The 110,549-nt window shown below is 68.1% G+C and carries 111 protein-coding genes and 2 tRNA genes (1 of these 113 cut by a window edge); 48 read left to right on the top strand and 65 right to left on the bottom strand.

Annotated elements, in window-relative coordinates:
- Positions 1–769, bottom strand: a 769-nt coding sequence (locus tag ACFOM8_RS12245) for an aminotransferase class III-fold pyridoxal phosphate-dependent enzyme (protein ID WP_377761693.1), incomplete at its 3' end; no start/stop codon positions are given.
- A 134-nt stretch (positions 770–903) separates the two neighbouring features.
- Between ACFOM8_RS12245 and ACFOM8_RS12240 the strand changes: the two genes are divergently transcribed.
- Positions 904–1,326 carry an META domain-containing protein gene (locus ACFOM8_RS12240; RefSeq protein ID WP_377761691.1) on the top strand — a complete coding sequence of 141 codons (423 nt, stop codon included), beginning with the start codon at positions 904–906 and terminating at the stop codon, positions 1,324–1,326.
- Positions 1,327–1,330: 4 nt separating this feature from the next.
- Positions 1,331–2,056: a rhomboid family intramembrane serine protease gene (locus ACFOM8_RS12235; protein ID WP_377761689.1), complete on the top strand. Its 726-nt coding sequence runs from the start codon at positions 1,331–1,333 to the stop codon at positions 2,054–2,056.
- Here ACFOM8_RS12235 and mnmD read toward each other — a convergent pair.
- Positions 2,053–2,724 carry a tRNA (5-methylaminomethyl-2-thiouridine)(34)-methyltransferase MnmD gene (gene mnmD / locus ACFOM8_RS12230; RefSeq protein ID WP_377761688.1) on the bottom strand — a complete coding sequence of 224 codons (672 nt, stop codon included), beginning with the start codon at positions 2,722–2,724 and terminating at the stop codon, positions 2,053–2,055. The two genes, ACFOM8_RS12235 and mnmD, sit on opposite strands and share 4 nt — an antisense overlap.
- 29 nt (positions 2,725–2,753) lie before the next feature.
- On the opposite strand from mnmD, the gene ACFOM8_RS12225 reads away from it, so the two are divergent.
- Positions 2,754–3,779, top strand: a complete 1,026-nt coding sequence (locus tag ACFOM8_RS12225) for an NAD(P)/FAD-dependent oxidoreductase (protein WP_377761686.1) — start codon at positions 2,754–2,756, stop codon at positions 3,777–3,779.
- A gap of 67 nt (positions 3,780–3,846) precedes the next feature.
- On the opposite strand, the gene ACFOM8_RS12220 is transcribed toward ACFOM8_RS12225, so the two are convergent.
- Positions 3,847–4,368: an NnrU family protein gene (locus ACFOM8_RS12220; protein WP_377761684.1), complete on the bottom strand. Its 522-nt coding sequence runs from the start codon at positions 4,366–4,368 to the stop codon at positions 3,847–3,849.
- Positions 4,369–4,434: 66 nt separating this feature from the next.
- Between ACFOM8_RS12220 and ACFOM8_RS12215 the strand changes: the two genes are divergently transcribed.
- Positions 4,435–4,998, top strand: a complete 564-nt coding sequence (locus ACFOM8_RS12215; protein ID WP_377761682.1) for a DUF4202 domain-containing protein — start codon at positions 4,435–4,437, stop codon at positions 4,996–4,998.
- Between the two features lie 7 nt (positions 4,999–5,005).
- Positions 5,006–5,689, top strand: a complete 684-nt coding sequence (locus ACFOM8_RS12210; RefSeq protein ID WP_377761680.1) for a sirohydrochlorin chelatase — start codon at positions 5,006–5,008, stop codon at positions 5,687–5,689.
- Here ACFOM8_RS12210 and ACFOM8_RS12205 read toward each other — a convergent pair.
- Entirely contained in the window at positions 5,684–6,397 is a 714-nt protein-coding gene (locus ACFOM8_RS12205; RefSeq protein ID WP_377761679.1) for a GNAT family N-acetyltransferase, read from the bottom strand. The genes ACFOM8_RS12210 and ACFOM8_RS12205 overlap by 6 nt on opposite strands.
- Positions 6,397–7,137, bottom strand: a complete 741-nt coding sequence (locus tag ACFOM8_RS12200; RefSeq protein WP_377761678.1) for a competence/damage-inducible protein A — start codon at positions 7,135–7,137, stop codon at positions 6,397–6,399. Before ACFOM8_RS12200 ends, ACFOM8_RS12205 begins: the two co-directional genes overlap by 1 nt.
- A 106-nt stretch (positions 7,138–7,243) precedes the next feature.
- Between ACFOM8_RS12200 and map the strand changes: the two genes are divergently transcribed.
- Positions 7,244–8,041: a type I methionyl aminopeptidase gene (map, locus tag ACFOM8_RS12195; protein WP_377761676.1), complete on the top strand. Its 798-nt coding sequence runs from the start codon at positions 7,244–7,246 to the stop codon at positions 8,039–8,041.
- A gap of 93 nt (positions 8,042–8,134) precedes the next feature.
- Here the strand turns inward: map and ACFOM8_RS12190 are convergent, their stop codons facing one another.
- From ACFOM8_RS12190 to kynU, 4 genes are all read right to left on the bottom strand, one after another.
- Positions 8,135–11,182 carry an efflux RND transporter permease subunit gene (locus tag ACFOM8_RS12190; protein WP_377761674.1) on the bottom strand — a complete coding sequence of 1,016 codons (3,048 nt, stop codon included), beginning with the start codon at positions 11,180–11,182 and terminating at the stop codon, positions 8,135–8,137.
- Positions 11,179–12,276 carry an efflux RND transporter periplasmic adaptor subunit gene (locus tag ACFOM8_RS12185; protein ID WP_377761672.1) on the bottom strand — a complete coding sequence of 366 codons (1,098 nt, stop codon included), beginning with the start codon at positions 12,274–12,276 and terminating at the stop codon, positions 11,179–11,181. Before ACFOM8_RS12185 ends, ACFOM8_RS12190 begins: the two co-directional genes overlap by 4 nt.
- Positions 12,273–13,319, bottom strand: coding sequence for an efflux RND transporter periplasmic adaptor subunit (locus ACFOM8_RS12180; protein ID WP_377761671.1), 1,047 nt, complete (start codon positions 13,317–13,319; stop codon positions 12,273–12,275). Before ACFOM8_RS12180 ends, ACFOM8_RS12185 begins: the two co-directional genes overlap by 4 nt.
- Before the next feature lie 78 nt (positions 13,320–13,397).
- Positions 13,398–14,585: a kynureninase gene (kynU, locus tag ACFOM8_RS12175; protein WP_377761669.1), complete on the bottom strand. Its 1,188-nt coding sequence runs from the start codon at positions 14,583–14,585 to the stop codon at positions 13,398–13,400.
- 64 nt (positions 14,586–14,649) lie between these two features.
- On the opposite strand from kynU, the gene ACFOM8_RS12170 reads away from it, so the two are divergent.
- Together ACFOM8_RS12170 and ACFOM8_RS12165 are read left to right on the top strand one after the other, a co-directional pair.
- Complete coding sequence (locus tag ACFOM8_RS12170) at positions 14,650–15,438, top strand: alpha/beta hydrolase (protein WP_377761667.1); 789 nt, start codon at positions 14,650–14,652, stop codon at positions 15,436–15,438.
- 175 nt (positions 15,439–15,613) lie between these two features.
- Positions 15,614–15,961: a hypothetical protein gene (locus ACFOM8_RS12165; RefSeq protein ID WP_377761665.1), complete on the top strand. Its 348-nt coding sequence runs from the start codon at positions 15,614–15,616 to the stop codon at positions 15,959–15,961.
- On the opposite strand, the gene ACFOM8_RS12160 is transcribed toward ACFOM8_RS12165, so the two are convergent.
- The gene (locus ACFOM8_RS12160) at positions 15,951–16,421 is read right to left on the bottom strand and encodes a YbaK/EbsC family protein (RefSeq protein ID WP_377761663.1); all 471 of its coding nucleotides are present in this window, start codon (positions 16,419–16,421) and stop codon (positions 15,951–15,953) included. The genes ACFOM8_RS12165 and ACFOM8_RS12160 overlap by 11 nt on opposite strands.
- Before the next feature lie 134 nt (positions 16,422–16,555).
- Here ACFOM8_RS12160 and ACFOM8_RS12155 point away from each other — a divergent pair, with 134 nt between their 5' ends.
- Complete coding sequence (locus tag ACFOM8_RS12155) at positions 16,556–16,897, top strand: hypothetical protein (RefSeq protein ID WP_377761661.1); 342 nt, start codon at positions 16,556–16,558, stop codon at positions 16,895–16,897.
- A gap of 85 nt (positions 16,898–16,982) precedes the next feature.
- Positions 16,983–18,239, top strand: coding sequence for a lytic murein transglycosylase (locus ACFOM8_RS12150; protein WP_377761659.1), 1,257 nt, complete (start codon positions 16,983–16,985; stop codon positions 18,237–18,239).
- Between the two features lie 182 nt (positions 18,240–18,421).
- On the opposite strand, the gene ACFOM8_RS12145 is transcribed toward ACFOM8_RS12150, so the two are convergent.
- The 8 genes from ACFOM8_RS12145 to ACFOM8_RS12110 all read right to left on the bottom strand — a co-directional run bounded on the left by ACFOM8_RS12145 (position 18,422) and on the right by ACFOM8_RS12110 (position 26,301).
- Positions 18,422–18,910, bottom strand: a complete 489-nt coding sequence (locus tag ACFOM8_RS12145; protein ID WP_377761658.1) for a metallophosphoesterase family protein — start codon at positions 18,908–18,910, stop codon at positions 18,422–18,424.
- 260 nt (positions 18,911–19,170) lie between these two features.
- A complete protein-coding gene (locus ACFOM8_RS12140) occupies positions 19,171–19,662 on the bottom strand; it encodes an RNA pyrophosphohydrolase (RefSeq protein ID WP_377761656.1) in 492 nt (163 codons plus the stop codon).
- Positions 19,655–21,085 carry a S41 family peptidase gene (locus tag ACFOM8_RS12135; protein WP_377761654.1) on the bottom strand — a complete coding sequence of 477 codons (1,431 nt, stop codon included), beginning with the start codon at positions 21,083–21,085 and terminating at the stop codon, positions 19,655–19,657. Before ACFOM8_RS12135 ends, ACFOM8_RS12140 begins: the two co-directional genes overlap by 8 nt.
- 17 nt (positions 21,086–21,102) lie before the next feature.
- Positions 21,103–22,275, bottom strand: a complete 1,173-nt coding sequence (locus ACFOM8_RS12130) for a murein hydrolase activator EnvC family protein (protein ID WP_377761653.1) — start codon at positions 22,273–22,275, stop codon at positions 21,103–21,105.
- Positions 22,272–23,789 carry a 2,3-bisphosphoglycerate-independent phosphoglycerate mutase gene (gpmI, locus tag ACFOM8_RS12125; protein WP_377761651.1) on the bottom strand — a complete coding sequence of 506 codons (1,518 nt, stop codon included), beginning with the start codon at positions 23,787–23,789 and terminating at the stop codon, positions 22,272–22,274. Before gpmI ends, ACFOM8_RS12130 begins: the two co-directional genes overlap by 4 nt.
- 178 nt (positions 23,790–23,967) lie before the next feature.
- Entirely contained in the window at positions 23,968–24,435 is a 468-nt protein-coding gene (gene rlmH, locus ACFOM8_RS12120; RefSeq protein WP_377761649.1) for a 23S rRNA (pseudouridine(1915)-N(3))-methyltransferase RlmH, read from the bottom strand.
- 10 nt (positions 24,436–24,445) lie between these two features.
- The gene (rsfS, locus tag ACFOM8_RS12115) at positions 24,446–24,868 is read right to left on the bottom strand and encodes a ribosome silencing factor (RefSeq protein WP_377761707.1); all 423 of its coding nucleotides are present in this window, start codon (positions 24,866–24,868) and stop codon (positions 24,446–24,448) included.
- Between the two features lie 77 nt (positions 24,869–24,945).
- On the bottom strand, positions 24,946–26,301 hold the full coding sequence (locus tag ACFOM8_RS12110) for a mechanosensitive ion channel family protein (RefSeq protein ID WP_377761647.1): 1,356 nt from the start codon (positions 26,299–26,301) through the stop codon (positions 24,946–24,948).
- A gap of 221 nt (positions 26,302–26,522) precedes the next feature.
- On the opposite strand from ACFOM8_RS12110, the gene leuC reads away from it, so the two are divergent.
- Positions 26,523–27,959, top strand: coding sequence for a 3-isopropylmalate dehydratase large subunit (leuC, locus tag ACFOM8_RS12105; protein WP_377761645.1), 1,437 nt, complete (start codon positions 26,523–26,525; stop codon positions 27,957–27,959).
- Positions 27,960–27,971: 12 nt separating this feature from the next.
- Complete coding sequence (gene leuD, locus ACFOM8_RS12100; protein WP_377761643.1) at positions 27,972–28,577, top strand: 3-isopropylmalate dehydratase small subunit; 606 nt, start codon at positions 27,972–27,974, stop codon at positions 28,575–28,577.
- Between the two features lie 96 nt (positions 28,578–28,673).
- Here the strand turns inward: leuD and ACFOM8_RS12095 are convergent, their stop codons facing one another.
- The 5 genes from ACFOM8_RS12095 to ACFOM8_RS12075 form a co-directional block, all read right to left on the bottom strand.
- Positions 28,674–29,804, bottom strand: coding sequence for a site-specific DNA-methyltransferase (locus ACFOM8_RS12095; RefSeq protein ID WP_377761641.1), 1,131 nt, complete (start codon positions 29,802–29,804; stop codon positions 28,674–28,676).
- A gap of 88 nt (positions 29,805–29,892) precedes the next feature.
- Positions 29,893–30,525 carry a ribonuclease HII gene (locus tag ACFOM8_RS12090; protein WP_377761639.1) on the bottom strand — a complete coding sequence of 211 codons (633 nt, stop codon included), beginning with the start codon at positions 30,523–30,525 and terminating at the stop codon, positions 29,893–29,895.
- Positions 30,522–31,001: an ureidoglycolate lyase gene (locus ACFOM8_RS12085; RefSeq protein WP_377761637.1), complete on the bottom strand. Its 480-nt coding sequence runs from the start codon at positions 30,999–31,001 to the stop codon at positions 30,522–30,524. The genes ACFOM8_RS12090 and ACFOM8_RS12085 overlap by 4 nt, the downstream gene beginning before the upstream one ends.
- Positions 31,002–31,021: 20 nt before the next feature.
- Complete coding sequence (locus ACFOM8_RS12080; protein WP_377761635.1) at positions 31,022–32,728, bottom strand: glycosyl transferase family 90; 1,707 nt, start codon at positions 32,726–32,728, stop codon at positions 31,022–31,024.
- Entirely contained in the window at positions 32,725–33,927 is a 1,203-nt protein-coding gene (locus tag ACFOM8_RS12075; RefSeq protein WP_377761633.1) for an MFS transporter, read from the bottom strand. The genes ACFOM8_RS12080 and ACFOM8_RS12075 overlap by 4 nt, the downstream gene beginning before the upstream one ends.
- Positions 33,928–34,115: 188 nt before the next feature.
- Here ACFOM8_RS12075 and ACFOM8_RS12070 point away from each other — a divergent pair, with 188 nt between their 5' ends.
- Positions 34,116–34,871, top strand: coding sequence for a GntR family transcriptional regulator (locus ACFOM8_RS12070; RefSeq protein ID WP_377761631.1), 756 nt, complete (start codon positions 34,116–34,118; stop codon positions 34,869–34,871).
- Here the strand turns inward: ACFOM8_RS12070 and ACFOM8_RS12065 are convergent.
- Positions 34,868–36,121, bottom strand: coding sequence for a TRAP transporter large permease subunit (locus tag ACFOM8_RS12065; protein ID WP_377761629.1), 1,254 nt, complete (start codon positions 36,119–36,121; stop codon positions 34,868–34,870). The two genes, ACFOM8_RS12070 and ACFOM8_RS12065, sit on opposite strands and share 4 nt — an antisense overlap.
- A 166-nt stretch (positions 36,122–36,287) precedes the next feature.
- On the opposite strand from ACFOM8_RS12065, the gene ACFOM8_RS12060 reads away from it, so the two are divergent.
- Both ACFOM8_RS12060 and ACFOM8_RS12055 read left to right on the top strand, forming a co-directional pair.
- Positions 36,288–37,571: a L,D-transpeptidase family protein gene (locus ACFOM8_RS12060; RefSeq protein ID WP_377761627.1), complete on the top strand. Its 1,284-nt coding sequence runs from the start codon at positions 36,288–36,290 to the stop codon at positions 37,569–37,571.
- On the top strand, positions 37,568–38,359 hold the full coding sequence (locus ACFOM8_RS12055) for an extensin-like domain-containing protein (protein WP_377761625.1): 792 nt from the start codon (positions 37,568–37,570) through the stop codon (positions 38,357–38,359). Before ACFOM8_RS12060 ends, ACFOM8_RS12055 begins: the two co-directional genes overlap by 4 nt.
- Positions 38,360–38,371: 12 nt before the next feature.
- Here the strand turns inward: ACFOM8_RS12055 and ACFOM8_RS12050 are convergent, their stop codons facing one another.
- Positions 38,372–39,103, bottom strand: a complete 732-nt coding sequence (locus tag ACFOM8_RS12050; RefSeq protein WP_377761624.1) for a Crp/Fnr family transcriptional regulator — start codon at positions 39,101–39,103, stop codon at positions 38,372–38,374.
- Positions 39,104–39,215: 112 nt separating this feature from the next.
- Positions 39,216–40,550, bottom strand: coding sequence for a FliI/YscN family ATPase (locus tag ACFOM8_RS12045; protein WP_377761622.1), 1,335 nt, complete (start codon positions 40,548–40,550; stop codon positions 39,216–39,218).
- Between the two features lie 85 nt (positions 40,551–40,635).
- On the opposite strand from ACFOM8_RS12045, the gene ACFOM8_RS12040 reads away from it, so the two are divergent.
- The 10 genes from ACFOM8_RS12040 to ACFOM8_RS11995 are packed head-to-tail and all read left to right on the top strand — an operon-like array spanning position 40,636 to position 46,270.
- Complete coding sequence (locus tag ACFOM8_RS12040) at positions 40,636–41,019, top strand: FlgB family protein (RefSeq protein ID WP_377761620.1); 384 nt, start codon at positions 40,636–40,638, stop codon at positions 41,017–41,019.
- On the top strand, positions 41,019–41,411 hold the full coding sequence (flgC, locus tag ACFOM8_RS12035; protein ID WP_377761618.1) for a flagellar basal body rod protein FlgC: 393 nt from the start codon (positions 41,019–41,021) through the stop codon (positions 41,409–41,411). Before ACFOM8_RS12040 ends, flgC begins: the two co-directional genes overlap by 1 nt.
- 12 nt (positions 41,412–41,423) lie before the next feature.
- Positions 41,424–41,708: a flagellar hook-basal body complex protein FliE gene (locus tag ACFOM8_RS12030; protein WP_377761616.1), complete on the top strand. Its 285-nt coding sequence runs from the start codon at positions 41,424–41,426 to the stop codon at positions 41,706–41,708.
- Between the two features lie 3 nt (positions 41,709–41,711).
- Positions 41,712–41,978, top strand: coding sequence for a flagellar biosynthetic protein FliQ (locus ACFOM8_RS12025; RefSeq protein ID WP_207468471.1), 267 nt, complete (start codon positions 41,712–41,714; stop codon positions 41,976–41,978).
- A 2-nt stretch (positions 41,979–41,980) separates the two neighbouring features.
- Positions 41,981–42,697, top strand: coding sequence for a flagellar hook-basal body complex protein (locus ACFOM8_RS12020; protein ID WP_377761614.1), 717 nt, complete (start codon positions 41,981–41,983; stop codon positions 42,695–42,697).
- An 11-nt stretch (positions 42,698–42,708) separates the two neighbouring features.
- Entirely contained in the window at positions 42,709–43,494 is a 786-nt protein-coding gene (flgG, locus tag ACFOM8_RS12015; protein WP_377761612.1) for a flagellar basal-body rod protein FlgG, read from the top strand.
- Positions 43,494–43,907: a flagellar basal body P-ring formation chaperone FlgA gene (gene flgA / locus ACFOM8_RS12010; protein ID WP_377761610.1), complete on the top strand. Its 414-nt coding sequence runs from the start codon at positions 43,494–43,496 to the stop codon at positions 43,905–43,907. Before flgG ends, flgA begins: the two co-directional genes overlap by 1 nt.
- Positions 43,908–43,922: 15 nt before the next feature.
- Complete coding sequence (flgH, locus tag ACFOM8_RS12005) at positions 43,923–44,645, top strand: flagellar basal body L-ring protein FlgH (protein WP_377761609.1); 723 nt, start codon at positions 43,923–43,925, stop codon at positions 44,643–44,645.
- An 8-nt stretch (positions 44,646–44,653) separates the two neighbouring features.
- Positions 44,654–45,229, top strand: coding sequence for a hypothetical protein (locus ACFOM8_RS12000; protein ID WP_377761607.1), 576 nt, complete (start codon positions 44,654–44,656; stop codon positions 45,227–45,229).
- Between the two features lie 60 nt (positions 45,230–45,289).
- Entirely contained in the window at positions 45,290–46,270 is a 981-nt protein-coding gene (locus ACFOM8_RS11995; protein ID WP_377761605.1) for a glycosyltransferase, read from the top strand.
- On the opposite strand, the gene rfbA is transcribed toward ACFOM8_RS11995, so the two are convergent.
- The 10 genes from rfbA to ACFOM8_RS11945 form a co-directional block, all read right to left on the bottom strand.
- Positions 46,240–47,118 carry a glucose-1-phosphate thymidylyltransferase RfbA gene (gene rfbA, locus ACFOM8_RS11990; RefSeq protein WP_377761603.1) on the bottom strand — a complete coding sequence of 293 codons (879 nt, stop codon included), beginning with the start codon at positions 47,116–47,118 and terminating at the stop codon, positions 46,240–46,242. The two genes, ACFOM8_RS11995 and rfbA, sit on opposite strands and share 31 nt — an antisense overlap.
- On the bottom strand, positions 47,115–47,972 hold the full coding sequence (gene rfbD / locus ACFOM8_RS11985; RefSeq protein WP_377761601.1) for a dTDP-4-dehydrorhamnose reductase: 858 nt from the start codon (positions 47,970–47,972) through the stop codon (positions 47,115–47,117). Before rfbD ends, rfbA begins: the two co-directional genes overlap by 4 nt.
- Positions 47,969–49,009: a dTDP-glucose 4,6-dehydratase gene (gene rfbB / locus ACFOM8_RS11980; protein WP_377761599.1), complete on the bottom strand. Its 1,041-nt coding sequence runs from the start codon at positions 49,007–49,009 to the stop codon at positions 47,969–47,971. The genes rfbD and rfbB overlap by 4 nt, the downstream gene beginning before the upstream one ends.
- Positions 49,006–49,566, bottom strand: coding sequence for a dTDP-4-dehydrorhamnose 3,5-epimerase (rfbC, locus tag ACFOM8_RS11975; RefSeq protein ID WP_377761597.1), 561 nt, complete (start codon positions 49,564–49,566; stop codon positions 49,006–49,008). The genes rfbB and rfbC overlap by 4 nt, the downstream gene beginning before the upstream one ends.
- A gap of 86 nt (positions 49,567–49,652) precedes the next feature.
- On the bottom strand, positions 49,653–50,753 hold the full coding sequence (locus tag ACFOM8_RS11970) for a flagellar basal body P-ring protein FlgI (RefSeq protein WP_377761595.1): 1,101 nt from the start codon (positions 50,751–50,753) through the stop codon (positions 49,653–49,655).
- Positions 50,753–51,757 (bottom strand): hypothetical protein, encoded by a 1,005-nt coding sequence (locus tag ACFOM8_RS11965; RefSeq protein ID WP_377761593.1) that lies wholly within the window; start codon positions 51,755–51,757, stop codon positions 50,753–50,755. Before ACFOM8_RS11965 ends, ACFOM8_RS11970 begins: the two co-directional genes overlap by 1 nt.
- Positions 51,758–51,760: 3 nt before the next feature.
- The gene (gene flgK, locus ACFOM8_RS11960) at positions 51,761–53,215 is read right to left on the bottom strand and encodes a flagellar hook-associated protein FlgK (RefSeq protein ID WP_377761591.1); all 1,455 of its coding nucleotides are present in this window, start codon (positions 53,213–53,215) and stop codon (positions 51,761–51,763) included.
- A gap of 12 nt (positions 53,216–53,227) precedes the next feature.
- The gene (locus ACFOM8_RS11955; protein WP_377761589.1) at positions 53,228–54,544 is read right to left on the bottom strand and encodes a flagellar hook protein FlgE; all 1,317 of its coding nucleotides are present in this window, start codon (positions 54,542–54,544) and stop codon (positions 53,228–53,230) included.
- A 70-nt stretch (positions 54,545–54,614) separates the two neighbouring features.
- Positions 54,615–55,352, bottom strand: a complete 738-nt coding sequence (locus tag ACFOM8_RS11950; protein WP_377761588.1) for a flagellar motor protein MotB — start codon at positions 55,350–55,352, stop codon at positions 54,615–54,617.
- Positions 55,353–55,439: 87 nt separating this feature from the next.
- Positions 55,440–56,888, bottom strand: a complete 1,449-nt coding sequence (locus tag ACFOM8_RS11945; RefSeq protein WP_377761586.1) for an aldehyde dehydrogenase family protein — start codon at positions 56,886–56,888, stop codon at positions 55,440–55,442.
- Between the two features lie 152 nt (positions 56,889–57,040).
- Between ACFOM8_RS11945 and ACFOM8_RS11940 the strand changes: the two genes are divergently transcribed.
- A complete protein-coding gene (locus tag ACFOM8_RS11940; RefSeq protein WP_377761584.1) occupies positions 57,041–57,697 on the top strand; it encodes a peroxiredoxin in 657 nt (218 codons plus the stop codon).
- Here ACFOM8_RS11940 and ACFOM8_RS11935 read toward each other — a convergent pair whose 3' ends face one another.
- From ACFOM8_RS11935 to ACFOM8_RS11895, 9 genes are all read right to left on the bottom strand, one after another.
- On the bottom strand, positions 57,698–58,498 hold the full coding sequence (locus ACFOM8_RS11935) for a glycosyltransferase family 25 protein (protein ID WP_377761582.1): 801 nt from the start codon (positions 58,496–58,498) through the stop codon (positions 57,698–57,700).
- A 40-nt stretch (positions 58,499–58,538) separates the two neighbouring features.
- Positions 58,539–59,294 (bottom strand): hypothetical protein, encoded by a 756-nt coding sequence (locus ACFOM8_RS11930; protein WP_377761580.1) that lies wholly within the window; start codon positions 59,292–59,294, stop codon positions 58,539–58,541.
- A gap of 1 nt (position 59,295) precedes the next feature.
- Positions 59,296–60,192, bottom strand: coding sequence for a hypothetical protein (locus tag ACFOM8_RS11925; RefSeq protein ID WP_377761578.1), 897 nt, complete (start codon positions 60,190–60,192; stop codon positions 59,296–59,298).
- A gap of 116 nt (positions 60,193–60,308) precedes the next feature.
- A complete protein-coding gene (gene pnp / locus ACFOM8_RS11920; protein ID WP_377761576.1) occupies positions 60,309–62,453 on the bottom strand; it encodes a polyribonucleotide nucleotidyltransferase in 2,145 nt (714 codons plus the stop codon).
- A 297-nt stretch (positions 62,454–62,750) separates the two neighbouring features.
- The gene (locus ACFOM8_RS11915; protein WP_377761574.1) at positions 62,751–63,410 is read right to left on the bottom strand and encodes a hypothetical protein; all 660 of its coding nucleotides are present in this window, start codon (positions 63,408–63,410) and stop codon (positions 62,751–62,753) included.
- Positions 63,411–63,554: 144 nt separating this feature from the next.
- Positions 63,555–63,824 (bottom strand): 30S ribosomal protein S15, encoded by a 270-nt coding sequence (gene rpsO / locus ACFOM8_RS11910; RefSeq protein ID WP_207101770.1) that lies wholly within the window; start codon positions 63,822–63,824, stop codon positions 63,555–63,557.
- 133 nt (positions 63,825–63,957) lie between these two features.
- Positions 63,958–65,076 (bottom strand): calcium-binding protein, encoded by a 1,119-nt coding sequence (locus ACFOM8_RS11905; RefSeq protein ID WP_377761573.1) that lies wholly within the window; start codon positions 65,074–65,076, stop codon positions 63,958–63,960.
- Between the two features lie 169 nt (positions 65,077–65,245).
- Complete coding sequence (ykgO, locus tag ACFOM8_RS11900) at positions 65,246–65,371, bottom strand: type B 50S ribosomal protein L36 (RefSeq protein WP_042245282.1); 126 nt, start codon at positions 65,369–65,371, stop codon at positions 65,246–65,248.
- A gap of 79 nt (positions 65,372–65,450) precedes the next feature.
- Positions 65,451–65,525 (bottom strand) — tRNA-Val (locus tag ACFOM8_RS11895).
- A 120-nt stretch (positions 65,526–65,645) separates the two neighbouring features.
- Between ACFOM8_RS11895 and ACFOM8_RS11890 the strand changes: the two genes are divergently transcribed.
- The gene (locus tag ACFOM8_RS11890; RefSeq protein ID WP_377761571.1) at positions 65,646–66,545 is read left to right on the top strand and encodes an N-formylglutamate amidohydrolase; all 900 of its coding nucleotides are present in this window, start codon (positions 65,646–65,648) and stop codon (positions 66,543–66,545) included.
- Positions 66,542–66,796: an NfeD family protein gene (locus tag ACFOM8_RS11885; protein ID WP_377761569.1), complete on the top strand. Its 255-nt coding sequence runs from the start codon at positions 66,542–66,544 to the stop codon at positions 66,794–66,796. The genes ACFOM8_RS11890 and ACFOM8_RS11885 overlap by 4 nt, the downstream gene beginning before the upstream one ends.
- Before the next feature lie 425 nt (positions 66,797–67,221).
- Here the strand turns inward: ACFOM8_RS11885 and ACFOM8_RS11880 are convergent, their stop codons facing one another.
- Both ACFOM8_RS11880 and pyrF read right to left on the bottom strand, forming a co-directional pair.
- Positions 67,222–67,944: a DUF998 domain-containing protein gene (locus tag ACFOM8_RS11880; RefSeq protein ID WP_377761567.1), complete on the bottom strand. Its 723-nt coding sequence runs from the start codon at positions 67,942–67,944 to the stop codon at positions 67,222–67,224.
- Between the two features lie 49 nt (positions 67,945–67,993).
- Positions 67,994–68,677 (bottom strand): orotidine-5'-phosphate decarboxylase, encoded by a 684-nt coding sequence (pyrF, locus tag ACFOM8_RS11875; protein ID WP_377761565.1) that lies wholly within the window; start codon positions 68,675–68,677, stop codon positions 67,994–67,996.
- Between the two features lie 158 nt (positions 68,678–68,835).
- Here pyrF and clpB point away from each other — a divergent pair, with 158 nt between their 5' ends.
- A complete protein-coding gene (gene clpB / locus ACFOM8_RS11870; RefSeq protein ID WP_377761563.1) occupies positions 68,836–71,475 on the top strand; it encodes an ATP-dependent chaperone ClpB in 2,640 nt (879 codons plus the stop codon).
- Between the two features lie 273 nt (positions 71,476–71,748).
- Here clpB and dxs read toward each other — a convergent pair whose 3' ends face one another.
- The 5 genes from dxs to ACFOM8_RS11845 are packed head-to-tail and all read right to left on the bottom strand — an operon-like array spanning position 71,749 to position 77,371.
- Positions 71,749–73,665 (bottom strand): 1-deoxy-D-xylulose-5-phosphate synthase, encoded by a 1,917-nt coding sequence (gene dxs, locus ACFOM8_RS11865; RefSeq protein ID WP_377761561.1) that lies wholly within the window; start codon positions 73,663–73,665, stop codon positions 71,749–71,751.
- Between the two features lie 46 nt (positions 73,666–73,711).
- The gene (locus ACFOM8_RS11860; protein ID WP_377761559.1) at positions 73,712–74,572 is read right to left on the bottom strand and encodes a polyprenyl synthetase family protein; all 861 of its coding nucleotides are present in this window, start codon (positions 74,570–74,572) and stop codon (positions 73,712–73,714) included.
- The gene (locus tag ACFOM8_RS11855; RefSeq protein WP_154764573.1) at positions 74,572–74,808 is read right to left on the bottom strand and encodes an exodeoxyribonuclease VII small subunit; all 237 of its coding nucleotides are present in this window, start codon (positions 74,806–74,808) and stop codon (positions 74,572–74,574) included. The genes ACFOM8_RS11860 and ACFOM8_RS11855 overlap by 1 nt, the downstream gene beginning before the upstream one ends.
- Positions 74,805–75,725 carry a histone deacetylase family protein gene (locus tag ACFOM8_RS11850; RefSeq protein WP_377761557.1) on the bottom strand — a complete coding sequence of 307 codons (921 nt, stop codon included), beginning with the start codon at positions 75,723–75,725 and terminating at the stop codon, positions 74,805–74,807. Before ACFOM8_RS11850 ends, ACFOM8_RS11855 begins: the two co-directional genes overlap by 4 nt.
- Positions 75,725–77,371 carry an MFS transporter gene (locus tag ACFOM8_RS11845; RefSeq protein ID WP_377761555.1) on the bottom strand — a complete coding sequence of 549 codons (1,647 nt, stop codon included), beginning with the start codon at positions 77,369–77,371 and terminating at the stop codon, positions 75,725–75,727. Before ACFOM8_RS11845 ends, ACFOM8_RS11850 begins: the two co-directional genes overlap by 1 nt.
- Before the next feature lie 336 nt (positions 77,372–77,707).
- On the opposite strand from ACFOM8_RS11845, the gene ACFOM8_RS11840 reads away from it, so the two are divergent.
- From ACFOM8_RS11840 to ACFOM8_RS11830, 3 genes are all read left to right on the top strand, one after another.
- Positions 77,708–78,556 carry a L,D-transpeptidase gene (locus tag ACFOM8_RS11840; protein WP_377761553.1) on the top strand — a complete coding sequence of 283 codons (849 nt, stop codon included), beginning with the start codon at positions 77,708–77,710 and terminating at the stop codon, positions 78,554–78,556.
- A 120-nt stretch (positions 78,557–78,676) separates the two neighbouring features.
- Positions 78,677–79,525, top strand: a complete 849-nt coding sequence (locus tag ACFOM8_RS11835; protein WP_377761551.1) for a hypothetical protein — start codon at positions 78,677–78,679, stop codon at positions 79,523–79,525.
- 13 nt (positions 79,526–79,538) lie between these two features.
- Entirely contained in the window at positions 79,539–80,477 is a 939-nt protein-coding gene (locus ACFOM8_RS11830) for a lytic transglycosylase domain-containing protein (protein ID WP_377761549.1), read from the top strand.
- A 411-nt stretch (positions 80,478–80,888) separates the two neighbouring features.
- Here the strand turns inward: ACFOM8_RS11830 and ACFOM8_RS11825 are convergent, their stop codons facing one another.
- Positions 80,889–83,108, bottom strand: a complete 2,220-nt coding sequence (locus ACFOM8_RS11825) for a primosomal protein N' (RefSeq protein WP_377761548.1) — start codon at positions 83,106–83,108, stop codon at positions 80,889–80,891.
- A gap of 98 nt (positions 83,109–83,206) precedes the next feature.
- Between ACFOM8_RS11825 and fsa the strand changes: the two genes are divergently transcribed.
- The 8 genes from fsa (at position 83,207) to ACFOM8_RS11785 (ending at position 88,595) form a co-directional block, all read left to right on the top strand.
- Positions 83,207–83,863, top strand: a complete 657-nt coding sequence (gene fsa / locus ACFOM8_RS11820; protein WP_377761546.1) for a fructose-6-phosphate aldolase — start codon at positions 83,207–83,209, stop codon at positions 83,861–83,863.
- A 16-nt stretch (positions 83,864–83,879) separates the two neighbouring features.
- The gene (locus tag ACFOM8_RS11815; RefSeq protein WP_377761544.1) at positions 83,880–84,575 is read left to right on the top strand and encodes a DUF484 family protein; all 696 of its coding nucleotides are present in this window, start codon (positions 83,880–83,882) and stop codon (positions 84,573–84,575) included.
- 26 nt (positions 84,576–84,601) lie between these two features.
- Positions 84,602–85,501, top strand: a complete 900-nt coding sequence (locus tag ACFOM8_RS11810) for a tyrosine recombinase XerC (protein WP_377761705.1) — start codon at positions 84,602–84,604, stop codon at positions 85,499–85,501.
- Positions 85,502–85,567: 66 nt separating this feature from the next.
- Complete coding sequence (locus ACFOM8_RS11805; RefSeq protein WP_377761703.1) at positions 85,568–86,347, top strand: dienelactone hydrolase family protein; 780 nt, start codon at positions 85,568–85,570, stop codon at positions 86,345–86,347.
- 62 nt (positions 86,348–86,409) lie between these two features.
- A complete protein-coding gene (gene msrA / locus ACFOM8_RS11800) occupies positions 86,410–86,985 on the top strand; it encodes a peptide-methionine (S)-S-oxide reductase MsrA (protein WP_377761542.1) in 576 nt (191 codons plus the stop codon).
- A complete protein-coding gene (locus ACFOM8_RS11795; protein ID WP_377761540.1) occupies positions 86,985–87,857 on the top strand; it encodes a 50S ribosomal protein L11 methyltransferase in 873 nt (290 codons plus the stop codon). The genes msrA and ACFOM8_RS11795 overlap by 1 nt, the downstream gene beginning before the upstream one ends.
- A gap of 164 nt (positions 87,858–88,021) precedes the next feature.
- Positions 88,022–88,228: a cold-shock protein gene (locus tag ACFOM8_RS11790; protein ID WP_207102360.1), complete on the top strand. Its 207-nt coding sequence runs from the start codon at positions 88,022–88,024 to the stop codon at positions 88,226–88,228.
- Positions 88,229–88,346: 118 nt separating this feature from the next.
- Positions 88,347–88,595: a DUF982 domain-containing protein gene (locus ACFOM8_RS11785; RefSeq protein WP_377761537.1), complete on the top strand. Its 249-nt coding sequence runs from the start codon at positions 88,347–88,349 to the stop codon at positions 88,593–88,595.
- Positions 88,596–88,663: 68 nt separating this feature from the next.
- Here ACFOM8_RS11785 and ACFOM8_RS11780 read toward each other — a convergent pair whose 3' ends face one another.
- Positions 88,664–88,858 (bottom strand): DUF1127 domain-containing protein, encoded by a 195-nt coding sequence (locus ACFOM8_RS11780; RefSeq protein WP_377761702.1) that lies wholly within the window; start codon positions 88,856–88,858, stop codon positions 88,664–88,666.
- Positions 88,859–89,048: 190 nt separating this feature from the next.
- On the bottom strand, positions 89,049–89,768 hold the full coding sequence (locus ACFOM8_RS11775; protein ID WP_377761536.1) for a 16S rRNA (uracil(1498)-N(3))-methyltransferase: 720 nt from the start codon (positions 89,766–89,768) through the stop codon (positions 89,049–89,051).
- Between the two features lie 13 nt (positions 89,769–89,781).
- Between ACFOM8_RS11775 and ubiA the strand changes: the two genes are divergently transcribed.
- The 3 genes from ubiA (at position 89,782) to ACFOM8_RS11760 (ending at position 93,245) form a co-directional block, all read left to right on the top strand.
- Positions 89,782–90,720 (top strand): 4-hydroxybenzoate octaprenyltransferase, encoded by a 939-nt coding sequence (ubiA, locus tag ACFOM8_RS11770; protein ID WP_377761534.1) that lies wholly within the window; start codon positions 89,782–89,784, stop codon positions 90,718–90,720.
- A 63-nt stretch (positions 90,721–90,783) separates the two neighbouring features.
- Positions 90,784–92,919 (top strand): OmpA family protein, encoded by a 2,136-nt coding sequence (locus ACFOM8_RS11765; protein WP_377761533.1) that lies wholly within the window; start codon positions 90,784–90,786, stop codon positions 92,917–92,919.
- A 17-nt stretch (positions 92,920–92,936) separates the two neighbouring features.
- Positions 92,937–93,245 carry a hypothetical protein gene (locus ACFOM8_RS11760; protein ID WP_377761532.1) on the top strand — a complete coding sequence of 103 codons (309 nt, stop codon included), beginning with the start codon at positions 92,937–92,939 and terminating at the stop codon, positions 93,243–93,245.
- A 4-nt stretch (positions 93,246–93,249) separates the two neighbouring features.
- On the opposite strand, the gene ACFOM8_RS11755 is transcribed toward ACFOM8_RS11760, so the two are convergent.
- From ACFOM8_RS11755 to ACFOM8_RS11745, 3 genes are all read right to left on the bottom strand, one after another.
- Positions 93,250–93,717, bottom strand: coding sequence for a hypothetical protein (locus tag ACFOM8_RS11755; RefSeq protein ID WP_377761531.1), 468 nt, complete (start codon positions 93,715–93,717; stop codon positions 93,250–93,252).
- 68 nt (positions 93,718–93,785) lie between these two features.
- Entirely contained in the window at positions 93,786–95,150 is a 1,365-nt protein-coding gene (locus ACFOM8_RS11750; protein WP_377761530.1) for an aminotransferase, read from the bottom strand.
- A gap of 50 nt (positions 95,151–95,200) precedes the next feature.
- Positions 95,201–95,527: a TfoX/Sxy family protein gene (locus ACFOM8_RS11745; protein ID WP_377761529.1), complete on the bottom strand. Its 327-nt coding sequence runs from the start codon at positions 95,525–95,527 to the stop codon at positions 95,201–95,203.
- Positions 95,528–95,589: 62 nt separating this feature from the next.
- On the opposite strand from ACFOM8_RS11745, the gene miaB reads away from it, so the two are divergent.
- From miaB to ACFOM8_RS11730, 3 genes are all read left to right on the top strand, one after another.
- Complete coding sequence (miaB, locus tag ACFOM8_RS11740; RefSeq protein WP_377761528.1) at positions 95,590–96,921, top strand: tRNA (N6-isopentenyl adenosine(37)-C2)-methylthiotransferase MiaB; 1,332 nt, start codon at positions 95,590–95,592, stop codon at positions 96,919–96,921.
- A gap of 76 nt (positions 96,922–96,997) precedes the next feature.
- The gene (locus ACFOM8_RS11735; protein ID WP_377761527.1) at positions 96,998–98,038 is read left to right on the top strand and encodes a DMT family transporter; all 1,041 of its coding nucleotides are present in this window, start codon (positions 96,998–97,000) and stop codon (positions 98,036–98,038) included.
- Between the two features lie 235 nt (positions 98,039–98,273).
- Entirely contained in the window at positions 98,274–98,633 is a 360-nt protein-coding gene (locus tag ACFOM8_RS11730; RefSeq protein WP_377761526.1) for a hypothetical protein, read from the top strand.
- 245 nt (positions 98,634–98,878) lie between these two features.
- Here ACFOM8_RS11730 and ccoP read toward each other — a convergent pair whose 3' ends face one another.
- From ccoP to ccoN, 4 genes are all read right to left on the bottom strand, one after another.
- Entirely contained in the window at positions 98,879–99,751 is an 873-nt protein-coding gene (ccoP, locus tag ACFOM8_RS11725) for a cytochrome-c oxidase, cbb3-type subunit III (protein WP_377761700.1), read from the bottom strand.
- A gap of 164 nt (positions 99,752–99,915) precedes the next feature.
- A complete protein-coding gene (locus tag ACFOM8_RS11720) occupies positions 99,916–100,104 on the bottom strand; it encodes a cbb3-type cytochrome c oxidase subunit 3 (protein ID WP_377761525.1) in 189 nt (62 codons plus the stop codon).
- Between the two features lie 9 nt (positions 100,105–100,113).
- Positions 100,114–100,839, bottom strand: a complete 726-nt coding sequence (ccoO, locus tag ACFOM8_RS11715) for a cytochrome-c oxidase, cbb3-type subunit II (protein WP_377761524.1) — start codon at positions 100,837–100,839, stop codon at positions 100,114–100,116.
- A 13-nt stretch (positions 100,840–100,852) separates the two neighbouring features.
- Entirely contained in the window at positions 100,853–102,457 is a 1,605-nt protein-coding gene (gene ccoN, locus ACFOM8_RS11710) for a cytochrome-c oxidase, cbb3-type subunit I (RefSeq protein WP_377761523.1), read from the bottom strand.
- Positions 102,458–102,658: 201 nt separating this feature from the next.
- On the opposite strand from ccoN, the gene ACFOM8_RS11705 reads away from it, so the two are divergent.
- Complete coding sequence (locus ACFOM8_RS11705; RefSeq protein ID WP_377761522.1) at positions 102,659–103,495, top strand: universal stress protein; 837 nt, start codon at positions 102,659–102,661, stop codon at positions 103,493–103,495.
- A gap of 191 nt (positions 103,496–103,686) precedes the next feature.
- Here the strand turns inward: ACFOM8_RS11705 and mtaB are convergent, their stop codons facing one another.
- Together mtaB and dapF are read right to left on the bottom strand one after the other, a co-directional pair.
- Positions 103,687–104,940 (bottom strand): tRNA (N(6)-L-threonylcarbamoyladenosine(37)-C(2))-methylthiotransferase MtaB, encoded by a 1,254-nt coding sequence (gene mtaB / locus ACFOM8_RS11700; RefSeq protein WP_377761521.1) that lies wholly within the window; start codon positions 104,938–104,940, stop codon positions 103,687–103,689.
- Positions 104,937–105,776, bottom strand: a complete 840-nt coding sequence (gene dapF, locus ACFOM8_RS11695) for a diaminopimelate epimerase (RefSeq protein ID WP_377761520.1) — start codon at positions 105,774–105,776, stop codon at positions 104,937–104,939. The genes mtaB and dapF overlap by 4 nt, the downstream gene beginning before the upstream one ends.
- An 86-nt stretch (positions 105,777–105,862) precedes the next feature.
- Here dapF and ACFOM8_RS11690 point away from each other — a divergent pair.
- Positions 105,863–105,938, top strand: a tRNA-Lys gene (locus ACFOM8_RS11690).
- 151 nt (positions 105,939–106,089) lie between these two features.
- On the opposite strand, the gene gltB is transcribed toward ACFOM8_RS11690, so the two are convergent.
- Positions 106,090–110,549, bottom strand: the 3' portion of a protein-coding gene (gene gltB, locus ACFOM8_RS11685; RefSeq protein ID WP_377761519.1) for a glutamate synthase large subunit. 76 nt of this gene lie beyond the right edge of the window; the window shows 4,460 of its 4,536 coding nt (coding positions 77–4,536); its start codon lies beyond the right edge, outside the window; it ends in the stop codon at positions 106,090–106,092.

Here is a 110,549-nt window from a genome sequence, read left to right as displayed (position 1 = left end):
CCGCTCTCCGGCATGTATAAGGTGCCGGAGAGCGGCTCCCGTATCGCACAGGAGCCAGGAAGAATCTTAAGACAAGCATTCCGTGATGGTCGCAAAGCGCGCGCAGCTCCGCCATGAAGCCCGCGGGCACCTCGTAAAAGCCACCCTCGCCCTGCACGGGTTCGACGATGATGGCGGCGACGCGGCCGGGTTCCAGGTCGGCCTTGAACAACTGCTGCAAGGCCTTCAGGGCGTCCTCCTTGGAAACGCCGTGCAGCGGATTCGGGAAGGGCAGGTGCCAGACATCGGGCATCATCGGCCCGAAGCCCGCCTTGTAGGGCTGGACCTTGCCGGTCAGCGCCATGCCCATAAAGGTCCGCCCGTGAAATCCGCCCGCGAAACTGACGATGCCGGGACGGCCCGTGTAGTGGCGGGCGATCTTCACGGCATTCTCGACCGCCTCGGCCCCGGTGGTGGCGAAGATCGTCTTCTTGTCGAAATCGCCGGGAACCAGCGCGTTCAGACGCTCGGCCAGCGAAACGTAATTCTCGTAAGGCACGACCTGGTGGCAGGTATGGGTGAAGCGGTCCAGCTGCGCCTTGACGGCCTCGATCACGCGGGGATGGCGGTGGCCGGTGTTCACAACCGCGATGCCCGCCGCAAAGTCGATAAAGCGGTTGCCGTCGCGATCCCAGATTTCGGCGTTCTCGGCGCGTTCGGCATAGATCTGCGTGGTCATGCCGACGCCCCGGGAAATGGCGGCGTTCTTGCGGTCGGTCATGGTGGTCATCGGAATCGCTCCCTTGGCGGATTTGGCGGATGCTAGCGCAGCGCCTGCTCTCCGAACAGGCCCGCCCTTGCGCAGCCCGGGCCGCCGCGCGATGCTGGCCGCAAAGCCCCCCAGCGCCCCCTTCCGAGGACCGCATGACCATCACCCGTACCCTTGCCATTCTTGCCGCCGTCTCGGCCCTGACCGCCTGCCAGGACGCGGGCGAGCGGTCCGTTTCGATGCTGCGGCCGGGCAGCAGCTTCACCGTGGCCCGCATCGACGGCGCCCCCGCCCCGGCGGGCGTCACCTTCGACGTGGGCGAAGGCAGCCGCGTCACCGGCCGGGCGCCCTGCAACCGCTACAGCGGGCAGCTGACCCAGCGGAACGGCGCCATGACCGTCAGCGGCACCGTGATGACCCGCATGGCCTGCGCGGAAGCGGACCGCAACCTGGCCGAGATGCGCTTCGGCAACGCCCTGGGCAGCATCACCGCCGCCCGCCGACTGGGCGATGGCATCGCCCTGATCGACCCCGAGGGCAGGGAACGCATCGGCCTGGTTCCCGCAGACGGGAGCTGATCCGGTGTTCCCGATCCGCGACCACAACCCGTCGCTGCAAAGGCCCTGGGTCACTTACGGGCTGATCGCGGTCAACCTGGCGATGTTCCTGCTGACCTTGCCGGTGGTTCAGGGCGGCGAATGGCTGTGGACGCGGCTGGCGCTTTATCCCCTGGCGGTGATCCAGGGGGAACTGATGTGGGGCCTTCTGACCCACATGTTCCTGCATGGCGGGTTCATGCATTTCGCGGGAAACATGCTGTTTCTCTATATCTTCGGCGACAACCTGGAAGAACAGTTGGGCCGGCCGGGCTTTCTGGCCTTCTACCTGATCGCGGGCCTTGTGGCCGCCGCCGCCCAGATCGCGGCCGAACCGTTTTCGGCCATTCCCATGGTCGGCGCCTCGGGCGCGATCGCGGGCGTGATGGGCGGCTATCTGCTGCTGTTTCCGCGGGCAAAGGTCGACATCCTCGCCATCTTCATCGTCTTCTTCAAGGTCTTCACCCTGCCTGCCTGGGTGGTGCTGGGCGTCTGGCTGGCGATCCAGATCTTCGGCGGCTACACGACCCCGGGCGATCAGGGCGGGGTCGCCTACTGGGCCCATGCCGGGGGCTTTCTGGCGGGCGTCGTGCTGGCCCTGCCGCGTTTCCTGCGGCTTGGCGGAACGGGCTTCTGGGCCCGCACCCATGGCCATCCCCCGCATCCCGAGGTGGTTTATGTCCCGACCCGCATCCCGCGCGTGGGCCGCTAGGGTTTGATCCCCGCGCTCATGTGCCGCTTGCGGCCGAAACCCGGGCGCCGATCGACCTGGAACCCCGCGTCGGCCAGGGCGCGCCGCACCGCGCCCGCCGCCGTATAGGTGGCGAAACTGCCGCCCGGCGCGGTGCAGCGCCCGACATGAGCCATGATCCCGGGGTTCCACATCGCGGGGTTCTTGGCGGGGGAAAAGCCGTCCAGGAACCAGGCGTCCGCCCGGCCCTGCCAGGCCGGCAGGGTTTGCGCCACGTCCCCCCGCACCAGCCGCAATTCGACCGGGCCGACCTGAACGACATTGCGGCCCCAGCCTGCCCGAAGCCGCGCCGACAGATCCGCCAGTTCGGGAAAGGCCGCATGGGCCTGCTCCAGTTGCGGCAAGCTCATCGGCCAGGCTTCGAAACTGGTCATCACGACCGGCACGGCAGAGGCCTGCGCCAGCGCCAGGCAGTTCAGCCCGGTCCCGAAGCCCAGTTCCGCCACATGGAACCCGGGCCGCAGCCGCGCGGGCAGGCCGTTGCCGTCCAGAAAGACATGCCGCGTTTCCGCCAATCCGCCCGCAAGGCTGAAATAGGGATCGTCGAATCGGACGGACACCGGCACGCCGCCGTCCCGCCAGTCAAGCTGCGGGTGGCGGGCGGGGTCGTGATCGGGTAACGCGCTCATGAACGGCAGCTAGGGGAAAGGCACCGGCTTTGACAAGCGTCACGGTCGTCGGCGGCGGCATCTTCGGATTGAGTTGCGCGTGGGAGATGGTCCGGCGCGGCGCCCGCGTCCGCCTGATCGAGGCCCGGCGGATCGGGGCGGGATCCTCGGGCGGCCATGTCGGCGCGCTGGCCCCCCACGCGCCCGAAAACTGGAACCCGAAAAAGGCCTTTCAGCTGGACAGCCTGCTGCTGGCTCCGGCCTTCTGGGTGGGGGTCGAGGCCGCGTCCGGCCTGCCCTCCGGCTATGCGCGCACGGGCCGGCTGCAACCCGTGGCCGATGCGGCCGCCGCCGAACGCCTGCGCGACCGCATCGCCGCCGCAGCCGAACGCTGGCCCGCCGATTGCGCGATGGGCCTGACCGACGCCCCGGCTGGCGATCTGGTGCCCGAAAGCCCTTCGGGCTTCTGGCTGTTCGACGGCCTGACCGCCCGCCTGTCCCCGCGCGCGGCCGGCGCGGCGCTTGCCGCCGCCATCCGCAACCACGGCGGCGACATCGTCGAGGGTCAAGACCCCGGCTCCCTTGCCGGCGCGGTCCTCTGGGCCACCGGCACGCCCGGACTGGAGGATCTGTCCCGCGACCTGGGCCGACCCGTCGGCAAGGGCGTCAAGGGCCAATCGGCGCTGCTGCGATACGCCGCCCCCGACGCGCCGCAGGTTTTTGCCGACGGTCTGCATGTGGTGCCCCATGCCGATGGAACGGTGGCGGTTGGCTCGACCTCCCAGAACGATTACGCCGACCTGAACGTTGATGACCGCATCGACGCCCTGATCGCCAAGGCCCGCGGCATCTGCCCGCAACTGCGCGACGCCCCCGTGATCGACCGCTGGGCCGGCGCCCGCCCCCGTGCCCGGACCCGCGCCCCGATCCTCGGCCCCTGGCCGGGGCGCCCCGGCCACTACGTCGCCAATGGCGGCTTCAAGATCGGCTTCGGCATGGCTCCCAAGATCGCGCAGGTTGTGGCCGACCTGATCCTGAACGGTCATGACACCATCCCGGACGGCTTCCGGCTGTAACCTGCATTGGACCCCAAATATCCTCGGGGGGTCCGGGGGGCGAAGCGCCCCCGGCTTGCGCCTGCCGTCAGGCAGGCAAGGGCGACACGCCGATCACCAGCGGATGCAGATGCAGCAGCGCCGCCCAGACCAGCACCGCCAGCCCCAGCCGCTTCCATGTCACGCGGAACGTCCGGGGCAGCCCCGACCGCGCAACGCCCGACAGCGCGAAGATCCCCATCCCGCCAAAAAAGACCGCATGGGCCAGATCGCCGTTGGCGACCAGATGCGCGCCCGCCCACAGAGCAAAGGCCGCGACCAGCCCCGACATGCCGCGCGCCAGCGCAGCCGTCAGGATCGCCAGCGGCATGGCGGCATTGACCAGCCAGCGGCTCCACAAGGGCTGGTCCCACAGATGCACATAGGGCGCGCGCCCGGCCGCGACGATCAGCCAATACAAAAGCCCGATCGAAAGCAGGCTAAAGGCGGCCAGGTATCCCCGCCGTCCCAGGCGTCCGATCAGCCAGCCGCGCGGCCCGGGCAGCGCCGGGATCATGTGCGCGCCCAAAAAACAGATCCAGGCAAGCAGATATTCGATCCATCCGGTCATGGCCCCCATCTAGCCGCTTGCAGGCAGAGCCGCCAGCGGGTGAAACTGCGGCAAAAAGGACGCCCCATGACCAGCCGCCTTGACCACGCCTTTCAGGCCATCGACGCCGCCAATGCCCTTGATCCGAACCTGGACGAGGGCAAGCCCGCCAACCTGCTCTACGGCCAGCGGATGACCGAACAGCAGCAGCACCTGTTCCCCCGGGCCTCGGACCCGCTGCGGATCGCCTGCCGGGGCCAGCATATCGAACGCTGGCTTTTGCCGCGAGACGCCTATCCCATGGACCGGGCGGGCTATCTGCAATGGCGCCAGGAACAAGGCCGCCGCCACGCCGCCCGCATCGCGGGCATCATGGCCGATGCGGGCTATGGCGAGGACGACATCGCCCGGGCCCGCAAGATGCTGACCAAGCAGGGCCTCAAGCGCGACCCCGAGGTGCAGGCGCTAGAGGACGTGATCTGCTTCACCTTCATCCGCTGGTATCTGGGCGATTTCATGGCTGCGATTCCCGACGAGAAGATGGACCGCATCATCCAGAAGACCGCCGCCAAGATGTCCCCCGAGGGCCGCGCGCGGGCGCTGGAGGAGTTTCCCATGCCCGAGGCCCTGGCCCGGCATTTCCGCCCGTGACGCGCCCATGGTGACCAAGGCGATCATCGTATCGCACGGCCAACCGGGCGATCCCGGCCCGCAGCAGCGGGCCATCGAGGATCTGGCCGCCCGCGTCGCCGCCCGCGACCCCGGCTGCCCGGTCGCGGGCGCGACGCTGGCCATGCCCGGCGCCCTTGCGGCGGTGGCCGGCGACGACAGCCTGATCTATCCGATGTTCATGGCCGAGGGCTGGTTCACCCGCACCGAACTGCCCCGCCGCCTGGCGCAGGCGGGGGCGGGCGGGGCGCGGGTGCTGCGGCCCTTCGGCACCGATCCGGCCCTGCCCGGCCTGATCGTGGCGCAGGCCCATGGGGCGGCGGCCGCTCAGGGATGGGCGCCGCGGGACACCACGCTGCTGCTTTCGGCCCATGGCTCGCAACGCTCGCAGGCGTCCTTCGCCATCACCACCGCGCTTGCCGAAAGCATCGCCCCGCAGTTCGCGCGCGTCGTCACGGGCTTTGTCGAACAGGAACCCTTCATCGCCGACGCGGCAAGGGGCCTGAGCCGCGCCGTCAGCCTGCCCTTGTTCGCGCTGCGGGCCGAACATGTCCTGGACGACCTGCCCCAAGCCCTGGATCGGGCGGGCTTCACCGGCCCGCGCCTCGACCCCATCGGCCTTGCGCCCGAGGTGCCCGCCCTGATCGCAGCCAGCATCCGCGCGGCGCTATGACGGCCTGGCGTAATAGGCGTAACCCGCGACCTCGACGAACCCCAGCCGGTCATAGACCGCCCGGGCGCCCGCATTGGCGCGGCTGTCGGCCAGGCCGATCCGCGTGGCGCCGTGATCCGCGGCCCAGGCCGCGGCCTGCCGCATCATCCAGCCCGCCAGACCGCGGCGGCGGAACTGCGGCAGGACTTCGACCGCGTGGACCATGGCCGCCTCGCCCCCGATCGCGGCAAAGGCGGCGCCCGACGCGCGGTCGTCCATGCGGCCCAGGATCGCGGTCTTCGGTCCCGCCACGCGCTCCATCACCGCCTGGCGCGCCGGGTTGATGCTGCCTGACGACCAGATGTCCCGCTGGATCGCCAGGGGCGGCCAGACGGCGAAGGTCGTCAAGGGCGGGATCGGCTGGCCGGTCAGCGATGCCACGGGCGCCTGCATGATCGCGGTCGGCGTGTCTCGCCGGTATCCGGCGGCGGCCAGGGCGGCGATCAGGGCGCCGTCGCTGTCCGGCACGCGGAACATCGGCTGCTGGTTCCAGTCCCGATGGATCGCCTCGGCCGCCGCGATGTCCTCGGGCGCCCAGGTCCCAATGACGCGGGCCGAACTGACGCGCCCGCCGGCGCCAAGGCCGCGCCCCACCCGGAAGCCGCCCGCATCCGCGTATTCGGCGGCGGGCCAGGTCTCCTCGAAGGCCCGGGCCAGACCGGGCTCCATCAAAGCGACAGGCGCTGCTTCAGCGCCGCCATCGCCTGCGCCACGCGATCGGCGTCAAGGCCGCGCACCACCAGGTTCGTGCCCCAGCCTGTCGCGTCCTGGAAGGGATAGGAACCCAGCGACAGGTCGGGGTAATCGCCCGCCACGGCGCGCAGCCCCTCGGCCACGTCGCTTTCGCCGCGCCGGACCTCGACGCTCTGGGACTGGACGGGGCGGCCTCCGGGCAGGCGCGGGATCAGCCAGTCGACCATGCCGCGAAAAACCTCGGGCACGCCCGCCATCACATGGGTGTTGCCGATGGAAAAGCCCGGCGCGCCCGACACCGCGTTGTGGATCAGCGTCGCGCCCACCGGAATGCGGGCCATGCGCAGGCGGTTTTCGGTCAGGTCGTATCCCATCCGGTCGCAGCGGGCTTGCAGGATCGCGCGCGCCTCGGGGTGGATCTCGACCGTGGTGCCATGGGCATCGGCCACGGCGTCGGCGGTGATGTCGTCATGCGTCGGCCCGATGCCGCCCGACGTGAACAGCAGGTCGTAGTCCCCGCCCAGGCCGCGGTCCAGGGCGCGGATCGCCGCGACGATCCGGTCGTGGTCGTCGGCCACCACGCGGATTTCGCGCAGGTCGAAGCCGGTCGCGGACAGCACCTGCGCCAGGTGATGCGCGTTGCCTTCGCGGGTGCGGCCGGACAGAATCTCGTCCCCGATCACCAGGATCGCCGCCGTCGGATTGTCGGATTGCATCGCCCTGCCCCCTGAAACCTGTGCTGCCCCGCATCTATGCCCACGCGCGGGACTGGAACAAGTGGCCATGCGGGTCTATCTATGCGAGCGAACGAAAGGATCACCGATGGACCAGAGCCACATCACCAAGGAAGGCATCCGCATCCATGTGCGCGAGGATTTCGCGGGCATGCACAAGGCGGGCGCCGTGGCCGCGCAGATCCTGGACGAGGTCGGGCCGCTGGTCCGCCCCGGCGTCACCACCGGGGCGCTGGACGATTTCATCACCCGCCGCGTCCAGGACCTGGGCGTGACCTCGGCCACCATCGGTTATCGCGGCTATGAACATGCCAGCTGCATCAGCGTGAACCATGTCGTCTGCCACGGCATTCCCGGCGACAAGGTTCTGGCCGACGGCGACATCCTGAACATCGACGTGACGGTGATCGTCGACGGCTGGTACGGGGATAGCAGCCGCATGTATGTGGCGGGCAAGGCCTCGATCAAGGCGCGCCGGCTGATCCAGGTGACGCATGACGCGCTGATGAAGGGGATCGAGGCGGTGCGCCCCGGCGCCACCTTCGGCGACATCGGCGCGGCGATCCAGACCTATGCCGAAAGCCACGGCATGTCGGTGGTCCGCGACTTTTGCGGCCATGGCCTGGGCCGGGTTTTCCACGCCCCGCCCAACGTGCTGCATTTCGGCCGCCCCGGCAAGGGCCCGGCCCTCGAGGAAGGCATGTTCTTCACCATCGAGCCGATGATCAACCTGGGCCGCCCCGAAACCAAGGTGCTGGCCGATGACTGGACCGCCGTGACCCGCGACAAGTCCCTGTCCGCGCAGTTCGAACATTCCATCGGCGTCACCGCGGATGGCTGCGAGATCTTCACGGCTTCCGACAGGTTCTTCCCGGACCTCGGCTGAGGCGCCATTTGCGTCCCGCGATGGCACCGCCGGCAGGCGTTGCCGCCGGTGGAACCCGCACCGCAACGGTGCGGGCAGGCGGGCGGCGGAAAATCAGGCCCGGTCCGCCGGCGGCCTGACCCGCATCACCGCGCAATAAAGGGCGGGCACGAAAACCAGCGTGATCAGCGTGCCCGCGATGATGCCGCCCATCATGGCGAAGGCCATCGGTCCCCAGAACACCTGCCGCGCGATGGGGATCAGCGCCAGAGACGCCGCCGCGGCGGTCAGCAGGATCGGCCGGGCGCGGCTGTCGGAAGCCTCGAACACCGCCTGCCAGGGGTCGCGGCCCTTGTGCAGCAGTTCCTGGATCTCGTGGACCAGGATGACCGAGTTGCGGATCAGGATGCCGATCAGCGCCAGGATCCCCAGGATCGCCACGAACCCCATCGGCACGCCAAAGGGCACCAGCACCGCCACCACCCCGATCAGGCCCAGGGGCGCGGCGGCAAAGACGATCAGCGACAGGCGGAAGCTTTGCATCTGCATCATCACCAGCAGCGCCATGATCAGCAGCATCACGGGCACCACGGCCGCGATCGGCTCCTGGCTGTCGGCCGAGGTCTCGACCGTGCCGCCAACGGTGATGGTCACGTCGGACGGCAGCCCCTTCTGAAACTCGGCCACGGCGGGCGCCAGCGCATTGACCAGCGTGGCGGGCTGGTCGCTGGTCGAGATCGCCGCCTTGACGGTCACGGTGGGCAGCCCGTCGCGCTGCGCGATCAGCGGCTGTTCGGTCGCGTAGTCCATCGAAACGATCGAGACCAGGGGCGTGCCCCGGCCGCCGGTCAGTCTCAGTTGCAGGTTGCGGATCGAATCCAGCGAGGTGCGGTCATCCGCCTCGCCCCGCCCGACGACATCGATCAGGAAGATGTCGTCGCGCAGCTGCGTGACCGTCACGCCGGAAAACAGCGCCGACAGGGTATCGGCCACTTCCTGGCTGGTCACCCCCAACCGGCGCGCCTGGTCCTGGTCGATCTCCAGCCGGACCACCCGCGCAGGCTCGTTCCAGTCCATGGAGATGTCGCGCAGCCGCGGCTCTTTCGCCAGCACGGCTGCCAGATCGCGCGCGGCGTCGCGGGCGGCGTCGGCATCGGGGGCGCTGACGCGGTATTGCACGGGCTTGCCGACCGGAGGACCGATTTCCAGGTTTTTGACATAGATGTCGACCCCCGCGAATTCGCGCGCCGCCCGGTCCATGATCTGCGCCTTCAGGCGGTCGCGGGCGGCCAGATCCGGGGTCTGGATGACGATCTGGCCCATATAGGGTCCGGGGGTCGGCACATCCATCGCCAGCACGAAGCGCGGCGCGCCGCTGCCGACATAGGATGTCCAGAACAGCACGTCGTCGTGGCCGGCCAGCATCTCCTCCAGCCGGTCCATGTCCGCGCGCGTTTTGGCGATCGAGGTGTTCTGGCGTTCGGCGATGTCGACCAGAACCTCGGTCCGGTCCGAGGTGGGGAAGAACTGCTGTTCGACAAAGCGCATTCCCCAGACGGATGCGGCAAACAGCGCCAGGGTGAGGGCGATGACGATCCATTTGCGGCGCATCGACCACAGCAGCAGCCCGTGGAACCGCCGCCGCAGCCAACCCGGCTTGTGTTCGTGATGCGCCGCATAGGGGCGCAGAAAGGCGACCCCCAGCAGCGGCGCGAACAGCACCGCGACGACCCAGGAAATCACCAGCGACACCGCGATCACCACGAACAGCGAAAAGGTGAACTCCCCCGCCGCCGAACTGTTCAGCCCGATGGGGATAAAGCCCGCCACCGTGACCAGCGTGCCCGTCAGCATCGGGAAGGCGATCGAGGTCCAGGCATAGCTGGCGGCGCTTTCCAGCGACTCGCCGATCTCCAGGCGGGAAATCATCGTTTCGATGGCGATCATCGCGTCATCGACCAGCAGGCCCAGCGCGATGATCAGCGCCCCCAGGGAAATGCGCTGCAAGGTGATGCCGTACAGGTCCAGGATCACAAAGGTGATCGCCAGCACCAGAGGTATGGTCAGCGTGACCACGAAGCCCGCGCGGAAGCCCAGGCTGACGAAGCTGACGACAAGGACGATCAGCACGGCCTCGGCGAGGGCGGTGACGAAATGGCCCACGGCGTCGTCGACGACATGCGGCTGGTCGGCCACCTTGGCCATTTCGATCCCGATCGGCAGGTCGGCGGCGACGCGCTTCATCAGGGCGTCCAGCTCCTTGCCGAATTCCAGGATGTTCTCGCCCTCGCGCATGCCGATCTGCAAACCGATGGCGGGCTTGCCGTTGTGGCGGAACAGCGACTGCGGCGGATCCTGATAGCCGCGCGTGACGGTTGCCACGTCGCCCAGGTTGAAGAAGCGTTCGCCCACGCGCAGGTTGACGGCGGCGATGGAATCGGCATCGTCGAACTGCCCGCCCACGCGGACCAGCACCTGTTCCGGCCCGGCCTGGATGACGCCCGAGGGCGAGATGGCGTTCTGCTGGGCCAGGGTGGCGATCACCTCCTGCTGGTTCAGCCCGAGCGCGGCCAGACGGGCGGCCGAGAATTCCAGATAGATCTGCTCGGCCTGCTCGCCCAGAAGCTCGGTCTTGCCGGCGGCGTCCAGGGCCGCGACCTGCTTGCGGATGCGTTCCACCCGGTCGCGCAGCTCGCGCGGGCTGAACCCGTCGGCGGTGAAGGCATAGATGTTGCCGTACACGTCGCCGAAATCGTCGTTGAACTGGAACCCTGCGAATTCCTGCGGAAATTCGGGCCGGATGTCGGACATCATGTCGCGCACGCGCTTCCAGATCTCGGGCACGCGGGGGCCGCGGGTGGTGTCCAGCAACTCGACGTAAACGACCGCCTGCCCCGGCATGGTGACCGACCGCGTGAAGTAAAGCTCGTCCAGCTCCTCCAGCTTTTTCTCGATGCGCGTCGTGACCTGGTTCAGCGTTTCGTCGATGGTGGCGCCGGGCAGGGCGGCGCTGATCACCATGGTCTTGATGGTGAAGTTCGGGTCTTCCTCGCGCCCGAGATTGTTGTAGCTGAGCGCCCCCGCCACAAGCGAGACGATCAAAAGGAACCACACGAAGCTGCGGTGTTGCAGCGCCCAGTCGGACAGGTTGAAACGCTTCATGGCTGGACCCTTGGCCCCACGGGCTGGCCGTCGGCCAGCGAATTGACGCCCCGGATCACCACCTCATCGCCCGGCTCCAGCCCTTCGCCGATCAGCACGCTGTCCTGGAATTCGGCGGCGGGCGTGATGCGCACGGCCTCGACGCGGGCGGCATCGCCCTGGCGCAGGACGCGCCAGACATGGGGGGCGCCGTCGCGCCGGAAGATCGCCGCAGCCGACAGCATCAGCGCGGGTTCGGCGGCGGTGCCCAGCCGGGCGCGGACCAGCGCGCCAAGGCGGAAGGGGGAATCGGGCGGCAGGGTCAGATAAAGCCTGCGCGTGCGGGTCGCGGCATCGGCGATCGGGTCGATCCGGTCCAGCACGGCGCGGACCTGCCGGTCGGGATCGGTGCGCTGCCAGACGGTGAAGACGGCATCGCCGGGCAGGCCCGCCAGGGCCGATTCGGGCAGGTCGATCACCGCCTCGCGCTGATCCTCGGCCGAGAGTTGCAGAACCGGCGTTCCCGCGCTCAGCACGCTGCCGGGGGCCTCGTAAACGGCGCTGACCACGCCCGAGAAGGGCGCGATCATGCGCGCGTAGCCCTGCGCATCCTGCGCCTGCACCAGGGCGGAGCGCGCCTGTTCGGCGCCCGCCTCGGCGGCGGCGGCGGCGCGCTGCGCCTGTTCCAGTTGCGCGGCGCTGGCGACATTGCGGGCGGCCAGCGCCCTTGTCCGTTCCAGCGTCAGGCGGGCGGTGTCGCGCTGGACCTCGGCGGCGGCCAGGGCTGCTTCGGCGGCGCGGGTGGTCGCCTCCAGATCCTCGGCGGCGAGGTTGGCAAGCACGTCGCCCTGCCGGACCCGGTCGCCCAGATCGACATCGCGCGACACCATCCGCCCCAGCGTCTGAAAGGCCATCGTCACCTGCGTGCGCGAGGCCACGACGCCGGGGATCCACCGCGCATCCTCGCCCCGGTCCTCGACGATCTCGGACACCACGGGGCGGATCGGAACGTCCTCCTGCGCCTGCGAGCTGAAGTCGAGCCATGCGGGCAGGTCCAAGGCGCGGGCGGGCGCGGCAAAGGAAAGCGCGGCAAGCAGGACGATCGGCATCCTCATGGCAGCGCCTCGGCCTGCTGGACCTGGCGGCCCGGATAAAGAAGCTGCGAACCCGCCCCCACCACCACATCGCCCGCCTGGATGCCGCCGGACAGATACACCACGTCATTGGCGAAATGGCCGATGCTCACCGGCACCAGGCTGACCCGGTTGTCCCGGTCCACGCGCCAGACGGCCGGCCGGTCGCCGTCGCGCATCAGCGCCGTCCAGGGCACGGCGATGCCGGTATCGGCGGCGATGTCCACATGGCCGCGCACGGCGGCCCCCAGCAGCGCGGTGTCGCCGTCCACATCGTCGATGCTGACGCGCAGGGTGACGGTTCCCGTGGCCGGATCGACCAGGGGCGAGATTTCCGTCACCCTGCCCCGCATTCCGGGCCGGTCGATGTCGATGGTGTCCAGCCGGACCGAGGTGCCCAGGGCACTGTCCAGTCCGGGATGGTCGGGGGCCGCGAATTCGGCCTCCAGACCCTCCAGCGTGGCGATGGTCAGCACCACCTGGGCCGCGCCGACGATCTGGCCGGGGGCCATGTCGCGGCCCGTCACCACGGCATCCGTGGGCGCGCGCAGGATCGTGTCGCCCACCGCGCGCCGGGCCTGGTCCAGCGTGCTTTCGGCCCGCTCGGCATTGCCCTGGGCCTCGGACAGGGCTTGCAGGGCCTCGTCGCGGGCGGCGCGGGTGCCGACGCCGCGTGCCAGCAGCGCCTCGGCCCGGTCGCTGGCCTGCCGGGCCTGCGCCAGACCGGCGCGGGCGGCGGCCAGCCCGGCCTCGGCCACGCGCAGGGCCTGGTCCTGCTGGACCGAATCCAGGCGCGCCAGTTCCTGCCCCTGGGCCACGCGGTCGCCTTCGTCCACCAGCACGCGGATCACCCGCCCGGCCTGGCGGAAGCTCAGCTCGACGCTGTCGGTGGCGGTGATGCTGCCCGACAGTTGCAGGTCAAGCTGGACCGCCCTTTCCCGGGCCGCGACCAGTTCGACGCGCAACGGGCCGTCCTGCGCCAGCAGCGGGGATGCGCCTGCACCCACAGCAAAGACCAGTGCCAATCCCAACGCGCGCATAAACCTGTCCCATCGAATGCGGCATTTGTGCGTCACAATCGTGAAAGACGAAAGACCCCGCCTTTATGTCACCGCGGCCTTGTGATGAAACTTTTCGGCATCCCACGAGCCGTCGCGCAGGATCCGGGCCAGCGTCCCGACCGCGCGGTTCACGTCGTCGTTGCCGTTGTAAAGCGGCGCAAAGCCGAAGCGCAGCACGTCGGGCGCGCGGAAATCGCCCACCACCCCCGCCGCGATCAGCGCCTGCATGACCGCATGGCCCTGCGGATGGCGGAAGCTGACCTGAGAACCCCGCAGCGCCGGATCGCGGGGCGAATTCAGCGTCACCTCCGGGCACTCCGCTTCGACCCCCGCGATAAAGGCCTGGGTCAATTCGACCGACCGGGCGCGCAGGTCGGGCATCGCCACCCCGTCCCAGACATCCAGCGCGGCGTCCAGCGCCGTCAGGGCGATCACCGGGGGCGTGCCGACGCGCATCCGTTCGATCCCCGCGGCAGGGCGGTAGCCCCCCTCGAAGGCAAAGGGCGCGTCATGGCCCATCCAGCCTTGCAGGATCGGCTGGGCCGCATCGGCGTGGCGGGGATGGGTCCAGATGAAGGCCGGCGCGCCCGGTCCGCCGTTGAGATACTTGTAGGTGCAGCCGACCGCGAAATCGGCATCCGCCCCGGTCAGATCCACATCGACGGCGCCCGCCGAATGGGCCAGATCCCACAAGGTCAGCGCGCCCGCGTCATGGGCCCTGGCCGTCAGCGCGGCCATGTCGTGGCGGCGGCCGGTGCGGTAATCGACCTCGGTCAGCATCAGGACGGCCAGGTCGGGGGTGATCGCGGCCTCGACATCCTCGGGGGCGACCACGCGCAGCTCGGCCCCCACGGCGCGGGCCAGCCCCTCGGCCACATAAAGGTCGGACGGGAAGTTGCCGCTGTCCGACAGGATCGCCCGGCGCCCGGGACGCAGCGCCAGGGCCGCACTCAGCGCCTGGAACACCTTGATCGACAGCGTGTCGCCCATCACCACCTCGCCCGGACCCGCGCCGATCAGGCGCGCGATGCGGTCGCCCACGCGGCGCGGCTGGACATACCAGCCCGCCTTGTTCCAGCCGGCGATCAGCATGTCCGACCACTCGTCCGCCATCATCCGCGCCACGCGGTCGGCAGCGGCGACGGGCATCGGCCCCAGCGAATTGCCGTCCAGATAGGTGATCCCGGAGGGCAGGTGAAAGGCGCGGCGGGTGGCGGCGAAATCGGTCATGAAGGTTCCTCGTCTTGACCCCGACAGTATCAGCGGCCTTTCCTGCCGGAAAGAGAGAGGCAGGATGATCTATCACATCACCGACTGGGACGACGCCTATGCGAACACCGTCCATATCCCCCGGGGCGAAGGCTTCGTGGCGCGCTGGCAGGACGCCTCTGCCCGATTTCGCGCGGGCCGCCCGCCCGAGCCGCTGGGCCGCGGCCACCTGTTCCGCCCGTCGGGCCCCGCGCGGGGGCTGATGGTCTTTGTCCATGGCGGCTACTGGATGGAATCCGGCCCCGGCTTCTGGTCGCATCTGGCGGCAGGCGCGCTGGCGCGGGACTGGGCAGTCGCCTTGCCCCCCTATACCCTGGCGCCCGCGGCGCGTATCGCGCGCATGGTGCGAGAGCTGGCCGCCGCCATCGCCGAGGCGGCGGCGCGGGTGGACGGTCCCATCGCCCTGACCGGCCACTCGGCGGGCGGGCATCTGGCGGCGCGGATGATCTGCCCCGATGCGCTGCCCGATGCGGTGGCGGCGCGGGTCACGGCTTGCGTGCCGATCTCTCCGCTGGCCGACCTGCGCCCGCTGCTGCGCACGGCGATGAACGCCACGCTGCGGCTGGACGAGGCCGAAGCGGCGGCGGAAAGCCCGGCCCTGCTGGCCCCGCGCCCCGGCATTCCCGTCACCACCTGGGTCGGCGGGTCGGAGCGGCCCGAGTTCATCCGCCAGGCCAGGCTTCTGGCCAATGTCTGGGCCGGCCTGGGCGCCGCGACCGATTGCGTCATTGACCCCGGCCGCCACCATTTCGACGTGATCGAGGGGTTGGAGCGGGCGGACAGCCCGTTGATGAACAGATTGCTGGCGTCATGAAGCGCAGCGCGATCCTTGGCCTGATTGCCCTCGCGGGCCTGCCGCAGGCTGGTTCGGGGCAAAGGTTCTGACGCCGGACCGGGATCGCGTGAACGAAGGAATTTCCCTGTTCGTGGAACAATGCCTGCCCTTGGTGCGGCATGAAAGACCTGTTCCCGGATCCCGGCTGGTGCAGATGAAGCTTTGGCCGCAGGAGGAGACGTGGTTCGACCCCCGCAGCGGCTGGCTGCCGACCCGCAGCAAGGGCGGGTGCAGCATCGAAGACACGCTCCGGCCCTTGACCATGGAAGACCGGGACCGATTGGCCGCGCTTGCCGCCGACATGGTTTCGTCGAAACTGCCCGTTCTTGAAGCCGAGGCCGATAACGGGTCGTTCGGATTCGATCTGATGAAATACTGGGTTCAATACCCGCGCGGCGACAAGCGCCGGTGGGGAGTCGAGCTGTCGCGATCCACGTGGCATGGCCCCGGCAGCGACACGCTTCTAAAGATTTCGCAGCCGCCTGAACCGATCACCCCGTGAAATCCGCCACCCTTGCCCCGGTCAGGTCCAGCAGCGCCCTTGGCGCGATGGCGAAGACGTGGCGCGGCGTGCCCGCAGCCGCCCAGACCCTGTCGAAATCCAGCAGGCGCGGATCGAAAAAGGCCGTCACCGGCTTCAGATGCCCTACGGGCGCGACGCCGCCGATGGCAAAGCCCGTTTCCTCGCGGATCAGCGCGGCATCGGCCTTGCCCAGCGGCTGACCCGCAACGGCCGTGGCGCGGGCCGGATCGACCCGGTTGCCGCCCGCAGTCAGGAACAGGACGACATGGCCGGTCTCCTCGCCGCGAAAGATGATCGACTTGGCGATCTGGTCCACCGTGCAGCCCGCCGCCCGCGCCGCATCGGCGGCCGTGCGGGTGCCGTCCGACATTTCCAGGATCTCGGCGGAAAGGCCCGCCCTGTCCAGCGCCGTTCTGACCCGTGCCAGGCTCTTGCTCATCCCCGCCCCCCTGTTCTTGCCGCAAGATCCTTAGCGAGCCGGGCAAGCCGGGGGAAGCCCCGCGCCGGTTTTCGTTGCGGCGCGGCGCCACTCGTGCTGTTGCAGGGAAACAATCCACCAAGGAGACCCGGCCCATGAACGTCTATACCCTGCTGGTCGAGGTGGGCCGCACCAAGGACGACGGCCTGCCCGACGGGTCCACCGGCGCCGCGCTGATCTGCTATGCCGCGGGCCGCGACGAGGCCGAGGCGGTGCGCGAAACCGTTGCGATCCTGAAGCAGGCGGATCTCGCGCCGCTGGACGTGACCGGATACGGCACGCTGGACGAACGCCTGGCCGAGGGCCACGAGATCGACAACGAGGAACGCGCCCTGATGCAACGGGCCTTGGACGAGAACTCGGTCGTCATCGCGCAGATGCAGCCCTTTTTCAAAGGTTGCGAAGGCGCGTCGGACGACAACGACACGTTGCACTGAAAGGCTTCCGGCCTATTCAAGCAAGGTCCCATTCGCTAGACTGCCTGCCAACCAGAACAGCAGCAGTTACGGACAGGCGATCCCCATGAGTTTTTCCCGCATCTTCCTGACCACCGCCTTGGTGGGTGCCCTTGCATCATGCGCGGGCCCGATGAACCGCGCGCCGGGCGCGACGGGGGGCAGCGCCCCGGTCACGCCCGCGCCGATCCCCGCGGCCTCGGCCGGGGACGAGGCGGGCTTGCAGAATTTCGTTCAATCCTTCCGGCCGCGCGCCATCGCCTCGGGCGTATCGCCCGCCACCTATGACCGCGCCATGCGCATCGCCCGCTACAACCCCGAGGTGATCCGCCTGGACCGCAAGCAGGCCGAGTTCTCGCGCCCCGTCTGGCTTTATCTGGACAGCGCGGTATCCGACGTGCGCGTGACAACCGGACGGCAGAAGGCCGCGCAACTGGCCGGCATCCTGTCCCGGATCGAGGCCCGCTATGGCGTCCCGCGAGAGATCGTGCTGGCCGTCTGGGGGATGGAATCGAATTTCGGCGCCAACCGGGGCAAGATGCAGATCATCCCGTCGCTGGCGACGCTGGCCTATGACGGCCGCCGGGGCGAGATGTTCCAGAATCAGCTGATCGCCTCGCTGCGGATCCTCCAGTCGGGCGACACCGATCCCGAACACATGCTGGGAAGCTGGGCCGGGGCCATGGGCCACACGCAGTTCATGCCTACGTCCTACCTGGATTATGCCGTCGATTTCACCGGCGACGGGCGGCGCGACATCTGGTCGGACGACCCGACCGATTCGCTGGCATCCACCGCGAACTATCTGCGCCGCAACGGCTGGATCCCCGGCCAGGCCTGGGGGGCCGAGGTGCAGTTGCCGCCGGGCTTCAACATGGGCCTGGTCGGCAAGGGCACGCGGCGGTCGGACTGGGCAGCCCAGGGCGTGCGCCGGATCGGCGGCGGCGCGCTGCCCGGCGGCAACGGCTCGATCATCATGCCGGCGGGGGCGAACGGCCCGGCCTTCCTGATCCTCGACAACTTCCGCTCGATCCTGCGTTACAACAACTCGGACAACTACGCGCTTGGCGTGGCCTTCCTGGGCGAACGCATTGCGGGCCGCGCCGGCATCCAGGGATCGTGGCCGAGGAACGACCGCCCCTTGTCCACGTCGGAACGCCAGGAAATCCAGCAGCGCCTGCGCGCCAAGGGCTTTTACCAGGGCGAGATCGACGGGCTGTTCGGATCGGCCACGATGGAGTCCGTCGCGGCCTACCAGCGGTCAATCGGGGTGACGCCGGACGGATATCCGACGTCGATCCTGCTGGGGCAGTTGCGGCGGTGATGGAGAAAGGGGCGTCCGAAAGGGCGCCCTTATGGTTCAGGCGCCTTGGGCCCGTTGCGGTCACGACCCCTGCCTTCATGCTGCGCAGCCGGCATTGATCCGTAGCGAACTCGTGAGGGATTCTGCCGCTGCCTCCGGCAGACTTGGGGCCATTCAGGTGGCCATGTCCAAGCGGAAGCAAGTCAGACAGGCAAGGGGTGGATCATGGCGCGGGGGCGCCCGGCCTCTTTCCAAAGGAAAGCCAGCGTGATCGGCAGGCGAAAGCGGCGGGGGCCGGCCGCGCCGGGGTTCAGCCAGAGGGTGCTGCCGGTTTCCTCGACGCCGGGCTTGTGGGAGTGCCCCGAGATCACCACGTCCCACCCTTCGGCTTGCGGATCGGCCTGCAAGGCCTTGCGGTCATGGATCATGTGGATCCGCAGGCCTTCGGTCGTGAGACTGACCGTTTCGGGCAGGGCCTTGGCCCAGTCGCCGCGGTCGATGTTGCCGCGGATAGCCGTTACCGGGGCGATGCGCGCCAGCGCGTCAAGATGGCGGGGATCGCCGATATCGCCCGCGTGCAGGATATGGTGGACGCCTTCGAGAGCCTCCAGCGCCTCGGGGCGGAGCAGACCGTGCGTGTCGGAGATGACGCCGATACGCTGCCCCAAAGATGGCTGGCCAAGTGGATGCATGGGCGCAGTTCCTGTTCGGCGAAGGAAGGGACGATGCCGGACAACCGGAGCGCAGACCCCCGGTCGCCTTGCCATCTGCATCCCCGATAGATCGTGGACTCACGGGCAAACAGCCTTAAGACGGCGATGTTCCCGGGAACAGCAATGCCGAAGCCAGGACGGATGTTCCGCGATCTCGCATCTCCTTCGCCAAGGCCGCCGCAACCGTTGCGGCAAGCGGCAGGTTTGTCCGCAAACCGCCCTTTTCGTCCAGACAACCTTTACCGCAGCCACTCCCGGAACGCCGCCAGCACCTCCTCGTAAACCCCGCGCTTGAACGGCACGATGTTTTCCAGCAGCGCCGCCGCGGGCATCCAGCGCCATTCCTCGAACTCGGGATGGCCGGTGTCAATGCGGATGTCGGCATCGTCCCCCAGGAACCGCATCAGCACCCATTTCTGACGCTGACCGCCAAAGCGGCCTTTCCAGACCTTGCCCAGCAATTCCGGCGGCAGGTCGTAATAAACCCAGCCGGGAGTTTCCCCCAGGATCTCGACCTTGTCGGGGGACACGCCGGTCTCCTCGACCAGCTCGCGCAGGGCGGCCTCGCGCGGGGTCTCGTCGCCGTCGATGCCGCCCTGGGGCATCTGCCAGGCGCCGGGCATGTCGATGCGCTGGCCCGCGAAGACCAGCCCGTCGGCGTTGATCAGCACCACGCCCGCGCAGGGCCGATAGGGCAGCCCGCCCGGCCCGGTCCGCTCCTCGTCAGCCATTCGTGTTGGCCGCGCCCGGGCCTTCGGTCCCCGACCCCTCGCCCGTCACGGCGGGGGTTTCGCTGGCCGGCACCTGCCCCGCTTGGAAATCGACGGCGGCAAGGCCTTTCAGGATGTCCACGGCATAGGCCAGCTGGTAATCCTCCTCGCGCAGCTTGGCGGTGGCCTCGACCTCGGCGGCCTCCTGCTCCATCTGCTTCTTCTCGTCGTCGCTGACGGAATCGTTGTTCAGCGCGCCGCGCAGGTCGGCCTCGGACCGGCCGAAGTTCGACTGGCTGCGCGGACCTTCCTCTTCCTCCTCGGAGGCGGGCGGCGGGGCGGGTTGGGCGACAAGAATGTCGGGCTGGATGCCCAGCGACTGGATCGAGCGGCCCGACGGCGTGTAGTACCGCGCGGTTGTCAGGCGGATGGCGCTTTCGGCCGTTACCGGCATGACGGTTTGCACCGACCCCTTGCCGAAGGTCTTTTCGCCCACGACGATGGCGCGGCGGTGATCCTGCAACGCGCCCGCGACGATTTCGGACGCGCTGGCCGACCCGCCGTTGGTCAGCACCACCATCGGCTTGCCCTGGGCCAGATCGCCCGGCTCGGCGTTCCAGCGTTCGCTTTCCTCGGGGTTGCGACCGCGGGTGCTGACGATTTCCCCCGCGTCCAGGAAGGCGTCGGACACGCTGATCGCCTGGTTCAGCAGCCCGCCGGGGTTGTTGCGCAGGTCCAGCACGAAGCCCGTCACCTTGTCGATCCCGCCCGCGTCCTTGACCGCCTTGTCCAGTTCGGATTTCAGCGTGTCGTAGGTCTCGTCGTTGAAGGTGGACACGCGCAGCACGACCGATTTCCCCTCGATCCGGGTCTTGACCACGGTCAGCTTGATCGTGTCGCGCGTCATGGTCAGATCGAACGGCTCGGTTTCGCCCTCGCGCAGGATGGTGACGGTGATCTCGGACCCGATGGGGCCGCGCATCATGTCCACCGCCTGGTCCAGCGTCAGGCCCATCAGCGATTCGCCGTTCACATGGGTGATGAAGTCGCCCGACCGGACCCCGGCCTCGGCGGCGGGCGTGTCGTCGATGGGCGAGACGACCTTGACCAGCCCTTCCTCCTGGCTGACCTCGATCCCCAGGCCGCCGAAGCTGCCGCGGGTCTGGGTCTGCATGTCCTCGTAGTCGCTGGCCGACAGGAATGAGGAATGCGGATCCAGCGAGGTCAGCATGCCGTTGATGGCGGCCTCGATCAGTTCCTTGTCGTCGGGCGCCTCGACATAGTCGGCGCGGACGCGTTCGAAGACGTTCCCGAACAGTTCCAGCTGTTCGTAGATCGACGCGTTGCTGCCGGTTTCCTGCGCCACCAGCGGCCCGGCGATCTGGGTGGTCAGCAGGGCTCCGGCCAGAACGCCGCCCACGCCCGCGATCAGATAATGTTTCATGTCGGCCTTTCCTGCCTTCAGTCCTGTCGGACCCCCGTGACGGAATTCAGCATGAACCATTCCGCCGGGTCCAGAGTTTCCTGTCCCTTGCGCAATTCCAGATACAGGGATTCGGTCTGCCCTGCATTGCCGCCGATTGCGGCATCGGCCACGAATTGCGCACCGAATTCCTGCGCGGAGGCCTCGGTCCCGCCCATCAGGCCCAAGGGATCGCCCGCTTGCAGCACGTCGCCCACTTCCCCGAACACCTGCGACATGCCCGCAAAGACCAGAAGATAACCGCGCGCGGGCTCGACGATCATCACATTGCCGTAATCCAGAAGCGGACCCCGGTATCGGATCGTCGCGGGCCAGGGGGTCGTGACCAGCGCGGCGGGGGGCGTGGCGATCACCCAGCCGGGGCGCTTGACGCCGGCCGCGTCGGGCTGGCCGTAAAGACGCAGGATCGTGCCCACCGCGGGCAGGGGCAAGCTGCCCTTGGCGCCCTCGAAATCCTCCATGGGCGGACCCACGTCCATCTGGACCTTGGCGACACCGGCGGCGAATTCGTCCAGCGATTGCGCGGCGTCGCGCAGCTTTTGCAGCTCTGCGGGCGCCTCGGCAAAGCGGATCGGCAGGCTGGAGCGGTCGGTGACGGCACTGGCCAGCAGCCTGCGCGCCTCCTGGACCGAGGCCAGGCCCGCGCCCAGCATCTGCGCGGCACCCGCCTGCAATTCGCGCACGGTGGCGATTTCGCGCAGGTCGTCCTGCAACCGCTCGGCCTCGGCGCGCAACCCGGGGGTGACGTCGGCCAGCACCATGCCGGATCGCGCATTGGCCAGCGCGCCCGCCGGATGCAGCAGCATCGTGGTTTCGGGCGATCGCTGCAACGCCGTCATGGCGCCCAAGACCGAGGCCAGCTGGACCCGCTGCGATTCGAAGCGGGCGCGCAGCTCCGCCTCGCGCGCGCTGGCCTGGCGCAACCCTTCGCGCAGGGCGGCAAGGCCCTGTTCGTAGCCCCGGATCACCGCGGTCAGGGCGACGACCTGGTCGTCGGCGGTCAGCGCATCGGCCAGCTTGGAAACGGCGGCGCGCAGCTGGGCGGCGGCGTCCTGCGCCTCGGCCACGGCGGCGCCGACCGAGGATTCCTGCGCCTGAACCGGCGCGGCGGCGACCAAGGCGGCCAAGGCCAGGGGAAGCAGAAACCTCATGCGGCCACGATCAGGCTTTCGCCCGTCATCTCGGCGGGCCGGTCAAGGCCCATCAGGTGCAGAACGGTCGGCGCCAGATCGGCCAGCCGCCCGTTGCGCAGCCTTGCGCCCGCCGGGCCGCCGTAAACGATCACCGGCACCGGGTTGGTGGTGTGGGCGGTATGCGGCCCGCCGGTCACGGGGTCGATCATCGTTTCGCAATTGCCGTGGTCGGCGCAGATCACCGCCGCGCCGCCCGCGCGGTCCAGGGCATCGAGCATCCGGCCCAGGCCGCGGTCCACGGCCTCGCAGGCCAGGGCCGCGGCGGGCAGGCTGCCGGTATGGCCCACCATGTCGGGATTGGCGAAGTTCACCACGATCAGGTCATAGCCCGCGCCGATCACCTCGACGAGCTTCGCCGCGACCTCGTCGGCGGCCATGGCGGGGGCCAGGTCATAGGTGGCGACCTTGGGGCTGGCGGGCATGAAGCGGTCCTCGCCCGGTTCGGGCGCCTCTTTGCCGCCGTTCAGGAAAAAGGTGACATGGGGGTATTTCTCGGTCTCGGCCAGGCGGAACTGGCGCAGGCCCTTGGCCGCGACCCAGGCCCCCAGGGTGTTGAGCACCTGCCGCTTGGGATATGCCGTGGCCATGTATTCGTTGTGCCGGGTGCTGTAATCGACCATGCCCAGCAGCGCCGCCCATTCGGGCCGGTCGGACGTGTCGAACCGGTCAAAGGTCGGATCGGCCAGCGCCGTCAGGATTTCCCGCGCCCGGTCGGCGCGGAAGTTGAGGCAGAAGAACCCGTCCCCGTCCATCGCGCCGTTGTAGCCGTCGATGATGAAGGGCTGGATGAACTCGTCCGTCTCGCCCCGCGCATAGGCGTCGGTCACGGCCAGGTCGGCCGACAGGGCAGGTTCCCCCCGCCCCGCGACGATGGCGCGATAGGCGCGTTCCACGCGTTCCCAGCGGTTGTCGCGGTCCATCGCGAAATAGCGCCCGATCACCGTGCCGATCCGTGCGCCTTCGGGCAGCGTGCCCTGCAATTCGGTGACAAAGCCCATGGCCGATTGGGGCGGCACGTCGCGCCCGTCGGTGATGGCGTGCAGAACAACCGGCACGCCCGCCCCGGCGATGGCGCGGATGGCGGCCTGGACATGAACCACATGGCCGTGCACGCCGCCGTCGGACACGATGCCCATCAGATGCGCCGTTCCGCCGGTGGCGCGCAGCCGTTCCACGAAACGGACCAGCCCTTCGTTGCCCACGAAGCTGCCGTCCTCGATCGCCAGGTCGATCTGGCCCAGATCCATGGCGACCACGCGTCCCGCGCCGATATTGGTATGGCCCACCTCGGAATTGCCCATCTGGCCGCGCGGCAGGCCCACGTCGGGACCGAAGGTCGTCAGCGTCGCGTGGGGGCAGTCGCGCATCAGCCGGTCGAAATTCGGCGTCGCGGCCTGATCCGGCGCGCTTTGTTCGGGGCGGTCCGAGATGCCCCAACCGTCGAGAATGCACAGGACCACAGGTTTCGTCATATCGCCCCTCGGATGATTTGCGCCTTGTTACGCCGACGCGGCGGTTGCGGCAACCGGCGAAGCCGGGGGCGCTTCGCCCCCCGGACCCCCCGAGGATATTTGCGCAAAGGTGAAGAACCGTTCCTGTTTCACCCGGGCGTCGCGTCTCGGCAGGGCTTCGCAGGCCCCGTTGCCGCGCTCATGCGCGATGATACGGCAAGCCGGCCAGGATCGTCGCGGCACGATACAGTTGTTCGGCCAGCATCACCCGGACCAGCATGTGCGGCCAGACCATGCGGCCCAGGCTGATCTGCCAGTCGGCCCGCGCCCGCAGCGCCGGATCGAGCCCGTCCGCGCCGCCGATCACGAAGCAGACATCGCGCGCCCCGTCGCGCCAGCCCGCAAGCCGGCGCGCGAAATCGGGAGAGGTCGGCTGCTCGCCCCGTTCGTCCATCATCACCAGGGCCGCGCCGGGCGGGACGGCGCGGGCCAGAAGCTCGGCCTCGGCGGCCATGCCGCCGCCGCGCTTGTCCTCGACCTCGTGAAGGGTGATGGGCGGCAGGCCGAGGCTGCGCCCGGTCTTGGCGAAACGGTCGAGGTAATCCGCCACCATCGCCGCCTCGGGGCCTTTCCGCAGCCGCCCGACCGCGGCGATGTCGATTCGCACGTTGGCCCGACTACATCGCCGGGCGGGCCCCGTCGCGGACGCGGCTGAGGGCGTCGGCGGGCATCCACATCTTTTCGAGCTGATAGAATTCCCGCACCTCGGGGCGGAAGACATGGACGATCACGTCGTCGGTGTCGATGAGCACCCAGTCCCCGGTGTCCTTGCCTTCGATGCGGGGGGTGCGGCCGGTCAGCTGCTTCATCCGTTCGGCCAGCTTTTCGGCGATGGCGCCCACCTGGCGCGCGCTGCGGCCCGATGCGATCACCATGTGATCCGCCATGGCCGACCGTCCGCGCAGGTCGATGGTAACGATGTCCTCGGCCTTGTCGTCGTCGAGCGAGGACAGGATGCGGTCCAGGATCTGGTCGCTGGTCAGATCATGCGCCGCGGGGGTCGCAGCCGGCCCCGTGGCCGGCGAGACGTCTTGTGACAGGGTTGTATCCTCCGGTCAGCGCGCCGATCGCCCCCGGCGCAGGGGATGGTATAAAGATAGCAAGTTTTCGCGACATCTCAATGATCGCTGCCCGCTTCCGCGCCGTCCGGCCGGGCTTCGCCCATGCGGACCGGCGGCGCGGCGTTCAGAACCCGCACTTCGCGCTGCGGGAAGGGGATGGTGATGCCCTGTTCCTTGAAGGCGTCCCACAGCGCCAGATAGACTTGGCCGCGCACGTTGGTCAGCCCGCCCGCCGCGTCGTCGATCCAGAATCGCAGCACATAGTCGATGGAACTGTCGCCGAAGCCCGTAACCCAGCAGACCGCCTGCCGATGGGTCAGCACGCGCTTCACGGTCTTGACCGCGGCGATGGCCACGGCGCTGACCTTGTGGGGATCGTCGTCGTAGGAGGCGCCGAACTTCAGGTCCAGCCGCACGAAGCTGTTGGTGTGGGACCAGTTGACCACCTGGCCCGTAACCAGATCCTCGTTCGGGATCAGGTATTCCTTGCCGTCGCGGGTCACAACGCTGACATAGCGGGCGCCCAGTTCCTCGATCCAGCCGAAGGTGTCGCCCAGGCTGATCACGTCGCCGGGCTTTACGGACTTGTCCAGCAGGATGATCACGCCGGACACCAGGTTCGAGACGACCTTCTGCAACCCGAAGCCCAGGCCCACGCCCACCGCGCCGGAAAAGACCGCAAGGCCGGTCAGGTCGAAGCCCGCCGCCTTGAGGCCCACGATCAGCGCCAGGCTGAACAGCATGATCTGCAACAGCTTCGTGGTCAGCACCCGCATCGTGGGCGAGATGTCCTCGTTCCGGGCCAGCCGCCCCGAGATCAGCCGCGACAAGGCCCGCGCCGCGCCGATCATCAGGCCGGTCACAACCAGCGCCTTCAGCACGGTCAGGGCCGACAAGCGCAACTCGCCCAGGGTGATGGCGATGCTGTCCAGGAAATCGCCCGCCGGTTCCGTCAGGCCCAGAAGGAACAGCGTGACCCAGACCCAGGCGATCCAGCTGACCGTCCGGCGCAGGAAGCGGTTGGCGATCAGCCGCACCAGGAAGAAGATCGCCAGCCAGGCCGTCGCGATAGAGGCCGCCAGGGCGATCAGCACGCTGCGCGAAGGCCAGGTGATCTCTTGCATGACCAACACGACGGCCCAGGCGAGAACCGCGAAGATCATCAGCCCCAGCCGGCGCCCGATCAGCACCCCGAGCCGCAGCCAGCCTTTCGGCCAGTTGTCGCGCCTGTGCAGCCAGTCGCCCCACAGGCGCGCGGCGATCCGCCCCATGGCCCAGGACGACAGGATCAGCCCGGCGATGGCGGCCAGCTGATAAAGCCGCGTGGGCAGGATCATCGTTTCGAAGAACAGGGCGATGCGCGACCACAGGCCCTGGGCGGCATCCACGATGTCTGGACCGACCGGCTCCATCCCGTTCTCACCTCCGACAATATTGCGTCAACGCCAAAAGGCGCATAAAAGATCGGCCATGTCCGGGTTCATTTATTTCGACATCCATGACCGCGCGCGGCTGCCGTCGCGGTTCTTTGGCGAAACGCGCGGCGTCACGGCGCGACTGTGACGGGCTGCGGTTCCGCCGCAGCCGAGCCTTTGCCGCCATCCGACGCATCACAGCCGAAAGCCAGACAGCCATGACCTTTGAGCCCCAAACCGCCGCCGCGCGGACGCTTTACGACAAGATCTGGGACGCCCATGTGGTGGACCGCCAGCCCGACGGCACCTGCCTTCTGTATATCGACCGCCACCTGGTCCACGAAGTGACCAGCCCCCAGGCCTTCGAAGGGCTGCGCATGACCGGCCGCACCGTCCGCGCGCCCGAACGCACCATCGCCGTGCCCGACCACAACGTGCCCACCACCTGGGACCGCGAAAGCGGCATCGACAACGAGGAATCGCGCATCCAGGTCGAGGCGCTGGACCGAAACGCCCGCGAATTCGGCGTGGTCTATTACCCCGTGACCGACATCCGCCAGGGCATCGTCCATATCATCGGCCCCGAACAGGGCTGGACCCTGCCCGGCATGACGGTGGTCTGCGGCGACAGCCACACCTCGACCCACGGGGCCTTTGGCGCGCTGGCCCACGGCATCGGCACCAGCGAGGTCGAGCATGTGCTGGCCACGCAGACGCTGATCCAGAAGAAATCCAGGAACATGAAGGTCGAGGTGACGGGCCGCCTTGCCCCCGGCGTCACCGCCAAGGACGTGGTGCTGGCGATCATCGGCAAGACCGGCACCGGCGGCGGCACCGGCCATGTCATCGAATATTGCGGCGAGGCGATCCGCAGCCTGTCCATGGAAGGCCGCATGACGGTCTGCAACATGGCCATCGAGGGCGGCGCCCGCGCCGGCCTGATCGCGCCGGACCAGACGACGTTCGACTATGTCAAGGGCCGTCCCCACGCGCCGAAGGGCGCGCAATGGGACGCGGCGGTCGCCTGGTGGAAGACGCTTTACAGCGACGACGGCGCGCATTGGGACAAGGTCGTCACCCTGCGCGGCGAGGACATCGCCCCAACCATCACCTGGGGCACGTCCCCCGAGGACGCGCTGCCCATCACCGCCACCGTGCCCGCGCCCGAGGACTTCACCGGCGGCAAGGTCGAGGCCGCGCGGCGGTCCCTGGACTACATGGGCCTGACCCCCGGCACGCCGCTGACCGACATCGCCATCGACGCGGTTTTCATCGGAAGCTGCACCAACGGCCGGATCGAGGATCTGCGCGCCGCCGCCCAGATCCTGCGAGGCCGCAGGCTGGCCGAAGGCGTGCGCGGCATGGTTGTGCCCGGATCGGGCCTTGTCCGCGCCCAGGCCGAGGAGGAAGGTCTGGACCGGATCTTCAAGGACGCGGGCTTCGAATGGCGGCTTGCGGGCTGTTCCATGTGCCTGGGGATGAACCCCGACCAGCTTGCCCCCGGCGAACGCTGCGCCGCGACCTCCAACCGCAACTTCGAGGGACGCCAAGGCTACAAGGGCCGCACCCATCTGATGTCGCCCGCCATGGCGGCGGCGGCGGGGGTGGCCGGGCATCTGGTGGATGTCCGCGCCTTTGCGGCGGAAACGGTGTAAGGAGACCCGATCATGGACAAGTTCACCACCCTGACCGGGATCGCGGCGCCCATGCCGCTGGTCAACATCGACACCGACATGATCATCCCCAAGCAGTTCCTCAAGACGATCAAGCGGTCGGGCCTCGGGGTCAACCTGTTCGACGAGATGCGCTATGACCGCGACGGCAACGAACTGCCCGATTTCGTGCTGAACCAGCCCGCCTACAGGCAAGCGGAAATCATCGTGGCCGGGGACAATTTCGGCTGCGGTTCCTCGCGCGAACACGCGCCCTGGGCGCTTTTGGATTTCGGGATCCGCTGCGTGATTTCCACCAGCTTCGCCGACATCTTCTTCAACAACTGCTTCAAGAACGGCATCCTGCCCGTGGTGCTGCCGCAAGACGCCGTGGACGTGCTGATGGAGGATGCCCGCAAGGGCGCCAATGCCCGCATGACGGTGGATCTGGAAAACCAGACGGTCACCACCTCGGACGGGCAGTCCTTCGCCTTCGAGGTCGATCCCTTCCGCAAGCACTGCCTGCTGAACGGGCTGGACGACATCGGCCTGACCATGGAGAAGGCCCCCGTTATCGAAAGCTACGAGACGCGGATGGCCCAAGCCCGTCCCTGGGTCTGAGGGGACGGCCTGAAAAAGCCCCGCCATGCAAGGATGGCGGGGCAAGGCGGTTCCCCTGATGGCGGCAGCCGGGGGAACGTGGCGAACCTCGGGGGATCAGTTCGGGCGGGACACCTCGCCCTCCATCTCGGCGCGGATCTGCTGGCGCAGGATGTCGATGGGGATCATCCGGCCCTCGCGCCGGTAATGCCAGTAGGTCCAGCCGTTGCAGCTGGGCGCGCCTTCCAGCGCGGCGCCGACCTGGTGGATCGAGCCCTTTACGTCGTTGCCGATCAGCGACCCGTCGGCGCGGACCTTGGCCTTGTGGCGGTTGTTCATCGAAAACAGCTCCTCGCCCGGGCGCAGCATGCCGCGTTCGATCACCTGGCCAAAGGGGATGCGCGGTTCCGCCCGCTTGGCGCGGGTGGTGGCCAAAGCCTCGGCGTCCAGGCGGCGGATGCGGCCGATGCGGCGCTCGGCCACCTCGCGATAGGCGGCCTCGCGCTCGATCCCGATGAAGTCGCGGCCCAGCATCTTGGCGACCGCCCCGGTGGTGCCGGTGCCGAAGAACGGGTCCAGCACCACGTCGCCGGGATTGGTGGTGCCGATGATCACGCGGTGCAGCAGCGATTCGGGCTTTTGCGTCGGGTGGGCCTTGTCGCCCGCCGCGTCCTTGAGCCGCTCGCCGCCGTTGCAGATGGGCAGCACCCAGTCCGACCGCATCTGCGTGCCTTCGTTCAGCGACTTCAGCGCCTCGTAGTTGAAGGTGTATTTCGCCGATTCGGACTTCGCCGCCCAGATCAGCGTTTCATGCGCGTTGGTCAGCCGCTTGCCGCGGAAATTCGGCATCGGGTTCGACTTGCGCCAGATCACGTCGTTCATGATCCAGAAGCCCTGGTTCTGGATCTCGGCGCCCACGCGGAAGATGTTGTGATAGCTGCCGATGACCCAGATCGCCCCGTTGGGCTTCAGCAGGCGGCGCGCGGCGGCCAGCCAGTCGCGGGTAAAGGCGTCGTAGGAGGCGAAATTCGAGAACTGGTCCCAATGGTCGTCCACCGCATCGACCTTGGAATTGTCGGGCCGGTGCAGGTCGCCGCGCAGTTGCAGGTTGTAGGGCGGGTCGGCAAAGATCAGGTCCACGCTGGCTTCGGGAAGCGCGTTCATCACGGGAACGCAGTCGCCCGCCAGAATCTGGTTGAGGGGAAGCGGGCGCGCGGCTGCCATGCGCTGTTCCTTGGTCTTGATCATCTTTGCCTCGGGAAAGTGCCGGCTTGGGCCGGTCTGGTATCCCGTTAACATGATTCAGACCCGAATCGGCGTCAATTTCTTTTTTGAATCAATGACTTGCCAGCGGGGGTTTACACAAGATGTTGTGGACGGGCGCGAACGAACGCCTATGGTAAGGGGTCACGCCCAAATCTAGAAGGGCCCGTTTGTGCGCGGGGGTTCCGTAGCCCGCGTTGGTGTCCCAGCCATAGCCGGGATGATGTTGCGCCAAATCCACCATCAGCCGGTCGCGCGCCACCTTGGCCAGGATCGAGGCCGCGGCAATCGTCGCGCAGCGCGCATCGCCGCCCACGATGGCCTCGCCGGGGCAGGACAGGTCGCGCGGCACGCGGTTGCCGTCCACCAGGACATGACAGGGCCTGTGCCGCAGGCCTTTCACCGCCAGGCACATCGCCAGATGCGAGGCGTGATAGATGTTCAGGCGGTCGATCTCCTCGACGCCGACATGGATGACGCAGTGATCGCAGTGGGCGATCAGCCATTCGGCCAGGGCCTCGCGCCGCTTCGCCGTCAGCTTCTTGGAATCGTTCAGCCCGCCGGGGATGTTGCCGGGGTCCAGCACCACGGCGCATGCGGTGACGGGCCCGGCCAGGGGGCCGCGCCCGACCTCGTCCACGCCCGCGACGCGGCGGGCGCCACGCCCCAGGGCGGCCAGTTCGAAGCTGAAGTCGGGCGGAATCATGCGGTGACGGTTACAGGGGCGATGGTCACCTCTTCGAGGTTCACGCCCTCGCCCTCCCGGTCCACGACCAGGAAATCCGCGGGCCGGTCCAGGGGCGTCAGGACGCCGTGCCAGACCCCCGCGCGCAGGTTCACCCCCGTGCCCGCAGGCACCAGAAAGGCGCGCGGCACCCCGGGCCTGCCGCCCTCGTCCGGGGCCACGATCGACAGCCAGGCGTCCGGTCCCAGCGGCATGAAGGCCTGGCTGCCCAGGGGGTGGCGTTCCAGCAGGGTGCAGTCATAGGGCAGGCTGACGGCCTGGGACCGGAAGATCGAGATGATCGCCTCTCCCCCGGACCGTTCCACGGTGGCAAGGGCGTGGTGGCGTTCGCAGCGGCCCGCGTTGATCATGCGGTCTGGCGCGGCGCGGGGGGCCAGCACGTCGCCAAAAGGGGCAAAGGCTTCGGGCGTGAGGGGTTCGATGCGGATCGTGGTCATGGGTTCCTCCTGCCCATGGCTTATCCTGCCGCCGCCAGCCCGTCGAGGATCCGCGCCATGATTGCCCGGCGCGCGGCGGGGCGGCGCAACAACGCGGCCTCGGCCCGGGCCGCCGCAGCCATGGCCTTGCATTCGCCGGGATTTTCGCGCGCCCAGGCCAGCTTTTCGGCAATGTCGCCGCAAAAGCGTTCCAGCGGAATATAGTGTTTCCACGGCTGGAAGCGGCCGGAATAGAACACCTCCCACCCGTCTTCCTCGGCCAGCAGCACGGATCGGCCGTCGATGGCGCCGATGAAGTTCGATCCGTGGTCGTAGCCCGTCAGGCAAAGCTGGTAACGGAAGCGGCGGAAGAAGGCGCGGCCCTGGCGGGGCGTGCAGTAAGGCGCCAGCAGCGGATCGCGGGCAAAGTCGCGATACCCCCAGGCCATCACCACGCCCAGATCGAAGTCGGGATGCCCCCACCAGCGCCGCAGAAAGGCCAGCCGGTTGGTGTTGCACAGCCGGTCCCAGGCCGCCTGCCGCATCGAGGCATCGTTTCCCGCCTGGGCCAGTTGCCGCAGGATGGCATGGGACGCCGGGCCGGGCCTGACGCCGCCCGTCATCTCGCTGCCCGAGATCATGCCGCGCCACACCACCCGGTCCAGCTTGTCTTCCCACGGGATCGGATCCGGCGCGGCATCGGGATCGAAACCGGCCAGGCCGATGCTGTGCTGGTCCGGCAGGGGCCACAGCACGGCATTCTTCGCGCCCTTGCGGCGGTTGTGGCACAGGACCGGGGCCGCCAGCGGCTCGCCCTGGGGGGATCCGAACCAGCGCGAATCCTCCATGTCGATGCGCAGGGGCATGGGGCGGTCCAGGCGCAGGGCGTCGTTGATCACCGCTTCGGCCCGGATCAGCTTGAAGTGCCGGGCGGGGGCGGACAAGGCGATGCCGTCCTGGACCGCGATGCGGCGGCGGGCGCCGTGGCGGTCGGTCACGACCTTGCCGCCGTCCCATACGGAAAAATATTCCGAAAATCCCCCGTCAGGCCGCGCGCCGGGCTCGAGGCCGCGCAGGCAGAAGGCGGCCACGTTCTCGGCATAGGCCGGATCGACCCGTTCGGCGGGGGCCGGGATCGGCAGCCGGACCGGACCCGGGGACGCGCCCTCCGACCTGGGGAACCAGCCTTGCTGCCAGCCGGGGTCGGGCATCGGCAGCAGCGGCGTCAGCCGGGCGGCCAGATCGGCGGGCGTTTCGCGGTCCAGATCGACGCGGATCAGGCGCGGATCGGCGCCGAAAAAGGCATCCACCGCCGCCAGATGGGCCTGCCAGTCGGCTTCCCACAGATCGGGCAGGCCGGCCGTGTCGCAGGCGCGGTGATGGGCATGGCAGCGCGCGACGGCACCCCCGTCGCGGGTCAGGCGGTCGAGGATCCAGTCCTCGGTGCGGCGCAGCGTCAGGATGAAGCGCGCCTGCGGGAAACGCTGGGCCAGCCAGCCGAACCGCCGCCATGCCTCGAGCGGCGGACGCCAATGGGGGGCGTGCCGGTAAAGGCCCGCAAACAGCACCGTGCCCGGCCAAGCGCCCAGGGGATCGCCGTCCCGGGCGCGGGAAAACAGGATGTCCTCGGCCAGGCGCCCGTTGTCGTGGCAGACGGCGGCATGGCCGTTGCGGCGGAACAGCCGGGCCAGCCGCGCCTCGCCGCAGTTATCGGGGCTGATGTGGACGAACAGCGCCCTGTCCGTCATCCGCCGATCAGACGCCCCGGCCGCGGCAAAAAGATCGTCAGAACGCCGAGCATCGGCAGGAACGAGCAAAGAACGAACACCCGCTCGATCCCCTGCGCGTCGGCCAGCACGCCCAGGGCGGCTGCGGCGATGCCGCCCATGCCGAAGCTGAAGCCGAAGAACAGCCCGGCGATGGTGCCCGTGCGGCCCGGCACCAGTTCCTGCGCAAAGACCACGATGGCCGGAAAGGCGGATGCCAGGATCAGCCCGATGATCACCGCCAGCACCCCTGTCGCCGCCAGCCCGACATGGGGCAGCAGCAGGGTGAACGGCAGCACCCCCAGGATCGAGAACCAGATCACCCGCAAGGGTCCGATCCGGTCGCCGACGACCCCGCCCAGCATCACGCCCGCGGCCATCCCGCCCAGGAACAGGAACAGCATGATCTGCGCGCCTTGCGGACCCAGGCCGAACTTCTCGATGGTGAAGAAGGTGAAATAGCTGCTCATCGAGGCGGTATAGATGTTCTTCGTGAAGGTCAGGACCGCCAGCACAACGATGGCCCGGATCACGATGCCGCGGGGCAGGCGCAGGGCGGTGTCGGGTTTGGCGGTGGCGGCGCGGCGCCGTCCCTCGGCCCAATGGCCCACATGCCACAGAAGCGCGGCGCCCCCGGCCGCGGCCACGGCGAACCAGGCCACCGCCGGGCGGCCCAGCGGCACCACGATAAAGGCCGCCAGCAAGGGGCCCAGGGATTGCCCGAAATTGCCGCCCATCTGGAACAGCGACTGCGCCGTGCCGAAGCGCCCGCCCGATGCCAGCCGCGCCACGCGCGAGCTTTCGGGATGGAACACCGCCGATCCCACCCCGATCAGCATCGCCCCCGCCAGCAGCATCCCGTAGTGATGCGCAAAGGCCAGCAGCAGCACCCCGCAAAAGGTCGAGGCCATGCCGAAGGGCAGCGAGCGCGGCTGCGGATGGCGGTCCGTCGCCATGCCGATCAGCGGTTGCAGCAGGGATGCCGTGACCTGGAAGGCAAAGGTCATCACCCCGATCTGCGCATAGCTCAGCGAGAATTCGACCTGAAGCAGCGGATAGATCGCGGCCAGCATCGACTGCATCACGTCGTTGACGGTGTGGCACAGGCTGATGGCGGTCAGGATGCCCCAGGCGGTGCCTGTGGCAGCCGTGGTGTTCGCGGTGGTGGCCTCGGCGCGCATCGTTCCCCCCTGCGGTCGGCTGCACATCATGCAATAGCAGCCGCACCGCCCGGCGCAAGCGGACTGTCGCCTCCGGCTTGGGCAAGCCTTTGCCGGTCGGTGTCCACTGTCGATTTGGACAGCTTCCTTTTGCGTCAACTCTTTCCGACATTGGTCAGGTTGTATGTTTCGAGTTCCACAGTAAAAAAATGGCAAAAATACCCGGCAACCTGGTCCGGTCGCTGCGCGCATCCGGCGCGGCGGGCGGCGGCAGGCGGATGAACACCTGGCAATCGGTCCGCGCGGATGTCCTGGACCGGATCCGCAGCCGGGAATGGCCGCCCGGCGAACTGATTCCCACCGAACAGGAACTGGCGGTCAGCCTGGGCTGCGCGCGCGCCACCGTGAACCGGGCCCTGCGCGAGCTGGCCGACAGCGGCATCATCGAACGCCGCCGCAAGGTGGGCACGCGGGTGGCGGCCACCTCGGCCCGGCGCACGGTGCTGGACATGCCCGCCATCCGCACCGAGATCGAGGCCATGGGCGCGGCCTATGCCTATCGCCTGTCCAACTTCATGACCCGCCTGCCGACCGATGCCGCCGCGCGCGCCCTTCAGGTTTCCCCCGGCGAGGAGCTGGTGCTGGTCAAGGCGACCTATACCGCCGACAACCAGCCGCATTGCTGCGAATCGGTCTGGCTGAACCCGCGCATCCTGCCGCCCCTGACCCGCCAGGACGTGGAGGAGCGGTCCGCCCACGAATGGCTGGCAAGCCAGGTGGCGCTGACGCATGGCCGTTTCTCGATCCTGGCGGATGCCGCCACGGGTGATTGCGCCCGCCACCTGAAGATCGCCGAAGGCACCCCCGTGCTGACCATCGAGCGCACCAACTGGAGCGACACGACCCCCGTGTCCTTCGCCCGCCAGTTCTATCCGCCCCAGCACCGCCTGGTGTCCGAGGATTAAGGCCAGCCCGACAAGGCCGGGAACAGCACGATCGCGGCCAGGACCAGAAGGTCCGCAAACAGAAACCGCGCGACGCCCGACAGGATCGGGCCGGACGGAACGGTCCTGCTGGCCGTTGCGACGATAACGGCGATCAGCCCGAAGGGCGGCAGGACCAGCGCAATCTCGATCAGCTTGACGGCCGCGATGCCGGCCCAGACGGCATCCAGGCCCCAGGCGTCGGCCAGGGCCAGCCCGAAGGGCAGCAACAGCGCCAGCATCGCCAGCGGCTCGGCCAGCAGCGCCAGAACGGCGCAGGCCGGAACCAGCAGGGCCAGGACGCCCAGGCGCGGCATCCCGGCCGCCCAGTCCGCCAGCGCCGCCGGAATGCCCGTCATGTCCAGAAAGACCAGAAACAGCTTCGCCGCGACCAGCACCAGCAGAACCGCGCCCGTCTGCCGCAGGGCCTCGCGCAGGGCGGACCACAGCGTCCCGGGGGTCAGGCGGTGCTGGGCCAGGCCAAGGCCCAGCGTCAGGGCCAGGCAGATCGCCACGGCGGCCACCGGCGTCAGAAGGCCCGAGGCGATCCCGCCCACGACGATCGCGAACAGCACCGGCGCGGGCCAGACCGCGCGCAGCGCCGCGCCGGGCGAGACCGTCGCCGGCTGCGGCAGGGGCGCGGAGCGCGGGTCGCGCCGGACCCACCACAGCACGGTGGCGACCATTCCCGCCAGCGACAAGGCCGCCGGCAGCAGCCCCGCCAGGATCATCGCGCCCACCGGCGTTCCCGACAGCAGCCCCCAGACGATCAGCAGCATCGACGGCGGCAGCAGCGCGCCCAGCGTTCCGCCCATCGCCACCGAGGCCCCCGCCAGGCGCGGATCGTATCCCGCGCGCAGCATCGCGGGCATGGCGATGCGCGACATGGTGGCGGCGCAGCCCAGGGACGACCCCGAGGCCGCGGCGAAACCCGCGCAGCCCCCGATCGCCGCCAGGGCAAGTCCGCCCCGCCTTTCTTGCAGGATCACGGCTGCCGCGTCGTGCACCCGCGTGGCGAAGCCTGCGTAGAAGGCGGTGTTCCCCAGCATCAGGACCAGCGGCACCAGCGCCAGATCCGGCGACCACAGCAGCGCCGCCAGCGGATCCCACGCCCGGTCCAGGGTTCCCGTCCAGGCCAGCCCGGCCGCGCCGGACAGCATCAGCGCCAGGGCGGCCGGCATCCGCAGGGCCGTCAGCGCGACCGCCGCCGCCACCGCGGCAAGGCCCGCCATGCCCATTCCCTCGCCCGTCACCCTGTCCCCGGATATGCTGCCGCGGGGGCAGGCTATGCCGCGGCGGCGGCGAACTCAAACGGGAATTGACCGAAATGTGACCGGCGGTCTATCTGGCGGTTTCGCGCAGGACCGCCAATGCTGCGCCCATCCGACGGAGATCCCCATGCCGCGCCTTTCGACCTCCACCCTGCTTGCCCTGGCGCTTGCCTCGCTGTGTGCCCTGCCCGCGCAGGCCCAGACCGACAAGCCCTTTCTGGCGGCCGATGTGGAGGCCGCAAGCTACAACGGCGGCGACCTGCCTTCGGGGCGGTCGGCCCTGACGACAAAGGTGCAGGTGCTGCTGGACAGATCCGGGATCTCGCCCGGCGTGATCGACGGCTTCAAGGGCGGCATGAGCCAAAGCGCCATCATGGCCTTTGAACGCCGGTCCGGCCTGCCCATCGACGGGGTGATGGACCCGCATGTCTGGAACCTGCTGCAATCCTTTGCGGCGCAGCCCGCGACCCAGGACTACACCATCGCCCCCGAGGACGCGCAGGGCCTGGTGGACGCGATCCCGACGGACTATGCCGAAAAGGCGAAGATGCCCGCCATGGCCCATACCAGCGTCGCCGAACGCCTGGGCGAGCGGTTCCACATGGACGAGAAGTTCATCGCCTTCCTGAACCCCGGCATCGACCTGGTGCCCGGCGCCACGATCAAGGTCATCAACACCGGCAGCCGGATGCGCGGCACGGTGGCGCGCATCCTGGTGGACGTGAACACCCGCCGCGTGGCCGGGTTCGACGCCAACGGCAGGCTGCTGGTGGACTATCCGGCGACGATCGGATCTTCGGCCACGCCCTCGCCTTCGGGCAACCACCAGGTGGCGACGGTGGCGCTGAACCCCAACTACACCTACAACCCGAAGAAGAACTTCCAGCAGGGCGACAACGACAAGGTTCTGGTGGTGCCGCCAGGACCGAACGGGCCGGTGGGCACCGTCTGGATCGGGCTGTCCAAGCCGACCTACGGCATCCACGGGACGCCGACGCCCTCGCAACTGTTCCGCAACCAGTCGATGGGCTGCGTGCGGCTGACCAACTGGGACGCCGAGGAGCTGGCCCATATGGTCCGCGTCAACGCCACCGCGGTCGAGTTCCTGCCCCAGGGCATCACCATCGCCGATGCGACCGGCGCCACGACCGGAACCCCGGCCCCGTCCCAGCCGCTGGAAGCCCCCGCCGACGCCGCCGTCGCCGATCCGGCCATCCCTGCCGCCCCGGAACAACCGCTCGACTACACGGATCCCCTGGCCGCCAAGCGCGCCCGGGCCGAGCCGGTCTACGAGAACACCTCCGAGGAGGACGCCGACGCGCGGGTTCCGCCCGCCGATCCGCTGTCCGATGCGCTGACCGGCGCCCTGCCCGACGGCTTCGTCGTCCCGCCCGTCGCGGAACGGCCATGATCCGGGCGGGCGCGATCCTGCTGGGACTGTGCGTGTCGCTGACACCCGCCAGCGCGCAGGACCGCCCGCCAGAGCGGCCCCAGGATGCCGCGCCCCCGCCTCCTCCGTCACTGCCCCCGTCACCGCGCCCTTCCGGGGCGGAAGCAAAGGCCGCGCCGCCCGGGCCGGCCGAGGTTTTCGGCCCCCCCGCCCCTCCTGCCTGGTGGATGCTGCGGGAAACCGATCAGCAGCTTGCCGCCTGCAAGCTGGCGCTGGCCCATCTGGGCACGGTTTACGCCGAACAGCCCGCGATCACGAACCCCGAGGATCCCGACTGCGGCATCGCCCGGCCGATCCGGGTGGACCGGATCCTGCCCGACCTGGTTCTGGAAGGCGGCGCGGTGATGCGCTGCGACACGGCGCGGGGGCTCGGCTTCTGGGCGCGCGATTTCCTGCGTCCGGCGGCGGTCATGCTGCCGGGGGCGCCCCGCGTCACGGGCCTGCAACTGGGCACCACCTATGACTGCCGCCCGCGCATCGGCACGGGCGAGGCGCAGCCGAAGCTGTCGGAACATGCGCTTGGCAACGCCATCGACATCGCCGCCATCCGGTTCGCGGATGCCGAACCCCTGGCGATCCAGCCGCGCACCGAGACGGGCGATCTGGCCGAGGCGTTTCAGCGCACCATCCGCGCCTCCGGCTGCCTGTTCTTCACCACGGTTCTGGGCCCCGGTTCGAACGAGGCGCATGACGACCACCTGCACCTGGACACGGCCGTCCGGCGCGGCGGCTGGCGGCTGTGCCAGTGACGGCGCGGGGGATCAGCGCCTGGCGCGCTCCAGATCCAGATAGGACGGGTCGAAGCGCGACAACAGCACCAGACCCTTCCAGTCGATGATGGTGATGTCCGATCCCGACCAGCGGATCAGACCGCGATCGCGCAAGTCCCGGACCGCGCGGTTCACATGGATGGGGGAATAGCCCAGGATATCCGCCAGTTCGCGTTGCAGCAGCGGCAACTGGAACTGCCCGTTCGAGGCCGCGCCGACGGCATTCAGGCGCGTGTAGATCTCGCACAGCAGATGCGCCAGATGCGCGCTGGACCGCAGCGAGGCGGCGGCGACCAGCCATTGCCGGTGGATCGCCGCGTCGATCAGGGTGGCCATCCACAGAAGCCGGGTCAGATGGGGAAAGTTCTCGGTGATCTTGGTCAGTTCGGAATGGTCGATGAACTCGACCTCGACAGGGCCGACCGCGACAATGGAATGATCCAGCCTCGCCAGGACAAAGGCGTGAAGATCGACAAAGTCGCCGGGCACGTGCAGGGCCGTGATCACGCGGTCGTCGGGCCGCCCGACCAGCCGGTTGGATCGCGCGGACAGTCCACGCAGCATCATGCAGCTGCGGGCCGGACTGCTGTTGGCCGGAACGATCACCTCGCCCGCGCCATAGCTCGCGTGTTCGGTCCTTACGGCCCGCAGGCGTTCCAGATCTTTCGGGGCCAGAGTGTCACGCCTTTGAAGATAACGGACAAAATACTCGGTGATTGCCAATTCCGTCCCCTTAACTCTGGCAGAAGACAGTTGCAAATCGCGCTGCACTGCGCAATGGGCCGGTTCCCCCGTCTAACATTCATTAAGCGATCTCAACCGCTTGCACCCTGAATTACGCCCGCGCGCCGTGGCGCGGGTTGCCCTGAACCCGGAGCGCCGCGGCAAGTTCCACAAAGCTGTCCGCGACCCCGTTCGTCCTGCGCGTCACGAAGTCGTCGAGTTGGGGATAAAGCTTCACCGCTTCATCCAGCCGCGCGTCCGATCCGGGTGCGTAAAGGCCCGCGCGGATCATCAGTTCGGATTCCGCATAGGCGCCAAGAGCGGCCCTGGCCTTGCCGATCATCCTGTTCTCGTCAGCGGTGGCGGCGTCGGGCAAGGACCGCGACACCGATCTTACCACATCAATGGCCGGAAAGCGCCCACGTTCTGCAATCGTTCGGTCCAGCACCACATGGCCGTCCAGGGTGCCGCGCAGGATGTCGGCGACCGGTTCCTCCATGTCGGACCCCGCCACCAGCACGCTGAAGATGCCGGTGATGTCGCCCGTCCCCTCCAGCCCCGGCCCCGACCGTTCGGCCAGCGCCATGATCAGGTTCGACACCGAGGGCGGAAAGCCGCGATAGCTGGGAGGCTCGCCCGCGGCCAGGGCGATTTCCCGATGCGCCTCGGCGAAGCGAGTGATCGAATCGGCCAGAAACAGGACATGGCGGCCTTGGTCGCGGAAATGCTCGGCCACGGCCATCGCCGCCCAGGCGCAGCGCCGCCGGACAAGGGGGGAACGGTCCGAGGTCGCGGCCACGATCACCGCCCGCGCCATGCCTTCGGGGCCCAGGGTCTTCTCGACGAATTCGCGCAACTCGCGCCCGCGTTCGCCGATCATGGCGATGACCACCACATCGGCCTGCACCCCCTTGGCAAGCCCGGACAGCAGCGTGGACTTGCCCACCCCCGATCCCGCGAACAGCCCGATCCGCTGGCCCGTGACCAGCGGCAGCAGCGTGTCGAAGACCGCGAAACCCGTGGGCAGGCGCGCGCCCAGCCTTTTGCGGCGCACGGCGGGCGGCGCCTCGCGGCGGTAGGGGCGCGGCTCGCGGCCCCTGGGCAGGGGACGGCCGTCCAGCGGCTGGCCCAGGGGGTCGATGATTCGCCCCACCCAGGCGTCGCAGGGGGCGATGGTGGGGGCAAACAGCAGCTCGACCTCGGCCCCGACCGACAGCCCTTCGGCATCGCCTTCGGGCAGCACATCGGCATGACGGGGCGCAAGCCCGACGACCTCACCCGCGACATGGCCTTTTTGCAGCGAGATCAGAACCCTGTCCCCGACCGAGGCATGGCTGTTCAACCCCTCGACCCGGATCAGCCCGGCCTGCATCGAATGCACCCGCCCGAAGTGCCGGGTGATGCGCAGATCGGCGATCCGCGCCGCGATCGAGGTCAAGTGGTCCATCTCCGCCCCCTGTTTTTTCAAGCCGCAAACGGTTTCTAAACGAATCGGGGTTAAGACCGGGTTATCGCCAATGAGGAGAAGCCTCATGTTTGAAAAGATCGAAATGATGCGCATGGCCCGCGCCCTGGGCCAGCACGCGAGCCAGCGGCAGACCACCGTCGCCCGCAATATCGCCAATGCCGACACCCCCGGCTTCAAGGCCGAGGATGTGGCATCCTTCGCCGACAGCTACCGCGCGGCATCCGCGCCGATGCGGACCACCGATCCGCGTCACCTGGACGCGCCGGAATGGTCCCCCGCCGCCCATGCCGCCACGGCGGAAACCGGCGTCTCGCCCAACGGCAACTCGGTCTCGCTGGAGGAGGAGATGCTGAAGGCGGCCGAGGTCAAGCGCAGCCACGACCTGTCGCTGGGCATCTACAGCTCGGCGCTCGACCTGATGCGCACCAGCATCGGGCGGAGGGCGTGATGGACCGTCCCGTTTCCGCCCTGCACCTGTCGGCATCCGGCATGCGCGCCCAGAGCGAACGCCTGCGCCACACGGCCGAGAACATCGCCAATGCCGACACGCCCGGCTACCGCCGCAAGCTGGTCACCTTTGAGGAGGCCACCGATTTCGGCCGCCCCACCGGCGAGGTCGAGGCCTCGAGGCTGCGGCTGGACCGGACGGACCTGCCGCGGGTTTACGACCCCTCGCATCCCCTGGCGGACGAGAACGGCTATTACCTGGGATCGAACGTCGATCTGGTGATCGAGATCGCGGATTCGCGCGAAGCGGGCCGCAGCTATGAAGCCAACCTGAAAATGTTCGAGCAGACGCGCCAGATGGGCGCGTCGCTTCTGGAACTTCTGCGTCGCTAGAAAGGGTCGCCCATGTTTGCCAGTTTGAATGCAGCCGGAGCCTATTCCGCCGCCCGCAATGCCGTGGCCCCCGGCCAGCCCGGTCCCGCCGTCCAGGCGATCTCGCAGGCGGCCGAGGATTTCGCCGCCCAGATGGGCCAGGTCGACCAGGCCGCGACCGGCGCCATGACCGGCCAGATCGAGACGCATCGCCTGGTCCAGACCATCGCCGAGGCCGAGCTGACCATGGAAACGGTGGTCGCCATCCGCGACAAGGTGGTCGAGGCCTATCAGGAAATCCTGCGGATGCCGGTGTGATCCATGGATGAAACGCTGCTGTTCGACATGCTGCGCCAGGCGCTGCTGATCTCGGTCCGCATCTCGGCTCCGATGCTGGCGGTCGCGCTGATCGCGGGCGTGGTGATCGGGCTGTTCCAGGCGCTGACCTCGGTCCAGGAGATGACGCTGACCTTTGTGCCCAAGGTCGGGCTGATGCTGGCGGTCTTCTGGGTATCCATGAGCTTCATGACCACGGCGCTGTCCGATTTCTATCTCGGCCAGATCATCCCCCTGATCGCGGGAAGCTGACAATGGACAACGCGATCTATGCGACGCTGACTCGGCAGTCCGGCCTGATGGCCGAGATGCGCGTGGTGGCCAACAACATCGCCAACGCCAACACCACCGGCTTCCGGCGCGAGGGCGTGATCTTTGCCGAACATCTCTCGGCGCTTGACCGGCATGGCGACACGCTGTCAATGGCCCATGCCCGCGGCCGGATGCTGGATCTGGACCAGGGCGTGCTGACCCAGACCAACGGCAACTTCGACCTGGCGATCGAGGGCGAGGGCTTCTTTCTGGTCGAAACGCCCGAAGGCAACCGCCTGACCCGCGCCGGCGCCTTTCTGCCTTCGCCCGAGGGCGAGCTGATGACCGCCGACGGCTTCCGCCTGCTGGACGAAGGCATGGCGCCGATCATCGTGCCGTCCGGCGCCAGCGATGTCGCGGTGGGCGCAGACGGCACGCTGTCCGCGAATGGCGTGGCTTTCGGCAAGATCGGCGTCTTCACCGCCCCCGGGGACGCGCAGCTGACCCACCAGGGCGGCACGTCCTTCACCACCGACGCCGCCCCCGAACCCGTCGAGGACGCCCGCATCCGCCAGGGTTTCCTCGAGGAATCCAACGTCGATTCCGTTTTCGAGATTTCCCGCATGATCGAAGTCCAGCGCGCTTACGAGCTGGGCCAATCCTTCCTTGACCGCGAAGATCAGCGCATCCGCAGCGCGATCACCGGCATGACCCGCTGAAAGGTGTCACCATGAGAGCCTTGCAGATCGCCGCCACCGGCATGAGCGCGCAGCAGACCAGGGTCGAGGTCATCTCGAACAACCTGGCCAACATGTCCACCACCGGCTACAACGCCCGCCGGGCGGAATTCGCCGACCTGACCTATCAGCAGGCGACCCGTCCCGGCACCGTGACCGCCGCCGACGGTACCGTTATCCCGGCAGGCGTCCAGCTGGGCCTGGGCGTGCGCCCCACGGCTGTCAGCATCAACCTGCAACAGGGCTCGCTGACCCAGACCGGGGGCGACCTTGATCTCGCCATCGACGGCGACGGCTATCTCGAGGTGACGCTGCCCTCCGGCATTTCGGCCTATACGCGCGACGGCGGACTGAAGCGGTCCCCTGACGGGCTGGTGGTGACCTCGGACGGCTATCCGGTCGCGCCCGGCATCACCATCCCGGACGACGCCAGCACGATCTCCATCAATGCCGCCGGAGAGGTTTACGCCTATTTCAGCGACCAGGTCGAACCCGAGATGCTGGGCCAGCTGACGCTTGCGGGCTTTTCCAACGAAAAGGGGCTCGAGGCGATCGGGTCCAACCTGTTCCTGGAAACCGCCGCATCGGGCACGCCCCAGCTGACCACGCCGGGCCAGGACGGTCTTGGCACGCTGCGCCAGGGCTATCTGGAGGACAGTTCGGTCGACTCCGTGCGCGAGATCACCGAACTGATCAAGGCGCAGCGCGGCTACGAGCTGAACGCCAAGGTCATCACCGCCGCCGACCAGATGCTGTCGGCCACCACGCAGGTGCGCTGATGCGCTGGCTGATCCTGCTTCTGGCGCTGTCGCCCCTGCCCGCGCACGCGGCGGTGCTGGCGGCGGCGCGCACCCTGCCCGCGGGCACGGTCATCACGGCGGGCGACCTGCGCGCCATCGACGGCGACCGGCCCGGACTGTCGGACCCGTCCGAGGCGATCGGGCTGCAAACCCGCATCACCATCCACGAAGGCCGCCCGCTGCAAGCCTCGCTGTTGCAGGCTCCCAAGCTGATCTCCCGCAATCAGATCCATCCGCTGGTCTTCCGGCGCGGCGCGCTGCGCATCGTGACCGAGGCGCGGACCCTGTCGGACGGCGCCGCGGGCGATGTGATCCGCGTCATGAACCTGGAATCGCGCGCCACCGTCAGCGCCGTGGTTCAGCCCGACGGCAGCCTGCTGGCGATGAAATAGACCAAAGGATTCCCCATGAAACCGACCCTTTTCCTGTGCCTGGCCCTTGCCGCCGCCTGCGCGCGCACCGACCACATGGGCAAGCCCCCCAGCCTGACCTCGCCCCGCAACAGCGAGGAATTCATCGCCATGACCAACCCGCCCCTGGAAATTCCCGTCGATTCCGGCCGCCCCGAGGCCGCGGCCTCGCTTTGGGCCGGAACCACGTCCTCGCTGATCAGCGACCGGCGGGCGGCGACGCGCGGCGACATCCTGACCGTGGTGATCGAGATCGACGACGAGGCGCAGATGACCAACACCTCGGGGCGCAGCCGGTCCTCGGACGAAAGCGTGTCGATCCCGCAGATGGTGGGCATCCCGCAGCGGCTGAACGAAAAGCTGCCCGAGGGCGGCAGCTTCGACAACCTGGCCCAGGCCGAGGCCTCGTCGTCCTACAAGGGCAGCGGCAACATCACCCGGCGCGACAAGCTGACCCTGCGCGTCGCCGCCACCGTGATCGACCAGCTGCCCAACGGCACCCTCCAGATCGAGGGCACCCAGGAAGTGCGCGTGAACTACGAATTGCGCGAACTGACGGTCAGCGGCTTCGTCCGCCCCGCCGACATCGACCGCAGCAACGAGATCGCCTATGACCGCATCGCGGGGGCGCGCATCTCCTATGGCGGGCGCGGGCAGATCACGGATGTCCAGCAACCCCGCTTCGGCCAGCAGCTGGCCGATGTCATTCTGCCTTACTGAGGCCGCCGATGAAGAAGATCCTGGCTTTTCTGATCCCTGTCCTGGCCCTTGTCGGCGGGGTCGCCGCGGGCGAGATGCTGCGCCCCGGCGCCAAGGCGACCGACCCTGCCGCCGCCGAGGCGCCCGCCGACGAGGGCCACGGCAGCGCGGAACCCGAAGACCATGCCAGCGCCGATCAAGGCGCGCCGGACGCCTCGGATCACGCGGCGTCCGCGCCGGCGGCGGATCAGGGGGGCGGACACGGCGGCGAGGCCGTTCCGGCCGAAGGATGGTTCACCTTCCCGACCCAGTTCTTTGTGCCCTTGATGCGCAACGGCGACATGGGCGCGGTGATGATCCTGACCCTGACGATCGAGACGCCCGGCAGCGATTTGCAGGCGATGGAGCAGCAGGAACACCGGCTGCGCGACGCGCTGCTGCGCGAACTGCTGATCCATGCCAATACCGGCGGCTTCGACGGCAACTTCACGTCCGAGGCCCGGCTGGCCCCCCTGCGCGAGCGGCTGCAAAAGGCTGCCCAGGCCAGCACCGACCTGACCGTCAAGGCCGTGCTGATCGGGGATATCGCCCGCCAGGCAGGCTGACGGTTGCATTGCCCCGGGCGGCAGGGCAGAAACCGGTCCTGCTTTTCCAAGGACATGCCGGTGGACCGACCAGACCCCCTGCCCCAAGCCAGCAGCATGCAGGTCACGATCCTGCTGGCCAGCTATCGCGGTGCCGCCTTTATCGGCGCGCAACTGGACAGCATCGCCGCGCAGACCCACCGCAACTGGCGGCTGATCGTGTCTGACGACGGGTCCGACGACGGAACGCGCGGGATCGTTTCGGACTTCGCGGCACGGCGTCCCGCGGGCCAGGTGGAACTGATCTGCGGCCCCCGGCGTGGGGCCACGCAGAACTTCCTGCACCTGCTGTCGGCCGCGCCCGAAGGAATCGTCGCGTTCTGCGACCAGGACGATGTCTGGTTTCCCGACAAGCTGGCCCGCGCGGTGGCCGCGCTGTCCTTGCAGGACGGACCGGCCCATTACGCCGCCCGCACCGTCATCACCGACGCGTCCCTGACCCCCGTGGCCCAATCGCGCCACTTCCGCCGCCCCTTGGGCTTTCGCAATGCGCTGGTCCAGGCGATCATGGCGGGCAACACTTCGGTCTTCAACGCCGAAGCCGCGGCGATCCTGCGGCGCTGCGTCGGACCCGCGCAGGTTCTTGGCATCGAATCGCACGACTGGTGGGCTTATCAGGTCACGGCCGGCACGGGGGCCGTGCTGATCCATGACGCAAGGCCCGCCCTGTTCTATCGCCAGCACGCCCGAAGCGAGATGGGCCGGAACGACACGGTCCGCGCGATGTCCCAACGGATCGGGTTGCTGCTGGCGGGGGATTATGGCGGCTGGCTGGCGGTCAACCACGCCGCGCTGGATGCCGTCCGCTCAGAGCTTCTGCCTGGCAACCGCGCCATTCTCGACCGTTTCGGCGCGGCCCTGCACCGGGCGGGGCCAGCCGCAGCCCTGTCGATGGCCCGCGGCAGGCTTTATCGCCAGACGCGGGCCGGAACGGCGGCCCTTTATGCGGCGGCCCTGCTGGGCCGCTTGCGTCATCGCGGCCCCAGAAGGCCCATCAGATAACGTCCGTAAGCGTTCTTGGAATATTTCTGCGCCTGCTCTCGCAACATGTCCTCGGTGATCCAGCCGGCCTCGAAGGCGATCTCCTCGGGGCAGCCGGTTTGCAGGCCCTGCCGCTTTTCCAAGGTCCGCACGAAATTGCCCGCATCCAGCAGGCTTTCATGCGTGCCCGTATCCAGCCAGGCAAAGCCGCGGCCCATCTTTTCGACCGTCAGGCTGCCATCGTCCAGATAGCTTTCCAGAAGGGCCGTGATCTCAAGCTCGCCCCGCTCTGAAGGCTTGACCTGCCTGGCCCGCTCGGACGCGGTGCCGTCCAGGAAGTAAAGCCCCGTGACCGCGAAGTTGGAGGGCGGCAATTCGGGTTTTTCAATGATCGCGCGCACCTGTCCGTCCGACTGGAAGTCCACGACGCCGTAACGCTCGGGGTCGGATACGCGATAGCCGAAGACGGTGCCGCCGCTGCCGCGCCCGTCGGCTGCCTTGAGAAGCTCGGGCAGGCCGTGGCCAAAGAAGATGTTGTCGCCCAGAACCATGGCCGATGGCGCGCCCTCCAGAAAACCCTCGGCCAGCAGATAGGCCTGCGCCAGCCCGTCGGGCGAGGGCTGGACGATCCATTCGAAGCGCAGCCCCCATTGCGCGCCGTCGCCCAGCAGCCGCTGGAATTGCGCCTGATCCTCGGGGGTGGTGATGATCGCGATGTCGCGGATGCCCGCCAGCATCAGCACGCTGATCGGGTAGTAGATCATCGGCTTGTCATAAAGCGGCAAAAGCTGCTTCGAGACCCCCATCGTGATCGGATAAAGCCGCGTCCCCGACCCCCCGGCCAGAATGATACCTTTGCGTGCCGTCATGCCACATGTCCCAAACGCTTCAACACATTCCCCAGATCGGCCTGCCAGTCGGGCCGAGCGATGCCGAAATCACGTGCGATGCGCGTGCAATCCAGCCGTGAATTGACCGGACGCCGCGCCGGTGTCGGATAATTGCTGGACGGAATATCGTTCACCCGGCAGGCCAGGCCTGCCCGCGCGAAGATCTCGCGCGCGAAACCGGCCCAGCTGATGTCGGGCGCTCCGGCGAAGTGGTAAAGACCGCCTTTCTGCCGATCGTTCCGCATCTGGCGCGTCATCTCCAGCAGCGCGGCGGCGATCCGCCCCGCCTCGGTCGGGCCGCCGGTCTGGTCGGCCACCACGTTGATCCCGTCCCGCTCGGCGCCAAGGCGCAGCATCGTCTTGACGAAATTCGCCCCGTCGGGCGAAAACACCCACGAGGTGCGGAGCACGGCCCATTGCCCGCCCGCCGCTGCCACCTTCCTTTCGCCGTCCAGCTTGGTCCGGCCGTAGACGCCCAGGGGCGCGGTCGGGGCATCCTCGGCCCGCGCGACCTTTCCCGAGCCGTCGAAGACATAGTCGGTGGAGACATGCAGGAAGGGGATGCCCAGATCGGCCGCGGCCCGGGCCAGCAGGCCCGGCGCCGTCGCGTTCAGGATCGCCGCCGCCTCGGCATCCGTTTCCGCGCGGTCCACGGCGGTATAGGCCGCAGCGTTGATGATCGCCCCCGGCCGCAGGTCGCGGATCCTTGCCGCCGCCCCATGCGGATCGGACAGGTCGGCCTCGGCCCGGCCCCAAAAGGTGGCCTCGGGCGCCTGCCGAGCCAGCGCCTGCGCAAGCTGCCCGGATTTTCCCAGAACAAGCAGGTCCTTCATCCGGCCTGCCCCAGACGCCGGCCGACCCCGTCGCCCGACAAAAGCGGCTGCCACCAGCCGCGGTTCTGCAAATACCATTCGACGGTGCGGCGCAGCCCCTCCTCGACCGTGACCGAGGGGCGCCAGCCCAGTTCCGTGCGGATGCGCGCCGGGTCGATGGCATAACGGCGGTCATGGCCCGGGCGGTCGGCGACAAAGGCGATCAGGTCGGCATGGGGCGCGCCTTGGGGATGCAGGGCGTCCATATGGGCGCAGATGGTGCGCACCAGGTCGATGTTTCTGGCCTCGTTCTCGCCGCCGATGTTGTAGCTGCGCCCGACCGCGCCCTTTTCCAAGACCAGCAGCAGCGCGTCGGCGTGATCCTCGACATACAGCCAGTCGCGCACATTGCCGCCGTCGCCGTAGACCGGGATCGGCTCGCCCGCCAAGGCCTTCAGGATGGCCACCGGAACCAGCTTTTCGGGAAAGTGGTAAGGCCCGTAATTGTTGGAACAGTTGGTCAGCACCACCGGCAGGCCATAGGTTTCGTGCCAGGCGCGCACCAGATGGTCCGAGCCCGCCTTGCTGGCGGAATAAGGACTGCGGGGATCATAGGGCGTGGTTTCGGTGAACTGCCCGGTTTCGCCCAGCGAGCCGAAGACCTCATCGGTCGAGATGTGGTGGAAGCGGAAGCCTTCGGGCCGGCCGCGGCTGGTCCAATGGCCGCGCGCGGCCTCCAGCATGTTGAAGGTGCCGAGCAGGTTGGTTTCGATGAACGCGGCGGGTCCGTCGATCGAGCGGTCGACATGGCTTTCGGCGGCCAGGTGCATGACGGCATCGGGCCGGTGCGCGGCGAACACCCGGTCAAGCGCGGCCCGGTCGCGGATGTCGACATGCTCGAAACGGTAAAGCGGGCTTCCGGCGGCCTCGGCCACGTTGGCGGGATTGGCGGCATAGGTCAGCGCATCGACATTGACGACCTCGTGCCCGCGCCGGACCGCAAGCCTGACCACGGCCGAACCGATAAAGCCGGCACCGCCGGTAACAAGCAACTTCATGCGGCACCTTCATGATCGAAAGGCGATTGCCAGTCGGCAAAGGCCGGGGCGTCCCGGTCCTTGTCGGACAGCACAGGGTCGTCGGCGCCCCAGTCGATGCCGAGGCTGTTCCATCGGACCGCGCCATCGCTGGCCTTGTCGTAATGGGCGGTGCATTTGTAGACGATCTCGGTATCGGGTTCGCGCGTGACGAAACCGTGCAGGAACCCCGGCGGAACCCAAAGCTGCCGGCCATTCTCATGGGAAAGCTCGACCCCGACCCACTGGCCATAGGTCGGGCTGCCGCGGCGCGCGTCAACCGCGACATCCCACAAGACCCCGCGCCCGCAGCGCACCAGCTTGCCCTGCGCGAAGGGCGGCGCCTGATAGTGAAGCCCCCGGACGGTCCCCGCCCGACGCGACATCGAATGGTTGTCCTGAACGAAGTCCGGCAGGATCACGCCGGCGTCGGACAGGGTCTTGCGGTTCCAGCTTTCCGAAAAAAATCCCCGTTCGTCGCCAAAGCGCGCAGGCGTGATAACAAGAACATCCGGCAAGGCGGTCGCTTCTATCTTCATGAGATCATCCAGACCTGGAAACGTCGCCTCCCGTTTATGCGATGACCGCGGCAGTGTCATTCGCCCAACCGAGGAACATGTCCGGTTTATTCAACGATCAGATCGGCGTGCAAGGCCCCCGCGGCATGGATGGATTTCAGGATGTCGATCATTTCGCGCGGGCGCACGCCAAGCGCATTCAGCCCCTCGACCAGATCGCTGAGCGAGGTTTCCCCCGCAACCTCGGCAAAGCCTATGCCGGGCTCGTTGCGCAGTTCCGCGACGGTTCGCGGCACCGTGACGGTCTCGCCCCGGGCAAAGGGATTGGGCTGCGACACCATGGGCGCCTCGCTGACCTGAAGCGTCAGGGCGCCCTGCGACACCGCGACCCGAGAGATGCGCACGCGTTCGCCGATGACGATGGTGCCCGACTTGTGATCAATGACGACCTTGGCGCGGTCCTCGGGCTCGACCGTCAGGTTCTCGATGCGGCCCAGCACGCGGGCCGGATTGACATCGCCCAACTGCCGGAACTCGACCATCACGGTGCCGCTGTCCTGGGTCACGGCGAGACGGCGGTCGAAGTCGCGGTTGATCGCATCCTCGATCCGGGTAGCGGTGGTGAAGTCGGCGTTGCGCAGGGCGATGCGGATGTTCTCGATGCCGGCAAAGTCGAACTCGACCTCCCGCTCGACCCGTGCGCCGACCGGGATCTTGCCCGAGGTCGGCACCCCCTCGACCACGCGGGCCGCCTCTCCCTCGACCGAGGCGCCGCTGGCGATGATCGAACCTTGGGCCACCGCGTAGATGTTGCCGTCGGCGGCCTTCAGGGGGGTCATCACCAGCGTTCCGCCCAACAGGCTTTTCGCATCGCCGATGGTGGACACTCCGACATCGATGCGGCTGCCCGACCGCGCGAAGGGCGGCAGGGTGGCGGTGACGACAACGGCGGCCACGTTGCGGGACCGCAGAGCCTCGTCCGTGACATTGACGCCCAGCCGTTCCAGCAGCCCGGCCAGCAGTTCCTCGGTAAAGGGGGCATTGCGGAAGCCGTCGCCCGTGCCGTCCAGGCCGACCACCAGGCCATAGCCGACAAGGTCGTTGCCCCGCACCCCGTCGAAATCGGCCAGATCCTTGACCCGGACCGGGGCCGCCGCGGCAATGACCGGCAGCAGAGCCATGGCGATGATTGCAAGGACCCGCCGCATCAGATGTAGTCCGCCAGCTTCAGTTGCGACAGCCGGCCGATCACCGAATAAAGCGTTTGCAGCTTGGTTTCCGCGTCGCTGATCGCGACCGAGGTGGCCAGGGGATCGGCCTCCCGCAGGGTGTTGCGCGCGGTTTGCAGCGTTGCGGTGGCCGCGTCCCCTTCGGTCTGTGCGCTGGCGATCACCTGCTGGGCATAGCCGATGCGCGCCATCTCGGCGACCAGGGCGGGGGAATTGTCCAGAAGGGCCTTGCCGGCGCCTTGCAGCAGTTTCTGTCCTTCCTGCGAATCAGAGGCCAAGATGCCGCGGTCGATCAGGGCGGCGGTCGCGAGGCCCTTCAGGCTGTCGCGGATCGCCGGCGACAAGGCGGTCGTTGCCAGGGCGATGATCGTATCCTCGCCGATGGGCATCGGCTGTCCCCCGGTGCTGCCGCGATAGGCCGCATCCGCGAAGCCGTCCGCAGGCGCGTCGAACCAGTCCGATACCGCTTGCGCCACATCCTCGGCCGTGGCCAGCCCCGAGACCAGCGTCGTCAGTTCCGACAGGATCGTGTCGGCCGGGGCCAACGGAGGCGTGTCGCTTGCCATGCCCGAGAACAGGAACCGCTGCCCGACCGAGCCGTTCAACTGCCCGATCACCGCTTGCAGGGTCGAGGCCGCCCCGGCCGAGCGGGCGGCCATCAGCCCGTCGGTGGTCGGGGCAGGCTCTATGTAAAGGCCCTGCCCCAGGTCTTCGGTGGCCGACCGGATCGCGGTCAGGGCGTCCTGCATCCCCTTGGCATGGGCTGCAGCCTCGGACGCGTTGCTCTTGAACTGGGCCAGCATTGTCAGCCGCGCCTCGATCCCGGCCAGGTTCTGGGTGTTGCCACCCAGCCTTGCGCCCAGATCGGCGACCTCGCCGCTGGAAAGCTCCGCCGTCAGGGTGGCCAGCGTCGTCTTGATCCGGCTGGAGGCCGACTGCATGGCAAAGGCCCGCGCCTGATCCCCGATGGATTGCACCGTCATCGCTCAAATCTCCAGTATCTGGTCCATCATGGTCTGGATGGCCTGGATCACCCGCGCATTGGCGGCATAGGCCTGTTCATATTGCAGCAGCTTCTGCATCTCGGCGTCGCTGTCCACGCCGTCGGCGGTCAGCCGCGAGGTGATGGTATCCGCCTGGCTGTTGCGGATCGTCGCCTCGGACTGCGCATTCACGCGCGCGGTGGACATCTGCGATTCGACCGATGCCAGACGCTCGGCCAGCGAGGCCTTGCCGCTGAAGCCGGTGCCCGCCGCGGCGGCCGCCGCGTTCTCCAGCGCCTCGGACATGGCGACCAGCAACGACGAATCGCCGACCTCTCCGGAGGTGCTGGCGCCAAGGCCCGCGCGAAGGCGCCAAGCCTCGCCCCCCGCGCTTTCCACGACGGCGTCGTTGACGCGGATCCGCCCCGCAAGTCCCGTCTTGTCCGCCGCCCCGGCACGCGTCCCGCCATCGGTGAACAGCCCGGCCGATGCGGAAGTGATCGTGGCATCGACCGCCGGGTCCGCCAGACGGTCGTGCAGATCCAGCGCGAGATCGTCCAGCAGTTCCTGCGCCGCGGGGGCCAGTTCGTCGCGGATGGCGAAATTGGCGGCAAGCGAGCCGCCGGCGTAAAGCCGCATCTGCGATTGGGTCAGTTCCGCGCCGTTCTGGATCAGCATGGACAATTCCGTCCCGGCCGTCCTGCCCGCCGTCACCTGCCCCGCGGCGGTGAAGGACAGTTCCGTCGGCGTGGCGCCGTCCAGCAGAACCGCGCCTTCGGCCGTGAACAGCGCGACGGCACCCGCGGCGCGCGTCACCTCCTGGACCGGGACGATCTTCGATATCTCGCTGATGATGCCTTGACGCTGGTCATAAAGCGACGACGGGTCCGAGCCGTCCGCTTCCATGACGGCGATCTTGCGGTTCAGGTCCGCCACCCGGGCCAACGAGGTGTTCAGCCTGGCGACGTCCGTGGCGATGGCCTGGTCCGCGGCAGTGCGCGCCGCCTGAATCTCGTCCGCAACGGCGTTCAGCCGGCTTGCCAGCGCGGCTGCCTTGTCCACCACCTGTGTCAGTCGGATTTCGTCGTCGGGCCGGCTGGCCGCCGAGGCCAGCGCGGTCTGGAAATCGCTGAGCGCCGAGCCCAGGCTGCCGGTGTTGCCGGCGATCCCGATCGCGTCCTCGATCCGTGTCGCGAAATCCAGGCGCGTGGCGGCCTCGGCGCGCGCGGCCTCGGCCAGACGCGATTCGGACAGCACGCTGGCATTGACGGCGCGCGTCACGCCATCCACCCGCACCCCACCGGCATTGCCGCCGGCCGTCTGGGCGCTGACAACCAGATCCCGCCGCGCATAACCGGGGGTCGAAGCGTTGGCCAGGTTGGCCGCGACCGCCTCGGTTCCCCGCGCGGTGGCGGTCAGGCCCGAGATGGCGTTTCCAAGGGCGCGCGCGATGCTCATCCCTGCTTACCCTTACCGTTTGATGTTGGTGGTTTCTTGCAACATTTCATCCACGGTCTGGATGATCTTCGCGTTGGACGAATAGGCGCGCTGCGTCATAATCAGGTGGGTCAATTCCTCGGCCACGTCGGTGGTGGATTCCTCCAGGGCATAGCCCTGGACCGACCCCGTCGGCCCGTCGCCCGCGTCCCACAGAAAAAAGCTGCCCGAGGTGGACGAGATCGTGAAGGCCTGCGAATCGACCGAGGTCAGCCCGTTCGGGTTCGGCACGTCCACCAGAGGAACCTGATACAGCGTCTTCACGAAGCCCGTGTCGTAGGTGGCCTTCAGGAACCCGTCCGCATCGACCTCGACCGTGGTCAGGTTGCCGACCGGGGAGCCGTTCTTGGCGATGTTGGTGGCCGAATAGCTGGTCGAAACCTGGCTCAGCCCGGTCGCCCCGCCCGGCGTGCCGATGACCAGATCCATCGGACCGCCCGCCACGGTCAAGCCGATGGCCCCGGTCACAGGATCATAGGCGCCGCCGCTGAGCGTCGTCACGCTGGCGATCATGCCGCCGCTGGCCCGGCTTCCATCAAAGGTGATCCGATAGCTTCCCACAAGGTTCGACGCCGGGTCCGAGGCGGAATCGCGCACCTCCATCACCCAGGTGTTCGACATGCCCGTCGCGTCGGAGGTGTCGGGAATGAAGCTGATGTTCAGCGATTCCGACGTGCCGAGGTTGCCGTAATAGTCGACCTTCACGTCATAGGCATCGCCCGCCGCATCGGGCAGCGTTTCCGTCGCCTTCAGGCGCACGCCCAGCGAAATCTCGGTCGTGGGATCGGCCGCGGTCTGATAGGGGTTGATCCGGATGGGCTCCAGCCCGCCCATGCTGTCGCGCGACATCGTCGGAACCGTGCCGTCGGCCTGCGCAGGCCAGCCCATCAGCACCAGGCCCGATTCGGTCTTCAGGTAGCCTTCGGCATCGGTGCGGAACGACCCGGTCCGCGTCATCATGAAAGGCAGGTCGGTAAAGCCGTTGTCCAGATCCACCGCCGAGGTGACCGGCAGCATCCCCCGGCCCGACACGGCGATGTCCAGCGGATGCGTGGTCGTGGACAGCGCCCCGTCATCCTCGATCAGCCTTCGCGTCGTGGCCGTCACGCCGCCCGCCGAATACAGCCCCGCGATGCGGTTCTGGTTCAGCACGAAGGAGTTGAAATCAGTCTCCATCCGCTTGTAGCCATAGGTGCCCGAATTCGCGATGTTGTCGGAAATCGTCGCAAGACGGGTGGAATTGGCCGCCAGCCCCGAGACACCGGCGCTCATCGCGGAAGACATAGACATGGCATCACCTTCTTGTGGTTCGATCCCGATCATCCATGCCAGGGCTTAAGATTCGCCTAACCGCGCCCAGTCATCTGAGTAAAATCACCTCGATCCGGTTGTTGGCGGGATCCATCGGGTTCGCGGTCTTTCCCTTGCGGTCGGCATAGCCGGTGACGCGCTGGATCCGCTGTCCGTCCAGGCGGGCCTCCTCCAGCAGGTTGCGCACGGCATGGGCGCGGGCATCCGACAGCGCCCAGACCGGCGAGGTCACCAGCGTTTCGGGATAAGCCCGGACATGGCCCGCGATGGCGATCTGGTTGCGGGTCTTGGCGACAACGCGGGCGATGATCCGCGTCAGTTCCCGCAGGACCGGCTGAGGCTGGCCGGTGTCATCCACGAACAAGGGCTGATCGGTCAGGTCGCCCAGTTCGATCACCAGCCCTTCATCGGTCATGCGGGTGACCACATGGCGCAGCAGGTTGGTCAGCTGCCGCGATTCGCCCCCCGTGGCGCGGATCTGCCGCTCGATCTCCTCGGCGACCTGCTCCAGCGGGGTGTCCGAGGGCTCCTTGCCCTGCTTCTCGACCCCCTCGCCCGAGGCGCCGGGGGTGCGCACGATGGTCGGGTTGAAGTAATCGGCCAGCCCCTGCCGCTGCTGTTCGGTCGTGGCGTTCAGCAGCCACATCAGCAGGAAAAAGGCCATCATCGCGGTCACGAAATCCGCATAGGCCACCTTCCATGCCCCGCCATGGTGCCCCCCCTCGCCCGAGGCGGTCACCCGCTTGATCATGATCGTGGATCCCGCGGATCCCTTCTGCCTTGCCATGCCGCACCGCCTTGAACATTCGCACGGAATGTCGCGCTCCGCAGGGCAAAGAACAAGTTAACCGATCAAATGCCGGGCATTATGGGTTCAGTCCGTGGCCCAGCCGCTGATGGCCTTGGAATCCATGAACTCCTCGAGACCCATCACGCCGCCTTCGCGCGCCCGGCCCGACATCTTGACGCCGCCGAAGGCCGACCCCGCGCCGCGCGACGCGCCGTTCATCTCGACCATGCCCGACCGCAGGCGCCGGGCCACGCGGTTGCGCCGCGCGCCGTCCTGGGACTGGACATAGTTGGTCAGGCCGTAGGGCGTGTCGTTGGCGATGGCGATGGCCTCTTCCTCGGTCTCGAAGGGGATGATCGACAGAACGGGGCCGAAGATTTCCTGCTGGGCGATGGTCATGTCGTTGCTGACATCGGCAAAAACGGTCGGACGCACGAAATAGCCGCGGTTCACGCCTTCGGGCAGGCCGGGTCCGCCCGCGACAAGGCGCGCGCCTTCGTCGATGCCGGTCTGGATCAGATCCTGGATCCGTTCCCATTGCCGGCGGCTGACCACCGGGCCGATATGGCGTCCCGGCTGATGGGCCGTCGCCACCTGGGTTTCCCCGGCCACCCGGGCCGCCGTTTCCACCGCGCGGTCGTAAACCGAGCGTTCGACCAGCATCCGGGTCGGCGCGTTGCAGGACTGCCCGCTGTTGTAGAAGCAATGCCGCGCCCCCCGCACCACCGCCTTGTCGTCGGCATCGGCGAAAACGATGTTGGCGCCTTTGCCGCCCAATTCCAGCGCCACCTTTTTCAGCGTATCCGCCGCAGCCTTGGTGATGGCGATCCCCGCCCGGGTCGAGCCGGTGAAGCTGATCATGTCCACGTCGCGATGCGTGGACAGTTGCGTGCCGACCCCCGGGCCGTCGCCGTTCACCAGGTTGAAGACGCCGGGGGGCAGCCCGGCCTCGTCCACGATCTCGGCAAACAGCATCGAGGACAGGGGCGCGATCTCGGAAGGCTTCAGCACGCAGGTATCGCCCGCCAGGATCGCGGGGATGACCTTCAGCGTCACCTGGTTCATCGGCCAGTTCCAGGGCGTGATCAGGCCCACGACGCCCACCGGCTCCCACGCGATCATCGAGCCCGGGGCATGATCGCCCAAGGGGCGGATGAACCGGAAATCCCTGAAGGCCGCGATGAAGTTGGCGATGTGCCAGGTTCCGGCGGCAACCTGGTCGTTCAGCGACATGTCCTGGGGGGCGCCCATCTCGTGGCTGATCGCCCAGGCCATATCCTCGGCCCGGCGATTGTAGATCTCCAGGATCTTCTCGACATGGGCCAGACGCTCGGACGGCTCGGACCGCGACCACGACGCGAAGGCCGCCTTGGCGGCCGCCACCGCGCGGTCCGTGTCCGCCTGGTCGCCCAGGGCGATGACCGCCACCGCTTCCTCGGTCGAGGGGTCGATCACCTCGAGGTCATTGGCCCGCGCGGGATCCACCCACGCCCCGTCGATATAGAACTTGCGCTTGTCCAAAAGCCCGGTCATCGCGTCCCCTCCCTGCGGAATTTGCCACAGGGTGAAACGGCGGCGGGGCGGGCGCAAGCCTTGTTAAATCTCGACCATATGTGTCGATAAACCTCTGGCGTTTCGGGCCGCATTATCTATTCTACCTGCGGCAACCACCTGAAAGGACACCCATGTCCCTGCGCATCAACGACATCGCCCCCGATTTCACCGCCCCCTCGACCGAGGGCGAGATCCGCTTTCACGACTGGCTGGGCGACAGCTACGGCATCATCTTCAGCCATCCGCGCGACTTCACGCCGGTTTGCACGACCGAATTCGGCGCGGTGGCGCAGTTGGTCCCGGAATTCGAGAAGCGGGGCACCAAGGTGCTGGGCGTTTCGGTCGATTCCGTCGATGACCATGGCAAATGGAAGCGCGACATCGAACAGGTCGCGGGCGTTCCGGCCAATTTCGCGATGATCGACGACCGCGACCTGACCGTGGCCAAGGCCTATGACATGCTGCCCGCCGACTACGACCTGTCGGCCGAGGGGCGCACCCCCGCCCATTCGGCCACCGTGCGCAGCGTGTTCATCATCGGCCCGGACAAGAGGATCCGGCTGACCATGACCTATCCGATGTCGATCGGCCGCAACTTCGCGGAAATCCTGCGGGCGCTGGATGCGGTGCAAAAGACCGACGGCGTACCGATCGCCACGCCCGCCAACTGGGTGCCGGGCCAGGACGTGATCGTGGCGCTGGCCTTGGACGACAAGGCGGCCGCCGAACGCTATGGTCCGCTGGACATCAAGCTGCCCTATCTGCGGTTTGCCAAGGATCCGGCCTGATCAGGACCGGGGGGCCGCGGCATCGCCCGCGGCCTTCCGCCGCCGCGCCAGAGCCTGCTTGTGCCGCCAGGCGATCAGCTTGTTCACGATCTGGCGACGCTGCTTGATTAGCCCGTAAAGCGGGTGCCGCCCTTCCGCCGACCGCTTGCCCTTGCCGTCCTCGATGTCGCTTTCGGCGCCGGTTGTTGTCACCAGGGGCGGCCAGACCGCCAGCCCCCGGTCGTTGCGGGTCAGCCAGTGGCGGAAATGGTTGTCCACGCCGCGGGTGATGCGGTCATGGCTGCGCACAAAGGTCTCGGCCCCCGCGCGCGACCAGATCAGACCGGTAGCGGTCATGGGAAAGTAATGGGCGCGGGTCAGCTCGCGATGCCGTCCCGCGACCTCGAACCCCAGGACCGGGGTGTAGATCTTGTGCTGGGGCGAACCGAGATTGACCAGATCCCATTCGCCCCGATGGCGGTCCAGCCAATCCAGAACGACGCGCAGCCCTTCGACGAAGCCGGGTTTCAGCTGCATGTCGTCCTCGAACACCAGCCCATGATCGGCGCCGCTGTCCAGAAGGCGCCGGGCGCAGTCCAGGTGGCTGAGATAGCAGCCGATCTCGCCCCCGCGCAGGGGACGGCCCATATAGGCCATTGTTCCCGCGGGATCGTAGCCGGGAAATTCATCGACCCGCAGCGCCCTGCCGTCAAAGGCCGCGACGCGCTCGAAGGGGATGCCCGCGTCGTCCAGTTGCCCCTTGGCCGAACGCAGCCGGCCGTCCGAACCGTCCAGGTTGATCAGATAAACGGGAAGCTGCATCCGACGCCCTCGCGTGATGGGGACCGCGCGACCGGGCACGTCAAGGCCTCCCCGCCCCGTCGTCCCACCAGCCGGTCCGGTCGCGGCGGTGCAGCGCGCGCAGCCGGGCAAAGGCCGTGTCGTTGACCTGCATCCGGTCATAAACCGCCTTGAGGATCATGCCCGCAGGCCCGGCGGCGAAGAACGGCTCCAGCCGCCAATACATGTTGCGCAGCGTGTCGTCGGTGCCGACGGTAAAGACCGACATGCCCTCGAACAGGGGAACCAGGTCGGTTTGCAGCCTGTCGATCCGGTCCGGCATCGGCGCCAGCGATTCGCCCCCGTGGATGTAACGGTCGGATTCGCCGATCTTCACGGTATTGCCCAGCAACGACGCCATCATCCCGATGGCGCGGTCCTGCGGGTCCGGACCGTGGTCGGCATAGGTATCGGCGGCCGAGATCAGCCATCGCAGGTTCAGATGACCGCACAGAAAGTCCGCCTCTTGCGCCCATAGCGCAAGGAACCGGGCCAGGCTTTCCGGCAGCCGCACCTCGCGGCGGATCAGGACGATCAGGGTCGCGTGATGCAGAAGAAGCTCGGAGCGGCCGGAAAACTCGCTTTTCAGGTTCTCCAGATGCCGGTCCAGCGACTTGTCCGAGCCGCGGGTCTGCACCGCCTCGCCCGCCGCGACGATGCGGCCGCGCATCGCGGCCAGATCGGGATTCGCGGCAAGATGGCGCCGCGCCCCCCAGCGTTTGCGATGCTGGTTGAGCGAGAAGAACCGCTCGAACCGTGATTTCCGGCGCCTGACCACCTCAGGCCCGCCGCGAGACGACCGCGTCGAGGCGCGGATCGAAGCCGAAGTCATAGCCCGCAAGCGCGGCGCGATAGCCCGCGCTCAGATCGTCGGTGCCGATCTCGTCCTTGCGCCGCGCCGAGGCGTTCACGTAGGCCTTGAGCTGCCGCGAGGCCTGCTTCTGGTCGATAAAGGGCCGGATCTTGCGGCCAAGGGGGTAATAAAAGAGCCGGTCCCTCAGGTCGCGGATCTTCGGACGGGGCGTCCGCGATATTCCGCTGTTCAGCCACTGGCTTGCCAGATCCGCGTCGCGCGCGGTGCGGAACCAGGCCAGGCTGAACAGCACCTGGTCCCAGACATGCGGGTGGTCGTCGCACAGCCGCACCCATTCGGCCAGCAGCCTGCCCACCGCCGGGGTCGCATTCAGATAGATCAGATAGGAAATATCCTCCCAGCCGTCGCGGCGGACAAAGGCCACGTCGAAGGGATTGCCCATCAGAAAGGCGGGCGGGCGCAGGATCGCGGCATCGGCGTCGATCCAGCAGATCGGACGGCCGCTTTCGCGCCAGGCCGTCTCGATCACCCGCGCCTTGAGGCCGGTATTGGCGACCCACGACCCGCGCGAAGCCACCGGCTCGATCCGGTGCGGCAGGCCGTGCCGGTCCAGCGAGGCGCGCAGATCGGCGGCCAGCCCCTCGTAGGGCGTGTCGGTGGTGAAATAGGACACGAACAGCGGCGGCTCGCCCCGCGGCGTTTCGTAAAGCGCGATTTCGCCGCGCAGCTCGGCCGCGCAGGCAAGATCGGCCGCCCCGGGGCGGCGCAGATGGGCGATGATCCTGCCTTGCGGATGGGCCAGTGCCTGGTCCAGCGGCCGGAAGGACAGGCCCGCACGGGCGATATAGTCTGATGGAGTCATCCGCGCCCTGCCTGTTCCGCAGGCCAGATGTTGCAGCAGAAGGGATGGCTGTCAATCGACCCGCCGAACGCGGAAAGGCCCCGGACATGCCGGGGCCTTTCGATGTCGCCGAAAGATCAGCCTTCGGCGGTTTCTTCCTTGGCCTCGGTGATCTCCTGGCCGGTCTGCTGGTCCACCATCTTCATGCCCAGGCGAACCTTGCCGCGGTCGTCGAAGCCCAGAAGCTTGACCTTGACCTCCTGGCCTTCCTTCAGGATCTCGTTCGGGTGGTTCAGGCGCTTGTTGGCGATCTGGGACACGTGGACCAGGCCGTCGCGCTTGCCGAAGAAGTTCACAAAGGCGCCGAAATCCACCAGCTTGACGACCTTGCCGGTGTAGATCCGGCCTTCTTCGGGCTCGGCCACGATCGAATAGATCATGTCATAGGCCTTTTTGATCGAATCGGCGTTGGCCGAGGCGATCTTGATGGTGCCGTCGTCGTTGATGTCCACCTTGGCGCCCGAGATTTCCACGATCTCGCGGATGACCTTGCCGCCCGAGCCGATCACTTCGCGGATCTTGTCGGTCGGGATCTGCATCGTCTCGATGCGCGGGGCGTGGGCGCTGAACTCGCGGCGGCCTTCGGACAGGGCCTTGCCCATCTCGGCCAGGATGTGCAGACGGCCTTCCTTGGCTTGCGCCAAGGCCTGCTGCATGATCTCGGGCGTGATGCCTGCGACCTTGATGTCCATCTGAAGGGACGTGATGCCGTCGGCGGTGCCGGCGACCTTGAAGTCCATGTCGCCCAGGTGATCCTCGTCGCCCAGGATGTCGGTCAGGACCGCATACTTGCCGTCGTCTTCCAGGATCAGGCCCATGGCCACGCCCGCGACCGGCGCCTTCAGCGGCACGCCCGCATCCATCATCGCCAGCGAGCCGCCGCACACCGATGCCATCGAGGACGAGCCGTTCGATTCGGTGATCTCGGACACGACGCGGATGGTGTAGGGGAAATCCGTCGGAGCCGGCAGAACCGCCTGCAACGCGCGCCAGGCCAGCTTGCCGTGGCCGATCTCGCGGCGGCCGGGGCTGCCGACGCGGCCCACCTCGCCCACCGAATAGGGCGGGAAGTTGTAGTGCAGCAGGAAGTTCGACCGGAAGTTTCCGTGCAGCGCGTCGATGATCTGTTCGTCGTCGCCGGTGCCCAGCGTGGTCACCACAAGGGCCTGCGTCTCGCCACGCGTGAACAGCGCGCTGCCGTGGGTGCGCGGCAGGATGCCCACCTCGCTGTCGATGGCGCGGACGGTGCGGGTGTCGCGGCCGTCGATGCGGGCGCCGCCGTTGATCACGTCGCCGCGCAGGATGCCCGATTCCAGCTTCTTCAGCGCCGAACCCAGGTTGGGATCGGCCAGGTCCTCCTCGGACAGGCCGGCCACGACCTTTTCGCGAACGGCCTGAATGGCGTCGCGGCGCTCGGCCTTGTCGACGATCGCGTAGGCCGCGCGCATCTCGGATTCGCCCAGGCCCTTCACGCGGGCGTAAAGCGCGCTGTAATCGGGCGACTGGAAGTCGAAGGGTTCCTTGGCGGCGGCTTCGGCCAGGCCGATGATCAGGTCGATCACGGGCTGCATCTGCTCGTGGCCGAACTTGACGGCGCCCAGCATCTCTTCCTCGGTCAGTTCATAGGCCTCGGATTCGACCATCATCACGGCGTCCTTGGTGCCCGCGACGACCAGATCCAGGCGCTGCTCGGGGTTGGCGCGCAGGTTGTCCATGTCCTGAACGTCGGGGTTCAGCACATATTGGCCGTTGGCAAAGCCCACGCGGGCCGCGCCGATCGGACCCATGAAGGGCACGCCGGAAATGGTCAGCGCGGCGGATGCCGCGATCATCGCCACGATGTCCGGGTCGTTGACCAGGTCGTGCGACAGGACCGTGCACATCACCAGGGTTTCGTTCTTGAAGCCCGGCGCGAACAGCGGGCGGCAGGGCCGGTCGATCAGGCGCGCGGTCAGCGTTTCCTTTTCGGTCGGGCGCGCCTCGCGCTTGAAGAAGCCGCCGGGGATCTTGCCCGCGGCATAGTATTTTTCCTGGTAGTGCACCGTCAGCGGGAAGAAATCCTGCCCGGGCTTGGGTTCCTTCGCGAAGGTCACGTTGGCCATGACGCTGGTCTCGCCCAGGGTGGCGATAACCGTGCCGTCGGCCTGACGGGCGATCTTGCCCGTTTCCAGCGTGAGCGTTTCCTGGCCCCACTGGATGGATTTCTTCACTTCGTCAAACATCTGGTTTCCTCTGGGCCGCGCCAGCCCTCTGGCGGCGGCCGTGTCTATGGCGGCCCCATTGCCGCCGCCCCTATCCTTTGCATGTGCCCCGGGGCTTGGGGCGTCACGTCACAGATGGCGGGCCATTACAGCAAAACAAGGGCTTTGGGAAGCGGCAAGGCACATCGGCAAGGGGGCGCGGGTTTCCCCGTCCCGCCGCAAGGAAGCCTGCGGCAACAAGGCGCGACCCGTTCAAAAGACCGGGGCGGCGGAACCGATGCTCCGCCGCCCCTGATGTCGCGATAACCTGTCCTGGCCTCAGGCGGCCAGGTCCGCCCTGGCCTTGCCGTCGGATGCGACCTCCTTCGCCGGGGCGGTCAGCGTGGCCAGGGGATCGGCCTCGGCCTCCGACAGCTGCTCGACAAGGCTCAACACCTGCTCGCGTTCCTGCGTCTGGATGGCAAGGGCGCGGGCGCGGGCTTCCTCGTCGGGGTCGGTCGCCTCCTCGGCCTTGGCCGGAACGGCGGCGGCGGCGGTTTCCCGGACCGCCGCGCCCGCGCTTGCGGATAAGGCCGGGCTGGACGAAACGGCGGCGGCGGCGAATTGCGGGGCCGCATCCGTCGGGGCTGTCTCGGCCTTCGGGGCCGTCACGGCGGCGACCTGGGCGGCGATGGTCAGGGCGGCGGGCAGGAAAGGGGGCGGATTCTGGGGTGCCGTCGCCATGGGCGCGGGCGTGCCGGCCTGACTGGCCTGACTGGCCTGGGGGGCGGACGCCGCCGCAACCGCCTGCAATGCCTTCTGGGACAGGTCGAAGACGACGCCGGAGGTGGTGCCGGACGCCGGCGCCGGCGCGGGGCCGGCCGGCGCGGCAGCCGCCTGGGCGGCGGCTTTGGCCGGGGCGGGTGCGGTCGCCGCGGAGGGCCGGTTTCTGGCCGCCAGAAGGCTCGACAAGGTTTTGTTGAGGATACCAAGTAACATTCGCGCGTCTCCTTGTGGTAACAGGCGAACAGTTCTTAATTTTTCCCTAACCGTCCAGAAAACAGTGCCGAAGATTTTAGCCATCGCGCAGCAAAACGCCCGCGGCCGGGGACCGCGGGCGTTTCAGACGTCAACCGGCTGCGATCAGCGGCGCAGGCCCAGCTTGCCGATCAGGTCGGTGTAGCGGGCTTCGTCCTTTTTCTTCAGATAATCCAGCAGCTTGCGGCGCTGCGCGACCAGTTTCAGAAGACCGCGGCGCGAGTGGTTGTCTTTCTTGTGGGTCTTGAAATGCTCGGTCAGGGTGGCGATGCGCGAGGACAGGATCGCGACCTGCACCTCGGCCGAACCGGTGTCGCCGGCCTTTGTGCCGAATTCCTGGATGACGCGGGCTTTTTCTTCGACGGTGATCGACATCGGGATCTCCTTTCGGGAAAGGGTTATGGCGCAGGCCGGGATGTCGTCCAGCACGGGCCCGTGGAGTGTCCGCCGCAAGCGCGGGGGATGCGCGCCTATACGGGAAAAGCGCCCGCAAGAAAAGGGGGGATTGTCAGCCGGGCAGCCGGACCACCACGATGTCCTGCGCCGCAAGCCCGCCGGTTTGCAGCATCCGGCCGACGGCCTCGCCATTGACGGTGATCAGCACCGTTCCGTCCGCATCCTCCTCCAGGCCGATTCTGGCATCCCCGGCCATGCTGTCGGGCAGGTGCAGCACCATCTGGTCCTCTTGCGCGTCGAAACCGGCGATCACCGGCAGCTGGCCGGGCGCCTGTTGCAGCACGAACTGATCGGAACCCTCCTGCCCTTCGGCAAAGTCGCCCGCCCCGGGCGCCAGGGTGTCGTCACCCTCGCCCCCGTGCATCCAGACGGTGTCGGGATCGTTGTCGCCGACCAGGTGGTCGTTGCCGCGCCCGCCGTCCAGGTCGTCCGCCCCGCCGCCCGACACGAGCAGGTCGTCGCCATCGTTGCCGGACAGCCAGTCGTTCCCCGTCCCGCCGAACAGCATGTCCTGACCTTCGCCGCCATAAAGGGTGTCGTCGCCCTCATCCCCCCAGATGATGTCGTCGCCGCCCTGCCCCGCCAGCGAATCGTTCCCCGAACCGCCGTGTATCTCGTCATCGCCCGCGGCATCGTAGCTGCCGTCGCCCTGCACCCAATCGTCGCCCGCCCCGGCATGGATCGTGTCGTTCCCGCCGCCGCCGAACAGGTTGCCGCCCTCCGGTCCGCCCTGGATCAGATCGTCTTCGACCGGCCTGAACGGAGCCATCCCTTCGGTCCCGGAATTCGATCCGGGCACCGGCGGCGGATCAACGACCGGAAAGGGGCGAACCTCCGGAAACGGCTCGGCGACGGGAAACGGCTCGGGCAGCGGCAGCGGCTCGTATGCGGGAAACGGCTCGGGCAGCGGCGGCAGTTCAACAGCATGATCGACCACCGCTCCCGGCTCGCTCACGGTCGGCGGCAGGGGAAAGGGTTCCGGCCATGCCTCGAATTCGGGCAGCCCGGCTTCCGGCGCGTCGGAACTGACATCGCCGATTTCAGGGGCATCGGCAGGGCCGCGGGTGGGCGGCAGGTGATCCTGGTCGTCGTCGTCGTCCGCGCGGCCTGCCGTCAGGTCCAGGGCCGCCCCTGCCGCGGCAAGCGCCATCAGGCTGGCAAGAACAAACATGACGCGAACCCCTTACCCTTGCAAACACGCCAAACCACCGGACAACCGTACAGTCTCGAACCACTGTTAACCAAATGCTTTGCTAAGAAAGCGTTAATATCGGCTTGCCGGGCATGAAAAAACCCGCCACGAGGCGGGTTTGTTTCGTTTTCGCTGTGATCGCGCCGGATCAGCCCTGGCGGGCCTTGAAGCGGCGGTTGGTCTTGTTGATCACATAGATGCGGCCCTTGCGGCGCACCACTTGGCAGTCGCGGTGCCGGCTTTTCAGCGAGCGGAGCGAGTTGCGAACCTTCATCGGTTTTTCTCCATCACGCGGCCCGCAGCCGCAGGAAAACGAATGCCCCCGACGCCTTAGCCGGGGGCGGCGAAAACAATGGTGGGCGGTACTGGGATCGAACCAGTGGCCACTACGATGTCAACGTAGTGCTCTACCGCTGAGCTAACCGCCCGTCCTCGGGTGATCCCGTCCGCATCCCGCGATGTGGCCCGAACCGCCTTTGGTCCGCGTGTCTATATAGGGGGGCACCGGGGGTTTCAAGCCCTATCGCAACAGGAAAATTATCGCTTATATGAACCCGAGAAACCGCCTGCCGGGGTCCGACTTGATCGAAACCGACCTTCCTGTCCTGATCGAACGGCCTGATCGCTGGGTCGGCGGCGTCATTTTCGGATCCCCGCATTCGGGTTGCATCTATCCCGACTGGTTCCTGCAAGGCACCAGGCTGCCCCCCGAAACGCTGCGGTCGTCCGAGGACGCCTTTGTGGACCGGCTGATCGCGGACGCTCCCCGCCACGGCGCCGTGACGATTCGCGCGCAGGTGCCGCGCGCCATCGTGGACCTGAACCGCGCCCCCGACGAGATCGACCCGCTGGTCGTGCGCGGCGTCCCGCGTCATCCGCTGAACCAGCGCACGCTGGCGGGGCTTGGCGTGATCCCGCGGGTCGTGTCGCAAGGACGGGCGATCCTGGAACGCCCGATCGAGCGGGCCGAGGCCGAGCGCCGCATCAACGCCTATTGGCGGCCTTACCACCAGGCGCTGACCAGCCTGATCGCCGAGGCGCGGTCGCGATTCGGCCAGGCGATCCTGATCGACATGCATTCCATGCCCCACGACGCGCTGGCCCATCTGCACGGGCCGCGCCCCGACATGGTGCTGGGCAACCGCCATGGGCTGTCCGCCGCGGCCCGCGTGTCGGACGCCATTGTCGCCGCCGTCGAGGCCGAGGGCTGGCGCATCCGGCGCAACTCGCCCTTTGCGGGGGCTTATATCTGTTCGGCCTATGGACGGCCCTGCCAGAACGTCCATGTGGTGCAGCTGGAAATCGACCGCTCGTTGTACATGGACGAAAAGGCCATCGCGCCGCATGCGGGCTTTGACGATTTCGCGGCCCGTTTCGGGTCGGTGATCCGCAAGCTGGCCGTGCTGGACGCCGACGGCCCGACCGAGGCCGGGATCGCGGCGCAATGAACGGCTGGCTGTGGCTGATCGCGGCCGTCCTGCTGGCGGGGGTGGAACTGCTGGTGCCGGGTTGGGCCTTTATGGGGCTTGCGGCCTCGGTCGGGCTGATGGGCGTGCTGCTGATGGCGGGACTGTGGACGGCGGGGCTGCCGGCGGCGCTGGCCGTCACCGCGCTGCTGTGGGCGGCGGCCTGGCTGGTTTTGCGCCGCCTTTGGCCTGCCGGCCCCGGCGAGAAGCGCGACCGCGACATCCGCGATTGACGGCGCGGGCGGCGGGGCAGACGGGTATTTGGGCAAAGAAGAAGCAGCGTTTCACGGCGCCAAGCTGGTCTTGGCGCAGGGGGGCGGCTGCTGGCCGGTCTGGGCGACGACAAACCCGGCCTGCCCTGTCCGCGCATTGGGATCTGCCGGGCGCGCGGGCGGCGAATCGCCGGTCGAATGCGCCCTGCGCGAACTGCACGAGGAGTTGGGCGGGTGCCGCCGCCCGCGCGCCTGCCGGGACGGCCCTTCGCCGCGCGCGAGCATTCCGGCTGTGGCGGTTCTGGCTGTTCACCGGACAGTTGACCGCCCCCGCCATCGCCGCGACCCGCTTCGGGAACAAGGGACAGGAAGGGCGGATGACGCCCTTGGCGGATTTCGCCGCCCATCTCCGCGCGGTTCCGCAGTTCCGCGGGTGGTCGCAGGGCTCATCGCAGCGCCGCCACCCCGCGCACCAAGGGGCGCAGCGCGTCGCCCTTGACCATCCAGCTTGTCGCAAAGGCGAAGGTCGCCGCGGTTTCCAGCCAGAAGACCGGGCGCAGCGCCGCGAGGCGGCTTTCCAGCCCGGTCACGAACAGCACCCCCACAAGGCCGATGCTGACGATGATGGTCCAGCCGCACAGGCGATAGATCCGGTTCGAGGCGTCCTTTTCCGCCCCGTCGACCGCGCCTTTCGTGAACAGCGCCAGGCAATAAACCGCCAGCGCCCCGAAGAACACCGCAGCCGCGCCCAGATGCACCTGCGACGCCAGGCTTGGCCCCAGGGCGCATTGCAGCAGCGTGCAGGCGGGATCGGCCCCGGCTTCGGCCTTTTCGGCAGGACCGGTCGGAACCAGCGCCACCAGCGCGATGGCCGCCGCCGCCACCCGCGCCGTGCCCTTGTCCGTGATCAGGTCGCCCGCATCGGGGCGAAAGCCCTCGTAGCTCCACAAAAACACCGCTTGCGCGATCAGAGTGCCCACGAAAACCTCGCGCATGGGCGTGTAATAGGCGGCGGAGATGCTGGTCAGCAGTCTGCCGTCAAGCAGGCCATAAGCCAGAAGCGCCACCGGCAGAAAGAAGCCGAGCGTTCCGATCGCCCGCCGCACGGCCAGAAAGGACAACACCAGGTCGTTATGCGCCTTTTGCGAAATTCCGCGGTCGTCCGCCATGATGCCCCCCCCTGCGGTCCAAGGTGGCGCGGATGGCGGGACGGGTCAATCAGCCGCGCATTTCCGCGACAATGGCCTGCGCGGCTGCGCGCGGGTCGGCGGCCTGCCAGATCGGACGGCCGACAACGATGTGATCCGCCCCGGCGGCGATGGCGCTGGCAGGGGTTTCCACCCGCTTCTGGTCGCCCAGGGCCGCGCCGGACGGGCGCACGCCCGGCGTCACGATCAACCGCGCGTCCGGCAGGGCGCGGATTGCCGCCGCTTCCCTTGGGGAACAGATGATGCCGTCTGCCCCGGCGTCAAAGGCGCGGGCGGCGCGCTCCACGGTGATGTCGTGGATGTCGCCCGACCGGATAAGCCCCGCGTCCAGGTCGGACCGCTCCAGCGAGGTCAGGACCGTCACGCCCAGGATCTTCAGGTTGGACCCGGCCGCCCCTTCCTTGGCGGCGCGCACCACATGCGGGTCGCCATGCACGGTCAGGAAATCCAGATCGAAGCGCGCCAGCCCGCGCACGGCGGCCTCCACCGTGGCGCCGATGTCGAACAGCTTCATGTCCAGGAAGATCCGCTTGCCGTGGTCGCCCTTGAGTTCCTGCGCAAGCGCCAGCCCGCCGCCGGTCAGCATCCCCAGGCCGATCTTGTAGAAGCCCACGGCATCGCCCAGCCTCTCGGCCAGATCCAGCCCCGCCACCGCGTTCGGCACGTCCAGCGCCACGATCAGCCGGTCATCCATGCTGCCATCCTTGTCCCTGAAATCGCGGCGTTATGGCACATCGCCGGATGGCTTGAAAGCGCCGCAAGACTTACCAGATGATAGTCGAAGACCCGGACCGGGGCGCGCCGCATCAGGGTGCCCGCGACACGGGGGCTAGTGGAAGGAGTATATTGCCGATGAACATGGAAAAGTTCACCGAGCGGTCGCGCGGCTTCATGCAGGCCGCCCAGACCATCGCGATCCGCGAGGAAAACCAGCGGGTCGTGCCCGAACATCTGCTCAAGGCGCTGATGGACGACGACCAGGGCCTGTCGTCGAACCTGATCGCCCGCGCGGGCGGCGATCCCCGCCGCGTCAAGGAAGCGGTCGATGCGGCCGTGGGCAAGCTGCCCAAGGTCAAGGGCGGCAACAATCAGGTTTACGTGGATCCCAGCCTGGTCCGCGTGCTGGACGAGGCCGAACAGGTCGCCAAAAAGGCGGGCGACAGCTTTGTTCCCGCCGAGCGCATCCTGATGGCGCTTGCCATGGTCAACACCAGCGCCCGCGATGCGCTGACCGCAGGCGGCGTAACCGCGCAGAAGCTGAACGCGGCCATCAACGACATCCGCAAGGGCCGCACGGCGGACAGCGCCAGCGCCGAGGACAGCTATGAGGCGCTGGAGAAATACGCCCGCGACCTGACTCAGGCCGCGCGCGACGGCAAGATCGACCCGATCATTGGCCGGGACGAGGAAATCCGCCGCGCCATGCAGGTGCTGAGCCGCCGCACCAAGAACAACCCGGTGCTGATCGGCGAGCCCGGCGTGGGGAAAACCGCGATCGCCGAAGGCCTGGCCCTGCGCATCGTCGATGGCGACGTGCCCGAATCCCTGCGCGACAAGCGGCTGATGGCGCTGGACATGGGCGCGCTGATCGCGGGCGCGAAATACCGGGGCGAGTTCGAGGAACGGCTGAAGGCGATCCTGAAGGAGATCGAGAACGCCGCGGGCGAGATCATCCTGTTCATCGACGAATTGCACGTGCTGGTCGGCGCGGGCAAGACCGATGGCGCGATGGATGCCGCGAACCTGATCAAGCCGGCCTTGGCGCGGGGCGAGCTGCATTGCATCGGCGCGACCACGCTGGACGAATACCGCAAGTACATCGAGAAGGACGCGGCCCTGGCCCGGCGCTTCCAGCCGGTCATGGTCGAGGAGCCGACGGTCGAGGACACGATCTCGATCCTGCGCGGCATCAAGGAGAAATACGAACTGCATCACGGCGTGCGCATTTCCGATGCGGCCCTGGTCGCCGCCGCCACGCTGTCGCACCGCTACATCACCGACCGCTTCCTGCCCGACAAGGCCATCGACCTTGTGGACGAGGCCGCCAGCCGGCTGCGCATGGAGGTGGACAGCAAGCCCGAGGAACTGGACCAGCTTGACCGCCAGATCCTGCAAATGCAGATCGAGGCCGAGGCGCTGAAAAAGGAAGACGACGCGGCCTCCAAGGACCGGCTGGAACGGCTGGAAAAGGATCTGTCCGAGTTGCAGCAGCGCAGCGCCGAGATGACCGCCCGCTGGCAGGCCGAGCGCGACAAGCTGGAAAGTTCCCGCAGCCTCAAGGAGCAGCTTGACCGCGCCCGCGCCGAACTGGACCAGGCCAAGCGCGAGGGCAACCTGGCCCGCGCGGGGGAACTGTCCTATGGCATCATCCCCGGCCTGGAAAAGAAGCTGGCCGAGGCCGAGAACGGCGGCGCGGACGGGCTGATGGTCGAGGAAGCCGTGCGCCCCGAGCAGATCGCCGAGGTCGTGGAACGCTGGACCGGCATTCCCACCAGCAAGATGCTGGAAGGCGAGCGCGAGAAGCTTCTGAAGATGGAGGAGCAGATCGGTGCCCGCGTCATCGGCCAGCAGGAGGCCGTGGTGGCCGTCAGCAACGCCGTCCGCCGCGCGCGGGCGGGCCTGAACGACGAGAACCGCCCCTTGGGCAGCTTCCTGTTCCTGGGCCCCACCGGCGTCGGCAAGACCGAACTGACCAAGGCCTTGGCCGAATACATGTTCGACGACGACAGCGCCATGGTCCGCATCGACATGTCCGAGTTCATGGAAAAGCATTCCGTGGCCCGGCTGATCGGCGCGCCCCCGGGCTATGTCGGCTATGACGAGGGCGGCGTGCTGACCGAGGCCGTGCGGCGGCGTCCTTATCAGGTGATCCTGTTCGACGAGGTCGAAAAGGCGCACCCGGACGTGTTCAACGTGCTGTTGCAGGTGCTGGACGACGGGCAGTTGACCGACGGCCAGGGCCGGACGGTGGATTTCAAGCAGACGCTGATCATCCTGACCTCGAACCTGGGGTCGCAGGCGCTGTCGCATCTGCCCGAGGGCGCCGATTCGACCGACGCCCGCCAGCAGGTGATGGAGGCGGTCCGGGCGCATTTCCGGCCCGAGTTCCTGAACCGTCTGGACGAGATCATCATCTTCCGGCGGCTCTCGCGGGCCAACATGGACGGGATCGTCGACATCCAGTTGCGGCGGCTGGAACAGCGTCTTGCGGCACGCAAGATCACGCTGGATCTGGACGACGCGGCGCGCAAATGGCTGGCCGACCAGGGCTACGACCCGGTGTTCGGCGCGCGTCCGCTGAAACGCGTGATCCAGCGGGCCTTGCAGGATCCCCTGGCCGAACTGCTGCTGTCGGGCGAGGTTCTGGACGGGCAGACGGTTCATGTCAGCGCCGGACCGGACGGGCTGATCGTCGGCAGCCGCCTGGGCCAGGCGGGCCACAAGCTGGGGGCCGTCGGCGAAGGCCCGCGCCCCGAAGCGACCGTTCACTGAGACACAAAGGCGCGGGCGATGGCCCGCGCCTTTTTCGTTCCCGAAGGCCGCCAGAGACTTCGCAGGGAGGAGGGGGCGCGTCCCTGGCGGATTTCGGCGGCTGGCGCCGCCGGTTTCGGGAGAACCGGGGCGATCGCCCGCCCCATGTCCCCATGATGCCCCCAATTCCGGCGGGTTTCAGCGGCAGCGTCCCAACACCGTTCCGCAACGCGGGGAAAACGGCGCCGATGCGGAACCGTGCGGCAGCCTGCCCGCTTTCGCGGCAAACCCGGATCAGGCGGTTCTGCCCGCCAGCTGGGCGATGCCCATCACCTCCAGCACCTTTGCCTCGATATGCGCGGCGTTCAGGGCCGAGCTGTCATACATCGCGAAAGGCGCGTCGTGATCGACGAAGCGGTCGGGCAGGACCATGGACCGGAAGCGCAGGCCCCGATCGAACACCCCCTGATCCGACAGAAGCTGCGCGACATGGCTGCCGAAGCCGCCGACCGCGCCTTCCTCCAGCGTGATCAGCGCGTCATGGGTGGCGGCCAGGCGCAGGATCAGATCGCGGTCCAGGGGCTTGGCAAAGCGCGCATCCGCGATCGTCGGGGAAATGCCGCGCGCGCCCAGGGCCTCGCAGGCCTTCTGCGCTTCGGACAGGCGGGTGCCGAAGGACAGCAGGGCGACGTTCTTGCCTTCGCGGACGATGCGGCCCTTGCCGATTTCCAGCACCTGCCCGCGTTCCGGCATCTCGACCCCGGTGCCCTCGCCGCGCGGAAAGCGGAAGGCGATGGGGCCGCTGTCATGGGCGGCGGCGGTGGCGACCATGTGCGCCAGCTCCGCCTCGTCGGCGGCGGCCATCACCACCATGCCGGGCAGGTTCGAAAGAAACGCGATGTCATAGGCGCCCGCATGGGTCGGCCCGTCCTGGCCCACCAGCCCTGCGCGGTCGATGGCGAAACGCACGGGCAGACCCTGCACCGCCACGTCATGGACCACCTGGTCATAGCCGCGCTGCAAGAAGGTCGAATAGATCGCGCAAAAGGGCTTCATGCCGCCCGCCGCCAGCCCCGCCGCGAAGGTCACGGCGTGCTGTTCGGCGATGCCCACGTCAAAGGTTCGGCGCGGAAAGCGTTCGGCGAACTGCTTCAGCCCCGTGCCGTCCGGCATGGCGGCGGTGATGCCCACGATCCTGTCGTCGCGCCCGGCCTCGTCGATCAGGGCACGGGCGAAAACGGCGGTATAGCTGGGCGCGTTCGACTTGGCCTTGGCCTGGACGCCCGTCACCATGTCGAACTTGCCCGTCGCATGGCCGCGGTCGGCGGCGTTTTCCGCCGGGGCATAGCCCTTGCCCTTTTTCGTCACCGCATGGATCAGCACCGGACCGGTCGCGCGCGACTTGACCGTGCGCAACAGCGGCAGCAACTGCTCCAGATCGTGCCCATCGACGGGGCCGATATAGGAAAATCCCAGTTCCTCGAACAATGTCCCGCCGACGGCCATGCCCTTCAGCATTTCCTTGGCCCGGCGCGCGCCTTCCTGGATGGGCGGCGGCAACAGGCCCACGGCGCCCTTGGCGGCGGCCTTCAGATCCTGGAACGGGCGGCGGGTGTAAAGGCTGGTCAGGTATGACGACAGCGCGCCCACCGGCGGGGCGATGGACATCTCGTTGTCGTTCAGCACCACGATCAGCCGCTTGCCCAGATGGCCCGCGTTGTTCAGCGCCTCGAAGGCCATGCCCGCGCTCATGGCGCCGTCGCCGATCACCGCGATGGCGTCGCCCCCGTCGCCGCCCAGATCGCGCGCCACGGCAAAGCCCAGAGCCGCGCTGATCGAGGTCGAGGAATGGCCCGCCCCGAACGGGTCGTAAGGGCTTTCCGCGCGCTTGGTGAAGCCCGCCAGGCCCCCGCCCATGCGCAGGGTGCGGATGCGGTCGCGCCGGCCGGTCAGGATCTTGTGGGGATAGCACTGGTGGCCCACGTCCCAGATGATCTTGTCGCGCGGCGTGTCGAACACCGCGTGCAGCGCCACGGTCAGTTCCACCACGCCCAGGCCCGCGCCCAGATGCCCCCCAGTGACGCTGACCGCGCTGATCGTTTCGGACCGCAGTTCGTCGGCAAGCTGGCGCAGCTCCCGGTCGCTCAGCGCCTTGAGGTCCGAGGGCAGCTTGACCCGGTCTAGGATCGGCGTCTTGGTCAGGTCGGTCATCGGCTGGCCCTTCGGAAAGGCGTTGCGGGGCGGGCTTGTGCGTCGTTCAGGTGTCGCGTTCGATAACGAAACGCGCCAGATGGCGCAAGTTTCCGGCGGCCTCGCCATAGGGCGCAAGGGCCGCGTCGGCGGCGGCGGCCAGACGCGCCGCCTCGGCCCGCGCGCCGTCCAGGCCCAGCAGGGACACAAAGGTGGCCTTGCCCGCCGCCATGTCCTTGCCGACGCGCTTTCCGGTCACGTCTTCGTTGCCGGTCACGTCCAGGATGTCGTCGGCGATCTGGAACGCGAGGCCCACCGCATCGGCATAGGCCGCCAGCGGCGCGGGATCGGCATCCGCGATCAGCGGCCCGGCCATGGCGGCGAAACGGATCAGCGCGCCGGTCTTGCCGCCTTGCAGTTCGGTGATCTGCTCCAGCGTCAGCGGCGCGGCGGCGGTTTCGGCCGCGATGTCGAGCGCCTGTCCCCAGACCATTCCCGCCCCGCCCACCGCCTGGGCAAAGGCCGCAACCAGGCGCCGTGTCGCGGCATCCCCGACGGCAGGATCGGCCAGCAGACCAAAGGCCAGGGATTGCAGCGCGTCGCCCGCCAGGATCGCGGTGGCCTGGGACCATTTCACATGCACCGTGGGCAGGCCCCGGCGCAGGTCGTCGTTGTCCATCGCGGGCAGGTCGTCATGGACGAGGGAATAGGCGTGCAGCGCCTCGACCGCCGCCGCGACCGGCAGCGCGGCGGCGTCGGGAACGCCATGCAGGCGCGCGGATTCCATCACAAGAAAGGCCCGGATGCGCTTGCCGCCCGCGCAGGCATAGCCCATGGCGTCGCGCAGCTCGCCCGCGGGCAGGGCGCCGACGGCCGCATCCAGCGCGGCCTGGACCTGCGCCTTCGCCGCCCCCAATCGGTCCTGCATCACAGCCCCTCGGCCGGTTCCGTTCCCGTGGGCTGGCCATTGGCCGCAAGGGTGATCTTTTCCACCCGGTCCTCGGCCTCGCGCAGGCGTTTCTCGCAATGCTGGCGCAGGGCGGCGCCGCGTTCGTAAAGGCGGATGGATTCGTCCAGGGACGCGTCGCCGGTTTCCAGCTTGCCGACCGTGGCCTCCAGTTCCTTCATGGCTTCCTCGAAGCTCATGGTCGCGATGTCGTTCATTGTCCGGCCTCCAGCAGCACGTCGAGATGGGCGCGGACGGACCGGCCCAGGGCGGCCAGATCATAGCCACCTTCCAGGCAGGATACCACCGGGGCCGACAGATCCGCCGCCATGTCGCAGATCATGCGCGTGACGGCGGCGAAATCGGCGTCGTCCCAGTCGAGCTGCGCCAGCGGATCGGCGGCATGGGCGTCGAAGCCCGCCGAGACGATCACCAGCTGCGGCCCGAAGTCCCGGCAGCGGGCCAGGATGCCGCGCCAGGCCGCCTGCCCCGCCGCCCCGTCCGACCCGGGCCGCAGGGGCACGTTCATCATCTGCCCGTGCGCGCCCCGCTCGGTCGCCGCGCCCGTGCCGGGATAAAGCGGCATCTGGTGGGTGGAGGCGAAAAACGCCCGAGGCTCGTCCCACAGCAAATCCTGGGTGCCGTTGCCGTGATGCACATCGAAATCCAGCACCGCCACGCGGTCCAGCCCGTGACGATCCAAGGCGCGCTTGGCCGCAATGGCGGCGTTGCCGAAGATGCAAAAGCCCATGGGCGTTTCGCGTTCCGCATGATGGCCGGGCGGGCGCATGGCGACAAAGGCGTTGGCGGCCTCGCCCGCCAGCACGGCATCGACCGCCGCGACCGCGCCGCCCGCCCCGCGCAGGGCCGCATCAAGGCTGCCGGGCGACAGATGCGTGTCGGCGTCCAGCATCTGCCAGCCTTCCCCGGGGATCGCGGCGCGGATGCGGTCCAGGTAGCGCAAGGGATGGCAGCGCAGGATGTCGGCCTCGTCGGCGCGAGGGGCTTCCCGGCGGTCCAGATCCAGGCCGGCCAGAGCGTCGGTCACGGCGGCGTATCGCGCCACCTGTTCCGGGTGGCCTGAGGGCGTGATGTGGCGTTCCGCGTCGGGATGGGTGAACAGGGCCGTGGTCATCAGACCTCCATCTTGCCGATCAGGGGCAGGTCGTCCTCGGGGCCGACGCTGTGGCGTTCGATCATGCGGTGGACCAGGGGATCGCCCTCGCCGCGGTGCAGGGCGCGAAGCGCCACGGTGATTTCCGCGTCCGATTTCGTGCGGCGCAGGTTGTGGCGGACATATTCGTCCCAGGTGGCGATGTGATAGCTTTCCGTCCACAGGTCGGGATGTTCCAGATCGCGCAGCAGCGCCCAGTTCCGCGCCCCGTCGCGGCGGCGGATGTTGCGGCGCTTCTGCATCAGGCGCAGGAACTCGGGCACGTCCTTCTGGTCGATGCGGTAATCGACCATCACCATGATCGGTCCCGACCGGCCGCGCAGATCCAGCCGCAGCGCCGGTTCGCGGAAGCGGTTCGCCGGGTCCAGGTCGGCGGTGCCGAACTCGGGCGCCTTGAACCAGAAGCCGACAGCCGCCCCCGCCAGCAGCACGACGCCCGCCGCCGTCAGCGCCCGGTCCAGCCCATGCGCCCCCGCGACCCCGCCCCAGACCCAGGATCCGGCCGCCATCCCGCCAAAGGTCGCGGTCTGATACAACGCCAGCGCCCGCGCCACGACCCAGCGGGGGGTGGAAAGCTGCACGGTGACGTTGAACAGCGACAAGGCCAGCACCCAGGACGCCCCGGCGGGCAGCAGCGCCAGCGCGTGCAGCCAGACGGCCTGCGTCTGGCCCAGCACGATGGCCGACAGGGCAAACCCGGCAAAGGCCATGCGCACGATGTTTTCATTGTCGAACCGCGCCCGGATGCGGGGGTTCAGCGCGGCCCCCGCGATCGCGCCCACGCCATAGCAGCCCAAAAGGCCCCCGAACAGCATCGAGCCGCCCTCGGGATGGGACTTGGCGACCAGCGGCAGCAGGGCCAGCACCGACACGGCGGCAAAGCCGAACAGCGCGCCGCGCCCGATGACCTTCATCAGGTTGGGGGACAGCAGGACATAGCGGAGGCCCGCGGCCACGGCGGGCAGGAACGCCTCGGGCGGGGCGGTGCGGGGGGCGATGTTCGGACGCCAGCGCAACAGCGCGCCCAGCAGCGGGACATAGCTGGCCGCGTTGACGGCGAACGCCGCCGCCGCGCCGAACGCGGCCACGATAAAGCCGCCCGCCGCCGGGCCGACCGACCGCATCAGGTTGAAGCCCACCGAATTCAGCGTCACGGCGGCGGGAAGGTCGGCGCGCGGCACCAGGTCGCCCATGCTGGCCTGCCAAGGCGGATTGTACAGCGCCTGCCCCGCCCCGATCAGAAAGGTGAAGGCCAGCAGCAGCCAGGGCGTCAGCCAGCCCTGCCAGGCCACGACCGCCAGGGCCAGCGACACGGCGGCCATGAAGCATTGCGCGAACATCAGGATCGCCTTGCGGTCGAAGATGTCGGCCAGCGCGCCCGAGGCCAGCGCCAGCAGCATGATCGGCAGCGTGTTCGAGGCCTGCACCAGCGCGATCAGCGTGGCGCTGTCGGTCAGCTGCGTCATCAGCCAGGCCGCGCCCACCGCCTGCACCAGCCCGCCAAAGTTCGACACCAGCGTCGCGCCCCACAGCAGGCGGAAATCGGGATACCGGAACGGGGCAAGCGCGGAAGGGGACGAAGGCCGGGATGCTGTCTGGTCGGTCACGGGAACGGTCGCTCTGGCTTTGCGTGCAGCCTAGCCAGGGGGGCGGCACGGTGCAATCGCGATCGGGACAAGGGCCTTGCGGCGCAGATGAAACCAAAGCAAACGATAAGTTGTTCCCCCGTCAGCCAATCTTGAACGGACTGCCGCCCTTTCGCCACAACACTGGCATCGCTGTCTGCCGGACCGGGCCGCAAGGCTTGACGCCGGGGATTGCGACGGGCTGATAAACCCTGCGCGAATCACCGCCGGCTTGCCGCCGGGCGTGATCAAGAGGAATTACACGCTGACGGCGCCGGATCCGCCCGTGCTGCCGCAGCGCCATGAAGGAAGATGATGATGCGTCTCGTTACCCTGTTCACGGCGGTTGCCCTGGGGCTTGCCGCATGTGGAAGCAGCCAGCCGGTCACGCTGGCCAATCCCACGGTGCCCGAAGCCTATCAGGCGCGCATGGATACCGGCCCCGACGGACAGCCGGTCCAGATCCCCGCCGTCCGCGCCGCCTATCTGAACGAGCGCAACCAGCGCCAGCAGGTGCCCTACAACGGCCCCGAGGCGCCGGGCACGATCGTGGTCGATCCTTATGCGCGCGTGCTGTATCACGTCCAGCCGGGCGGCCAGGCGATGCGCTACGGCGTGGCCGTGGGCCGGGCGGGCACCGGCTATGCCGGGACCGCGACCATCGCGCGCAAGGCCGCCTGGCCCTCGTGGCGGCCCACCGACAACATGATCCGCACGCAGCCCGACCTGTATGCCCAGTTCGCGGGCGGGCTGTCGGGCGGGATGCACAACCCCCTGGGATCGCGGGCGCTGTATCTTTATGAAGGCGGGCGCGACACCTATTACCGCATCCACGGGACGATGGACCCGTCGTCCATCGGCAAGGCCACCTCGGCGGGCTGCATCCGCATGTTCAACCAGGATGTCATGGACCTGTTTTCCCAGGTGGACACCGGCACCACGGTCCATGTCCGCACCCAGGCCGAAAGCATCAGCCTGGAAGGCCCCATGACCGAGACGCCCGAAGGCTATGTCGTTCCCGCGAACCAGGCGCAAACCGCGATGGCCGCGCCGTCGGCGGCCGGACCGGCGTCGCAGGTCACCGACCCTTACGCGGTGACCACGGTCTCGACCCCGGCCAGCGCGCCGGTCACGACGATCTCGCCGGTGGAAAGCGCCGTTCAGTAAGGCGCGGCCCCCGGACGACGGTTCTGGCCTCGGGTGATCCCGGGGCCTTTCCGTTTGCAAAACCGGAAAATCTCTTTCAACATCCGCCGCAAAAATCAGGCGAGCGCCGAGGGAACAGCGATGCCCAACTATACCAGGCTGGAACAGGAACTGCTGACGGATGAACAACGCGCCCTGACCCGCAACAGCCGCGGCGCGGCCCTGGCGCGACTGGACGACAAGGCGCTGGCCGGGCTTGTGGCGGATCTGACGGCGGCGGCGGACCAGGCCGCCCCGGTGGACGACAGCGGCCAGGTGTCCGCCCGGGAACTGCTGTCTTCCGCGCTGCGCCGCGTTCATGCCGAACAGCGCAAGCGCGCCCGGGCGTCCGGGGCCAAGCCCGCCCCGCAGCCCGCCCCGCAGCCCGAGGCGGCCAAGCCCGCCGCCCCGGCCGAGGCTACGGCCGTCAAGCCCGCCGCGCCCCCGAAGGCGGCCAAGCGCGCCCCTGCCTCGCCCGCCCGCAAGCCTGCCGGCCGGGCCAAGGCCGAAACGCGCAAGGCCGACCTGCGCACCGGATCGCGCCGGGTGGCCAAGACCGGGGCAAAGCCCGCCGCCGACAAGACCGCGGCAAAGCCCGCTGCCGACAAGACGGCGGCAAAGCCCGCCGCAAAGGCCGAGGCAAGGCCCGCCGCCGATCCCAAGCCCGCGCCGAAAGCGGCCCCCGGACCGGCCCCGGACCCCCTGGTCCCGGCGGCACCGGCGCCTGCCGCGCCCGTGACCCCGGAAGACGCCAAGGCCGCGCGAAAGGCGGAACGCAAAGCCGCAAAAGAGGCCGAGAAAGAGGCCCGCAAGGCTGCCCGCAAGGCCGAAAAGGCTGCCCGCAAGGCCGAAAAGGCCGCCCGCAAGGCCGAGCGCGAGGCGTCCGGCAAGAAAGCGGGCAAGAACAAGAAGGGCAAGGCGGACAAGGCCAAGTCGTCCGACGGCACATGAAGACCCTGCGGTGATGACGCCCTTTGTCCGCTCCCTCCGCCGCGTCCTGGCCCGCCTGATCGGGCTTGCCCTGCTGATCGCCGCCTCGGCGGCCCAGGCCTCGCCCGAGACGGGGCCGGACCCCGCGCCGCAGCCGTCCGAACAGGTCCGCTGCACCGATGACGGGCGCCGCTGCATCCGGCTGGATCATTATGTCGCCGATGTCTGCATGCTGATCGAGCAAAGCGCCCTTGAACACAGGCTGGATCCGAATTTCCTGGCCCGCCTTCTGTGGAAGGAAAGCCGGTTCGAGCCGGGGGCGGTCAGCCCCGTGGGCGCGCTTGGCATCGCCCAGTTCATGCCAGGCACGGCCGAGCTTTACGACCTGAAGGACCCCTTCAACCCCGCGCAGGCAATCGCGAAATCGGCCTGGTATCTGCGCCATCTGACCGACGCCTTCGGCAATATCGGCCTTGCCGCCGTGGCTTATAACGGCGGCGAGAACCGCGCGGCCCGCTTTGTCGGCCAGAACGGCGGCCTGCCTTACGAAACCCAGGACTATGTTGCGGCCATCACCGGCTTCGAGGCGCTGCGCTGGCGCGACAACCCGCCTCCCGTCAGCGATCTGAAGCTGGCGCTGGATCCCGACCTAGCGTTCCGCCCCGCCTGCGAGAAGCTGGCGGGCGAGCGCAAGCTGCGCGAGTTCATGGTCCAGCCCAAGGTCTTTCCCTGGGGCGTGATCGTGGCCAGCCATCCCAGCCAGTCGGGTGCCTCGCGACAGGTCGCCCGCCTGAACCGCAGCCTGCGCCCGATCCTGGGCGACAAGCAGGTGGGCTATGTCCGCAAGCGCCTGACGGGAATGCCGCGCGCCGTCTATACCGCCCAGATCGGCTGGGACAGCAAGGCCGAGGCCGCCGCCTTCTGCAACCGCTTCAAGCAATTGGGCGGACGCTGCATCGTGCTGAGGAACTGATGCTGCATTGATCCCCACGGCACGAACAAGGCCAGGGCCTCGAAAAGCGCCCGCTCGGGAAATCCTCGCCGGCTTCCCTTGGAAAGCCCTTCGGCCGTTCCCGTCGCGCCGCCATGCTGAAGATCGCTTTCGGGATCACTCATCCGTTCGGGCGGCTGCCTTGGGCACGAAGGCCTCAAGGGGCCGAGGCTTTCCGCCCGGGCTTGCTGGCCGCCGGCGACATGGCCTGCCCCGAGGGATGCGCGGAAATCGCCGGCGGATGCGGGCAAGGCCGTGATGCCCGGGGCGAGGGCCGGTGTTCCGGGCCTTGCCGATCGCTATCGCAATGCGCATGGCAGCCTGATCGATCAACCATATCCAGGGCGGGACGAAGGCAAACGGATCCACAATCGTTCCGAGGCAGACAGACGGCTACAAGAAACTCTGCGGGTCGATGTCCACGGACAGCCGCAGGTTGGTGGGCGGCTTGTGCGGGGCCAGCCAGTCGGCGATGGCGGCCTGGATCGGCGCCTGACGCGGGGCGTGGATCAGCATCCGCACCCGGTGGCGGCCCCGAATGCGCGCGATGGGGGCCGGGGCCGGTCCCCATAACTGCGCGCCCGCCTGTTCCAACGGTTCGGCGTGGGCGGCCAGATGGCGGGCGAAGCCGGTCACGATCCCCAGATCGGGATGGGACAGGATGATTCCCGCCAAGCGCCCGAACGGGGGCATTCCCGTGGCCTGGCGGCCTGCGGCCTCGGCGTTCCAGAAGGCCTCATCCTCGCCCCCCAGGATGGCCCGGATCACCGGGTGGTCGGGCTGGTGGGTTTGCAGCATCGCCACCCCCGGCGCGGCTCCTCCCTGGCGGCCGGCCCGTCCCGCCACCTGCCGCATCAGCTGAAAGCTGCGTTCCGCCGCGCGCAGGTCCGCCCCTTGCAGGCCCAGGTCGGCGTCGATCACGCCCACAAGCGTCAGGCGCGGAAAGTTGTGGCCCTTGGCGACGATCTGCGTGCCGATGATGATCTGGGTGTCGCCATTCGCGATGTCCGCGATGGTCTCCTTCAGCGCACGCGCCGAATGGAACAGGTCGGATGACAGGACCGTGGCCTTGGCGTCGGGAAAACGGGCCGCGACTTCTTCCGCGATGCGTTCCACGCCGGGCCCGATGGGGGCCAGCTTGCCCTCGACCTTGCAGGACGGGCAAGCCAGCGGAATGGGCCGCGATTCGCCGCATTGGTGGCAGATCAGGCGGTTCTGGAAACGATGCTCCACCATCCGCGCGTCGCATTGGTGGCAGGCGATCTGCTCGCCGCAGGCCCGGCACAGCATCACCGGCGCATAGCCGCGCCGGTTCAGGAACAGCAGCGACTGTTCCCCCTTGGCCAGCCGCGATTCGACCGAGGCCGCCAGCGTGGGCGAAATCCAGCGCCCCGACGGCATCTCCTCGGCCCGCAGGTCGATGGCCGCCATGTCGGGCAGTTCCGCCGTGCCGTAGCGCGACCGCAGGTCCAGCCGCCGGTATTTTCCGGTGCCCGCGTTCACCCAGCTTTCCAGGCTGGGCGTGGCCGATGCCAGAACCACCTGCGCCCCGTTGATGGAGGCGCGCAGCACCGCCATGTCGCGGGCGCTGTAGTAGACGACATCCTCCTGCTTGTAGCTGCTGTCGTGTTCCTCGTCGACGACGATCAGGCCCAGGTCGCGGAAGGGCAAAAACAGCGCCGACCGGGCGCCGACGACCAGGCCCACGTCCCCGCGCCCGGCCATGTGCCACAACCGGCGGCGCTCCGTGCGGGTGATGCCGCTGTGCCATTCGCCGGGACGCGCGCCGAAGCGCGCCTCGACCCGGTCGATGAATTCCGCCGACAACGCGATCTCGGGCAGCAGAACAAGCGCCTGCCGCCCGCGCGCCAGGCATTCGGCGACGGCTTCCAGATAAACCTCGGTCTTGCCCGATCCGGTGACGCCGCGCAGCAGGGTGGTGGCGTAGCCGCCTGTTCGCACGGCGTCGCGCAGGGCATCCGCCGCCGCCCGCTGGTCCGCGTCCAGCGGCTTGCCGGGCCGGGACGGGTCCAGCCGGGGATAAGGCAGGTCGCGCGGCGCTTCCACCTCGGCCAGCGTTCCCGCCGCGACCAGGCCCTTGACCACCGCCGTGCCGACGCCCGCCAGTTGCGCCAGTTCCGACGGCGCGAAGCCTGCCCCGCCGTGATCGGCCAGCACCTGCAACACCCGCTCCCGCGCCTCGGTCATCCGGCTGGGGGGGTCGCCGCCCGGCACGATCGCGCGGCGCGCGGCGGGGGGCTGGTCCAGATCGGGCGCGCGGGTCGCCATGCGCAGCATCAGCGGCAAGGGGGTCAGCGTGTAATCGGCGGCGCGGGTCAGGAACTCCAGAAACCGCGCGTCGAAGGGTTCCGCGTCCAGCACGCGCGCCACGGGGCGCAGCTTGGCCAGGTCGAAGTCGCCCGCGCCTTCGCCCATGACCAGGCCCAGAACCCGGCGCGGCCCCAGCGGCACCAGCACAAGCTGGCCCTGGGCCACGCCGCCCTCGGGGGCCAGATAGTCCAGCACGCCCACGGGCTCGACCGTCAGGACGGCGATCCGGGCGCCCCCCGGAAAAGACCGGGCGGGATAAAAGGCAGGCGGGGTTTTCATCATCCTTGATAAAGCCTTGCGTCGCCCGCGTTGCAAGCCCGCCCTTTCGGCGCGCGTGGTTTTGCGCTATCACCGCCCCGAACCGCTTATGGAGTCAGGCCATGAAATTCTTTCTCGATACCGCCGATGTGGATGCCATCCGCGAGCTGAACGAACTGGGCATGGTGGACGGCGTGACCACCAACCCTTCCCTGATCCTGAAGGCCGGACGCAACATCGAGGAAGTCACCCGCGAGATCTGCGAGATGGTCAGCGGCCCCGTCAGCGCCGAGGTCGTGGCCGACAAGGCCGAGGACATGATCCGCGAAGGCCGCCACCTGGCGCAGATCGCGCCCAACATCGCCATAAAGGTGCCGCTGACCTGGGACGGGCTGAAGGCCTGCCGGACCTTCGCCGACGAAGGCCACATGGTCAACGTGACGCTGTGCTTCACCGCCGCCCAGGCCATCCTGGCCGCCAAGGCGGGCGCCACCTTCATCAGCCCCTTTGTCGGCCGCCTGGACGACATCGGCCTGGACGGCGTGGACCTGATCGCCGACATCCGCGAGATCTACGACAACTACGGGTATGAAACCCAGATCCTCGCGGCCTCGATCCGGTCGGTGAACCACATCGTCGAGGTGGGCAAGATCGGCGCCGACGTGATCACCGCGCCGCCCGCCGTCATCAAGTCGATGGCAAAGCATGTCTTGACGGACAAGGGGCTTGAGCAGTTCACTGCCGATTGGGCCAAGACCGGTCAGAAGATCGGCGGATAGTGCAAAGGGGACAGGCATGGCATCGGAACAGCAGGCGGGGCTGGACCCCGAAACACGCGACAAGCTGCTGGCCGATCCCGGCGCCATCCTGACCGACCGCGACCTGATGCGCGCCCTTGTCGCCGCCCGCGAATCCGAGATCGGCGACAACGTGATCGACATCCGCGGGCGCGCGATGGAGGCGCTCGAGTCGCGGCTCGACCGGCTGGAAACCCAGCATGAAAGCGTGATCGCCGCGGCTTTCGACAACCAGTCGGGCACGGCGGTCATCCACCGCGCGGTGATCGGCCTGCTCGAATCGGCCGATCTTGCGGAACTGGTGGACAGCCTGCAATCGGACATCGCGCCGCTTCTGCGCATCGAAACCCTGCGCCTCGTGGTCGAACCGGACCCCGCCATCCCCGGCCTGCCCGAGGATGCGGTCCTGGTGCCCGAGGGCGCCATCGGCCGGATCGTCGCGGCCGGGCGGCGCACCCCCAGGGGCGACGACATCGTGCTGCGCCCCGCCTCGCCCGTCACGCAGCTGATGCATGGCCGGGCCATCGCGTCCGAGGCGCTGCTGCCCATCGACCTGGGCGCCCGCCGCCCCCGGGCCATGCTGCTGATGGGCAGCGCCGACAAGGGGCGCTTCATGCCCGCGCACGGCACCGACCTTTTGCGCTTTTTCGCGCAGGTCTTCCGGCTGGTGCTGCTGTCCCGGCTGCGGCCGTGACCCCGCCGCTGGCCCTTGCCCCGGCCATGGCCGATGCCTTGGCCCGCTGGCTGGAGGTCGAGGCCGCGACCCGCGACCGGTCGGACCACACGATCACCGCCTATCGCGGCGATCTTTTGGCCTTTCTGGCCTTTCTGGGCGGCCATCACGGGCAGCCCGCCACGCCGAAATCGCTGGCCGGGCTGCGCCAGACCGACATGCGGGCATTCGCCGCCGCCGAACGCGCGCGCGGCCTGGGCGCGCGGTCGCTGGCGCGCAGGCAATCGGCGGTGCGCAGCTTCCTGCGCTGGATGTCGGACCGCGAGGGCTATGACCTGTCCGCGGCGCTGTCCACCCGCAGCCCGAAATACACCCGGTCCCTGCCCCGCCCGCTGACGCCCGACCAGGCCCGCGAAACGCTGGATATGATCGCCGTGCAGCATGACACGCCCTGGGTCGCGGCGCGCGATCTGGCGGTGACGACGCTGCTCTGGGGCTGCGGGCTGCGCATCTCCGAGGCCTTGAACCTGAACGGCGCCGACTGGCCGTTCCGCGACAGCCTTCTCATCACCGGCAAGGGCGGACGCCAGCGCCATGTCCCCGTTCTGCCCGTCGCCCGGCAGGCCGTGGCCGATTACCTGCGCCAGTGCCCCTGGCCGCTGGTTCCCGACGGGCCGCTGTTCCGGGGCGTGCGGGGCGGGCGGCTGCTGACCTCGGTCATGGACGCGACGATGCAAAAGGCCCGGGCGGCGCTTGGCCTGCCGCCCACCGCCACGCCGCACGCGCTGCGCCATTCCTTTGCCACGCATCTGCTGGCCGCAGGCGGCGACCTGCGCACCATCCAGGAGCTTCTGGGCCATGCGAGCCTGTCCACAACGCAGGTGTACACCGGCGTCGACGACGCGCATCTGATGGCGGTCTACCAGGCGGCGCATCCGCGGGGATAAGCTCTCTGGACGGCGCCCCGGCAATGCCGCAGGATTGCCGCAAGGCCCTGTTTCCCAAAGGTGATCATGCTTTCCCACCGCAGGCGGTTCATCGCCGCCATGGCCGCCGCCGCCCTGGCCCGCCCGGGCCATGCCGACCCGGCCCGCGTCGAATACATCCCCTATCCGCCAGGCGTTCCGCGCGTCGGCGCCGATCCCGCCTATGCGGAACCCGCCGGGATCGGCGACACGCTGTTTCTGGATCACGGCGGGCAGAGGCGGCAGGTCCGCGTTTACGTGCCGCAGGGCGACAGCGGCCCGCGCCGGTCGATCCTGCTGCTGCACGGCGCCGGGCGGACGGGCCGGTCGATGCTGGACATGTGGCGGGCCGCGGCGGACCGCGGCAACGTGGTGCTGATCGCGCCGGATGCCCTGGGCCAGGGCTGGTCGCCCGAAACCGATCCGCCGGACCTGCTGATCGCCGCGCTGAACGCCGCCGCCGGGCGCGCGGATCTTGCGCCGGACGGGGTGGCGATGTTCGGCCATTCCTCGGGCGGGATGCTGGCGCAGCTTTATGCCAACCGTTTGCCGGGGCCGTGGCGCTCGGTCGCGACCCATGGCGCGGCCCTGCCCGCCGATGCGGTTCGGGCCCCCGCCGCCGCATCCGTGCCGATGCGCCTTTACGTCGGCGCGGGCGATCACCTGTTCCCGCCCGCCCGGGCCCGCGCCACGACCGAGGCCCTGGCCGCCGCAGGCCACCCCGCCGACATGATCGCAATCGCCGGCCACACCCATTGGTATTACGCGATCGGTCCCTGGCTGGCGGAGGACTGCCTGGACTGGATGGCGGGCCACGGCCTTGGCTGACCGGACGCCGAACCACGCCGCGCCCTGCGGCGTTTGGTCTGCCTGATCAGAAGGATGTCACCATGACCACACATGCGATCTTCAACCGCCCCCTGGACGGCCCCGTTCCGCAGGGCCTGGACCAGGCGATCTTCGGGATGGGCTGCTATTGGGGCGTCGAGCGGCTGTTCTGGGAACAGAACGGCATCTGGCTGACCCAGGTGGGCTTTGCGGGCGGCACGGTGGAAAACCCCACCTATGACCAGGTGAAGACCGGCACCACCGGCCATGCCGAGGTCGTGCGCGTCGTTTATGACAGCTCCAAGATCAGCTATGACCATCTGCTGCAACTGTTCTGGGAAAACCACGATCCGACCCAGGGCGACCGGCAGGGAAACGACGTGGGCAGCCAGTATCGCAGCCTGATCATGACCTTCACCGACAGCCAGCAGGCGGCGGCCGAGGCCTCGAGGATCGACTATGACAACCGCCTGGCGGTGGCGGGCTTCGGCAAGATCACCACGCAGATCATCGGCCCCGGCCCGTTCTGGCCCGCGCACGAGGCGCACCAGCAGTATCTGCACAAGAACCCCGACGGTTATTGCGGCCTGAAGGGCACCGGGGTAGAGGCTTCCCTGCCCAACCCGGATCCGATCTGATGACCACCTATTCCGCCCTGACCCATGTCCAAGGCCGCCAGGCCGCCGAAGCCCTGGCCGAGGCCTGCGAGGATCTGGATCCCGAACCCGTGGGCTGCGGCGTCTTCGAGATCGAAGACGGGTCGAACCGCTGGGAAGTGGGCGTCTACTTCACCGAGACGCCCGACGACATCGCCCTGGCCCTTCTGGCCGCCGCCCATGGCGCCAATCCCTTCGCGATCTCGCAGGTGCCGGATGTCGATTGGGTCGCCCATGTGAAGCGCGAACTGACGCCCGTGCGCGCGGGCCGGTTCTACGTTCACGGCAGCCACGATGCGGACACCGTTCCCGAGGGGGTCGAGGCGCTGTGCATCGAGGCCGCGATGGCCTTCGGCACCGGCCATCACAACACCACAAAGGGCTGCCTGGAAGCCCTGGACCGGCTGGCGATCCAGGGCTTCCGGCCGCAGCGCGTCGTCGACATCGGCTGCGGCACCGCCGTTCTGGCGATGGCGGCGGCACGCCTGTGGCCGGTCACGGTGCTGGCCAGCGACATCGACGCGGTTGCCGTAGACACGGCGGCGGCCAACGTTATCGCCAACGGGCTGGACGGTCGCGTCATCTGCATCGAGGCCGCGGGCTTTGCCCACCAGATGCTGGAGGACAACGCCCCTTACGACCTGGTGCTGGCCAACATCCTCAAGCAGCCGCTGATCGACCTGGCGCCGCAGATGGGGGCGATGGTCGCGCCGGGGGGGCGGATCATCCTGTCGGGGATCCTGACCACCCAGGCGGACGAGGTGATCGGGGTTTATCGCGACGCGGGCTTCGCGCTGGACCGGCGCGACGATCTGGCGGATTGGTCTGCCCTGACGATGGCGCGGACCGCGTGACGCCATACCGGCCTTGAAAACGCGCCTGCCTTTTGCTATCTAGGGCAGGCAAGCGTCTTTCTTTCGGCCTTCTGTCTCCTTTCGGCTTCAGATGTTCCTTCGACGACACTAAGCCGGGCCATCGCATGTCGCGGATGGCATATACATGACAGGAGTACATCACGATGGCCAATGGCACCGTGAAATGGTTCAACGCCACCAAAGGCTTCGGCTTCATTCAGCCCGAGCATGGCTCGAAGGACATCTTCCTTCACATCTCCGCTCTCGAGCGCGCCGGCATCCGCGACATCCGCGACGGCCAGGCGATCACCTTTGATGTCGAGAAAGGCCGCGACGGCCGCGAATCGGCGACCAACGTCGCGCTGGCCTGAACTGCCCTTGCGCGCTTCTGGGCGGCGGCGCTTGCCTCGCCGCCCATTCCGATCGCCGGACGCCCCGATCACCGGATGATCCGGGCGCGGGATCGGATGATTTCATGAAAGAACAGTTTTGATCGAAGTAAACTGGGGAAACCCCCTGTCGTTCGTCCTGCCGGACGGCGACGTGAAGACCTTCACCACCATCGAGACGGCCGCCTATTGGCTGCGACGCAGATGGCCGGTGGATGACGCGCCCCGCGCCCGTGCCGCGCGGATGCTGGATGCCGCCGCCCATTGCATGATTCCCGTCGGAACGGCACGCGCGGCCTTCGAGGACGCGGCCCAGACAGCCGGCTTCACATCCGTCCACAAGCACTGACAACAAGAAAAAACCCCCTCTGCATCCGCATTGGGGGTTCGTTCGTCTTGGATCGGGATGGCTATGGCTTAGAAGCCGCGCGCAATCCGCTCGATGTCGCCGCGGCACAGACCGATATCGTCCAGCTCGCGATCCGACAGGCGGCTCAGTTCCCGACGGGTCACGCGGGCATCGTTCCACGCGCTCAGCATCGAGAAAAAGTTCGCAACGACACTGCCAACGCCACCAGCAGCATAACCGCGGTTCAGTTCCATCGTCGACATTTTCATCACCTGTTCCAGAAGTGCCCGACCATCGGGCAATCGCTTCATGCAACAGGATATAGATCGGGCAGATCGGAAAGAGTAGCCGCAGGCCCGGCAATGCCGCTATGCAGCAAATGCAGATTTCCCAATGGTAAAAAGCGGCAGCGCGTCGCTTTTCGGCCCTCGAATGCCGCATTGCGGCATTCGTTTATCGCCAATCCCCCAAGGCTGCCTGCCACAGCGCAAGTGCCGCAACGGCAGCCGTGTCGGCGCGCAGGAGCCGCGGCCCCAGGCTGATGCGACTCACGAAGGGCAAGGCAGACAGGCGGGCGCGCTCGGCGTCCGAAAAGCCCCCCTCGGGTCCGATCAGGATCGCCCAAGGGCCGCGCGGCAGGCCCGCCAGCGTGTCCGCCGGTCCCGCCATCGCCTCGTCGGCCCACAGGATCTGGCGCGCGGCGTCCCAGCCGTCCAGCAGGCGCGACAAGGGAACCAGATCGGCCACCGGGGGCACAAAGGTGCCGCCGCATTGCTCCGCCGCCTCGACGGCATGGGCTTGCAGGCGGTCCTGGCGGATGCGCTCGGCATTGGTGTGGTCGGTCTGCACCGGCAGGATGCGCGCGGCCCCCATCTCGGCCGCCTTTTCGACGATGAAGTCGGTGCGCGCTTTCTTGATGGGCGCGAAGACCAGCCACAGGTCGGGCGGATCGCGCTGCGGGGCGGTCTGCGCCAGCACTTCCAGTGCGCCGGAGCGTTTCCCCGCCTGGACCAGCCGGGCGGACCAGGCGCCGTCGCGCCCGTTGAAGACCTCGATCACCGCGCCGGGCGTCAGGCGCATCACGCCGCCCAGGTAATGCGCCTGATCCCCGTCAAGCGGGACGGGTTGTCCCGCGGCCAGCGGGTGATCTATGAACAGCCTGATCCTTGCCATGGGGCCAGACGCTATGCAAAGCCGGACGGAAAGACCAGACGCCGTCGTCGACGCGCCGAAGGGCAACTGGGTGGACACCCTGGCCCCCCCGGCCTGGAGGCCATGGCTGCGCCTGTCCCGCGCCGACCGGCCGATCGGGACGTGGCTTTTGCTGCTGCCCTGCTGGTGGGGGATCGGGCTGGCGATGATGGCGGACGCGCCCCGCTGGGCGGACCTGTGGATCGCCGTGGCCTGCGCCCTGGGCGCGCTGGTGATGCGCGGGGCGGGCTGCACCTGGAACGACATCACCGACCGCGACATCGACGGCCAGGTGGCGCGCACCCGGTCGCGCCCCCTGCCCTCGGGGCAGGTGACGCTGCGCGGAGCCTATGGCTGGCTGGCGGCGCAATGCCTGGTCGGCTTCGCGATCCTGCTGACGCTGGACCGGGCGGCGATCTGGATGGGCGTGGCCTCGCTGGCGCTGGTCGCGATCTATCCCTTTGCCAAGCGGTTCACCTGGTGGCCGCAGGTCTTTCTGGGCCTGGCCTTCAACTGGGGCGTGATGCTGGCCTATGCCGCGCATATGGGGCGGCTTGACGCGGCGCCGGTGGTGGCCTGGGCGGCGGGAATCAGCTGGACGATCTTCTACGACACCATCTATGCCCATCAGGATGTCGAGGACGACGCCCTGATCGGCGTGAAATCCACCGCCCGCCTGTTCGGGAAAAACAGCCCGCGCATCCTGGCGGGCTTTGCGGCGCTGACCGTTTTGCTGCTGGCCGTGGCCACCTTCCTGACGGGTCGCAATCTGTTGATGGGCTATGCGGGCCTTGCCGGTTTCGCGGCGCATCTGGGCTGGCAGCTGCGGAATTTCCAGCCGGAACAGGGTTCTGTCTGCCTGCGGCTGTTCCGGTCGAACCGCGACGCGGGGCTGATCCTTGCGCTGTTTCTTGCCCTGGCCGGACTCGTCTGATTGCGCGGACCCCGGCCCGCCGCTAGATCGGGGGTCCAAGGAAACAGCCGGAGGTCATGGCTCATGCCCCGCAGGCGGCTTGCCTCGTCCATCGCCACGCTTGTTGTTCTGTCCGCCGCGGGCGGGCTGTGCTGGCTGGGCGCCGGCACCGCCGCCGGCTTTATCGAGCAGCGGTCGCGCCAGGACGTGGAACAGGCGCTGCAAGCCTCGGGGCAGGACTGGGTGGGGGTGGCGACCGACGGCTTGCAGGTCCGCCTGACCGGCACCGCGCCGACCGAGCTGGACCGTTTCCGGGCCGTGACCCAGGCGGGCGGCGTGGTCGATCCGTCCAGGGTGGTGGACGCGATGACCGTGGCCTCGGCCGAGGCGATGACGCCCCCCGACTTCAAGGTGGAACTGCTGCGCAACGACCAGGGCATTTCGCTGATCGGGCTGGTTCCGGCCTCGACCGACCGCGCGGGCCTGGTGCGCGCCTTGCGGGCCGAAACCGCCGCGCCCCAGGTGACAGACCTTCTGGAAACCGCCGACTATGCCGTTCCGGGGGGGTGGGACGCGGCCATCCGCTATGGGCGGCAGGCCGCGCAGATGGCGGCCCGCGCCAAGATCTCGGTCCAGCCGGGGCGCGTCACGATCTCGGCCGTCGCCGACAGCCGCGACGAAAAGGTCCGGCTCGAGGCCGCGCTGCGCCGGGGCCTGCCCGCGGGGGTCGAGCTTGTCACCGACATCTCGGCCCCGCGCCCGGTCATCGCGCCCTTCACGCTGCGCTTCGTGATCGACAAGAACGGCGCGCGCTTCGAATCCTGCGCCACCGACACCGAGGAAGGCCGCGATCGGATCGTGGACGCCGCCGTGAAGGCGGGGGCGGCGGACGTTCCCGCCTGCACGCTGGGGCTTGGCGCGCCCTCGCCCGATTGGGCGGACGCCGCCGCCGCCGCCATCGGAACGGTGGCCGCCCTGGGCCAGGGCGCGGTGACGCTGTCGGATGCCGATGTGTCGCTGGTGGCGCCGCCCGGGGTGGACAAGGCGGCCTTCGACAGCGCCGTGGCCGGGCTGCGGCGCGCCCTGCCGCCGGTGTTCTCGCTGCAATCGGACCTGGAAACCGCCTCGGACGCGGCTTCGCAAGGACCTGCCGAATTCACCGCCACCTTGTCCGACACGCAGGTTCTGAACATGGCGGGCCGGATCAGCGACGACCGGATGCGGGAAACGGTGGACAGCGTCGCCCGCGCGCACTTTCCCGCCGTGGAGGGCAGCCTGGCGAACGACCCCTCGGTCCCGGGCGGCTGGACGGTGCGCGTCATCGGCGCGCTGGAGGCGCTGGACAGCCTGCATTCGGGCAGCGTCCGGGTCACGCCCGACCTGATCAGGCTTTCCGGCACGTCGGGCGATCCCGCCGCCCCCGAGGCCGCCGCCGCGCGCCTGGCCGAACGGCTGGGGCCGGGCGCCGCCTATGAACTGGCGATCCGCTATGACCGGCGGCTGGACCCGGCATTGGATCTGCCCGACGGTTCCGAATGCGTCCGCCAGTTGAACATCGTCATGTCCGAATCCGAGATCGGCTTCGAGCCGTCCAAGGCCGCCATCGCGGGCGACCCAGCCCCCACGCTGGAGCGGCTGTCCGCCATCATGGCCGAATGCGCCGATTTCCAGATCGAGGCCGGGGGGCACACCGATTCGCAGGGTTCGGAGGGCTTCAACGCCGACCTGTCGCGCGGCCGGGCGCAAGCCCTGCTGGCCGCCATGGCGGGCGCAGGCATCGACGTGGCCAACCTGACCGCGCGCGGTTACGGCGAAAGCCAGCCGATCGCCGCCAACGACACCGAGGAAGGGCGCGAGGAAAACCGCCGGATCGAGTTCCGGCTGCTGTCGGACTTTCCGGTCCGCAGCGCGCCCCTGCCCGCGCCGGTCACGTTGTCGGGCGTCACCGCCGAACCCGTGCCCCCCGACCTGCCCGCGGACCAGCCTGCCGGAGATCTGATCGGCCCCGTGCAGCCGGACAAGCCCGCGCCGCAGACGCGCGTCTTCGGCCCCGCCATGCCGCAGGCCGGCATCGGGCCGGTGGCCCCCGCCACCGTGGGCGCCAGCGAGGTCTTCCAGACGCTGGACGAGCGCGAGGAAAACCTTAGGCTTCCCGTCCAGACGCCGACCCCGGACACGCCGCGCCCTTCGCCCCGGCCGGACGACGAACCCGCCCCCTGATCGCAAGCTGGACCCGCATGGATCGCACCGAATTCATCACCGCCACCGCGCTTGTCCTGTTCGGCGCCTTTGTGCTGGGCTGGTTCGCCTGCTGGCTGATCGGGCGCCTGACCCGCCCCACCCATGCCGATCTGGACGATCTGGAACGGAAGCTGCACGACACGGAACGCGAACGCGACAAGGCCGTCACCCTGCTCAAGGACCGCGACAGCCGCCTGACGACGACCCAGGCGGAACTGGAAACCGCCATGAGCGGGTTGCGCGAAAGCCGCGCCGAGATCGAGGAGCTGCGCGACTACATCGAGCGCAAGCTGTCGCGGCGCTAGGCGATCAGGCGTCTCGATCCGAACCGTCCCTTGCCGGATCGGCAAGGGTTTCGGCCAGCAGGGCCGTCACCGCGCCCTGGACCGCATGGGCGCCCCAGCGTTCGACGGCCTTGCGCGGGCCTGCCTCGATCTCGCCTTCGGTGATGCCGAGGATCGGCGCCACGATGCCGATATTGACCGCGTAAAGCGCGGTTCCGTACAGCACCCCGCGCGACAGCGCGTCCATCCGCGGCGTGGCTTGCCGCAGCTTTTCGTAAGCGGCGCCGAACGCCGCCGAGGCGGCAAGATGGTTGACGAATTCGACAATGCCGGTGCCGGTGTCGCCGATCGCCGCGCGCGATCCGGTGGTCCGGTCGATCCAGTCCACCGCGTCGCGATCCAGCGTCTTGCCCAGCACGCCGCTTCGCCGCCCCGCCTGCATCAGCGCCGCTGTCGCCACGCCCGCCGCAAGCCCCCCGACGATCGCCGCCATTGTCCGGTCCATGTCAGCCCTCTGTCCGAAAGAAAGGCAACGCGAGGCAAGGTCACCCGTTCCGCCCTTTAGGCCACCTCCGCGAACACCTTGCGCAGCGCCCGTTCCAGCTTGTCGAAGATCTCGTCCATCTGCGCCTCGGTCAGAACGAAGGGCGGGCACAGAACGATGGACTGGCCCAGGGGGCGGCAGATCAGCCCCAGGTCGGTGCAGGCGTTGGCGATGCGTTCGCTGACCGACAGGCTGCCGTCGAAGGGCGTCCTGGTCGCCTTGTCGCGCACGGCCTCCAAGGCCCACATGAAGCCCACCCCGCGCAGTTCGCCGATATGCTCGCTGCGCTCCATGATCGCGCGCAGGCCCTCTTCCAGCCGGGGAGCCAGGCGTTTCACGTTGTCCGCAAGCCCCTCGTTCATCACCACGTCGATGGCCTTCAGCGCGATGGCGCAGCCGACCGGATGGCCCGAGGCGGTGAAGCCATGCGGGAATTCCTCGATCTTCTCGACGGCCGCCTGAACGCGATCGGCAAGATCGCCGCCCAGAATCACCGCCCCCATCGGAAACAGCCCGGCGGTCAGGTTCTTGGAACTGATGATCGCGTCGGGCATGAAGCCGTAGGTCTGGCAGCCCCAGGTGTTGCCGGTACGCCCGAAGCCCGTGATCACCTCGTCCGCGATCATCGGGATGCCGTATTTCCGCAGGATCGGCAGCACCGCCTGGAAATAGCCCTTGGACGGCGGGATCACGCCCCCCGCCCCCTGCACGGGTTCGGCAAAAAAGCCCGCGATGGTGTCGGGGCCCTCGCGCCGGATCGTGTCCTCCAGCTCGCGCACAAGGCGGGCGGTGAACTGCTCCTCGGTCTCGCCCGCCTCGCCATAGCGCCAGAAATGCGGGCAGGTCAGGTGGATGAAGCCGGGCAGCGGCAGGCCGAAGACCTCGTTGTAAGGCTTGCCGGTCATCGAGGCCGACACAACGGTCACGCCGTGATAGGCGTTCCAGCGGGTCAGGATCTTGCGGCGCTGCGGATTGCCCTCGCTGGCATGCAGGAACCACAGCATCTTGACCATGGTGTCGTTCGCCTCGGACCCGGAATTGGTGTAGAACACCTTGCCCCGCTCGAACGGAGACACCTCGACCAGCTTTTCGGACAGCATCACGGTCTGGTCGGACAGCCGCCCGAAAAAGGCGTGGTATCCCGGAAAGCGGTCGTACTGGGCCTTGGCGGCCTCGGCCAGGCCCTTGTGGTCAAAGCCCGCGACCATGTTCCACAGGCCGGAATTCGCATCCAGATAACGGCGGCCGTTCACGTCGACGACATAGGGTCCTTCGCCATGGGTCAGCACCACGGCGCCCCGGCTCGCGACGCTGGGCAGGTCCGTGAAGCCGTAAAGCGAGTATTCGTCGGCGCGGGCTTCCCAGCTTTGCGGTTTGGTCATGGTGGCCTCCATCGGGTTTGCCCGCAGGCTAGCCGGGCGAATGGGGGCGTTCAAGAACGGCGCAGGCCGATCAGATCCAGTTCCGCCTCGATCCCGGCCAGCGGAACGCCGCGCATCTCGGCCACCAGCGAATCGAACCGCTCGCGCAGCGCGGCCTTTTCCGCGCCCCGGCAGTCGTTCCAGGGGCGGCCTTGCAGGGCCATCGCCAGCACGTAATAGCCGATGAAATGCGGCCGCTCGCCCGCGGCCAGCAGGGCGCGATAAGCCTCGTGAGCGCCGATCCGGCGCAGGGCGGCGGCATCGGGCACCCCCGCCGCGATCAGCGCCCGGGCCGTCGCCGGACCGATGTTGGTGATCCCCGTCAGGTCGCTGTCCATGGCCCGCTTTCCATTTCGCCGTGTTTGCTGTATCAGCACGCGATCTCCAAGGACAGCACGGCATGACCGACCAAGCCAATCCCCCGGCAGTGAAAAAACTGTTCATCAAGACCTATGGCTGCCAGATGAACGTTTACGACAGCCAGCGCATGGCCGAAGCCATGGGCGCGGAAGGCTATGTCCTGACCGAGGATCAGTCTGACGCCGACATGGTGCTGCTGAACACCTGCCACATCCGCGAGAAAGCCGCCGAGAAGCTTTATTCCGACCTGGGGCGCCTCAAGCCGCTCAAGGCGGAAAAGCCCGGCCTGAAGATCGGCGTGGCGGGCTGCGTGGCCCAGGCCGAGGGCGAGGAGATCGTGCGCCGGATGCCCCTGGTCGATCTGGTGGTGGGTCCGCAGACCTACCACCGCCTGCCCGCCATGGTGCGCGGCGAGGCTCCGGCGATCAACACCGACTTCCCCGAAGAAGACAAGTTCGACCACCTGCCCCAACGCCGCGCCACCCGCCGCGCGCCCGCCGCCTTCCTGACCGTGCAGGAGGGCTGCGACAAGTTCTGCGCCTTTTGCGTGGTCCCCTATACGCGGGGCGCCGAGGTCAGCCGCCCCGTGGACCGCATCCTGCGCGAGGCGCGCGACCTGGTGGACCGGGGCGTGCGGGAAATCACCTTGCTGGGCCAGAACGTGAACGGCTGGCACGGCGCGGGGTCGGACGGCGAATGGGGTTTCGGCCGCCTGATCCGCGCCCTGGGCGAAATCGAGGGGCTGGAGCGCATCCGCTATACCACCAGCCACCCCAACGATATGGCCGACGACCTGATCGCGGCGCACCGGGACGTTCCGCAGCTGATGCCCTATCTGCACCTGCCGGTTCAGTCGGGCAGCGACCGGGTCCTGCGGGCCATGAACCGCAAGCACACGGCGGCGCAGTATCTGCGCCTGATCGACCGCATCCGCGAGGCGCGGCCCGACATCATGCTGACCAGCGACTTCATCGTGGGCTTCCCGGGCGAGACGGATCAGGACCACCAGGACACCCTGCGCCTGGTGGCCGCCGTGGGCTTCGGCACCGCCTTCAGCTTCAAGTATTCCCCCCGTCCCGGCACCCCCGCCTTTGACCGCCCCGAGGTGGACGGCGACGTGGCCGACCAGCGGTTGCAGGAATTGCAGGCGCTGCTGACGAAACAGCAGAAGGCCGCGCAGGAGGGCATGGTCGGGCGCACCCTGGGCGTGCTGTTCGAGAAACCGGGCCGTCAGGCGGGGCAGATGATCGGCAAGTCGGATTACCTCCATTCGGTTTTCGTTGATGCCCCCCAGGCCCGGGTCGGCGATCTGGTGCCCGTGCGGATCGTGGAAAGCGCCAGCAATTCGTTGCGGGGGGAGTTGGCGGGATAAGATCTTGCCGCGCCAGCCAGCGTGACAGATCGTGCGGTAGCGCACCATCGCGGCACGACCCCAGCACGACCCCGGCATGAAAAAGATGAAACGCCCGAAACGCGTGCCCGAAATGCCCACGGCGGTCTATCGTCCCCTGAAGCATGGAGGGACAATGCCGCAAGCCGCACCGGATCAACGCCCCATGACACCGCGGGAATGGGCCATGTTGCTGGCCCTTGCCGCTGTCTGGGGAGGATCGTTTTTCTTCAATGGCATCGCTATTCGGGAGCTGCCGGTCTTCACGGTGGTTGTCGCCCGCGTGACGCTGGCCGCGATCATCCTGCTTTCCTTACTGCGCCTGCGCGGTGAACGGATGCCGCTTGGCCGGCGGGCATGGGCGGCATTCTTTGCAATGGGCCTGCTCAACAACGTCATTCCGTTTTCGCTGATTGTCTGGGGACAGCAGCATATCGCCTCGGGACTGGCTTCGATCCTGAACGCTTCGACGCCGCTGTTCACCGTCATTTTCGCCCACATCCTGACCAGCGACGAACGCCTGACTGGCGGCAAGCTGGCCGGTGTTCTGATCGGCTTTGCTGGGGTCGCCGCGATGATCGGCACGGATGCGCTGAGAGATCTGGGTGCGCATGTTGTCGCGCAGTTCATGTGCCTTGCCGGTGCCATGTCCTATGCCTTTGCGGGCATTTACGGACGCAGGTTCAGGGCCATGGGGATCGGCCCGATGAGCACCGCCACCGGGCAGGTCGTTGCTTCCAGCATGATCCTGCTGCCCCTGGTGGCGGTTGTTGACCGGCCTTGGACGCTCCCGCCGCCCAGCCTATCCGCGATCGGCGCGCTGATCGGCGTGGCCGCGATCTCGACCGCTCTGGCCTATGTGCTTTATTTTCGGATTCTCGCTACGGCGGGAGCGACAAATCTGCTGCTGGTGACGTTCCTGATCCCGGTCAGCGCCATCCTCCTGGGCACACTTTTCTTGGGCGAGACGCTCCTCCCGCGGCATTTTGCGGGCATGGCCCTGATCGGCGCCGGTCTGGCGGCCATCGACGGCCGACCTTGGCGGGCCATTCGCAATAAAGCTTTCCATAGGAAAGAGTTGAGCGACAGGCAACGATAACCTGGGACGGCGCGCCATCGAGGTTTGCAAGCCGTGGCGGCATTCGGTTCTTGGGTATCTGTAGGCGGCACGGTAAGTGTGACGACTGCCCGCCTCGGGCTTGAAGCGACATCACGTTGATTCTAGATCGTTGAGGCGTTTTGTCGACGACAGGCTGCCCCAAATCCACCCTCCCTCCCGGAACCGCCCTCCACCCTCGCGGTTAAGGGTGACGGCATCACGCGAGGAGGACAGGATGGACGACAACCGGGTCTGGAACTTCGAGGAAGGTCTCTGGCACGCCTCGGACGAACGCTATCACGAACGCGTCGATCCCGAATGCGTCATGGCGCTGAGCCACGCCCCCCACCTGTTCGCGGGCCAGGCCGCCATCGAAGCCGTCAGCGGCACGCCCGAATGGGACGAGGTGACGTTTTCCGACCAGACCATCTCGCGGCCCGAGGAAGGGATGATCGTGATCGGCTATCTTGTCACGGCAACCAAGGGCGATACGCGCTTCCAGGCGGCCTGCACCTCGGTTTATCGGCGCCGCGGCCACGAAAACTGGACGGTGGTGCAGCACGCCCAGGTGGCGCTGCCAATGAACGACGGCTGAGGCAGCGGCCGCGCGGGAAAAAAGGCGGCCGGCCCCCGGGAACGCGCGAACATGCGGGGACCGGCCTCTTTCGCACCGATGGGATGATGCGAAAGGTCGTGACGCCTGGCACCCGATCTGCGCGGGGCCGGGCGTTATGATGAAGACCGGCCCCCAGGAACGCGCGAACAGGACAGGGGCCGGTCTCTTTCGCCATTGACGACGGCAAGGGCGAAAGCTCGGGGTGCGCGGTCTGGCCGGGGGGATTATTCCCCGCCGCCCAGACCGTGGACATAGGTCGCCACGGCGCGGATCTCGGCCTCGGACAGGCGCTTGCTCCACGAGGGCATGACGCCGTAAGGGCCTTCGCTGACGATCCGGGTCAGCGTCTCGTGGTCGTCGCCGTAAAGCCAGACGGCATCGGCCAGGTTGGGCGCGCCTTGCGCGCGGTCCCCGGTGCCATCCTCCATGTGGCAGGCGGAACAGTTGTCGGCATAAACGGGGGCGCCCGCCGCAGCCTTTTCGGGGTCATGCGGCCGGTCGGACAGCGACAGCACGTGGTTCACCACCTGGTCGATCTGCGCGCGGTCTAGGATCCCGTCGGTGCCGAAATGCGGCATTTCGGAATAGCGGGTGTCGGCGTCCTGCGGGTCGCGGATGCCGTGTTGCAGGGTCAGGTGGATGTCCTCCAGCGTGCCGCCCCACAGCCAGTCGTTGTCCAGAAGGTTCGGATAACCCCGCGCCCCGCCCGCGCCCGAGCCGTGGCACTGCGCGCACCAGGTGCGGAACACCGCGCCGCCCGCGTTGGCGGCATAGTTCACCAGTTCGGGGTCGTCGGGGATGGCGGCCAGATCGACCTCGGCCAGACGGGTCTGGATGGCGGCGTTGGCCTGGTCGAACCGCTCGATCTCGGCCGCGACCTCCTGGCGGTAGTCGGTGCCCAGAAGGCCGTCGGTGGCGCGATCGACCAGCGGGATCGCCGGATAGGCGATCACATAGCCCACCGCCCAGACAATGGTGGCGTAAAAGGTCCACAGCCACCAGCGCGGCATCGGGTTGTCGTATTCGGTGATCCCGTCCCATTGGTGGCCGGTGGACCCCACCTCTTGCACCAGGCCCTTGCGGGTCTGCTTGCGCATCCGGGGCGCGGCCGGCTGGTCGGGGTTGGGGCGTTCGGGGATGGCGCCCATGACCTTGGCGGCATGTTCGCTGTCGGCCGCATGGCGCCGGACCGAGACCCGGTTGTCGGGATTGGCGGGGTCGACATGCGGATCGACCGGCTTGTCCTTGTCGTTGTCGGCCATCACCGGCCCTCCTTCTCGTCCGCATCGGCGGGTCGGTTCTCGTGCCGGAAGATGCTTTCGGCGGCGTCCTTCTGGGCCTTTCGGGCGCCGGGGCGGAACACGAAGGCGATCACGCCCACGAAGAACAGCACCAGCAGCAGCAGCGCCCAACTGTCGGCAAGCCCGCGCAGGAAGCTGTAGGTTTCCATGCCCCCTCCTTACCGCGCGGCGTCCGGTTCGAAGGTCGAGAAATCGACCATCGTGCCCAGCACTTGCAGATAGGCGATCAGCGCGTCCATTTCCGTCAGCTGCGGCTGACGGTCGAAGTTGCGCTGCTGCGCGCCCGGATAGCGTTCCTGCAACCCTTCGGCATCGGCGTTGGGATCGGCCTGGGCGCGGAAATCCTCGACCGCGGCGGCGATCATCTCCTCGGAATAGGGCACGCCCACCAGGGCATCGGTTTCCACGCGCTCGGTGATGTAGTCCGGGCCGATGATCCGGTCCATCAGGTGCCCATATTGCGGCATGATGGATTCCGGCACCACCGATTGCGGATCGCGCAGGTGGTCCAGGTGCCATTCGTCCGAATAGCGCCCGCCCACGCGGGCCAGATCCGGCCCGGTGCGTTTCGACCCCCATTGGAACGGATGGTCGTACATTGATTCTGCCGCCAGCGAGTAATGGCCGTAACGCTCGACCTCGTCGCGCATCGGGCGGATCATCTGGCTGTGGCAGACATAGCAGCCCTCGCGGATATAAACGTCGCGGCCGGTCAGCTCCAGCGGGGTGTAGGGGCGGACCCCTTCCACCTTCTCGATGGTGTTTTCCAGATAGAACAGGGGCGTGATCTGCACCAGGCCGCCGATGGTCACGACGATAAAGGAAAAGATCAGCAGAAGCGTCGCGTTCTTTTCAAGGATCTTGTGCTTTTCAAGGATTTGCATGGCTCGCATTCCCTTATTCGGCCGGCACGGCGATGGCCGTCGAATGGGCTTTGGGCTGGCGGGCCACAGTGGCCCAAAGGTTGTAGGCCATGATGATCCCGCCGGCGAGGTAGAGAACCCCGCCCAGGGCGCGCACCACGTTCATCGCGAACTTGGCCTGCACGGCGTCGGCGAAGGCGTTGACCAGGAAGCCCTGGCTGTCCACTTCGCGCCACATCAGGCCTTCCATGATGCCCGACACCCACATGGACGCGGCGTAGAGCACCAGGCCGATGGTCGCCAGCCAGAAGTGCCAGGAGACCAGCGACAGGCTGTAGAGGCGCTCGCGTCCCCACAGGCGCGGCGTCAGGTAGTAAAGCGCGCCAAAGGTGATCATGCCGTTCCAGCCCAGCGCGCCGGAATGGACGTGGCCGATGGTCCAATCGGTATAGTGCGACAGGCTGTTCACGGCCTTGATCGACATCATCGGGCCTTCGAAGGTCGCCATGCCGTAGAAGCCGACGGCCACCACCATCATGCGCAGGATCGGGTCGGTGCGCAGCTTGTCCCAGGCCCCCGACAGGGTCATCAGGCCGTTGATCATGCCGCCCCACGAAGGCATCCACAGCATGATGGAAAACACCATCCCCAGCGTCGAGGCCCAGTCGGGCAGCGCGGTATAGTGCAGGTGGTGCGGACCGGCCCAGATATACAGGAAGATCAGCGCCCAGAAGTGGATGATCGACAGCTTGTAGGAATAGACGGGGCGCTCGGCCTGCTTGGGGATGAAGTAGTACATCATGCCCAGGAAGCCCGCGGTCAGAAAGAAGCCCACGGCGTTGTGGCCGTACCACCACTGCACCATCGCGTCCTGCACGCCCGAGAACACCTGGACCGACTTCGATCCGAAGATGCTGACCGGCACCGACAGGTTGTTGACGATGTGCAGCATCGCGATGGTCACGATGAAGGCCAGATAGAACCAGTTGGCGACGTAGATGTGGGGTTCCTTGCGCTTGATCACGGTGCCCAGGAACACGGCCAGATAGGCCACCCAGACCACCGTCAGCCACCAGTCCACGTACCATTCGGGTTCGGCGTATTCCTTGGACTGCGTGGCGCCCGCGATGTATCCGGTCGCGGCCAGCACGATGAACAGGTTGTAGCCCCAGAACACGAACCACGCGAGGTTCCCGCCCCACAGCCGCGCGGCCGAGGTGCGCTGCACCACATAGAACGAGGTCGCGATCAACGCGTTGCCCCCGAAGGCGAAGATCACCGCGCTGGTGTGCAGCGGGCGCAGCTTGCTGAAGTTGGTGTAGCCTTGGGTCAGTTCCGACAGGTTCAGCGACGGAAAGGCCAGCTGAAAGGCAATAACCACGCCCACCAGAAAGCCCACCACGCCCCAGAAGGCGGTGGCCGCCACCCCGAAGCGGACGACATCGTCCATGTACTGGCTGGTATCGGCCGCGCGCACCGGCTCGTCCATCCGGCGCAGGGTCCAGACGAACATCCCCGCCGCCACCAGCATGACAACCAGGGCGTTGACCATATAGGCCGGATCGCGCGCGAGATTGGCGGCGATCGCGGCTGCCAGGGCAATGACCCCCAGCAGGATCGGCTTCACGTAATTCCACATGGCATATACCCGCGTTCCTTCGTCGAAAGGGGCCGGACAGCGCGAATCGCCGCCAAGGATGGCCTTCTTGTCGGAACCGGGCATAAGGTTCCCGGGCACGCGGAACCTTGATCTGCGTCAAATCCGGGGGTTTGATTCCGATCAAGGCCGCAGGGCGGCAAGAACGCCATCCTGCCCCCGACCTGACCAGAGGAGTCCGTCATGGGTTACAAGAGCATCCTCACCATCCTGTCCGACCAGCGGCAGCTGCCCCAGCTTGACGCGGCGGCGGCCTTGGCCGCGCGCGAGGACGGCCACCTGTCGGTGCTGAGCCTCGGGCTCGACCATACGCAGGTGGGCTATTACTTTCCGGGCGGCACGCCCTATGCCTTCCAGGATGCCATCGACTTGGCGATGGAACAGGCCGAATCGCTGGACCGGACGGTGCGCCAGCACCTGACCCGCTTCAGCGACCTGCGCTGGTCCTCCGAGGCGGCGGTGGCGCAGATCGGCGGCATCGCGAACCTTGTGGGGATGCGCGCGCGCTTTTCCGACCTGACGGTTCTCGGCCGTCCTTACGGCGCGGACGCCCCCGGAGAGGCCGAGGCCGTGGTCGAGGCCGCGCTGTTCGAGGGCGGCTGCCCGGTGCTGGTCCTGCCCGGCCCCGACCTGCCCGCCGACCCGCCGGGCAAGGTGCTGGTGGCCTGGAACCAGTCGCTCGAGGCCTTGGCCGCCATCCGCCGCGCCCTGCCCCTGCTGCAAGCCGCGAAATCGGTCGAGATCACCATCATCGACCCGCGCCGCGGCACGGACGGATCCGAACCCGGCGCGCCGCTGACGCAGATGCTGACGCGCCACGGCGTCCATGCCGACATCGCCGTGTTGGCCCGCACGGCCGCCACCGTCAGCGATGAGCTGAACCGCCGCGCGACCGAGATCGCCGCCGACCTGGTGGTGATGGGCGCTTATGGCCATTCGCGCTTCCGCCAGGCGATCCTGGGCGGGGCCACGCGCAACATGCTGGAAAAGGCCAAGGTGCCGGTCTTCATGGCGCGATAAGGCCGGGGTTCTGCTTCAAGGCCGGCCTGACAAAGATCATCGCCTTCGCCACCTGTCCCCGTGGCAGCCGATGGCGCCGGGATGCGGATGCCCGGCCGACACCCGGCGGGCTTGGGTGGGGCCGGCCCCGACGGAACTCTGGGCCGGGCGGGGGAACGCACGCGTTTCCCCGCCCGGCCAAGCAGCGAAGCCTAGGCGATCAGCCGCGCCCCGTCATGGCCCGCGATGCGCAGGTCCATCAGCGCCCCTTCGGGCTGGTCGGTGCCGAAGGCCACTTCGGCGAACTGCTCGGTCCGGCCGAGGCGCGGGCCTTCGGTCAGCACGCGATGGGTCCGGCCGAGCTGGGCGTCCAGATGCGCACGCAACGCGGCATCCCCTGTCGCGCGCAAACGCGCGGCCCGGTCGCGGATCACCGGGCCTTTCACGGCGGGCATCCGCGCCGCGGGCGTGCCCTTGCGGGGTGAGAAGGGAAAGACGTGCAGAAAGGTCAGTCCGCAATCGCCCACCAGCTTCACGCTGTTCTCGAACATCGCGTCGGTTTCGGTCGGAAAACCCGCGATGATGTCGGCCCCGAAAACGATGTCGGGGCGCAGCCGCCGCGCCTCCTCGCAGAAGCGGATGGCGTCGTCGCGCCCGTGGCGGCGCTTCATCCGCTTGAGGATCATGTCGTCGCCCGCCTGCAAGGACAGATGCAGATGCGGCATCAGGCGCGGCTCGGCCGCGATGGCCAGCATCAGGTTCTCGTCCGCTTCGATGCTGTCGATGCTGCTGATGCGCAGGCGCGGCAGGTCGGGAACCAGCCGCAGGATCCGCATCACCAGATCGCCGAGACGCGGCGTCCCCGGCAGGTCCGCGCCCCAGCTCGTCAGGTCCACGCCGGTCAGCACGACCTCGTTGAAGCCGCGCCCGACCAGCCGCTTGATCTGCTCCACCACCACGCCCGCAGGCACCGAACGGGAATTTCCGCGACCATAAGGGATGATGCAGAAGGTGCAGCGGTGGTCGCAGCCGTTCTGCACCTGGACATAGGCCCGGTGCCGCCCGAAGCCGTCGATCAGATGCCCTGCCGTTTCCTTGACCGACATGATGTCGTCCACGCGGATCTTTTCGGTCTCGCCGATCAGGTCCGGGGCGCGCAGTCCGGCCCAGGTTTCGGGCTGCATCTTCTCGTGGTTGCCGATGACGCGCGAGACCTCGGGCATCTGCGCGAAGGTTTCGGGTTCGGTCTGGGCCGCGCAGCCGGTCACGATCACCGGCGCGCCGGGATTTTCGCGCGCAAGGCGGCGGATTTCCTGGCGGGCCTTGCGCACAGCCTCGGCGGTGACGGCGCAGGTGTTGACGACCACGGCGCCGGACAGGCCCGCGGCTTCGGCCATCTCGCGCATCGCCTCGGTCTCGTAGGCGTTGAGGCGGCAGCCCAGCGTGGAAAAGACCGGGGCGGTCATTGCGACAACCATTCCGGGGTCAGGATGCCGGTAAAGACATGCGCCGTCGGGCCTTCCATCCACACGCCGTCCTCGCGCCAGTCGATGTGCAGGACGCCGCCCGGCACGTTGACCTTGATCCGCCGCCCGGCCAGCCCGCGCCGCGCCGCTGCCACCGCCGCCGCGCAGGAACACGACCCGGATGCCAGCGTCGGTCCCGCCCCGCGCTCCCAGATGCGCAGGATGATCTCGTCGCGCGAGACGACCTGCACCACCTCCACATTGGTGCGCTGCGGATAAAGGGGGTGATGCTCCATCGCCGGGCCGAAGGCCGCCAGATCGACCGATGCCGCGTCGTCGACGAAAAAGGTCACATGCGGGTTGCCCATGCCGGTCGCCACCGGATCGCCCTCGATGGGCAGGTGAAGGGTGTCCACGTCCCGGGCCAGCGGAATCGCCCGCCAGTCCAGCACCGGCGGCCCCATGTTCACGCGCGTCAGGCCGCCGCCCGCATCCTCGGCCAGCAGCACCGCATGGTCGGTGCGCAGGCTCAGCCGGTCGCGGCCGGTCTGGTCCATGACATGCCGCGCGATGCAGCGCGTGGCGTTGCCGCAGGCGGAACTGACCGATCCGTCCGCGTTCCAGAACCGCAGCCGCACATCGGCCCGGCTGTCGGCTTCGACCGTCGCCAGCTGGTCGAAGCCCACCCCGCGATGGCGGTCGGCGATACGGGCGATCACGCCTGCCGCCGGGGGTTCACCGCCGGCGCGCAGATCCAGGACAACGAAATCGTTGCCAAGCCCATGCATCTTCATGAAGGGCAGGCCGGGGGCGGAAATGCTGTTCATGCGCGGCATATAAGGCCTGCGGAAAATTTCCGCCAGTGCCGACGACTTTTCCGCTTGACGCCCCCGGCCACCCCCCCTAGTAAGCCCCCCATGTTGGGCCCGTAGCTCAGTTGGTAGAGCAACTGACTTTTAATCAGTGGGTCACAGGTTCGAATCCTGTCGGGCTCACCACCATAAATTCAAGGGCCTGGGCCGAAAAGCCCCGGCCCTGATTTTTTGCCCGGACGACCGGGATTTCCTTTCCCGTCACGCCGATCGCCCCGCCTGCGAATGCGAACGGGCGCGCATTGCTGCGCGCCCGGCGCGGGTTCCGGTGTCCCGCCTACTCGGCCGGGACTGCCGCCGGCTCCTCGACATCCATGATCGGATGCGGCAGGTGGATCAGCATCTCCTTGGGGCAGACTTGCAGGAAGCTCGACTTTTCGGCCTGCCAGTCCGCCAGGATCTCGCCCGCGCGGCGCGATCCGGTTTCCTTGAAGTGCCGTTCCACCAGGCCCTTCAACTGGCCTTCCCAGTGGTCCTTGGTGACAGGGCACATCACCAGGGTTTCCGGGTTGATGTAATCGCGCGCCACGCCCAGCGGGTCGTAAAGGTAAGCCATGCCGCCCGTCATGCCCGCCCCGAAGTTGGCGCCGATCCGGCCCAGGATCACCGCGACGCCGCCGGTCATGTATTCGCAGCCGTTCGATCCGCAGCCTTCGATCACCACCTTCGCGCCCGAGTTCCGCACGGCGAAACGCTCGCCCGCGCGGCCCGCCGCGAACAGGTATCCGTCGGTCGCGCCATACAGCACCGTGTTGCCGATGATCGTGTTGTCGGCCGCGACCAGGGGGCTTGCCATCGGCGGGCGCACCACGATGGTGCCGCCCGACAGGCCCTTGCCCACATAGTCGTTGGCATCGCCCGACACCTCGATCTTCAGACCCGGCGCGGCAAAGGCGCCCAGCGACTGCCCGGCGCTGCCGGTCAGGCGGATCGTCAGGTGGTCGGGTTGCAGGCTGTTGCGCATCCCGAACTTCTGCACGATCAGGCTGGACGTGCGCGTGCCGATGGTCCGGTGGGTGTTGCGGACCGCATAGGACAGCTGCATCTTCTCGCCATCCTCGAAGAAGCGGGCGGCGTCCTTGACGATCTCGGCGTCCAGCGTGTCCATCACGGCGTTGCGCGGCTTGGACCGGTCGTAGACGATCTTGTCCGCGCCATCGACGGTGATCAGCAGCGGGTTCAGGTCCAGGTCGTCCAGATGCGCGGCGCCCCGGCTGACCTGGGTCAGCAGGTCGGCGCGCCCGATCACCTCGTCCAGGGACCGCGCGCCGATCCCGGCCAGGATCTCGCGGACCTCCTGGGCATAGAAGGTGATCAGGTTCACCACCTTGTCGGCGCTGCCGGTGAACATGGCGCGCAGGCGTTCGTCCTGGGTGCAGACGCCCACCGGGCAGGTGTTCGACTGGCACTGGCGGACCATGATGCAGCCCATGGCGATCAGGGCGGCGGTGCCGATGCCGTATTCCTCGGCGCCCATCATCGCGGCCATGACGATGTCGCGGCCCGTGCGCAGGCCGCCGTCGGTGCGCAGCGTCACGCGTTCGCGCAGCCGGTTCATGGCCAGCACCTGATGCGCCTCGGTCAGGCCCATCTCCCACGGCAGGCCCGCGAACTTGATGGACGTGGCGGGCGAGGCCCCGGTGCCGCCATTGTGGCCGCTGATCAGGATGACGTCGGCCTTGGCCTTGGCCACGCCCGCCGCGATGGTACCCACGCCGCTGGAGGCCACCAGCTTCACGGTGATCTTGGCGCGCGGGTTGATCTGCTTCAGGTCGTAGATGAGCTGCGCCAGATCCTCGATGGAATAGATGTCGTGGTGCGGCGGAGGGCTGATCAGCGTCACGCCCTTGGTCGAATGGCGCAGCCGCGCGATCAGGTCGGTGACCTTCATGCCGGGCAGCTGCCCGCCCTCGCCCGGTTTCGCGCCCTGGGCGACCTTGATCTCCAGTTCCTCGCAGGCGTTGAGGTATTCGGCGGTGACGCCGAAGCGGCCCGAGGCCACCTGCTTGATCTTGGCGCAAGGGTTGTCGCCGTTGGGCAGCGGGTGGGAATGGGCCGGATCCTCGCCGCCCTCGCCCGAATCGGACTTGGCGCCGATGCGGTTCATGGCGATGTTCAGCGTCATGTGCGCTTCGGGGCTCAGCGCCCCCAGCGACATGCCGGGCGTCACGAACCGCTTGCGGATCGAGGTGATCGATTCGACCTCCTCGATGGGGACCGGCTTGCCCAGGGGCTTGATGTCCAGCAGGTCGCGGATATGGATCGGAGGATTGGCCCGCATGGCGGCGCTGTACTGCTTCCACACGTCATAGGACGCGCGGTCGCAGGCCACCTGCAACAGCTTCATGGTGCTGGCTTCCCAGGCGTGCTTTTCGCCCGACCGCCGCATCTTGTAGAAGCCGCCCACCGGCAGCAGGTCGGCGCTGCCGTGGAAGGCCTTGTGGTGCAGCTCCTCCAGATCGGATTGCAGCCCGTGCAGACCGATGCCCGAGATCCGCGACTGCATGCCGGGGAAATATTCGGCCACCATCGCGCGGGACAGGCCCACGGCCTCGAAATTCAGGCCGCCGCGATAGGACGAGATGACGGAAATCCCCATCTTGGCCATGATCTTCAGCAGGCCCGCGTCCACCGCGTCGCGGTAACGGCGCATGTTCTCGATCAGGGTGCCCGGCAGAAGGCCGCGCTCGATCCGGTCCTGGATCGAATCCTGGGCCAGATAAGGGTTCACGGTGGTCGCGCCGCAGCCGATCAGCACGGCGAAATAATGCGGGTCGATGCATTCGGCCGACCGCACGTTCAGCGAACAGAAGGTCCGCAGCCCCTTGCGGGTCAGCCAGCTGTGGACCGCGCTGGTCGCCAGGATCATCGGCATGGCCACACGCGCCTCGCCCTGCCCTTCGTCGGTCAGCACCAGATGGCCCGCGCCCGACCGCACGGCATCCTCGGCCTCGGCGCGGATGCGGGCCAGGCCCTCGCCCAGGGCGTCGGTTCCGGCGCCGTCGGGAAAGGTGCAGTCGATCCGCGTCACCGTTTCGCCGAACATGCGGCTCATCTCGGCGAATTCGCCGTTCGCCACGAAGGGGCTTTCCAGGATCAGGATCTCGGTCTGAGAGCTTGATTCATCCAGCACGTTCTTGAGGTTGCCGAACCGCGTCTTCAGCGACATCACCCGCGTTTCGCGCAAGGAGTCGATGGGCGGGTTCGTCACCTGGGAAAAGTTCTGGCGGAAGAAGTGGCTCATCGGGCGGTACTGGTTCGACAGCACCGCGGGCGGGGTGTCGTCGCCCATCGACGCGATGGCTTCCTTGGCGTCCTCGGCCATGGGCGACAGGACGTGTTCCAGTTCCTCCAGCGTGTAGCCCGCGGCGGTCTGGCGGCGGCGCAGTTCCTCGCCGCTGAAATGCGCCTGTTCGGGCAGTTCGCGCATGATGTCGTTCAGGTCCACGACCTTCTCGATCCATTCCCCGAAGGGCTGGCTGGCGGCCAGGCGGTCCTTGATGGCGGCGTCGTGGTAAAGCTTGCCGTCCCACATGTCGACGGCGATCATCTGGCCGGGGCCGAGCGCGCCCTTTTCACGCACGCTCATCTCGTCGACCGGAACCATGCCCACCTCGGATCCGGCGATCAGCAGGTTGTCGGCGGTCACGACATAGCGCATCGGGCGCAGGCCGTTGCGGTCCAGCCCGCCGCAGACCCAGCGGCCGTCGGTCATGGCCAGGGCGGCGGGACCGTCCCACGGCTCCATCACGGCGTTGCAATAGGCGTACATGTCGGCCCAGGCCTTGGGCATGTCGGTGGTGGCCTTGGACCAGCTTTCCGGCACCAGCATGGTCTTGGTCATGGGCGCGCTGCGCCCGGACCGCACCATCACCTCGAACACGGCATCCAGCGCCGCCGAATCCGACGAGCCGGCGGGCACGATCGGCTTGATATCCTCGGCCATGTCGCCGAAAGCCGACGACGCCATGCGGATTTCGTGGCTTTTCAGCCAGTTGAGGTTGCCTTTCAGCGTGTTGATCTCGCCGTTGTGGGCCAGCATGCGAAAGGGCTGCGCCAGCCACCATTGCGGAAAGGTGTTGGTGGAATACCGCTGGTGATAGATCGCGAAGGCCGATTCGAAGCGTTCGTCCTTGAGGTCGGGATAGAATTCCGCGACCTGTTCGGCCAGCATCATGCCCTTGTAGATGATCGACCGGCAGGACAGCGAGCAGAAGTACAACCCCGCGATCTGCGCCGCGACGGCCGCGCGCTCGATCCGGCGGCGGATGATGTAAAGCTCGCGTTCAAAGCGGACCTGATCGATGTCCTTTTCGCAGCGGATCAGGATCTGTTCGATCTCGGGGCGGGTGGCGTTGGCCTTTTCGCCCAGAACGGCGGTGTTCACCGGGACGTGGCGCCAGCCGTAGATGTAATGGCCCATGCGCAGGACTTCGGATTCCACGATGGTCCGGCAGGCTTCCTGGGCTGCGAAGTTGGTGCGCGGCAGGAAGACCTGGCCCACGGCGATCAGCTTGCTGCCGTCGGGCTCGTGTCCCGTGCGGCGCACCTGGTCGTAGAAGAAGGGCACGGGGATCTGCACATGGATGCCCGCGCCGTCGCCGGTCTTGCCGTCGGCATCGACCGCGCCCCGGTGCCAGATCGCCTTCAACGCGTCGATGCCCGACTGCACCACCTTGCGGCTGGCCTTGCCGCCGATGTTGACCACCAGGCCCACGCCGCAGGAGGAATGCTCGT

This window comes from Paracoccus angustae, assembly GCF_042648745.1.
GTDB classification, from domain to species: domain Bacteria; phylum Pseudomonadota; class Alphaproteobacteria; order Rhodobacterales; family Rhodobacteraceae; genus Paracoccus; species Paracoccus angustae.
The sequence above is the reverse complement of the archived record's forward strand: the minus strand, read 5'-3'. Positions and strand labels throughout refer to the sequence as shown.

Coding starts and splice junctions, on each gene's coding strand:
- ACFOM8_RS11765 (WP_377761533.1), top strand. CDS start 90,784: ATGCCCCGCAGGCGGCTTGCCTCGTCCATCGCCACGCTTGTTGTTCTG.
- ACFOM8_RS12020 (WP_377761614.1), top strand. CDS start 41,981: ATGGACAACGCGATCTATGCGACGCTGACTCGGCAGTCCGGCCTGATG.
- ACFOM8_RS11850 (WP_377761557.1), bottom strand. CDS start 75,725: ATGACCACGGCCCTGTTCACCCATCCCGACGCGGAACGCCACATCACG.
- msrA (WP_377761542.1), top strand. CDS start 86,410: ATGACCACACATGCGATCTTCAACCGCCCCCTGGACGGCCCCGTTCCG.
- ACFOM8_RS12055 (WP_377761625.1), top strand. CDS start 37,568: ATGATCCGGGCGGGCGCGATCCTGCTGGGACTGTGCGTGTCGCTGACA.
- map (WP_377761676.1), top strand. CDS start 7,244: ATGGACCAGAGCCACATCACCAAGGAAGGCATCCGCATCCATGTGCGC.
- ACFOM8_RS12165 (WP_377761665.1), top strand. CDS start 15,614: ATGAAGCTTTGGCCGCAGGAGGAGACGTGGTTCGACCCCCGCAGCGGC.
- dxs (WP_377761561.1), bottom strand. CDS start 73,665: ATGACCGACCTGACCAAGACGCCGATCCTAGACCGGGTCAAGCTGCCC.
- leuD (WP_377761643.1), top strand. CDS start 27,972: ATGGACAAGTTCACCACCCTGACCGGGATCGCGGCGCCCATGCCGCTG.
- fsa (WP_377761546.1), top strand. CDS start 83,207: ATGAAATTCTTTCTCGATACCGCCGATGTGGATGCCATCCGCGAGCTG.
- ACFOM8_RS12130 (WP_377761653.1), bottom strand. CDS start 22,275: ATGAGGTTTCTGCTTCCCCTGGCCTTGGCCGCCTTGGTCGCCGCCGCG.
- ACFOM8_RS12160 (WP_377761663.1), bottom strand. CDS start 16,421: ATGAGCAAGAGCCTGGCACGGGTCAGAACGGCGCTGGACAGGGCGGGC.
- rfbB (WP_377761599.1), bottom strand. CDS start 49,009: ATGAAGTTGCTTGTTACCGGCGGTGCCGGCTTTATCGGTTCGGCCGTG.
- ACFOM8_RS12210 (WP_377761680.1), top strand. CDS start 5,006: ATGGTGACCAAGGCGATCATCGTATCGCACGGCCAACCGGGCGATCCC.
- dapF (WP_377761520.1), bottom strand. CDS start 105,776: ATGCCGCGCATGAACAGCATTTCCGCCCCCGGCCTGCCCTTCATGAAG.
- ACFOM8_RS11755 (WP_377761531.1), bottom strand. CDS start 93,717: ATGGCGGCGATCGTCGGGGGGCTTGCGGCGGGCGTGGCGACAGCGGCG.
- ACFOM8_RS12090 (WP_377761639.1), bottom strand. CDS start 30,525: ATGATTCCGCCCGACTTCAGCTTCGAACTGGCCGCCCTGGGGCGTGGC.
- ACFOM8_RS11880 (WP_377761567.1), bottom strand. CDS start 67,944: ATGGCGGACGACCGCGGAATTTCGCAAAAGGCGCATAACGACCTGGTG.
- flgK (WP_377761591.1), bottom strand. CDS start 53,215: ATGAGCATCGCGCGCGCCCTTGGAAACGCCATCTCGGGCCTGACCGCC.
- kynU (WP_377761669.1), bottom strand. CDS start 14,585: ATGACCGATTTCGCCGCCACCCGCCGCGCCTTTCACCTGCCCTCCGGG.
- ACFOM8_RS11775 (WP_377761536.1), bottom strand. CDS start 89,768: ATGGCAAGGATCAGGCTGTTCATAGATCACCCGCTGGCCGCGGGACAA.
- ACFOM8_RS11810 (WP_377761705.1), top strand. CDS start 84,602: ATGGCCGATGCCTTGGCCCGCTGGCTGGAGGTCGAGGCCGCGACCCGC.
- flgG (WP_377761612.1), top strand. CDS start 42,709: ATGAGAGCCTTGCAGATCGCCGCCACCGGCATGAGCGCGCAGCAGACC.
- ACFOM8_RS12080 (WP_377761635.1), bottom strand. CDS start 32,728: ATGACGGACAGGGCGCTGTTCGTCCACATCAGCCCCGATAACTGCGGC.
- ACFOM8_RS12205 (WP_377761679.1), bottom strand. CDS start 6,397: ATGGAGCCCGGTCTGGCCCGGGCCTTCGAGGAGACCTGGCCCGCCGCC.
- ACFOM8_RS12045 (WP_377761622.1), bottom strand. CDS start 40,550: ATGGACCACTTGACCTCGATCGCGGCGCGGATCGCCGATCTGCGCATC.
- ACFOM8_RS11705 (WP_377761522.1), top strand. CDS start 102,659: ATGGGTTACAAGAGCATCCTCACCATCCTGTCCGACCAGCGGCAGCTG.
- ubiA (WP_377761534.1), top strand. CDS start 89,782: ATGCAAAGCCGGACGGAAAGACCAGACGCCGTCGTCGACGCGCCGAAG.
- ACFOM8_RS12025 (WP_207468471.1), top strand. CDS start 41,712: ATGGATGAAACGCTGCTGTTCGACATGCTGCGCCAGGCGCTGCTGATC.
- ACFOM8_RS12085 (WP_377761637.1), bottom strand. CDS start 31,001: ATGACCACGATCCGCATCGAACCCCTCACGCCCGAAGCCTTTGCCCCT.
- ACFOM8_RS11860 (WP_377761559.1), bottom strand. CDS start 74,572: ATGCAGGACCGATTGGGGGCGGCGAAGGCGCAGGTCCAGGCCGCGCTG.
- miaB (WP_377761528.1), top strand. CDS start 95,590: ATGACCGACCAAGCCAATCCCCCGGCAGTGAAAAAACTGTTCATCAAG.
- ccoN (WP_377761523.1), bottom strand. CDS start 102,457: ATGTGGAATTACGTGAAGCCGATCCTGCTGGGGGTCATTGCCCTGGCA.
- ACFOM8_RS11745 (WP_377761529.1), bottom strand. CDS start 95,527: ATGGACAGCGACCTGACGGGGATCACCAACATCGGTCCGGCGACGGCC.
- ACFOM8_RS11825 (WP_377761548.1), bottom strand. CDS start 83,108: ATGATGAAAACCCCGCCTGCCTTTTATCCCGCCCGGTCTTTTCCGGGG.
- ACFOM8_RS12075 (WP_377761633.1), bottom strand. CDS start 33,927: ATGCGCGCCGAGGCCACCACCGCGAACACCACGGCTGCCACAGGCACC.
- ACFOM8_RS12155 (WP_377761661.1), top strand. CDS start 16,556: ATGAACGTCTATACCCTGCTGGTCGAGGTGGGCCGCACCAAGGACGAC.
- ACFOM8_RS11940 (WP_377761584.1), top strand. CDS start 57,041: ATGTCCCTGCGCATCAACGACATCGCCCCCGATTTCACCGCCCCCTCG.
- ACFOM8_RS11925 (WP_377761578.1), bottom strand. CDS start 60,192: ATGACTCCATCAGACTATATCGCCCGTGCGGGCCTGTCCTTCCGGCCG.
- flgA (WP_377761610.1), top strand. CDS start 43,494: ATGCGCTGGCTGATCCTGCTTCTGGCGCTGTCGCCCCTGCCCGCGCAC.
- ACFOM8_RS12135 (WP_377761654.1), bottom strand. CDS start 21,085: ATGAAACATTATCTGATCGCGGGCGTGGGCGGCGTTCTGGCCGGAGCC.
- ACFOM8_RS11890 (WP_377761571.1), top strand. CDS start 65,646: ATGAACCCGAGAAACCGCCTGCCGGGGTCCGACTTGATCGAAACCGAC.
- ACFOM8_RS12000 (WP_377761607.1), top strand. CDS start 44,654: ATGAAGAAGATCCTGGCTTTTCTGATCCCTGTCCTGGCCCTTGTCGGC.
- ACFOM8_RS11955 (WP_377761589.1), bottom strand. CDS start 54,544: ATGTCTATGTCTTCCGCGATGAGCGCCGGTGTCTCGGGGCTGGCGGCC.
- ACFOM8_RS11750 (WP_377761530.1), bottom strand. CDS start 95,150: ATGACCAAACCGCAAAGCTGGGAAGCCCGCGCCGACGAATACTCGCTT.
- pnp (WP_377761576.1), bottom strand. CDS start 62,453: ATGTTTGACGAAGTGAAGAAATCCATCCAGTGGGGCCAGGAAACGCTC.
- ACFOM8_RS11760 (WP_377761532.1), top strand. CDS start 92,937: ATGGATCGCACCGAATTCATCACCGCCACCGCGCTTGTCCTGTTCGGC.
- ACFOM8_RS11835 (WP_377761551.1), top strand. CDS start 78,677: ATGCCCAACTATACCAGGCTGGAACAGGAACTGCTGACGGATGAACAA.
- ACFOM8_RS12070 (WP_377761631.1), top strand. CDS start 34,116: ATGGCAAAAATACCCGGCAACCTGGTCCGGTCGCTGCGCGCATCCGGC.
- ACFOM8_RS12140 (WP_377761656.1), bottom strand. CDS start 19,662: ATGGCTGACGAGGAGCGGACCGGGCCGGGCGGGCTGCCCTATCGGCCC.
- ACFOM8_RS11945 (WP_377761586.1), bottom strand. CDS start 56,888: ATGACCGGGCTTTTGGACAAGCGCAAGTTCTATATCGACGGGGCGTGG.
- ACFOM8_RS11855 (WP_154764573.1), bottom strand. CDS start 74,808: ATGAACGACATCGCGACCATGAGCTTCGAGGAAGCCATGAAGGAACTG.
- ACFOM8_RS11970 (WP_377761595.1), bottom strand. CDS start 50,753: ATGCGGCGGGTCCTTGCAATCATCGCCATGGCTCTGCTGCCGGTCATT.
- ACFOM8_RS11935 (WP_377761582.1), bottom strand. CDS start 58,498: ATGCAGCTTCCCGTTTATCTGATCAACCTGGACGGTTCGGACGGCCGG.
- ACFOM8_RS11730 (WP_377761526.1), top strand. CDS start 98,274: ATGGACGACAACCGGGTCTGGAACTTCGAGGAAGGTCTCTGGCACGCC.
- ACFOM8_RS12215 (WP_377761682.1), top strand. CDS start 4,435: ATGACCAGCCGCCTTGACCACGCCTTTCAGGCCATCGACGCCGCCAAT.
- mtaB (WP_377761521.1), bottom strand. CDS start 104,940: ATGACCGCCCCGGTCTTTTCCACGCTGGGCTGCCGCCTCAACGCCTAC.
- ACFOM8_RS12170 (WP_377761667.1), top strand. CDS start 14,650: ATGATCTATCACATCACCGACTGGGACGACGCCTATGCGAACACCGTC.
- ACFOM8_RS11795 (WP_377761540.1), top strand. CDS start 86,985: ATGACCACCTATTCCGCCCTGACCCATGTCCAAGGCCGCCAGGCCGCC.
- mnmD (WP_377761688.1), bottom strand. CDS start 2,724: ATGAGCGCGTTACCCGATCACGACCCCGCCCGCCACCCGCAGCTTGAC.
- ACFOM8_RS12030 (WP_377761616.1), top strand. CDS start 41,424: ATGTTTGCCAGTTTGAATGCAGCCGGAGCCTATTCCGCCGCCCGCAAT.
- ACFOM8_RS11735 (WP_377761527.1), top strand. CDS start 96,998: ATGAAAAAGATGAAACGCCCGAAACGCGTGCCCGAAATGCCCACGGCG.
- ACFOM8_RS12220 (WP_377761684.1), bottom strand. CDS start 4,368: ATGACCGGATGGATCGAATATCTGCTTGCCTGGATCTGTTTTTTGGGC.
- ACFOM8_RS12200 (WP_377761678.1), bottom strand. CDS start 7,137: ATGCAATCCGACAATCCGACGGCGGCGATCCTGGTGATCGGGGACGAG.
- rfbD (WP_377761601.1), bottom strand. CDS start 47,972: ATGAAGGACCTGCTTGTTCTGGGAAAATCCGGGCAGCTTGCGCAGGCG.
- ACFOM8_RS11885 (WP_377761569.1), top strand. CDS start 66,542: ATGAACGGCTGGCTGTGGCTGATCGCGGCCGTCCTGCTGGCGGGGGTG.
- flgC (WP_377761618.1), top strand. CDS start 41,019: ATGGACCGTCCCGTTTCCGCCCTGCACCTGTCGGCATCCGGCATGCGC.
- rfbA (WP_377761603.1), bottom strand. CDS start 47,118: ATGACGGCACGCAAAGGTATCATTCTGGCCGGGGGGTCGGGGACGCGG.
- ACFOM8_RS12060 (WP_377761627.1), top strand. CDS start 36,288: ATGCCGCGCCTTTCGACCTCCACCCTGCTTGCCCTGGCGCTTGCCTCG.
- ACFOM8_RS11965 (WP_377761593.1), bottom strand. CDS start 51,757: ATGACGGTGCAATCCATCGGGGATCAGGCGCGGGCCTTTGCCATGCAG.
- ACFOM8_RS12095 (WP_377761641.1), bottom strand. CDS start 29,804: ATGATCAAGACCAAGGAACAGCGCATGGCAGCCGCGCGCCCGCTTCCC.
- ACFOM8_RS11915 (WP_377761574.1), bottom strand. CDS start 63,410: ATGTTACTTGGTATCCTCAACAAAACCTTGTCGAGCCTTCTGGCGGCC.
- ACFOM8_RS11815 (WP_377761544.1), top strand. CDS start 83,880: ATGGCATCGGAACAGCAGGCGGGGCTGGACCCCGAAACACGCGACAAG.
- ACFOM8_RS11790 (WP_207102360.1), top strand. CDS start 88,022: ATGGCCAATGGCACCGTGAAATGGTTCAACGCCACCAAAGGCTTCGGC.
- leuC (WP_377761645.1), top strand. CDS start 26,523: ATGACCTTTGAGCCCCAAACCGCCGCCGCGCGGACGCTTTACGACAAG.
- pyrF (WP_377761565.1), bottom strand. CDS start 68,677: ATGGATGACCGGCTGATCGTGGCGCTGGACGTGCCGAACGCGGTGGCG.
- ACFOM8_RS11905 (WP_377761573.1), bottom strand. CDS start 65,076: ATGTTTGTTCTTGCCAGCCTGATGGCGCTTGCCGCGGCAGGGGCGGCC.
- ACFOM8_RS11840 (WP_377761553.1), top strand. CDS start 77,708: ATGCGTCTCGTTACCCTGTTCACGGCGGTTGCCCTGGGGCTTGCCGCA.
- ykgO (WP_042245282.1), bottom strand. CDS start 65,371: ATGAAGGTTCGCAACTCGCTCCGCTCGCTGAAAAGCCGGCACCGCGAC.
- ccoP (WP_377761700.1), bottom strand. CDS start 99,751: ATGCGCAAGCAGACCCGCAAGGGCCTGGTGCAAGAGGTGGGGTCCACC.
- ACFOM8_RS12110 (WP_377761647.1), bottom strand. CDS start 26,301: ATGGAGCCGGTCGGTCCAGACATCGTGGATGCCGCCCAGGGCCTGTGG.
- ACFOM8_RS11805 (WP_377761703.1), top strand. CDS start 85,568: ATGCTTTCCCACCGCAGGCGGTTCATCGCCGCCATGGCCGCCGCCGCC.
- ACFOM8_RS11780 (WP_377761702.1), bottom strand. CDS start 88,858: ATGTCGACGATGGAACTGAACCGCGGTTATGCTGCTGGTGGCGTTGGC.
- ACFOM8_RS12185 (WP_377761672.1), bottom strand. CDS start 12,276: ATGAGGATGCCGATCGTCCTGCTTGCCGCGCTTTCCTTTGCCGCGCCC.
- ACFOM8_RS11830 (WP_377761549.1), top strand. CDS start 79,539: ATGACGCCCTTTGTCCGCTCCCTCCGCCGCGTCCTGGCCCGCCTGATC.
- ccoO (WP_377761524.1), bottom strand. CDS start 100,839: ATGCAAATCCTTGAAAAGCACAAGATCCTTGAAAAGAACGCGACGCTT.
- ACFOM8_RS12145 (WP_377761658.1), bottom strand. CDS start 18,910: ATGCATCCACTTGGCCAGCCATCTTTGGGGCAGCGTATCGGCGTCATC.
- rfbC (WP_377761597.1), bottom strand. CDS start 49,566: ATGAAGATAGAAGCGACCGCCTTGCCGGATGTTCTTGTTATCACGCCT.
- rpsO (WP_207101770.1), bottom strand. CDS start 63,824: ATGTCGATCACCGTCGAAGAAAAAGCCCGCGTCATCCAGGAATTCGGC.
- flgH (WP_377761609.1), top strand. CDS start 43,923: ATGAAACCGACCCTTTTCCTGTGCCTGGCCCTTGCCGCCGCCTGCGCG.
- ACFOM8_RS12040 (WP_377761620.1), top strand. CDS start 40,636: ATGTTTGAAAAGATCGAAATGATGCGCATGGCCCGCGCCCTGGGCCAG.
- ACFOM8_RS12065 (WP_377761629.1), bottom strand. CDS start 36,121: ATGGCGGGCCTTGCCGCGGTGGCGGCGGCGGTCGCGCTGACGGCCCTG.
- ACFOM8_RS11720 (WP_377761525.1), bottom strand. CDS start 100,104: ATGGAAACCTACAGCTTCCTGCGCGGGCTTGCCGACAGTTGGGCGCTG.
- clpB (WP_377761563.1), top strand. CDS start 68,836: ATGAACATGGAAAAGTTCACCGAGCGGTCGCGCGGCTTCATGCAGGCC.
- ACFOM8_RS12190 (WP_377761674.1), bottom strand. CDS start 11,182: ATGAAGCGTTTCAACCTGTCCGACTGGGCGCTGCAACACCGCAGCTTC.
- gpmI (WP_377761651.1), bottom strand. CDS start 23,789: ATGACGAAACCTGTGGTCCTGTGCATTCTCGACGGTTGGGGCATCTCG.
- ACFOM8_RS11950 (WP_377761588.1), bottom strand. CDS start 55,352: ATGGCAAGGCAGAAGGGATCCGCGGGATCCACGATCATGATCAAGCGG.
- ACFOM8_RS12150 (WP_377761659.1), top strand. CDS start 16,983: ATGAGTTTTTCCCGCATCTTCCTGACCACCGCCTTGGTGGGTGCCCTT.
- ACFOM8_RS12240 (WP_377761691.1), top strand. CDS start 904: ATGACCATCACCCGTACCCTTGCCATTCTTGCCGCCGTCTCGGCCCTG.